Origin of the sequence: Pseudomonas sp. yb_9 (assembly GCF_043103635.1) — a bacterium.
Taxonomy (GTDB): Bacteria; Pseudomonadota; Gammaproteobacteria; order Pseudomonadales; family Pseudomonadaceae; genus Aquipseudomonas; species Aquipseudomonas monteilii.
On record NZ_JBICKA010000105.1, the window covers coordinates 1 to 112,952 of the forward strand.

Consider the following 112,952-nt stretch of genomic DNA (forward strand, 5'->3'; position numbering starts at 1 on the left):
TGGCAAAGCTTCCTGAAAGCCAACAATGTGATCAGTAGCATGAGCCGAAGGGGAAACTGCCACGACAATGCCGTAGCCGAGAGCTTTTTCCAGCTTTTGAAGCGGGAGCGAATCCGACGAAAGATCTACGCAACGCGTGACGAAGCCCGAAGTGATATTTTCGATTACATCGAGATGTTCTATAACCCCAAGCGTCGACACAGCAGTGCTATGCAGCTGTCGCCAGTAGAGTATGAGAAACGCTATTTTCTGAGCTTGGAGAGTGTCTAGGGAACCCGGGGCGATTCAGTGGACCTTGTCGGACGGTTCCATGTGTTCGACATCGGCGGCAACAAGATCAGGCTGATAGCTGGGGTGTCTTACAGCACGCAGCAGGTCTACATAAAGTATGTACTCAGCCACGCTGAATACGACAAAGATAAGTGGAAGGATTGAATATGAATGCTCTGGTAAAAGCTGCCGTCGACCACTGGGCCTTCGTGGCGCCTCTGCTCAGTTCGCCGAAAGACGAGGCTGCTTACGACACGCTGGTGGCTGCGCTTGACGAGCTGCAAGAGATCACCGGTTATGACGAAGGGCACCCGCTGGATGGCTTGGTGCAGTGTATGGCTAACCTGATCAGCGATTTCGATAAAAAGCACTTTCCCATCCCCGAAGCTACCGGCGTCGAAGTGCTGCGTTCCATCATGGAAGAGCACGGGGTCAGCCAACGCGACCTTCCCGAGATCGGCAGCCAGTCGACCGTCTCCCAGCTGTTGTCGGGCAAGCGCAAACTCAACGTTCGCCAGATCCGGGCGCTGGCCGACCGCTTCGGTGTGAACCCGAATGTGTTCCTTGGCTGACGTAGCGCAGTGATGAAAATGATATGTCGCCTGTACCGGCCCCTTCGCGGGCAAGCCCGCTCCCACAGGGATAGCGTGATCTCAAAGGCGACGTAGTACCTGTGGGAGCGGGCGTGCCCGCGAAGAGGCCCTCAAGATCAATCATGGCTGCTGATGCTGCTGATTCTGACTCAAATACTTGTCCACCGTAGGCTTGCCATCCGCTGGATCCCCCGCCACCTGCCACAACCGCCGTTCAATCCCCTGCGCCAGCAAATGCCCCACCGCCGCTTCAATTGCCGACAGCACGCACAGCTGCGCCGGTTCGTTGGTGGTGTAGCCCACCTCGGCTTCCAGCAGTTTCTTGAACTCGATGAACTTGAACACCCCGGCACTGCGCCCGACCGAGTAGATGGTCTTGCTGGTCATCACGTTGGCCAGCACCTGCCCGGTGCGCACGTCTACCGCTCGCAGGTTCACGGTCACCTGGTCCACCCGGTACTCGCGTGAGATGTCTATCCCCAGGTAGCGGGCGCCCTCCCCGCCGCTGCGCACGTTGGTGTCGTAGGCAATGATGCCGCCCTCCAGCATCAGGTTGGCGGCCTGCAGCGGTGGCAGCTCGCCCATGATGTTTTCCGGTACATCCGGTTTTTTCTGCGAAGCACGGATGATCTTGCGCTCGGTCAGCAGGTTCTGCAGGCCCTCACGCTCCAGCACCACGAACCAGCCGCTGGCGCTCAAGGCGTCCATCAGCATGCTGGCTGCGCCCTGGGTGACGCTGGTGGAGAACGAGCTGGCCGGGGTGGGTTTGTACTGCCCGGTCTGGTCGCGGAAGCCGTACACCACGGCCATCAGCCGGCCTTTGGGCCGTGGCATGTTGATCAGGTCGTAGTAGGTCGAGGCGCGTGGGGTCAGGGTCGGGGTTTCCGAGTCCTGTTCGGCCGACATGGGTTCGCGCAGGCTGCAACCGCTTTGCAGGCCCAGGGCGGTGAGGATCAGCAGCGTGCTCAGCAGACGTTTCATGGTGTTCTCTCCCCAACAGAAAAGCCCTTCCCTCTCAGGGGTTCAGGCCGCTGACCTCAATGATCGAAATTTCTCCTGTGGCGCGATCGGTGACCTTGATGCTCAAGGCCCCGGAATCGTCGATGACGTCGATGAGAAACGCATCGGTCGCCATGCTGCCGGTGCTGCCGTTACTGATGTTGTCCAGCAACTGCGACAACATCCGCGACTCCAGCTGGTTGCTGAAGCGCTCCAGGGCCGTGGTGCCGGTAAAGGCCGAGGCACGGTCCTTGAGGTCGGGGTCGTCGTAGTCGTTCTGCGCCTGGGCGTTGTTCAACAGCCAAGTGCCGTTGAGCGGGTTGCCGCCAAAGGCCGGGTTGACCGGGGTGTACACCAGCTCGGTGGCCTGGACAGCACAGGCGCTGGCCAGCAGACAGGCGGCAATGCAACGTGGAATGCGGTGGTTCATAGCTCGTCCCTCTCCAAGTCGGTGGTGTCCTGTAGCAGGCGTTGCAGCTTGCGTTGAATGATCTGCTGCTTGACCAGGTCGGCGGCTGCAACGGCCTCGTCTTTGAGCTCGGTGGTGTTCGGGGGCAGGAAGCGGCGGTACATGACCTCACGTTCGAACTCCACGGTGACTAGGCTGCCCCAGCGCGCGTCCGGGCGTTCGCGTACCACCAGGTTGAAGTCCAGGCGGCTGGTGGCCCGCAGGCGGTCGGCGAAGTAGTAGTAAAAGTCGTGGCCGATGTGCGAGATGGTGTTGTCGACGATGAAGCCCTGCATCTCGTCCTCGCTTGAGGCCTTGGCCGACGTGGCCAACGCCAGCAGCATGCTCAGGCAGAGTGCGGCCAGGGTATTCATGGCGTGTCTCCCGGGCCGCTGTGGGTTTGTACGCCATCGGCACTTTCGCTGAAGGCCTGCTCGGCGACGAACTGCCAGTCGCTGTAGTGTTCCAGCCCTTCGAAACCGGTCCACTCGGCGCTGAAGCCACTGCGCTTGAACGGGGTGGCGTCCGAGCGGGTGTGCACCCCCGTGATGCGGCCGTCGATCGAGCGCAGAAGGCCCCACTCGTCGCTGTTGGTAATGGGGTCGGGGTAGAGCCTGCGAATGTGCCGCTTGGCCTGCGGAAAGCGGTTGTCCTGCAGCAGGTCGGCCAGGTCTTGCGGGTACTGGGCCAGGCCCGGCGAGGCGCGGTAGTAGCTGCGCAGGGCCTGGGCGTACTGGCTGCCCACCCACAGCAGTTGGCGTTCTCGGTCCCGCTGGGCGGCGCTGGCCCAGAGCGTGCCGGTGGCGGCCAAGGCCACGCTGCTGACTGCAATCAGCAAGAGCACGCCCAGGTAGGTGAAGCCACCGTTGGCCTTACCATTCAGCGAAGAGGCTGCCATCACGCGCCCTCCCTGTGGCACCGCTCTTGATATCGGCCACGCCGCCAGCCACGCCTTCAGGGGGTGGCACCAGCTGCCAGGCATCGCTGCGTTCGGTGATCGGGTCGACTGGGGTGTTGCGCAGGTAGCGCTGCTCTACCAACTGCTCCAGCGAATCCGGGTAATGGCCGGTGTCGCCGTAGTAGTGGTCCAGTGCCTCGCGCAGCACCGCCAGGCTCTGGCGCAGGGTGGCCTCGCGGGAGCTTTCCAGGCTGTTGAAGTAGCGCGGCATGGCGATGGTCAGCAGCGTGGCGATGATCGCCATCACCACCAGCAGCTCGATCAGGGTGAAGCCTTTGCTGCGTTTCATGGCTGTCACCATTGCTCGTAAGGGATGTTGTTGAGGCCTTTGCCGCGGGCCTTGGAGTACACGTCGAACACGTCTTCGCCTTCGCGCGGGTTGTCGGGGCTGCTGTCGTATGCGCGCAGTCCCCAAGCGCCTTCGTCCCTGTCCTTGGCCGCCACCAGCGGGTCGTGCGGGATGCGCCGCAGGAAGTAGAACTTTGCACCCTTGGCACTGCGCACGTCGCGCACGCCCTCCACCAGCACCTGGAGGTTTGGCGGGTAACCGCTGGCGTCCAGGCGCTTCTCGATGTAGCCGGCATCGAAAGCCCGCTTGTAGGCGTCGATGGCGTCGCGAATCTGGTACAGCGCGTCACGCAGTTGCTGCTCCTTGCCGCGGCGCACCACGGTTTCGGTCAGCGGCGCGGCCATGCTGGCCAGCAGCCCGAGCAGTGCCAGGGTCAGCACCACCTCGATCAGGCTGAAGCCCTGCATGCGGCGCGGCGCTTTCATGGCCGAGGGCTCCCGTTGACCGGGGCGACTGCCATCTGGCTGTCCATCACCGGCGCGTCGGTGGTCGGCGCATTGCCGGGTACGTCCATGGGTGGCAGCGGTGCCATCTGGCGTACCTGCATGGCCGACTCGGTACCGGTGGAAAACTCCATGTCCGACGGACTCTGGTACGGCAGGTTGCGCACGATGCGCGGGGTAATCGCCAGCACCAGCTCGCTTTTGCTCATGTCGTCCTTGTTGCTGCCGAACAGCCGGCCCAGGCCAGGAATATCGCCGAGCCCCGGAATCTTGTTGCCGCTGGCGTTGTGGTCGTTGCGCACAAGCCCGGCTAGCACCTGGGTTTCGCCATCGTGCAGGCGCAGGCTGGTCTGGGCGTTGCGGGTGTCGACCTGGACCGGAATGGTGCCCTGGCGGGTGGCCTCCAGCGGGGTGGCGTTACTCACTTCCAGCGCCACCTTGATCGCCACCTCGTTGTTCAGGTGCACGGTAGGCTGCACTTCAAGCTTCAAACCGACGTCCAGGTAGGTGACGCTTTCGGTGATCACCGGGCCCTGAGTGGACGGCACCGAAGTGGCGCTGATGATCGGTACCCGCTGGCCGATGTGAATACGTGCCTGCTCGCGGTTGCTGACGCGGATCACCGGGCTGGCCAGGGTGTTGATATCCTTGTCCTGGGCGTTGATCTTGGCCTGCGGTGCTGGCGCAATGCTGATGCGGCTGGAATCGATGCCACGCAACTGGTCGAGCACGCTCACCGGCTTGCCGTCGTTGCTCAACACGCCGAAAGTGTTGGGCCATTGCAGGCCAAGGTCGAGGATGCGCGAAGTGGCCACTTCCATCACCTCCACTTCCAGCACCACCTCGGGGTTGGATTGGTCCTGCGACTGCAGCAACTTCTCGGCCATGCGCACGGCGTCCGGGGTGTCGCGCATGGTCAGAGTGTTGAGGCGCTCGTCAACGAACACGTCGCGGGTCTTGAGCATGGTCTTGACCATGTTCAGCGCGGTGTTGGCATCGATGCTGGTGAGGTAGAAGGTGCGCATGACCAGTTCCTGGTAGTCCTTGGTCTTCTGCGGCGAGTCGGGGTACACCATCACGGTGTTGTCGTTGACGATCTTCTGGCGCAGCTGGTTCTGCTCCAGCAGCAGCGCCACGGCGTCCTCGATGCGCACCTCGCGCACGAAGATGGTGGCCTTCATGTCCGGGCGCATGTCCTTGTCGAAGATGAAGTTGATGCCGGCAACCTGGGACAGCACTTCGAAGATGGTCTTCAGGTTGGCATCGCGAAACTCCAGGGTGACCGGCCGCTCCAGCTTGCTGCGCAGCTGTGGGTAGGGCTGCGCGGTGCGCGCCTGGACGTTCTCGATGTCGCTGCGCAGCGCCATGCCTTTCTGGTTCTGCGGGTCCAGGCGCAGCACTTCGCGCATGTAGCGCTCGGCACCGAACAGGTCGCCCTGGCGCAGCGCGGCCTGGCCCAGCGCAACACGCTCGTCGAGGGTGCGAATCAGCTCCAGTTGGCGGATGCCTTCCTGGGCACGGCGGTTGTTCGGCTCAAGGGTCAGCACCCGCCCGTAGCCCATGCGGGCATTGGCGAAGTCATGGCGGATACGGTCGGCATCGGCCTGGGTGATCAGCGCCTCGACAGCGGCCTGACGGCTATGGGCCAAGGCGATGTTCAGCTCCGTATCGCGCGGGTTGTCGCGCAAGGCCTCTTCCAGCCGTGCGATCCCGGCTTCGTACTGGCCCTCTTTCATCAGCTGGTCACTGTCCTTGCGCACCGCACTGGAGCCGCAGCCGGCAATGGCCACGCACAGCGCCACCAGCAGGAACGGGGCAGGTTTGCACAGCTTTGACGACTTCATGGTGCACTCCCTACAGACAAAGTCTGCGACTGATGCAAAGGCAGGTAGACCAGGCTCAGCTCTTCGGCCGATACCCGATCGAGGCGGTAGGTGTCTTCGATCACGTCGCCCTGGCGCACGACGTAGAGTTTTTCACCGCTCTGCAAAAAGATTTGCAGGTCGTCGTTGGTACCCATGCGGCCGATGAACTGGAACGGAAGCTCAGGGGCGGCTGGGGCTGCGGCCACGACCGGCGCGGCGACTACAGGTTGTTCGGTGACGGTGGCCAGGGCCTGGGGTTTGGTCCATTGCTGCTTGGGGAACAGGTCTCTGGAGGCCTGTTCCGGCCCTTTCGCGGCTAAAGCCGCCCCCACAGGTTCGGCGGCGCCCACAGGCCCTGTGGGGGCAGGTTTACCCGCGAAGGCCGCGACGCCGTCGTCCTGGCCAAACCAGTGCCCCGGCGCCCAGGCCAACGCTGCACTTACGCCGAGGAAACCGGCCCAGATGACTGCACGTTGTGTGTTCATCACGACCTCGACAGGTAAAGGGTCATGCGCAGGCGGGCGTTCAGCTCGCTGTCGCCGATACGTTTGCGTTTCAGCTCGAGGTCTTCCAGCACCAGGGTCGGCAGTTGCTTGAGCAGGCCCTTGAGGAAGCCGCGAATCTGCGGGTAGCTACCCCGCACCGGCAGCACGATCTGGTAGCGCGCCAGCTGGGTCTTGGGGTCGATGTCCAGGGCATACTCGCCACGGGCCAGGCTGATGTGCTCGGCACTGGCCAGGTGGTAAAGGCGCTCGATCAGTTCGCTGGCCTGGGTCTGGCCCGGCAGCTGCTGGCGCAGGCTGTCGAGCGCCTGCTGCTCGGGTTTGACGGCGATTTTCAGCTCGCCACGCTTGATCCGCTCCACCTGTACGCTGGCATCCGCCTCGGTGGCACGCAGCTCGCGCACGTTCTGCCACTGCGGCAGCACTCCGGCGCACACCACGCCCACGGCCAGCAGGCCTACCGCCACCGCCGCCAAGCCGACCGGGCCAACGCGGCGCAGGCGCTCCTGGAGTATCAGGCTGTTCAGCTCAAGGGCGCGCATGGCCGGTCTCCCAGGTGGCGGTGAGGGTGAAGCGCACCGGGTGCTCAGGCTGCGCGGCCAACACCTCGTGGTTGAGCAGCGACACATCGCTGAGTTCGTCGCTGGCTTCCAGCCGCTGGTGGTACTGCAGCATCGCTTCCAGGTTGCGTGCCTCGGCGGCGATGCGGACCTGGCCCTTGCGTGCGTCCGGGGTCAGGCCAAGCAACGCCACGTCGTCCTGCGGCATGGCTTCGAGCATGCTGAACAACTGCTGCCATGGGCGTTGCAGTTGCTGCGACACACTGCGCATCTGCGCCAGGCGCTCGGCCTGCTCACGGCTGGCGGCCGTGCTTTGCGGGGCGGCAGTGGCCGGACGGCGGCCCAGTTGCTGCTCCAGGCTGTGCACGCTGTCTTCCAGCTCCACCTGCTCGCTTTGCAAGGTGTACTGAAGCAGTACCAGGCTTGCGACCAGGGCACTGCCCAAGGCCAGTAGCGACCAGGCCAACGGGCCGCTGCGCCGGGGTTGGAATTCCAGTTCGAGGCGGCGCATGTCAGGCCACCGCCCGCCACATGGCGCACAACGGGTCGGCTTCGCAGGCCGGCTGGCACAGCTGCACCGCCGCCAGTTGCGGCACGTCGCCCCGGCCTGGGGCATGCAGGTACACCCGGGGCAAGTGCTCGCCATACAATTCGCAGGTGCGCTCTATCAGCGCTTGCAGGGCCTGGTCACTGTCGGCGCAACCTTGCGCCAGCACTTGCTGCCAGGCGCCACCCGCAGCCAGCAGCAGCACGCTGCGGCGCGGCTCGGCCAGCACGAACAGGAAGTCACCCTGCGCCAGCTGTGACGAGCAGCGGTTGTAGGCGGCCATCAGGTACGGCTGCACCGAGCGCAGGCTCAGGCGGCTTTCCCGGCCCAGCCCCTGCAAGCGTTGCAGGAGGGCTTCGGGCAGCGCCGTGGCGATACGGGCGGCACCGGCAGGTTCGGGCGACAGCACGATGCGCCAGTCGTCCAGCGGCTGCCCGTAGAGGTTTTCGAAGCAAGCCCGGGCGTAGGCGTCCAGCTCGCGTGGGTGGCTAATGGCATCACTCCAGGGCACCAGGCAGAAGCGGCTGTAGCGGGCCGACAGCAGCACCCGCAACTGGGCGCCACGTACAGCATGCTCGGCCAGCAGCGCGGCCAGTGCGTCGACGGCAGCTTCCCAGGCTGGTTGGGCGGCGTCGCAACTGAACTCGCGGCTGCCCAGCCACTGGTGTTGGTCTTTGTGCCAGCAACCCAAGCCGACACCTTCGGCGCCGAGCACGGCACAGAAACGATCAGATGAATGTGACACGGTTGATCTCCTCAAGGGTGGTGCGGCCATCGCGGACCAGGTCCAGGGCCGAAGCGCGCAGCAGGCGCAGGCCGCGCTGGCAGGCGAGTGTCTTGATTTGCGACAGGGGGCGGCGCTCGACGATCATCTGGCGCAGATCGTCGTCCAGGTGCAGCAGTTCGGCGATGGCGCTGCGGCCGCGGTAGCCACTGCCACGGCACTGGCCGCAGCCCTGCACGCGGACGAACTTCCAGCCGGCCACGCCCTCGCGGGTCAGGCCCGAGCCATACAGGGTGTCGTCATCGTGTTCGCAGGGCGTGGCGCAGTGCGGGCAGGCCAGGCGGATCAGGCGCTGGGCCAGCACCGCGTTGAGTGCGGAAACGAAGCTGTAGGGGTCGACCTGCATCTGGCTGAAGCGGCCGATCACGTCGAACACGTTGTTGGCGTGGATGGTGGTGAACACCAGGTGGCCGGTGAGTGCCGACTGCACGGCGATCTGGGCAGTGTCCGGGTCACGGATTTCACCCACCAGGATCTTGTCCGGGTCGTGGCGCAGGATCGAGCGCAGGCCACGGGCGAAGGTCAGGCCCTTCTTCTCGTTCACCGGAATCTGCAGCACGCCGGGCAGCTGGTACTCGACCGGGTCTTCGATAGTGATGATCTTGTCCACGCCGTGGTTGATCTCGCTGATCATGGCGTACAGGGTGGTGGTCTTGCCGCTGCCGGTGGGGCCGGTAACCAGGATCATGCCGTAGGGTTCGGCGGCCAGTCGGCGCAGGGCGCGCAGGGTTTCGTCGGCAAACCCCAGGGCCTGCAACTGCACGCCGCTGACCCGGTCAGACAAGTCCTGCTTGTCGAGCACCCGCAGCACGGCGTCTTCGCCAAAGATGCTGGGCATGATCGATACGCGGAAGTCGATTTGCCGGTCACCCACGGCGACCTTGAAGCGGCCGTCCTGGGGGACGCGCTTTTCACCGATGTCCAGTTCGGCCATGACCTTGATGCGCGAGATCACCTGGTCGGCAAACGCGCTGCCACTGGCCTTGCCCGCACCGTTGAGCACACCGTCGATGCGGTACTTGATGGTCAGGCCCTGGCCGGTCATGCCCAGGTGGATGTCACTGGCGTGCAGCTTGAGGGCGTCGTACAGGGTGGAGTTGACCAGCTTGACCACGCGGCTCTGGTCTTCGCTGATGCTGGCCAACGACAGGCGTTGCAGCGGGTCGCCTTCGCTGCTGGCCTCGGCGTCATGGTCGAGGGCATCGACGGCGTGGAAGCTCTCTTCGTGGCGGGCCAGGAAGGTGGCCAGCTCGGCGGCGTGGGCCAGGTAAAGTGGCGCGCCTTGCAGCACATCGTCGATCCAGGCCAGGCGGGCGGGGTCGAAGGGGTCGGCGAACACGCCCAGCAGTTGGCCGCCCTGCTCGATCAGCACGAATTCGCGTTTCAGGCACTGGGCCAGGGCCACCTTGTCGAAGCGCGGGGTACTGGCCAGCAGGCTGTGGCTGTCCAGCACTGGGTAGTGCAGGGTCAGGCCGAGGCGGCGGGTGAAGGTGTCCGGGCTGTCGCAGGCCAGGCGTTCCAGGCAATTGAGCAGGCGCTCGTCGATGGCTTGCAGGCGGGCCTGGGCCAGCAGGTCGCGGGGGTAGGCTGAGAATGGTGGTGGATTCTTCGCGGGCATGCCCGCTCCCACAGGTTCACTGCAAACCTGAAGATCACCCGAATCCTGTGGGAGCGGGCATGCCCGCGAAGAGGCCGGTGCAGGCTGTTGCAGATCCCGGGTTGCATCGAATGCTTCTGGCATGGCCTGCGACTCCGCTCAGGGGCGCGTCGCAGGCTGGCTCGGCCAGGGGTGCGGGCGCCGCTATTCCCCTGTGAGCAGTTGATCGTCGTCGGGCCTCGGGGGCTTGGCGCCATTACGGCGGCGGTCAGCCAACACCCAGCTTCCATCGTACAACTGCAGGGGGAACGATTCGTTCCTGTTCTGGCGTCGTTCGACGAACCCTTCCGCCGGGTTGTCCGTGGCCCTGCGCCGGCGCTCGATGCCCATCAGGTCGAAGATCGCACGAGCCAGTTCCACCAGCGGGAACGGCTTGAACAGGACATGGCTAACACCGAGTTCGGCGGCCCGCTCACGCACTTCGACAGTGGGGTGGGCGGTGATCAGCACGAAGTGGCACTGCCTGTTCTTGCGTACGGCCTCCAGAACCTGAAAACCCTCCATGTCGGGCAAGCGGTAATCCAGCACGATCACTTGCGGTGCCAGGCTTGCAGCCTGTTCGATACCACTGGCACCGTCGTGGGCAACATGAACTTCCAGGCCTTGCGCCTGCAGGTACGCTTGCAGGTTTTGCGCAAGGGTCTGTTCGTCATCGACTACCAATACTCTGTTCACCAAGGTCGACTCCCAAGTACTGCCCGGTTCCCCGGTCTGCGAAGTGCGCCCTTGTACAGGCTTGAGCAGGCTTCGTGCCAGGCGTGAATAGTCATGTTGCACCGCTGTAAGTCTTTGATTCTACTAAAGCGCATGCCAACTCCCGAATCGTGGCGGGCCGGCGCACCCAGCCTCTTCCCCACAAGCGGGGAAACTGATGGCACATTGCCAAACCTTAATTCCCCAGCTTTGGGGGAAACACCATCAGGGGCCTCAGTCTGCCACCTCCACGTTAGCGGCGTCGCGCAAACGTTGGCGTACCGAGCGGCGCGCATCCGCTTCTCGTGTAGCGATGAGCGCCGCCCTGGCCAAGACCAGGCCCTGCTCACGTATGACCGAAGGGTTATCACTTTGGTTCTGCGCTCCTTGCAGTCTTTCCCGATTGGCAGCATAGAAAGCCTCCACTTCAGCCTGGCTCGGCGTGTCGACTGCGCTGAGCTGGGCGTACACCTGCTGGGCCGCCATGTCTTGCCGGGTGTACTCAGTGTACTGTGCCCTATCGAAACCCGCCTGCGCCAGACGCCGCTCGAAAATTGCCGGGCTGCCGAACGCCGCTTCGACCTCGCCCACATGCGCCGACACCTGCGCGTCGCTGATGGCGATGCCTTGGCGCCGGGCTTCCTGCCACAGCAGCTCCTTGTCGATCAGCTCGTCCAGCGCTTGATCGCGCAGGCGTTTGTACAGGCCCGGGTTGCGTATGCTGGTCAGCGCGCGGCCCTGGGCGCTCAGGTATTCGCTGAAGTAACGCTCCAGGCGCGTCACGCCGATTTCCACACCATTGACCCGCGCCGCAGGCACATCGGCCCAGCTCGCCTTGGCCAGCACCAACAGCAGGCACAGCAACACAATACGCATGGCAGCCTCCGCTCAAGGGGTATCCGGCACCGGCCGGTACGGGGTAACCGAGGTAAAACGCGGCCCTGGTAGCGCCACGGCCACCACATGGGCGCCCGCCATTCCCTGGCGGCGGCCTGGGCCAAAGCCCAAGGCCGGGGTCAGGCCGGTGGCCACATCGTGCAGGCCTTCCAACGCGGCAATCAGTTGCTCGCGACTGGCGTCACGGCCTATCTGCTTCAGCGCTTCGCTCAGCAACCGTAGCGCGCACAGGGTGTTAACCTGCAACGATGCCTGGCGCGGGTCGAGGCCCTGGCGCTGCTGCAGGCCGGCCAAGGTCGCCAGCCCCTGCTCGGTCCAGTCTTCCGGCACATAGGGATAGGCCAGGAACACCCGTTGCGACCATTGCTTGGGCAAGTGCGCCACCGCACCGGCCACCTGGCTGGAGGCGGCGAACAGGTAGGGCTGACGGCCTGCCGCCTGCAACGCGTCGGCCAATTCGACAAAGGCCTGGGCTCGGCCAAGGAAGACGATGCCCTGCCCGTCCACGGCCTGGCCATCGAAGGCCTGGATGGCGGGCGCCCAGCCTTGCTGCTGCAGGCGCTCGCGAACCTGTTCAGCCAATGCGGCCTGCTCATTGCCGGCATACACCACACTTAGCTCGCCCGGGGCCAGGCCCAGCGCAGCACGGGCATAAGCGGCCAGGCTAAGCAATTGCACGGGCAGGCCGGGCAGCGGGTCGAAGATCTGTGGGCTGCCGCCGCTACGTGGCGTGCTGCCGATCAGGGGCACATTCTGTGGCGCCAGCAAGGTTGCCAGGCGTTGGTCAAGCATGGGTGCCAAGGGTGAGATCAAAGCGAACACGCGCGCCTGCTCCAGCAACCGCTGCAAGGCTTGCTCGGCGCTGGCAGGGTCGAAGCCCGGATCAAGCACGACCAGCTCCAGGCGCCGCCCGTGTATGCCACCTTGCTGATTGAGTTGTAGCACGCCGTCTTCCAGCACCGCACGTACCACCTGCCCCGCTTCGGCCAGCGGGCCGTTCGCGGGTAACAAGGTACCCAGGCGCAGCACGCCCTCCTCTACACCGGGGTCGCGTTCCTCGGCCAGGCGCTTGAGGTAGGCGGTAAGGTTACGCTGGTCGGCCAAGGTCAGCTCGAAGCGTGGCATAGCCGGGTCCAGGCGGTTGCCGGCCGGGTCCACGCCATGCTGAATGGCCCGGGCCAGGCTGCTGTCGGTATAAGCCGGGTAGCTGCGGCCGTTGGCCTCGCGCGCGCCTTGGCCAAGTACCAGACGTTGCCAGTCGAGGCTGGGCGGGCGTACGCCACCTTCCGCGCGACCACGGCCGTCGTTGCCGTGGCAGCTTGCGCAGGGCAGCACACTGGCGGGCACCGCCATGTCGCTGGCCCCAACCCGGGCTTGCAGTTGGGCGTCACTGCTGGAGACGCCCTCGCGGTAGAGGCGTTTGCCGGCTAGCTCGTGGTCGGTCAGGTCCAGCGCAGAGGCCGAAGTAGCGCATGCCAAGCCAACAAGCAAAACCGCCCAGGTGTTCATGATACTCACCGGCCTGCCAGTGGCTGGGTCAGCAGCTGCATGCGCTGGGCAATGGCCATGGCTGGCGCATCCGGACGGATCTTGCTCCAGCGTTTGCCCGCCACATCACCGGCAATCAACTGCGTCGAATGCTGCTCGGGGCTTGGCAGAAACTGGCCGATACGCCCGAGCACCAGGTCGACATTGGCCTTGTCCCCGGTCAGGAACAACCAGTTCGGCCCATCCACCCCCTGTTTCTCGGCAAACGCCTTGAGCGCCTGCGGGGTATCGTTAAGCGGGTCGCTGCTGATCGAGACGAAGGTCACCTGGCTGGCCAGCTGCGGCCCCATGGCCTCGCGCACTTCACGCAGTTTGCGGGTGATCAGCGGGCAGGCGTCGGTGCAGTGGGTGAAGATCACGTTGAGCATCACCACCTTGTCCTTGAGCACATCGCTGTAAAAACGCAGTTCGCGGCCGTTCTGGTCCTTCAGCACGGTGTCGGTGAACCAGGCCTGGGCATCGCGGGTGCCGCCGCCGCTGGTCATCGCCTGGGGCGCCGGCTGTGGCGCTGGCGCTTGCGGCGCATGGCCCTCGTGGGCGAACGCCACCGAGGCAAGGATATACAGGCAGCCACCCAGTACCAGCCAGTCGAACGCGCGCATGCCAGCGCGGCGGGAAGTGACAGTGCTCATGGTTGCACCTCGTGATGGTCGGCAATGGCCGTGCTCTTGGCATGCACACGGCGGGCGCTGAGGCGGTTGATTTCTTCGATCAGTACCGCCGGGTCGGTGAAACCGTAGTAACGCGTCCAGTGCCCGCTGCGCCCGTCACCGACCAGAATCAGCGGCGGGTGCTGACTGAGGTCGGCACTGAAGCTGCCCAGGCCCTTGAGGGTTTCGGTGATGGCGTACGGGGTTCCGGTCAGCCAGCTCCAGCCTGGCCCCTTCTGGAAGGCCTTGGCGTAGTCTTGCAGGCGCTTGGCGTCGTCACGCTGCGGGTCCACGCTGATCGACACCAGGTGGATTTCCTCGCCTACCCGGCCACCCAGCCGTTGCTGGACCTTGCCCATGATCGACGACACCACCGGGCACACCGTGGTGCAGCTGGTGTAGATGAAGCCCATCACGACCAGGTGATCACCTACCAGGTCTCTCTCCAGCCGCACCGGCATGCCGTCCTGGTTCAGCAGCGAAACGTCGGCAAAGCGCACGCTGGTCTTTTCCTGGCTCGCCGCCGGAGGCGGCTCGGCGTGGCCTTTGTGATCGTGTCCGGCGTGGGCCAGGGCCAGGTTGCTGGCCAGTGCCAGGCTCAGGGCCAACAGTGTGAAAGCAGGCTGGGTGTTCATCGCACATTCCTCACGTCAGTCTGGGAAGCGTTGGTCGCTGCAGCCGGCAGGACGCGCAGGCTGGTGTAGTTCTCTTCGGCAAACTTGCGCCCCAGCGAAGGCGACTGCACATGCAGGTACCAAGCGCCAGCCTCGGGCAGGGTCAGGGCCGCCTGGTACACGCCCTCGCCCACCTCCCGCAGTTGCAGGTTGCGGGGCATCGACGACGGCGCCAGGAAGTAGCGCAAGCTCAGGTCATTCAGGCCCAGCCGTGGCTGGCCGTCGTCGCCGACAATGCGAACGCGCGCGTTGATGGCGCTGTGCTGCGACAACGGCTGGTCCAGGCCAATGAACTCGGCATGCGCGCCCTTGCGCTTGCCGGTATTAGGGGCTTCGGCCACGTCGGTGCTGAAGCAGTGGATGATTTGCGGCTGGTTGAGCAGGAAGGCCACGTCGAACTTGCCGGCGGCAGGCAGCTTCACCGTCGAGCTGTATACCCCAGGCGCCACCTCGCGCAGGCTGCGGTCGACGACGAGGGCGGCGCGGGCCTGGTGGCCACGGTTGTTGTAACCGGACATCGGCGCGTTCATGCCTTCGGCATAGAAGTAGGTGGTGTTGTCCACCGGGTTGACCACGAACACCGAATTGTCGTCACGCGATACCGACAACCCCTGGGCCAGCGGCAGGTCACCGGCCTGGCGCGGCGCCGCCGGGCCTGCCTCGAAGCCCTGGACAATGGGCGAGCGCCCCTCACCGAGGCTGGACAGGTTGATCATGGTCACCTTCGGCGAAGCCAGCCCACGCACGTAGGCATAACCCTTGGTGAAGGTGAGCTGGTACGGTTCGGCCGCCACCGGGATGTGGTGGATCAGCTTGTCGGTACTGGCGTCGATCACCAGCGCCTGGTTTTCCAGGGTGTTGAGCACGATGCCGTAACGGCCATCACTGCTGAAGCGCATGGGCCCCAGGCCCTGCTCGGCCTTGACCGTATGGCGCAGCTGGTGGCTGCGGGCATCGAACACTCGCACGCTGCCTTCCTCGCCATCGACCACGTACACCGCCTGGGACAGCGCCGAATAGCTGACCGACAGCGGGTGCGGGCCCACCTTGATGGTTTTGGTCAGGCGCATTTCCGGGATGTCGATCACACTCAGGGTGCCGCTGTCACGGTTGCTGACGTAGGCAAAGCGCGAGTCGGCGCTGAACGCGATTTCGTGGTGCCCGGTGCCGGTGTTGAAGCTTTTCAGGGTCGTGCGCCCCGGCACGTCGATCACCGTGACCCCACCCTTGGCCGGGTCACGGCTGTTGTTGCCCACCCACAGCCGGTGCTGATCAGGTTGCAGGGCCACACGCAACGGCTGGTCGCCAGCGTCCAGGTCGGCCACGCGGGTGAAGGTTTCGGTATCGATCACCGCCACCTTGCCACGCTCGGGGATCGACACGAATACCTGCTTATCGTCGCTGGTGGCCGCCCAGTCCATGGGCCGCCCGGGCAGGTCGATGCGCGCCATGGTGCTGGTCACGCCGCCCACCGAGACGGTGGGGTCGATCACCGTCAGGCTGGCGTCGTTGTTCAGCATCAACAGGAAGTAGCTGTTCAGGTCGAGCAGCGGTCGGGCACCGATGCTGCTCTTGAGAAACAGCGCAACCCGCGCCTTGCAGCTCTGGTCACGGTCGCCCACCGGGGCCGACTGCGCCGGGTCGATCCACGCCCCCGGCGCCATACCCGATAGCGGCTGGCCACTGGTCTGGTCGCTGAGTTTGAAGCGGATGTTGGCGAAGCCGCCTTCTTTCAGCTCGCCCCCGGCCAGCGGCCGGGCCTCGAACTCCACGGCTACGCCATCCCGGATGAGCCGGTGCGGGGCCTGCGGTTCGGCCGTTTCCTGCAACAGCTCGCGGGGATCGCACCAGAGCTTTTCATACGCCACGCCCAGGCCGATCAGTGCCACGCCCAGTACTACCCCCAAGTAAGCAGGGCGAGTCTTCTTGTTCATGCTCGCGCTCCCCTTCCGTCACTGCGCCGGGGCCGTTGCCGGCGGCGCTTCGTTGGTCACCCGCAAAATTCCCCACAACCCCGAAAGGTTGCCGTAGGCGGCGTAGTCGCGGAACAGGTAGTCACCCGCCACCGCGTTGGCACCGCCGGCACTGGGCAGCATGAAGCTGAAGTGTGCCGCTGGCAGTACGCTTTCCTGGGCGCCGATGTACATGGCCATCGGGTTGTAGCCGAAGCGCACCGAGCCGATGCCGGGCAGGCTCATCGGGTAGCCATCCGCGTCGCTCTTCTCGGCCTGGTAGTTGTGCAACGGCCACAGGTGCCCATCGAGCTGGTAGGTAATACCGCGGCTGCCACCACTGGGCATCAGCACATGGCTGCGCACAGGCTGGCCGGGCTTGGCATACATCACCGGGGTTTGCGGGTCACCGCCAACCAGGGCGTTGCTGTAGGCCATGTGCGCGTTGGGCACATCGGCCAAGCCGAAGCCGTCGGCATGGCCGAACGGTGCATCCGGCGCCAGGCCAAAGCGCAGCCACAGCGGTTCGGTCTTGTAGTTCATGGCCATGTTGCCGTTGTCTTTCGGGTCGCCCGGCACGCCGTTGCCTTCGGTGGCGATGCCTTCGACCGGGCGGCCGTCAGCCCAGCGCATGTTCATCGAGCGCTGCCACACCGTGACCAGGTCGCGGTAGTCAGGCTGACCGGTAACCTTGACGGTTGCCTGGGCCCGGCTGGCGGTGTCCTCGGTCCAGGTTGCGGTTTGCGGCAGAATGCTCATGCCACCCACCAGGCCTTTCTGCGGCTGCTTGATGAAGTCCGACGGCGTCAGGTTCAGACCACCGAACTCGATTGCCGTGGTGTTGATGTTGTCCACCGTGCGGCCCAGTTGTAGCACCGGTTTGCCTTCGCGCTCCAGGTGGCCGGCGTAGTATTGGTACACCCGGCTTGGGTAGGCTCCGCTGTTGCCCGCCCGGGGTGGTACGGTCTGCACCGGGTTGGCACCCACGTTGGCACCGTCGGACTTGGTGATGTCGTAGGCCAGCAACTGGGCGTGCAGGCCCACATGGCTGGACGGCCGCATCAGGTTGTTGTTGAAGGCGGTGGACCCTTCGCTGTCGAAGCGGTCACGCTTGACAACGTTCTGCATCACGGCCGTGCTTGGCAGGTCTGGCATCACCAGGGGCAGGCGGTTTTCCAGGGTGATGCTGATGCAGTCGCCCGCGTTGGCGCGCAGCACCAGCGGCTCCACCGGTACGCCAGCCTTGAGCTTGCCGGTAGTGGTGTCCAGGTCGGCCTTGCGCACGTACAGCACGGCGGTCGGGTCATGCAGCGGGGCGCTGTGGCCGCCGACGGTGAAGGTGGTGCCGTCCTCTTCATCCACCACCGTGACCTGCGGGATGCTGGTTTTGCGGCTGTTGAACACCAGCGTGCCGCCATTGGCCTTCAATGGCCCGCCGACATGCTGGCCCGCACCGGCCGGGTCGTTAATGCTGACGCCGTTGCGGTTCTCAAGGATGTCGTTGGCCAGCGCCGCGACAATCTCGTAGCTGCGTTTGACCGTGGTGCGGGTACCGATGCCGTTGGGGTTGGCCGTGGTTTTCGGGCAGATGCCGTCAAAGTTCACGGTATTGCGCATGGCCACCGGCTGGGTGTTGTTCGGCAACGGGAACAGGTCGGCGCGTTGGGCGGTGTAGTTGCGCATCACCCCCCAGATACCGTTCCAGTAGCCTTCCAGCGCCGCGTCCATGGAGTACAGGTAATCACCATTGGTAGCGGCGGAGCTGGAAATCATCGACACCGGTGCCATGAAGCCCATCTGTTCGGAGATACCGATCATCTGCGAGGCCTTCCAGCCCGAGTTGGAGCTGTTACCGAAGCCCGAGCCATTCTGCAGCCACTTCACACCGTGCAGGGTGACGTTGTGCTCCTCTTCATGGCCACCGGCGTGCAGGCGCAGGCGCACGTTGTCGCCAGAGTAGGTGCGCAGCATGGGCGTGAACGGGTCGCCCGGTTCGCTGCCGGCCTTGTTGATGTGCGGTGGGAACAGCGTGGTCCCACCGGTTGGGCCAACGGCCGAGGTGATCGCCGACGGCGCCATGTTCATGGCCGGGATCGCACGGTCGGTACGGCTTTGCAAGGCATAGCTCAGGTCGCCGGCCAGGCCGTCCGCCTGCATGCCGCGTTTGCCGTCGGGGCCGACCTTGTTCGGGTCGAACACGCGCAGAGCCAGCGGCTCGTTGCGGTAGTTGACGACGAACATGCCCGGGTCATCCACCGAAATCGCCTGCGGGCAAGGCCGGCTTGGACAACCAGGGGCCAGGCCACCGCGCGATTCGACCACCGATTCCAGCAGGTTGGATGCCTTCTGCCGGACTGGCGGGTTGATGGCATAGCGGAAGCTGTCGGCCGTGGCCGGGTAGGACTGGCCATTGGGGATGCCGTCCGGGCCTGCGCCCACGTACACACCGGCTTCATAGGCGTGCTGGAAGTCGCTGTACTCCAGGAAGAACTCACGGTAGCTGTCGTTCTTGCCATCGCCATCGTGGTCGCCCGTCTTGATTACCGCTTGCCACGAAGTCGGCCCACCGTCCTGGCGTGTGGCCGGGTTGTACAGCTGTTCGCCGGTTTCGGCGTGGTACCAGGTAGAGCCGGCCGGCTCGGCCAGCACGGTGGCATACAGCCCCAGTTGCTGGTGGGTCGATGGGCCGAGGTGGTCGTGGGTAAAGATGGTGCCCAGGCCACGGTCGACGTTGTTCACGTTCACCAACGGGTCTGCGAACCAGCGCTGCATGGCTGTGCGCGCGCCCAGCCAGTCGGCCCGGCCGAAGCGGCCGAAGAACGGGTGCTGCTTGGCTTGCGGGCAGGCGGCGGTGCCGTCGCGGCTGTCGCCCTCGGTGCAGCCGTTGTAGGCCCGTATGGCGTGCACACGCTCCACCACGCTACCGGGCGAGAGAACGCCGTCTTCGTAGTTCCAGCCGTTGGCCGAGCCGTCGGCGGCGGTCAGGTCCCACTTGGGCAGGTGGATGTGCTGGCCGATCACGTCGGTAGGGGTGCGTACCTGGTAGTCGTCCATTTCATAGAACGACGGGATCAGGTTGGTGTGGGTGTACATGGTGCAGTCGAAGGTGTTCATGCGCATCACCAGCGGTTCTGGCGGGCGCTGCTTGGTGATGACTGGCCAGGCGTCTTCCCACAGCGCCAGGATGCGCGCCTGCGGGAAGTGATAGCCGACCTTGTTGTACACCGCGTCGAACTGGATGTTGGCGCCCTTGTAGATGCGCGGGCGGTCGGCGGTGAAGGTGGACGAACCCCGGAAGTTCATGCCGGTGAGGCTCTCGCCGCTGACAAACTCGCCTACCCCCGAGGTTTGCGTCAGACGCTTGCCGCGGTCGTCCATGCAAGGTTCGTAGAACGGGGCGCCGGCCGTGGGCAAGGCACCGTTGGTGCGGAACGCCTTGGCAACGGGTTGGCTGCCGGGCACCAGGGCAAAGCTTGGGTGCTCGGCCTTGGCGTGGAACTGCATGGCGGCCTGTTCGACATCGGTGCCTTCTTCCGGCAGGTAGATGGGCTTGGCCTTGTGCACCACCTTGGAGAAGTCCAGCTTGGTAGTGGTGGTGACTGCTTCACCGCCTGCAGACACGCCGTCCAGCGCGTGCCGGCCCAGGCCGCCATCCCAGCCATCGACCTGGTTGGGGTCCAGGTTTGCCCACAGGGCTTTGCCGCTGTCTTTCAGCTGCCGGGCCAGGGCCGGGTCGAGCATGTCCAGTGGCGGGGTTGGCGGGCGGTTGCCCACGCTGCTTTCCATGCCGCCGATCCAGAACGGGTAGCCTGGGTTTTTCAGCGTGCCATCGGCGTTGCGGTTGGCATCGGTGCGGTCGACCAGTGCCAGCGAACCGACTGCCTTGCGCGCTGGCGTTTCATTGGCGTGATCGTCGTCGCCTTCTTCTTCGTCGTCATCGTCATTGGCAGCGACCAGTTCTTCAGACAGTTTGGGCACCACCACCACTTTGCCCGGCATCGGCGCCATGGCCTTGCCGGGCAGCGGCACGATAGCCGGAATCGGCGTACCGGCGACGATCTCGCCATCAGGCAACGCCCGGGCGCCAACGGCCGGCTTGCCGCTGCGCAGGGCGAACGGCGTGCTGTGGAAGCCATTTTCGCCCTGCCCGCTCACCTCCAGCCGGGTGCCTTCCTCGAACACGTCATGTACCCGCCACATGGCCCACATGCCCTGGGCGAAGTGCGGGTAGAAGTGGCAGTGGTAAATCGCGTCGCCCGCCACCCGGTTGCGGTTACCCGAACCGCCGTTGGCGATTTCGTAGGTGTAACCAATGCCCGGGCCGATGCCTTGGGCGTCGATGTAGTCGGAGTTGTCGTCGTTGGGGTTGAACAGCCACTGGTGGCCATGCAGGTGGAAAATGTGCTGTTCGTGGCCATTGTGGGTGTTGCGGAACTTGGTGAAGTCGCCAATGTAGCTGTGGTGCACGTTGGCGGGTTCTGCCGGGTACAGGGCCATGTTGGCCTTGACGCCGACGGCGCTGGCAGGCGGCGTTTCGCCTGGGCGAATGTTTTCCAGGCCGACGTTGGCTGGCACGTCCACGAGGGTGCCGATATCGCCTACGGTGTGGGCACTGAGGAAGAACTCCTCGTACGCGCACGACAGGCAGTCGTGCATCGGCCCCACGCCCAGGCGGTTGGCGACCACTTCAGCGCCCATGCCGCCAGAACCGTAGTTGATCATGAACGAATCGCGGGTCGGCTCCAGCACATGGCCCATCACCGGGTCCGCCCAGTAGCCCGGGAAGGCTTGGGTGGCGGCGACCTCATCGGCAAACTGCGAGGCGAAGTCGCGGAACGCTTCCAGCCGGTTGGGCAGTGCCGGGTTGCGCTTGTTGACGCTCTCCAGCGGGTAGGTCGAACGCGGGAAGCTGCCATCGGGGTTCGGCCCCATGACGATGGCGTCGGTTTCGCTGTTGAGGATTTCATTGCCGTCGACCATGGCAATGATCGGCTTGCCGGCCTTGCCCTCAGTGAGCCACGGTTCGGCCTGCGGGTAGCGGGCCTGGTAATCGATCACCGGCTGGCCGGTGGCGGTGCGGCCGGTGGTGGCCAGGCGCATTTCTTCTTCGGTCAGGGTATTGCGGTAGGTTCGCCCACCTTTGGGTACAACCACCACCTGGCCAAACAGGCCGTTGGCAACGTTACCCGCCCCGCCCTGGCCGCCAAAGGTCGCGCCCTGGCTGGTGGCCGCAAAGGCCCCTTCACGCTCGGCGTACAGGGTGTAGCTGCGGGTGTTGCCGGGCGACACCAAGAAGTTGCCATTGCGGCCAGTGTTGGCGGCGATGTCGCCAATGCTGTTGACCGCCTGCATGCCGTTTACCTGGAAGCCGACATGCCGGTCATTGACCTGCTCGTCGGCAACGAAATGTTCACCACCTTCGTTTTCGACCTCGGTTTCCGGGCCTTCCTCCTCGCCTTCGACCTCGTTTTCTTCGGGGTCGATACCGTGCTTGTTGGGGTTGGCCTGGTACGCCAGCAGGTTGGTCAGGTTGACCGTGAGGCAGTCACCGGCGGCCACCCGCAGCACGATCGGCCGTGGGCGCTTGTCCGGGCGCAAGGTGACCTTGCCCGGGACAGCGGCCCCGCCCTTGCTGAGGGGGACCTGCTTGTCGTCCACCACATCTTCACGAAGGGCGAACATCATGCCGTTGGCGTTTTGTGCGCCAAGGCGGTTGAACATCAGGGGCTGGTCCAGCGCCACCACGTTGGCGACCAAGGTGCGCTGGCACTGCACGGCCGCCTCGCTGGTCGTTTCCCAGCCGAGCAGGGCCAGAACGAGTGATGACAGAAGGGGGCCTTTGCGTGGCGTAGACATGCTGCACCTCCGGGGCACGGGGACTCTGCGCAGGTGTGGAGCAAGGTGTGTGCCAGAAGAATATTTATATTCTTTTCAGTTAGTTACGGTAGCAACCGAAACAGATTGGGGAGGATCACCCGGCAGCAGTCCCCCGAATTGGGGGTATCTCGCTGAATTTCTTGAAGACGACGTGATCACTGTGGGAACGGGCATACCGTCACGCTGATCATGGTGTGGGTAAACCGTGAGTCGAACACGGCCAGGCTCATCAGCCCGTGCTGCATAATCGGCCGTACCTTGTTCCAGGCCTTGGTTGAGTGGAGGTCGAAGTCATCGATATTGCGATGCATCCGGTCCCGCGCCTCGGCAATGGAGGCATTGGCCTTGTGCTGCAACTGGCGCAAGTGGGCACTCTGCAGGGCGTAGTACTCGCCCAGCTTCATCTTCACTTCCAGCTCGATCAGGTGCACGCCGTTGTACAGATACTGCGTCGCGCTGTTCAGGTGCCGCACGGCGTTCTGAATACCGGGCGACATGCAGGGCGCAAGGCGTTGGCTGGCGGCGTTAAGGGCCCGCTGGATTTCGGCACGCGCGTTCTTGTCGATGTAACCCTGAAACTCGATTTCCTGCTGGTCATACTCCGCCTGGAACGCTGCCCGTTTCGCTTCGTCGTAGCGTTCCTCAAGCCGCTCGTCACGCTCCAACTGTGCCCGCTCCACCAACCGCTGGCGCTCCACCGTCAGGTCGGTGAACACCGGTGGTCCGTCGCCGGTCACGGGCTCCAGCGATAGCACCTTCTGCGCCGCCCACTCCCGGTGCATAGCACGAATGACATGCAGGATCTGCGAGGTTTTCAGCTGGTAGGCCCGCATGGGGTCTTCGCGCCAGACCTAACGCCTCACCACCCAGTTCAAGCGCTGGTGGTTGAACTCCTGAATCAGGCCAACGGTGTCGTCAAGCACCACCGCCAGCACACCGTTCTCCAGCGTGGGCCGGTTCATCGCGTTGACCAGGTATCCCTTCAAGGCAAACCGGCGCAGCCAGCGGGTACGGAAGCCATGCGCACTGTCGAACGGCGAGCACCCATACTGCGCGTATTCGAGAACATCCTTGTCGACCTGCAAGTTGTCGGGCGTCATGGCGATGCCCAGCAACTCGGGGTTGTGACGCGCCTGAGTCAGGTCTACCCCTTCGAAGCGATGGGCAGGCGCCTGGCCCTGCTTGGAGGCATTCAACACACTCACCGGCCAAGGGTCGCTGGAGAAGGCCAGCCAGGCGCTGCCATAGCGGTCGGTGTCGATGTTGAGGAAGGACGAGGGAATGTCGTGGTTTTCATTCACGCATTTTCGGGCAGCGATGCGGGGAGGCTCTCTGACGGCTCGTAGGGGTTGAAGCGGCGCAGATGGCCCTGCTCGCTCACTTCGTAGGCATGCCAGACCTGCTGGTCGAGCAGCACGTACAGGTGCGCCTCGAAATAGCGAGCAAGCAACAGAGGGGTATCGGTTGGGCCGGGCATGAAGGGGGCCTTGTCTTCCAGCGTGCTGAAGACGGGAACACTATCGGGGAATCAGTTCTTCAAAGAGTCTGGGACTTCCTAAACAGCTGTAGAATCTGTCTCTTCGAAAAATTACCAGACATTTCCTGGGCAACATCTTGATAAATGCTGGCCTCATGCAGTGGTCGTCAGCAAGTTACATCCCCATTGAGAGCAACTGTATTGCACAAAACCGGAAAGCTGGCGCGATCGCAGTGGGAGGGTCGTACCCGCTTCCACAGCGATCGCGCCAGCTTCCCTTCAGCCGACCAGACCGCGTACGCAGAAATACAGAATCGAAGGCCCCATCAAGCACCCCAACCCGGTATGGAAGGTAGCCGTCAACGCCCCATACGGCACCAACCGCCGGTCCGTCGCCGCCAGCCCCGCCGTCACCCCCGACACGGTCCCCGCCAAGCCACCAAACACCATCGCCGAACGCGGGTTATCCAGCGCCAACAGGCTCGCCGACACCGGTGTGAACACCATCACCAGGATCGCCTTGATCAGCCCGGTAGCAATCGAAAGCGCCATCACATCCGAGCTCGCCCCCAGCGCCGCCCCGGTCACGGGCCCGACGATATAGGTCACCGCGCCCGCGCCGATGGTGGTCATACTCACCGCATCGCGGTAGCCGAAGGCATAGGCCACCGCCGCGCCGACAATGAACGGCAGCACCGTGCCCAGCAACAACGCCACCGCGCCAATCATTCCCGCCTTGCGCGCCTCGGTGGCCTGCACTTCGAAGGCCGTGGCAACGATGGCGAAGTCGCGCAGCATGGCTCCGCCCATCAGGCCGATACCGGAGAACAGCGCCATGTCGGCCAGGCCCTTCTGCCCCCCGGTGACGGTGCCGCCTACCCAGGCCAGCACCAGGCCAATGACGATGGCGATGGCCGAGCCGTGCACCCGGCCGAAGGTGAGGTACTTCGACAGCACGACCGACAGCCACATGATGGCGCCCACCACGGCAAAAGCGGTGATCAGGCCGTTGTGTTCCAAGGCATTTTCAATGATCGGCCACATGTTCAACGACCTCCTGCAGGGGCAACCTGCGCGTTGGTTTCGGGGCTGGCATCAAGCGCGGGCAATGGCTCACCCCGGTGGCTGCGGCTGATCAGAGCGATGGTCAAACCGCACACCAGTACCGCGCCTACGGCGGCCAGCAGCGCCACCGGCCCGCCGTGCAGGGCGGTGACCACGTTCTGCTGGGCCGCCATGGCCACCACGACCGGGATGTACATCGCGCCCCAGAAGCCCACCCCGAATTCACATTCCTTGCTCATGCCGCCGTTGCGGTGCATGTACAGCCGTGCGCAGATCAGCAGGATCATGGCGATGCCAACCCCGCCCACATTGGATTTGACGCCCAGCAGCACGCCCAGGAAATCGCCGACGATAACGCCGGCCAGCGTGCAGACCGCCAGCAGTGCCACACCATAGATAATCATTGTTGTTGTCCTCAGGTAGTGTCGAAGTTGCTTGTTGTTGTTCTTCGTAAACACACATTGATGCGGCTATCTCGATCACTGTGGGAGCGGGCTTGCCCGCGAAGCAGACGATGCGGTGGATGGCACGGGCTTCGCCCGTGCTCGCGGGCAAGCCCGCTCCCACAAGGACCGCGCAAGCTTCCAGATCTTGAACAAGACCGTTTTCAGATTGACCGTGCCAGCAGACTGCCTCTTCATCGGTTCTTGGCCACCTCCTGGCGCAGCAGCGCATCCAGGGTGTCCCAACGGGTACCTTCCACCGCCACCACCCTGCCCTGCTCAAACACGGGCCGGGCCAGCCCGCTGAGCACGCTGCCGGGTGGCATCTCAAGGTGCAGGCGCACGCCGCGTTCATAGGCATTGCGCAACGTAGCACGCCAGTCGACCACCCGCGCCATGTTGCCGGCCAGGTCGTCACGCAGGCGCTGAGGGTCGAACACCGGGCGTGCACTGCTGCCACTGAGGTACGTAATGCATGGTCGTTGCAGCTCGACCGTGGCAAAAGCATCGGCCAGCGCCGCAGCCGGGCCATCCAGCAACGGGCAATGCGACGGCACACTGACTGCCAGACACCTCGCCACGCCCTGGCCCTGCCGGCGAGCCCTGGCGGCCACCTCAGCCATCGCTGTATCGCTACCGGCAATCACAATCTGGTTTTCACTGTTGAGGTTGGCGACGTATACCTCACCACCCACTTCGATCAGCAGGCGCTCGACGGTGGCCAGGTCCAGGCCGCTTAGCGCGGTCATGCCGTAACCTTTCGGATAGGCACCTTGCATCAGTTCGCCACGCAAGGCGACCAGGCGCACGGCATCGGCAAAGCTCAAGGCACCCGCCACGACCGCTGCAGGGTAAGCACCAATCGACAAGCCCGCCACATAATCCGGTGCCGGGCTGCGTTGCATCAACCAGCGCGCCCAGGCCACGCCACTCAGCAGCAGGCACAGCTGCACGGCGCGGGTGTTATGCAGGGCTTGCTGGCTGTCCATCTCCAGCACCTGCTGGCCGAGGACATCACTGGCCTCTTCCAGCAGTTGCCCGCAACCTTCAGGCAGGCGTTGCAGCATGCTCACCTGCTGGGCACCCTGGCCGGGGAAGGCGAACAGGCTGCTCATGCGGCACGCTCCATCACGGCCCAAGGGTCGCTGACCAGGCGCGGGCCATGGGGCGACTTGAGCAGCACGCGGGGCGTAAAGCTGGCCCACTCGCGCAGGGCGACCGCACCCGCCGGGGTTTCCAGTTGTACATCGATACGGCACGGCGCGCAGTCGAGAATATCCAGCAGCTCCCGCGCCTGGGCGCGGGCCAGCGGTCGTGGCGTGCGCAGCAGCAGGTCCAGGTCACTGTCGGCGTGTACCACTTCACTGCCGGTCGCAAGCTGGTACCCCACCCCACCCGTCGGCCCCCAGGGCAAGCCACGGGCCTGCAGTACCGGGGTGACCGAAGCCAGTGCCTGCACTGCAGGCCATGGGCTTTGCTCATGCACGCGCAATGCTTCAGGGCCTTGCTGACGCTGGATATCGGTCAGGCGCATCAAGGCACCCAACCGCTGCGCCCGGCCGGGACCGCGAAGCCCAACCGCCACCCAGCCCGCTTCACAGGTGGCACGGCGCACCACCACCGGCTGACCGCTTGCCAACACCTCCAGCGCCCACTGCGGCGCGTCCGTGGGTAAGCCCGACACAGGCATCCCCCACAGCAGGTCGTGCGGCCTTGGCGCATTCATCTCAAGCGCCCTGCCACTGGCGGCGCAGCTGTTCGCGCACCTGGCGCGAAGCACTGCGGTTTTCCCCCGCTAGCCGCGACGACAGGTCAGTCGAGCTACCAATATCGCGTACCGCTTCGGCCAGGCAGGCACGCACCTGCACAATGTCGGCGCTGCTCGGCGCCTCGGCGTTGTCCACGGTCAGGCGGCGCCACAGCAGGCCCAGCGAGGCGTAACTATCCAGGTCGTAGGCCATGGGCGGCACTTCGGCGGCCAGGGTCTCCAGTTGCTCGACGCTGCGCAGGGTAATCCGCGCCGCCGCCGCCTTGCCCATTGCATGTACCATCACGCCTTCATCGTCCAGAGCTATCAGGCGCTGGGCCTGATAGCCATGAGCCAGGAAGGCACCGGACATGGCCTTGCCAACCAGCAAACCGATTATCGGGTGCCCGGCCAGCCGCGCCTGGGCATAGGCCTGCACGGCACCGGCCAAGGCCTGGTGGATACCCAAGGCCTCCTCACGGCGGCCATAGGCCTGGCTGGGTACATCGATCACCGCGACAATAGCCCGCTTCTGCCCGTTGCGGTCAGCCGCCACCACCTCGCTCACGGCCTTGGCCAGGCCCCAGCCTTCCAGCAGGCCGACCTCGCCCGAGCGGGCGCGGGGGAATGGGTTTTCAGCATCAGGCACCACGGCGATGAAGCGGGCCAGGCGGTTGTCCAGTTCGCCATCGATCACCCTCAACGACGCTGGGTAACCGGGCAACGCTTGCCCGCCGGCCAGGCCCGGCAACCAGTTCATGGCACGGTTCATTGGGCTTCTCCTTGATAAAGGGCGCGTACGGCAGCGGCATCCAGTTGCGGGCAGTCATCGCCCAGCCGGGCCAGCCTGCCCAGGAACCAGGCATGCTGGCTGGCGCGATCTGTGGAAGGTGCGTCCAGCAGTTGCAGCAAGCGTTCGCGCAGCGCATCGGTGTCGTCGGCCACATAGCCGTCCACCAATCCGCTTGCATGGCGCTGTTCGCCACCGGTCAGGCTCCAGATGAAGGGGCGGTCCTTGGCGTCGTACTCGCCGATGCCGGCTTCCTGCTCGATCACCTGCGGGCCGTTGAGGCCCAGGCGGGCTTCGCGGGTAACCAGCAGGTGGCTGCACAGGCCAGCGGCGATGGACATACCACCAAAGCAGCCGACCGAACCTGCGATCAAGCCGATCACAGGTTGCCAGGCCCGCAGTTCGACAATAGCGGCCTGAATCTCGGCAATGGCTGCCAGGCCCAGGTTGGCCTCTTGCAGGCGCACCCCGCCCGTTTCCAGCAGCAACACGGCGCACGTGGGGATGCCGTTGCGGTTATCTTCGATGGCCAGCTCCAATGCGCCGGCGATTTTGGCACCGCCCACCTCGCCCATGCTGCCGCCCTGGAAGCCGCCTTCGATGGCGGCTACCACCGTTTGGCGCTCGTTCAGCCGGCCCTTGGCGATCACCACCCCATCATCGGCCTGGGGCACGATGCCCTGGCGCGGCAACCAGGGTGACATCAGCCGATCGAACGGCCCCAGCAATTCACGGAAGCTGCCCGGGTCGAGCACGGCACGCGCCCGTTGGCGGGCGCCCAGTTCGACAAAGCTGCGGCTTTGCAGCAGGCGTTCAGTGTCAGTCATGGGCAATCTCCTCGAAGCCTTGCTCAAGGCGCAGGCGCACCACGCCAGGGGTGGCGCCGAAGTCATGGATATCGATGTTCACGGCCGGCCAGGCGCGGCCCTCGAACAGGTGCTGGAACAGATGCGCCCAGCGGGCAGCACTGCCGTTGACCGAGGTGACCACCTGGATGTTCAGGCTCCCGGCAGTGCCAGGCTCGATCAGTACTTCCAGGTCGCCAGAGCTGACGCAGCCCACCCGCGTGCGACCGCGCCCCGGTTCGGCGGCGGGAAATTGAAAATTCAGGGTTTCCATGTCACAGGCTCCCGGCTTTGTCGAAGAACAGGCAGGCGGCCAGCAAGTCGGCGGCGCCGCCCGGTGAGGCGTTCAGGTGCAGCAGGTGCTGGTCCAGCTGGCGCAGTTGCCGGCGCCCGGCCAGGGTAGCGCTGCCGCCTTCGGCCAGTACGGCCAGCGCGCCCTGCTGCACGGTGGCCAGGCCGGCTGGGCCGCTGCGCCAGAGCACGCAGGTGTCGCTAAGCACGGCCATGATCGCCAGCAGCGCGTCAAGCCGGGCATGTTGCTCGCTGGCACCGGCGGCGCGGCTGCGTTGCAGTTGTGGCAGGCCGTGGCCGATGACGGCGGGGAAGCCTTGTTGCGCCTGCTCACGGGCGCCGCCGGCGCCGTAGCGGCGGCGGACCTGCTGGCCATGGCTGTCTTGCGGGACCAAGACCGGGTCGTCCAGCAAGGCGAGGCGCCCGGCGCGGGCGGCCAGGGTGCTGGCGTCGGCCTGGGTATCAAGGGCTGTGGCCGCTACCAGCAGGCCCAGTGCCCAGATGGCGCCGCGGTGGGTGTTTACCCCGCCAGTGGTGGCGAGCATGGCAGCCTCGCCTTCGCGGCCGAGCTGGCCGAGCGAGGCGCGCAGGGGTTGGCTGATTTCGCCGAAGGTTTGGGCAGCTTCGGCCATTTGCCGCAGGCAGGGCCACAGTGACAGCGCCGAGGCGTGCATCAGGGCCAGCGACATGTCGGGGTGGGTGCCGTTGCTGCGGCGGTCGACCAGGCCGGGTTTGGGGGACAGGTCGGCTTCGTCGATCAGGGCTTCTACGGCCAGGTCGGCCAGGTGATCTGCCATTGGGATTTCGGTTGCCTGAGCGGGCCTCTTCGCGGGCAAGCCCGCTTCCACAGAGACAGCGATAGTTTCGAGAATCAGGTTGTGTGCGTTCATCACCAGCTCCTGAACCGTGCAGGCGGGTTGTAGAGGCCGCCGGACCACTCGACCAGGTCGGCGATGCTGCGCGCGGCCAGCAGTTCGCGGCTGGCGTCGGTGCGGCGGATGCCGAGGTCTTCGGGCAAGGCGATCAGGCCCTGTTGGCGCATGCGCAAGGTGTCTTTCAGGTCATGCCGCAGGCCGATGGCGGTGACCCCGGCCACGGCGGCAATCATCCGCTGGCGTTCTTCCAGGCTGCGGGCCTTGTACAGGTAGGCAATGCCCTCCTCGGTCAGCAAGTGGGTGACGTCGTCGCCATAGATCATTACCGGTGCCAACGGCATACCGGCTTTCTTGGCCACTTCCACGGCATCGAGGGTTTCCACGAAGGTGGGCTTGCCGCCTTCCTGATAGGTCTCGACCATTTGCACCACCAGCTTGCGGCCGCGTTCGAGCATGGTGTCCGGCACCGTCATGTCGAGCCAGGCCGGGGTGGCGTGGCGTCGGCCGCGCGGGTCGTGGCCCATGTTCGGTGCACCGCCAAAACCGGCCAGGCGGCCGCGGGTGACGGTGGAGGAATGGCCATCGCCATCCACCTGCAACGTGGCGCCGATGAACAGGTCGACCGCGTACTGCCCCGCCAGCTGGCACATCATGCGGTTGGAACGCATCGAGCCATCCCGCCCGGTGAAGAACACGTCCGGGCGCTGGGCGATGTAGCCCTCCATGCCCAGCTCGGTGCCGAAGCAATGCACGCTTTGCACCCAGCCGGTCTCGATAGCCGGAATCAAGGTTGGGTGCGGGTTGAGCGTCCAGTTGCGGCAGATCCTGCCCTTCAGCCCCAGGGACTCGCCATAGGTGGGCAGGATCAGTTCGATGGCGGCGGTGTTGAAGCCAATGCCATGGTTCAGCGACTGCACCTGGTGTTTTTCATAAATGCCACGAATGGCCATCATCGCCATCAGCACATGCACCGGCTTGATATGGCGCGGGTCGCGGGTGAACAGCGGCTCTATGTAGAAGGGCTGGTCGGCGACCACCACGAAATCGACCCAGGAGGCCGGGATGTCCACCCGTGGCAGGTCGTCCACCCGGTCCACCAGTTGGTTGACCTGGGCAATGACGATGCCGTCGCTGAAGGCGGCCGGCTCTACCAGTGCCGGCGTGTCTTCGGTGCTGGCGCCGGTGTACAGGTTACCGTCGCGGTCGGCCATGAAGCCGGCCACCAGGGTAACATTGGGAATCAGGTCGACCAGCAGCCGCGAGTAAAGCTCGATGTAGGTGTGGATGGCGCCGACTTCGAGCAGGCCATCTTCCAGCAGTTGGCCGATGCGCAGGCTCTGCGGGCCGGCAAAGGAAAAGTCGAGCTTGCGGGCGATACCGCGTTCGAACAGGTCCAGGTGCTCGGCACGGCTAACGCTCGGCATGATCATGTGCAGGTCGTGCAGGCGCCCGGGGTCGACCTTGGCCAGCGAGCGTGAGAGGAAGTCCGCCTGCTTCTGGTTGTTGCCTTCCAGCACCACCCGGTCGCCGGGGGCCAGCAACAGTTCCAGGGCTTCGACCATACGTTCGGTGGGCAGCACCACGCCGTCGGCGAGGTGGCGTACCCGATCAAGGCGGCGCTGCTTTTCGGCACGCCGCCGCGACCATTGCGGCGGTGGATTCTGCGTTATTGTCATGGTGACTCCACGGGTTCGCTGTCGTGGGGTCAACTTAGGGCTGTGCTGCCTGACGGATCAATCAAGCTACCGGTGGGTTCTTTACGCTCAGATTAATGATTTGCCGGGCTGCGCGACTGGCCAACGGCAAAAATGCACGATACCCCTGCATAATTGTCGATTGTGCAAGGCAAATTCGCATGACAGGATCCTGCGATCCTCCAGCGAACTCCAGACTTCACTTGGAAAATCAATAACAAAGCAGGGAGAACGCAATGACTGCGCACGCTCAAGCCTCGGTAACCGAGCATGTACTGGCCGAGGTCCGCAACCAGATCGGCCACCTGACCCTGAACCGACCCGCTGGCCTCAATGCCCTGACCCTGGATATGGTCCGTAGCCTGCGCCAGCATCTGGACCAGTGGGCAGAAGACCCGCGCGTGCGCGCGGTGGTACTGCGCGGCGAAGGCCCAAAGGGATTCTGTGCCGGGGGCGACATCCGCTCGCTGCACGACAGCTTCAAAGCTGGCGACATGCTGCATGAAACCTTTTTCGTCGAAGAATACGCCCTCGACCTGGTCATCCACCGCTACCGCAAGCCGGTGCTGGTGCTGATGGACGGCTTTACCCTGGGTGGCGGCATGGGCCTGGCCCAGGGCTGTGACCTGCGCGTGGTTACCGAGCGAAGCCGCCTCGGCATGCCCGAAGTCGGCATCGGTTATTTCCCGGATGTAGGTGGCAGCTACTTCCTGTCGCGCATCCCTGGCGAGCTGGGCATCTACCTGGGCGTCAGCGGCGCACAAATCCAGGCGGCCGACGCGTTGTACTGCGGCCTGGCCGACTGGTACCTGGCCAGCGACCAACTCGCCGCCCTTGACCAAGGCCTCGACCAGTTGAGCTTTGGCGACAACCCGCTCAAAGACCTGCAGAACCTGCTGGCCAGGCTCGGCACGCAGGTGCTGGACGATGCGCCACTGGAAAAACTGCGCCCGGCCATCGACCACTTCTTCGCCCTGCCTACCGTGCAGGCCATTGTCGAGCAGCTGCGTGCCGTCAGCATCGGCGACAGCCATGCCTGGGCCGTCGCCACTGCCGACCAGCTGGAAAGCCGCTCGCCGCTGGCCATGGCGGTTACGCTGGAGATGTTGCGCCGTGGCCGCTACCTGGGCCTGGACGACTGCTTCGCCATGGAACTGCACCTGGACCGCCAGTGGTTCCGGCACGGCGACATCATCGAAGGCGTGCGCGCGCTGATCATCGACAAAGACAAGCAGCCCCGCTGGAACCCGCCGACCCTGGCCGCGCTGCAGCAACAGCGGGTCGACCAATTCTTCGAAGGCCTGTGAGCCCGGGAGTACACAGATGCAAGACCTGGAACTGAGCGAAGAACAAATCATGATCCGCGACATGGCCCGGGACTTTGCCCGTGGCGAAATCGCCCCGCATGCCCAGGCCTGGGAAAAGGCTGGCTGGATCGATGATGGCGTGGTACGCAAAATGGGCGAACTGGGCCTGCTGGGCATGGTGGTGCCAGAGGACTTCGGCGGCAGTTACACCGACTACGTGGCCTACGCCCTGGCCGTGGAAGAAATTGCCGCGGGCTGCGGCGCCACCGGGGCGATGATGAGCATTCACAACTCGGTAGGCTGCGGCCCGTTGCTGGCTTACGGTACTGCCGACCAGCAACAGCAATGGCTGCCGCGCCTGGCCAGTGGTGAAGTGATCGGCTGCTTCTGCCTGACCGAACCGCAAGCAGGTTCCGAGGCGCACAACCTGCGCACCCGCGCCGAGCGGGTCGATGGCGAGTGGGTCATCAATGGCGCCAAACAGTTCGTCAGCAATGCCCGCCGCGCCGGCCTGGCCATCGTCTTCGCGGTTACCGACCCAGAGCTGGGCAAGAAAGGTTTGTCGGCGTTCCTGGTGCCCACCGACAACCCGGGGTTCAAGGTTGACCGCAGCGAGCACAAGATGGGCATCCGAGCCTCGGATACCTGCGCAGTTACCTTCGACAACTGCCGCATTCCTGCCGCCAATATCCTCGGCGAGCGTGGCAAGGGCCTGGCCATCGCCCTGTCCAACCTGGAGGGTGGCCGTATCGGTATCGCCGCCCAGGCCTTGGGCATCGCCCGGGCCGCGTTCGAGGCGGCACTGGTGTACTCACGTGACCGCGTGCAGTTCGGCAAGCCGATCAACGAGCACCAGAGCATCGCCAACCTGCTGGCCGACATGCAGGTGCAAGTGAATGCCGCACGGTTGCTGATCCTGCATGCCGCCCGCCTGCGCAGCGCCGGCAAGCCGTGCCTGTCGGAGGCGTCACAGGCCAAGCTGTTCGCTTCGGAAATGGCCGAGCGGGTCTGCTCGATGGCGATCCAGGTGCATGGCGGGTATGGCTACCTGGAGGACTACCCGGTGGAGCGGTACTACCGGGATGCGCGGATTACGCAGATTTATGAAGGGTCGAGCGAGATTCAGCGCATGCTGATTGCGCGGGAGTTGAAGCACTATCCCCTGTAATTGAACTGCAACAGGCCCTTTGTGGGAGCGGGCGTGCCCGCGAATCAGGCGATGCGGTGGATGGCACCGCCTTCGCCGGTGTTCGCGGGCACGCCCGCTCCCACAGGATTGGCGAGTGGCTTGAGAAAGCGTCAGTCGCCTAGCGCCAATACCGCGCATCATCAACCACCTGCGCATGCCCCTCGAACAGCGCCGGCAGTTGCTCCTTGAGGTAGTCGATCCAGGTCCGCACCTTGGCATCCAGGTAATGCCGTGACGGGTACATCGCGTACAGCGCACTTTCGCGCAGGCGGTACGGCGCCAGCAGCCGGCACAAGCGCCCCTGCTCGATGGCCTGGCTGGCAGTATAGAACGGCAACAGGCCGATCCCCATGCCCAGCTCACTGGCCACCAGCATGGCATCGGCCACGTTGGTGGAAAAATTGTCACGCGGTGCGATCACGCACTGATCCACACCCTGGGGGAATACCCAGTCGCCTTCATACATGGGATAAGCCATGCGCAGGCAACGATGCGCATGCAGGTCCTCGGGGCGTTCAGGCACGCCATGCCGCTCCAGATAGCTGGGTGCTGCGCAGGGGATACTGAAAATATTGCCAAGCGGCACAGCAATCAGCTGTGAGTCCGGCAGCGCACCGTCCACGGTAATCACCACATCGTGCCCTTCGGCCAACGGGTCGGGGTTGCGTTGAGACAGGGTCAGTTCGATGACCACTTCCGGGCACAACGCGTTGTAGCCCGCCACCAGCGGCATCAACAGCAGGCCCAGCCCGTGCGGGCAATGTAAACGCAGGTGGCCACGAGGCGTGAGGTGCGCGCCACGCGCCTCACCCACCGCTTCTTCGGTCAGCAGCATGATCTGCCGCGCCCGCTCCAGAAACCGCTCACCGGCCTCGCTCATGCGCAGGCGCCGGGTGGTGCGGTGCAGCAGACGGGTCTGCAGCTGGTTTTCCAGCTCGGCGACAATGCGCGAAACCTGCGCTGCAGAGATGTCCAGGGCATTGGCGGCTGCAGCGAAGCTGCCGCATTCCACCACACGGGCGAAGGTACGCATGGCATGCAGCATGTCCATGACAGTGTGCTCCTTGTTCAGTCTTATTCTTGCGTTACAGGCAGGAATCTATCACGGCTTAGCCCATTTATTGTGGATCACCAATGAATACATCATTAGCCATACATTGAACACAAGGAGCCTGCCATGAAACGTTCGATCGCTGTAATTGCCTTTGCCGCTGCCCTCAGCACGTTCGGTGCCTTCGCCGATACCGCCAAAAGCCAGCCTGTGAGCAGCAATTACGAGTACGGCATGCCGCTGGATGTGGCCAAAGTGATCTCCATTACCCCGGCCAGCAATGCCGCCGACTGCCAGGTTGGCACGGCGCACATGGTGTACGTCGACCATCAAGGCCAGAAACGCGAAGTGGACTACCGCGAAATGGGCAACTGCTCGCAGCAGTGAGTCAGGCCAGCACCTGGGTGATCCAGCCCACCTGCCGGTTGAAGTCGTCGATCTTTACCTGAGGCACCGCATCGCGAGCACGTTCGAAGTTGGCCAGGGTTTGCTGCTTCTGTTTCAGCATGCGCCGCCACTTCACCCGAAACGCCTCGCTTTTCTCCTGCAACAGCACCGGGCCGAAGTACAGCTGTTCAGCGGTGTACGCAGCCTCGCCGGGTTCGGCAACGATGATTTCGTAGTCGAAGCGGTTTTCCCGCAGCAGTTCTTCGTTGACGATGCGGTAACCGTTACCCGCCAGCCACTCGCGCAGCTCGCGCTCAGCACCATTGGGCTGCAACACCAGGCGCATGACGCCAGCAAGGCGCTGCTTGCCGGCCTGCAGAATGTCGCACATGGTGTCGCCCCCCATGCCGCAGATGCTGATCACCGAAATACGGTCGTCTGCCTCCACTGCGGCCAGGCCATCGGCCAGGCGCACGGTGATGCAGCCTTCCAGGCCGTTCCTGCGGACATTACGCTGGGCCGAGGCGAACGGTGTCTGCGCCACCTCCCCCGCTACCCCGGCCTCGATCACACCCCGCAGCATCAAGGCCACCGGCAGGTAGCCGTGGTCCGAGCCAATGTCGGCCAGGCGCGCGCCCTGTGGTACATGGGCGGCCACGCGCTCCAGGCGCCTGGACAAAGTCTGTTCGTTCACCGTAAACCCCCGGTTTTGCAATGGGGCGCGATTCTGACGGTGAACGCCGCGCATTTCAAACACCTGGGCACCCTCGACCCGCTCGCCCCGCTCGCGTAGGCTTGCCGCTTTCCTTCCGTTGCAAGGCAAGACACACCATGGCAAACGCAGACATCATCTACACCCCGGACCCGGACGCCGAGTCGATTTCGTCCGACGTCGCCGAATACAACGGCGTGCTGGTCACCACCCAGATCCCGACCCACGCCGATGGCAGCCTGGAACTGGGCGGCATCGTCGAACAAAGCGAATGCACCCTGCAGGCGCTGAAAGTGGCGCTGGAGAAAGCTGGCAGCGGCATGGACCGCGTGCTGCACCTGACCATCTACCTGACCGACATGGCCGACCGTGCCGCGTTCAACGAAGTGTATCAGCGCTTCTTCAGCAAGCCCTGGCCGGTGCGGGCCGCCGTGGGTGTGGCCTCCCTGGCGTTCGAAGGTATGCGCGTTGAAGTGACCGCAATGGCCGCCAAACGCTGACCTGCTCTTTGTGGGAGCCGCCTGCGCTCCCACCTTGCACCTCCCGGCACCCCGATGATGCCGCCAGCCCGTTTCGCCGCTACAATGCCCGCCTAAACCGTGACAGCCCGAAAATATAACGACATGTCCCTTCCAAAGAATCACCTGGAACTGCTCAGCCCTGCCCGTGACGTGGCCATCGCCCGTGAAGCGATCCTGCACGGCGCTGATGCCATCTATATCGGCGGCCCGAGCTTTGGCGCGCGCCATAACGCCTGCAACGAAGTCAGCGATATCGCCGAATTGGTCGAGTTCGCCCGTCGCTACCACGCACGCGTGTTCACCACCATCAACACCATCCTCCACGACAACGAGCTGGAGCCGGCGCGCAAGCTGATCCACCAGCTGTACGACGCCGGTGTCGACGCACTGATCGTGCAGGACCTGGGGGTGATGGAGCTGGACATCCCGCCGATCGAGCTGCACGCCAGTACGCAGACCGACATCCGTACCCTGGAGCGGGCCAAGTTCCTCGACCAGGCCGGTTTCTCGCAACTGGTACTGGCCCGTGAGCTGAACCTGCAGCAAATCCGCGCCATTGCCGCCGAAACCGACGCCGCCATCGAATTCTTCATCCACGGCGCGCTGTGTGTGGCCTTCTCCGGCCAGTGCAACATTTCCCACGCGCAAACCGGCCGCAGTGCCAACCGTGGCGATTGCTCGCAGGCCTGCCGCCTGCCGTACACCCTGAAAGATGACCAGGGCCGCGTGGTGGCGTTCGAGAAGCACCTGCTGTCGATGAAGGACAACAACCAGACCGCCAACCTGGCCGACCTGGTCGATGCCGGCGTGCGCTCGTTCAAGATCGAGGGCCGCTACAAGGACATGGGTTATGTGAAGAACATCACGGCCCACTACCGCAAAGAGCTCGACGCCATCCTCGAAGGCCGCCCGGCCTATGCCCGTGCCTCCAGCGGCCGCACCGAGCACTTCTTTCTGCCCGACCCGGACAAGACCTTCCACCGTGGCAGTACCGACTACTTCGTCACCGACCGCAAAGTCGATATCGGCGCCTTCGACTCGCCAACCTTCACCGGCCTGCCGGTGGGCGTGGTGGAAAAGGTGGGTAAGCGCGATATGCAAGTGGTTACCGACGTACCGCTGACCAACGGCGACGGCCTCAACGTGCTGGTCAAGCGCGAAGTGGTGGGCTTCCGTGCCAATATCGCCGAGCCGCGCGGCGAGTTCGTGGAAGACGGCCACACGCGCTACCGCTACCGTGTCGAGCCCAACGAAATGCCCGAGGGCCTCTACAAGCTGCGGCCCAACCACCCGCTATCGCGCAACCTCGACCACAACTGGCAGCAGGCCCTGCAACGCACCTCGTCCGAGCGCCGGGTCGGCGTGGAGTGGCACGCGGTACTGCGCGAGCAGCGCCTGATGCTGACCCTGAGCAGCGAAGAAGGCGTGAGCGTGCAGGTGGCTTTGGATGGCCCGTTCGGCGCGGCCAACAAACCGCAGCAGGCGCTGGACCAGTTGCATGACCTGCTCGGCCAGCTGGGCACCACGATGTACCACGCCGACAGCATCCAGCTGGACGCCCCGCAGGCGTACTTCATCCCCAACTCGCAGCTCAAGGCCCTGCGCCGCGAAGCCATCGAAGCACTGACCGAAGCACGCATCAAGGCGCACCCGCGTGGCGGGCGCAAGGCCGAGACCACGCCGCCACCGGTGTACCCCGAGTCGCACCTGTCGTTCCTGGCCAACGTGTACAACCAGAAAGCCCGCGACTTCTACCACCGCCACGGCGTGCAACTGATCGACGCGGCCTACGAGGCCCACGAAGAGCACGGCGAAGTGCCGGTGATGATCACCAAGCATTGCCTGCGCTTCTCCTTCAACCTGTGCCCCAAGCAGGCCAAGGGCGTGACCGGCGTGCGCACCAAGGTGGCGCCGATGCAACTGATTCAGGGTGACGAAGTGCTGACCCTGAAGTTCGACTGCAAACCGTGCGAAATGCATGTGATCGGCAAGATGAAGAGCCACATCATCGACCTGCCTACCCCAGGCAGCGCGGTGGCCCAGGTAGTGGGGCACATCAGCCCGGAAGACCTGCTGAAAACCATCCCGCGCGGGCCGCATTGATCTTCGATCTGTACGGGCCTCTTCGCGGCTAAAGCCGCTCCCACAGGGAAATCACAGCATTCGAAGCGGTGAAAATCCCTGTAGGAGTGGGTTCACCCGCGAACACTGGCGCAGCCGGTGCCATTCAACAAAGGCCTTGGCGTCAGTCAGCGAATCTGATGCTTGTGCAGCAGCCGGTAAAACGTCGGCCGTGAAATCCCCAGCACCTTGGCCGCCACACTCAGGTTGTCACTGTGCCTGTTCAGCACATCGCACAGTGCCTGGCGTTCGGCCCGGTGCTTGTACTCTTCCAACGTACCCAGCGGCTGTTGCTCTTGGTCGAGCAGCTGCAGCCCCAGGTCTTGCGCCTCGATCTGCCGCCCTTCGGCCAGCACCAGGCCACGGCGCACGCGGTTGGCCAGCTCGCGCACATTGCCCGGCCAGTCATGCCGGCCCATCGCCGCCAGGGCGTGGTCGCTGAACGAGCGCGGCCGGCGCCCGGTTTCCAGGCTGTAGAAATGAGCAAAGTGGCTGGCCAGCATCGAGAGGTCGCCATGCCGGTCGCGCAACGGCGCGGTCACCACCTGCAACACGTTCAGGCGGTAATACAGGTCTTCGCGAAAGCGCCCTTGCTCGATGGCCCGTTCCAGGTCCACATGGGTGGCCGCCAGCACGCGCACATCCACCGGGATCGGCTGGCTACCGCCCACCCGCTCAATGTGCTTTTCCTGCAGAAAACGTAGCAGGTTGGCCTGCAACTCCAGCGGCAAGTCACCGATTTCATCAAGAAACAACGTGCCCCCATGGGCCGCTTCGATGCGCCCGGACTTACGCTGGTGCGCACCGGTGAAGGCGCCCTTCTCATGGCCGAACAGTTCGGACTGGATCAGGTGCTCGGGAATAGCCCCGCAGTTGATGGCAACGAAGGGCTGCTCGCTGCGTTGCGACTGGCGGTGCAGGGTGCGCGCCACCAGCTCCTTGCCGGTACCGCTCTCACCTCGGATCAGCACCGGCGACTCGGTGGGCGCCAGTTTGCCCAGCAATTTGCGTAGCTCACGGATCGGCCGGCTTTCGCCGAGCAGCTCGTGGGTGGCTTCATCCACCTTCACCGCCCCTTTGCCACGCAGGCGTGCCATGCCGAACGCCCGGCCAAGGGTGACCTGCACGCGGGAGACGTCGAATGGCAGGGTGTGGAAGTCGAAGAACCATTCGCAGACAAAATCGCCGACGGCCGGCATGCGCAGTTGTTCGGCACTGAGCACGGCAATCCATTCGGTATTGCTGCGTTTGATCATGTCCTTGACCGCATCAGGGTGCCTGAGGTGCGAAGCCTGCAAGCGCAACAGGCCTACATCACAAGGATGGTCCAGCGCCCCGCCGAGCACGCAGCTGTCCACATCCCAGCCAGCGCTGCGCAGGCCAGGTAACAATCGATGGCAGTCGTCACAGGGGTCGACGATAAGCAAACGGCGTTGGGCGGCAAGCTGTTGCATGACCAATCCTTGGCGCCAGTTTTTGGTTTTATGAAGTAAAACAGTAAGTTGTGGCGCCCGTTTAACAGTAGCAACGAAGTTGACGGTTCCCAGTACCGTCTGTCTGTCGACGCATTTTTTTACAAAGCATCACGGGAATTTTCGCGTTTAATCGACATCACATGGCGGCGCAGGCAAGAACGGATCGACCCTGACAAAAAATTTTACATCCATTGTGTGACTTGCCCCCGGACAACGAGCATCAGTACACATAACCCCGCGCTGCGCTTCGCGATGATTGAGGCGACTTTGAAGCAACGCGGACTTAACTTCGCTGTTTGGGACCATAGAGAGACCGAACCATGAACGCCCCGCTCCGTGTCAACGAAGCACTGCTGATTGCCGACCACGCCTTCGAACCTTTCCAGTGCGTAGCCTGGGATGCACCCAACGGTACTGGTGAACTGAGCCTGGCAGTGATCGACCGGACCAGCACCCGCATCGGCAGCAAACAAGTGTCTTCGCGCATCTATTCAGACCCGGCCCAGTGGGCCAGCCTGATCGAGGAAGTGCGCGCCGAACTGTGCGAAAAAGGCTATGACCTGCAACCATGGTCGATGCCGAAGTAAGAGTGCCCGGCAAACCAAGTGCGTGCAACGCCACGCACTTGTTCGAATGCAAAGTTGCTGTTCTGGCAACTTTCTCCATTGCGACATAGTGTCGCGCCAATACCATTCAGTCCAAGACTTTGAATTGCTGCAAGTGCTGGTAATAAGCCTGCAATTGCTCGGCCAGGCACTGTGCCCGCCCAAGGCGAACGGGTGAAAGTTCCATATCCACCAATAATGTTGGACAGGGCATGGGCTGTACAGCGCTCCCGAGCTGCAGGCGACCGTCGGTAAACACCAGGCAACGCACCGCTTCATCCGGATGGGCACGTTGCCGTGCCTGTAGCCAATGCCGTGCCTGTTCCAGGGCGGCGATCAGCGGCGTGCCGCCACCGGCACCCAAGGCTTGTAGCCAAGGCTGCAAGGCCGCCGAGGCCTTCAGGCCGTGGCGCTGCCATTGTGGCGTGCGTCCGCTGGCGGTCAGCAGGGCCAGCCGGGCGCGCTGGCGATAGGCCTGGTCGAACAGGGCTGCCAGCAGCCCTTTGGTCTGCGCCAGTGCCTGATGGCGACGGGTCGAGGCCGAGGCATCGACAATCACCAGCCACAGCTCTACGGGTTTGGCCTGGCGCTGTTGCCAGCATAGGTCCTGGCGCAGCCGTGGTCGCCCTTTGAGCAAGGTCGGCAGCCAAGCCACCCGCCCGGCCGCAGCACTGCGGGCCCGGCCACGGCTGGCCCCGGCCTGCTTGCCCGCGCCTGGTCTGGCATCCGCCCCTTTGGCAGGTGGCTGGCGAATGCTCAGGGCTTTTTTGCCCAGTTCGGCACCTCACGGCGCGCGCCGCTGGCTACCGGCTGCGCCGGCAATGCCCCCCAGTCGCCCTGCCCGCCCTGTTCGCCGGGCCTGCTTGCACCCTGCTGTTCGGGCTGTTGCAGCGCCGATGGTGGATTGGCCTGGGGCGTAACGCGCCGGCGATGGCGCAAGGCAAACTCGGCCACCGCATCGACATCCGCTTCCTCGATGACCGCACCACCACGCCAGGCGCAATGGGCGCGTGCGGCACGCAGCCAGACCAGGTCTGCACGCAGGCCATCGACACCTGCGGCGTAGCAGCGCTCGGTGATCCAGGCCAGCGCCTGGTCATCCAGGGCAATGCCATTCAAGGCATGGCGCGCCGCCTGGCAGCGTTCGCGCAACTGCGCCTGGGCCGCAGCCCATTGTGCACAGAAGGCCTGCGGGTCGTTGTCGAAAGCCAAGCGGCGGCGAATGATCTGCTGGCGGGCGTCAGGCTCAGGCAGGCCTTCGAGGGCCACGTTCAGGCCGAAACGGTCGAGCAGTTGCGGGCGCAGCTCACCCTCTTCCGGGTTCATGGTACCGATCAACACGAAGCGGGCACTGTGCCGGTGCGAGATGCCGTCACGTTCGATGCGGTTGGTGCCACTGGCCGCCACGTCGAGCAACAGGTCGACCAAGGTATCGGGCAGCAAGTTGACCTCATCGACATACAACACGCCACCGTCGGCCTGGGCCAGCACGCCGGGCGAGAACTGCGCCTTGCCCTGCCCCAGTGCGGCATCCAGATCCAGGGTGCCGACCAGCCGTTCTTCACTGGCGCCCAGTGGCAGGGTGACGAACGGGCCCTCACCCAGCAGGTCGGCCAGGCCACGGGCCAGCGTACTCTTGGCCATGCCACGTGGCCCTTCGATCAGCACGCCACCGATTCTAGGGTCGATGGCGGTCAGGCACAGTGCCAGTTTCAGGTCGTCGGCGCCGACCACCGCCGCCAGCGGGAATTGTACGGGTTCACTCATTTCAAGCCTGTTCCTCGCCGTCGAGCAGTTGCTCCTCAAGGGCTTCGCGATACTCACCCGGTTCTTGCCACAGCCCACGCTGCTGGGCCTCCAGCAAGCGTTCGGTAAGGTCGCGCAGGGCCTCGGGGTTGTGCTCGCGCATGAAGTCGCGGGTTGCCGGGTCGAGCACATAGGCATCGGCCAGCCCCTGGTAATGATGGTCGTCGATCAGGTGCGTGGTGGCGTCAAAGGCGAACAGGTTGTCGACCGTCGCCGCCATCTCGAAGGCCCCCTTGTAGCCGTGGCGCTTCACGCCATCGATCCACTTGGGGTTGAGCGCACGGGCGCGGATGACCCGGTTCAGCTCTTCCTTGAGGGTGCGGATGCGTGGCCGGTCGGCCTGGCTGTGGTCGCCGTGGTAACTGGCCACGGCGGCACCGGACAAGGTTTCCGATGCGGCCAGCATGCCGCCCTGGAACTGGTAGTAATCGTTGGAGTCGAGCAGGTCGTGCTCGTGGTTGTCCTGGTTCTGCAACACCGCCTGCACCTTGGCCAGGCGTTGAGCGAACTGCGCGCGGGCCGGGGTGCCTTCGTCACTGGCGCCGTAGGCGTAACCGCCGTGGTTGAGGTAGACCTCGGCCAGGTCGTCGCGGCTGTGCCACAGGCGCCCGTCGATGGCGTTCTGTACCCCGGCACCATAAGCACCGGGCTTGGCACCGAATACCCGCCAGCCGGCCTGGCGTGCGGCCTGCTCGGCGTCCACACCTTGCGCTTGCAGCGTGGCACGCTCGCTGCGCACCCGGGCAGCCAGGGGGTTGAGGTCGTCGGGTTCGTCCAGTGCGGCGACGGCCTGCACCGCTGCATCGAACAGGCGGATAAGGTTACCGAAGGCATCGCGGAAAAAGCCCGATACGCGCAAGGTCACATCCACCCGTGGGCGGTCGAGCAGGCTCAACGGCAGGATTTCGAAGTCGTCGACACGCTGGCTGCCAGTGGCCCACACCGGCCGCACGCCCATCAATGCCATGGCTTGGGCGATGTCGTCGCCGCCTGTACGCATGGTCGCCGTGCCCCACACCGACAGGCCGAGCTGGCGCAGGTGGTCGCCATGGTCCTGCAAGTGCCGCTCAAGGATCAGGTTGGCCGAGGCGAAGCCCAGGCGCCAGGCCGTGGTGGTGGGCAGGTTGCGCACGTCCACGGTGTAGAAGTTGCGGCCGGTGGGCAGCACGTCGAGGCGCCCACGGCTAGGCGCACCGCTAGGGCCTGCGGGCACGAAGCGCCCGGCCAGCGCTGCCAGCAGGCCATTCATTTCGGCTGCGCCGCAAGCGTCCAGGCTAGGGGCTACCGCTTCGCGCAAGGCCTGCACCACCTCGTGCACAGGCTGCCATTCGTTATGCTCGGGTAGCGGTACCGTGCCGGCCAAGGCCTGGCTGGTCACTTGAAGTGCCAACAGCTCAAGGCGCTCGCGGGTATCTCCACAGGTGCGCCACGGATCGCTGCTCATGGCCTGCAATTGCGCTGGGCGTGCGCCCTGCCAGGGCTGCCCAAGCTCACAATCGAGCGGATCGAAGCCCGGCACCAAGGCCTTGGCCAGGGCACGCAACAAGCTGGCATTGCCGCCGCGCCCGTCGCCCCGTTCAACCCGTAACAGTGCCAACAAGGTATCCAGGCGCAAGCGCCCTTCGGGCGACTGGCCGAACACGTGCAGGCCATCGCGAATCTGCGATTCCTTCAGGTCGCACAGGTAGGTGTCCAGGCGCGGCAGCCATATGGCGGCATCGTCCAGCTGCCCCTCCAGCTGCAGCTCGCGGTCGATGTGGTTGGCCTTGACCAACTCCAGGATGTCGCGCTGCAATTCGCGGGCACGCCGTGGGTCGAGCATCTGCGCTTCATAGAACTCGTCGGCCAGCTGCTCCAGGTGGCGCAACGGGCCATAGGTTTCGGCGCGGGTCAGCGGCGGCATCAGGTGGTCGATGATCACCGCCTGGGTACGGCGCTTGGCCTGGGCGCCCTCGCCGGGGTCGTTGACGATGAACGGGTAGATGTTCGGTAACGGGCCGAGCAAGGCGTCTGGCCAGCACTGCGCCGACAAACCGACGCCCTTGCCGGGCAGCCATTCGAGGTTGCCGTGCTTGCCGACGTGGATCACTGCATCGGCGGCGAAGGCATGGCGTAGCCAGAAGTGAAACGCCAGGTAGCCATGCGGCGGCACCAGATCGGGGTCGTGGTAGACCGCGCTCGGGTCTACTTGGTAGCCCCGGGCCGGCTGAATGCCGACAAAGGTCAGGCCATAACGCAGGCCGGCCACCATCAGCCGCCCACTGCGGTACATCGGGTCCTGCTCGGGCGGCCCCCAGCGCTCCAACACAGCCTGGCGGTTGGCCTCGGGCAGGCGCTCGAAGGCGGCCTGGTAGTCGGCCAGGCTCAGGCTTTGGGCGCAGGGGCGCAGGTCCAGGTGGTCGAGGTCGTTGGTTACGCCGCCAAGCAGTTGGTGAATCAGTTGTGTGCCGCTGCCCGGCAATTCGGCCAGCGGATAGCCCTCGGCCTGCAGTGCCTTGAGAATGTTCAAGGCGGCGGCAGGTGTGTCCAGGCCGACGCCATTGCCAATGCGGCCATCGCGGGTTGGGTAGTTGGCCAGCACCAGGGCCACGCGCTTCTGCGCATTGGGCAGGCGCGCCAGCTCAACCCAGCGGCGGGCCAGCTCGGCCACGAAGTCCATGCGTTCGGGGTGGGCGCGGTAGCACACCACATCGGACTGGCTGCGCTCGCTGTGCCAGGCCATGTCCTTGAAACTGACCGGCCGGGTGATGATGCGCCCATCCAGCTCAGGCAAGGCAATGTGCATCGCCAGGTCGCGCGCGCCCAACCCCTGCTCGCTGGCTTCCCAGCCGGGCTGGTTGTCCTGTGCGCAGATGGCCTGCAATACCGGGATGTCGCGGCGGAACGGGCGCAGGTTGGGGCGTTCGGGGCTGGACAGGGCAAAACCGGTGGTATTGACCAGCACTTCGGCGCCGACCTCGTCCAGCCAGGCTTCGACCTGCTCCAGGCAAGCGCTTTCCTTGAGGCTGGCCACCGCGATCGGCAACGGGTTCAGCCCGGCAGCCTGCAGGCGCTGGCAGAACACGTCGACAAATGCGGTGTTGGCGGCCTGCAGGTGCGAGCGGTAGAACAGCAATGGCGCTACCGGGTGCTCAGGGTGCCAATGCGGGTACCAGTCTTCCAGCGTGGTGCTGCCCTTGGCCGGGTGATACACCGCCGTGCGCGGCAAGGGCTGCGGCTCCTCCCAGGCATAGTCACGGCCCAGCCACTGGCTGGCCAGGCAGTTGAACAGGTTGATGGCATTGGCCTTGCCGCCCTGGCGCAAGTAGTGCCAGAGGCGCTCGGCCTGCTCGCCAGCGACAGTGCCCAGGGCGGTCAGCTCCGGGTCCGGGCGGTCATCGCCCGGCACCAGAATCAGCTGCACGCCACGGGCGGCCAGCTCGACCAGTTGCTCAACGCCATAGCGCCAGTAACCGACACCGCCGTGCAGCGACACCAGGATGACTTTGGCATGGCGCAGCACCTGGTCGACATACAGGTCGACCGACGCGTGGTTTTGCACCTGCATCGGGTTGGCCAGACGCAGGCTGGGGAAGTCGTCAGGCAATTGCTCGGCGGTATCGGCGAGCAATGCCAGGTGTGAATCGCCGCTGCAGAGAATCACCAGCTCGGCGGGTGTCTGGCCGAGGTCGGCAATGCTGTCATCCGGCACGAAGCCGCCGGGCTGGGTCCGCAGCAGGTGCATGGGTCAGGCGCCCAGGGCCTGGCGCAGGCGCGCTTCCAACTGGGCTGCGTCAAGGTCCTGGCCAATCAGCACCAGGCGGGTGATGCGCGGCTCGTCAGCACGCCAGGCGCGATCGAAGTGTTTGTCGAAACGGGTACCCACGCCTTGCACCAGCAGGCGCATCGGCTTGCCCGGGATGGCGGCGAAGCCTTTGGCGCGCAGGATGCCGAACTCCACCACCAGCTGGGTCAGGGCGTCGAGCAGCAGGCTTTCGTCGGCTTCTGGCAGGTCGATGGAGATGGAGTCGAAGGCATCGTGGTCATGATCATCATGGTCGTCACCGTCGTGGTGCGAGTCATGGTGGGTACGGCGGCCATCGATGTGTGCCTCGGACTCGGCGCCCACGCCCAGCAGCACCTCCAGCGGCAGCTTGCCGCTGCTGGCTTCGATCACCTTGACGGCTGGCGGCAGCTCTTCGGCCACTTCGGCACGGACCTTGGCCAGGCCTTCGGCGTCGATCAGGTCAGCCTTGTTCAGTACCACCAGGTCGGCGCTGGCCAACTGGTCGGCGAACAGTTCGTGCAGCGGCGATTCGTGGTCCAGGTTAGGGTCGAGCTTGCGCTGGGCATCGACCTGGTCCGGGTAGGCAGCGAACGTGCCGGCAGCCACGGCCGGGCTGTCGACGACGGTGATGACCGCATCGACGGTGCAGGCATTGCGGATTTCTGGCCACTGGAAGGCTTGCACCAGCGGCTTGGGCAGGGCCAGGCCGCTGGTTTCGATCAGGATGTGGTCCAGGTCACCTCGGCGTGCCACCAGCTCGCGCATCACCGGGAAGAACTCTTCCTGCACGGTGCAGCACAGGCAGCCGTTGGCCAGCTCGTAGACGCGGCCACTGGCTTCTTCTTCGGTGCAGCCGATGCTGCACTGCTTGAGGATTTCGCCGTCGATGCCCAGTTCGCCGAATTCGTTGACGATGACCGCAATGCGACGGCCCTGGGCGTTGTCGAGCATGTGGCGCAGCAAGGTGGTCTTGCCCGAGCCGAGGAAGCCGGTGACGATGGTGACGGGGAGCTTGGCCAGTGTTTTCATGTCGCAGTGCCCTTGGCAGTGTGGCGCGGGCATGCAGGACGACAGCCACGGGCCAGGCCGGCCGAGCTTGTTCGCCACCGGATCACCCCGCCCGGTTTAAAGTCGAAAACGTGACGAGGCAGGTCTCCTGGCTCGCACCGTTCCATAGGCCTGACAAACAGCAGGCGGTGGCGGGATGACGCCTTCCCGCGCGCGGGCGCAGTGGCTGTGTCGATCCGTTATCGGTGCTTACAGTTGCGGGGGCAGCCGCGGCTTGTACCGCGTTCCCGTCTTAGCTTCGGCCTGGCCGAAGAACCTCGAAGTGGCAAGGCTACGCAGTGGCTGGCGGGTGGTCAACCGTTGCGCAGGGCTGGCTGACCACAAGGCACCCAACTGCGTTACAGTGGCGCCTTCAACTACGTTCAAGGATGCCCCATGCACCTCGCCCCCGCCATACCGGTACTGCGCATCTTCTCGGTCGACAAGGCCAAGGAGTTCTACCTTGACTTCCTCGGTTTCAGCGTGGACTGGGAGCACCGCTTCAGCCCGGACCTGCCCCTGTATGTGCAAATTCACCGCGACGGGCTGATTTTGCACCTTTCCGAGCACCACGGTGATGCCTGCCCCGGCTCCACCGTGTTCGCCCGCATCGACGACCTGCGCGCGCTGGAGCGTGAACTCCAGGATAAACAATACGGCTACGCTCGCCCCGAAGCCGAACGCCTGGACTGGGGCCTGCAGATGCAGGTGTATGACCCGTTTGGCAACCGCCTGCGCTTTTGCCAGCAGATCGATGACGAGGCCACCCCTTGAAAGCGTTGGGCAAGCGCGAAATGGCCCGGTTGGAGCGGGAACTGGTGGCGTGCCTGACCGAAGCCTGCGAAACCGCCAAGGTGGAAATCGTCGGTTTCAGTTGGCTTACCCACCGGCTCGACCCCGAGGATTTTCCGGGCAGCCTGCGCGTGACCTGGGTGTTCGAGCAAGAGGCCGACAAAACCGCTGCCGTGGCAGGCCAGGCGAAGGCGCGCATGCTGGCACTGACCAGCCAGGCGTTGGAGCAGGCAGAAATACAACTGGATCACCCTGCCTGGCACGTGCGCTTCGACAGCGAAGAGGCCTGCGCGCGCGGCCACGCCGGCGACTGGGGTAGCCGCTTGGCTGGGCGTTAAACCGAGTAAAGCACCCGCAAGCACTGCATTATCCTGTGGGAGCGGGCTTGCCCGCGAAGCATGCGACGCGGTGTATGGCACCGGCTTCGCCGGTGTTCGCGGGCAAGCCCGCTCCCACAGGATCCGAGGCGCGCTCACGGGCGAAGACCAATACTCAAGCTTTACCCGTAATCTCCAGTTCGTTAGGCTCTACATTCCCCAACAAAGAGGTGTTCGTCCAATGCGCCACTGATGCCGCCGTCCCCTTCGACGGCCAGTCTTCAGCCTCCGGTTCGCTCCGGAGATGTCGCGGCATTTGTGGAGTTGTGCATGACGAACACGTCAATCCTGACGCTGGACAGCGTCTCCCTGACCTTGCCGGATGGCAGGCAGCTGTTTACCGACCTTAACGAAACCTTTGACCACCGCCGCACTGGCCTTGTCGGGCGCAATGGTGTGGGCAAGAGCTTGCTCGGGCAGATTCTGGCCGGCCAGCGCGAACCGAGCAGCGGCCATTGTCGACGCCTTGGCCGTATTCACCTGCTGAACCAGCAGGTGATCGGGCAGAGCGCCACGGTTGCCGACCTGGCCCAGGCCGGCACGCTGATCGCAGCGCTGGCGCGTATCGAGCAAGGCAGCATCGAGCCCCAGGATTTTGACACCGTAGGCGAGCGCTGGGATATCCGCGAACAATTGCAGATACACCTGCAACGCCACGGCCTGGGGCACCTGAACTGGCGCCAGCCCGCCAGCAGCCTGAGCGGCGGCCAGGCCATGCGCGTGGCGCTGATTGGCGCGTGGCTAAGCAATGCCGACTACCTGATTCTTGACGAACCCAGCAATCACCTGGACAGCGAAGCCCGCGCCCAGCTGCTGGGCCTGATCGAAGCCTGGGACCGGGGCCTGCTGGTGATCAGCCACGACCGCAGCCTGCTGGCACACATGGTGCGTATCGTCGAGCTGTCCAGCCTGGGGTTGCAGGCCTATGGCGGCAATTACAGCTTCTATACAGAACAAAAGGCCAGCCAGACAACCCAGGCCCAGCAGCAACTCGCCCGGTTGAAGCAGGCGCAGCAACGCCAGGCCCGTGAACTGCAACGCCAGCGCGAAGACCTGGAGCGCCATCAGGCCCGGGCCGGGCGCCAGGCCAGGCACGCCAATCAGGCCAAAATTCTTGTCGATCGCCAGCACGAGCGCAGCCAGGCCACGGCGGGCAAGCAGCGTCGCGCCCACGGCGAAGCCCGGCAGGCCCTGCATGACCAAGTGCGCGATGCCGCCCGCAAGGTCGAGCAGGACACCGCCATTACCTTGCATGCCCCCACACCTCAGTGCCATGCAGGCCGCGAAGTGCTGGCCCTCCAGGCGCTTCGCCTGCCCCGTGGCACCCGCAAACCGATCGACCTGCGCGTATGCCTGGGCCAGCGGGTGGGTTTGGTCGGTGCCAATGGCAGTGGCAAGTCTACCCTGCTCAGGCTGCTGAACGGGGAATTACCGGCATCGCCTGACAACGTGCGCCTCACGGGCGAGACGGCCCTGCTCGACCAGCATTGCAGCACGTTATGCGGCCACAGCAGTGTGCTCGACCACCTGGGCAAGGCCAACCCGGCAATGGCGCAGGGCGAATTACGCAGCCGCCTGGCCCAGCTCGGGCTGGATGCGGCCCGTATCGAACTGCCCAGCAGCCTGCTCAGCGGCGGAGAACGGATGAAGGCGGCACTGGCCGCCGTGTTGTACCGCGAACGGCCGCTCGACCTGTTACTGCTGGACGAACCCGGCAACCACCTGGACCTGCCGTCACTGGCCGCACTGGAGCGCATGCTGGGGCAGTTTGGCGGGGCGCTCATGGTGGCATCCCATGATGCAGTACTGCTGCAAAACCTGGCGCTGGATGAGTACCTGCAGTTGTAGATACCGAAAAAAATGCATCGCAGGCTATCAATTCGTGACTGGCCGTTCCCGATCCGCCACGGATGTATTATGGTGGCGTGGTGCGCATATAACAGCAGCCCGAGCGATCGGGCACTTGCAAGACAATGAGGGTGTCATGAGCAACGAAAGCATTAATTGGGACAAGCTGGGTTTCGACTACATCAAGACCGACAAACGCTACCTGTCCGTATGGCGCAATGGCGAGTGGGACAAGGGCACCCTGACCGAAGACAACGTACTGCACATCAGTGAAGGCTCCACTGCCCTGCACTATGGCCAGCAGTGCTTCGAGGGCCTGAAGGCCTACCGTTGCAAGGATGGCTCGATCAACCTGTTCCGCCCGGACCAGAACGCCGCCCGCATGCAGCGCAGCTGCGCCCGCCTGCTGATGCCGCACGTGCCCACCGATGTGTTCATCGAAGCGTGCAAGCAAGTGGTCAAGGCCAACGAAAAGTTCGTGCCACCGCACGGCAAAGGCGCCCTCTACCTGCGCCCGTTCGTGATCGGCACCGGCGACAACATTGGCGTGCGCACCGCCCCCGAGTTCATCTTCTCGGTATTCGCCATCCCGGTTGGCTCGTACTTCAAGGGCGGCATGAAGCCGCACAACTTCCAGATCTCCAGCTTCGACCGCGCCGCCCCACAAGGCACCGGTGCGGCCAAGGTCGGTGGCAACTACGCCGCCAGCCTGCAGCCAGGCGCTGAAGCCAAGAAGGCCAACTTCGCCGACGCCATCTACCTCGACCCACTGACCCACACCAAGATCGAAGAAGTCGGTTCGGCCAACTTCTTCGGCATCACCGCCAACAACGAGTTCGTGACCCCGAAATCGGCCTCAGTACTGCCAGGCATCACCCGCCTGTCGCTGATGGAACTGGCACAATCGCGCCTGGGCCTGACCGTGATCGAAGGTGATGTCGAAATCAACAAGCTGGACCGCTTCATCGAAGCGGGCGCTTGCGGCACTGCTGCGGTGATCACCCCGATCGGCGGTATCGAGTACAACGGCAAGCTGCACGTGTTCCACGACTTGGAAAAGGTCGGCCCGGTTACCCAGAAGCTCTACAACGAGCTGACCGGTATCCAGAGCGGTGACGTTGAAGCACCGGCAGGCTGGATCGTCAAAGTCGCCTGAGGCGCTTTAGCAGTATGAAAAACGGGGCATGCCTGCAATGGCATGCCCCGTTTTTATTGGCCAGCAAGGCGCCGCTGCATCAGCAAATGCCGAGCTTTGTCGAACGCCCAGTTGTACAACACGGTGTAGGGCAGGATGATCACGAAGAAGCCCAGTTCCACCATGAACGCCTGCAGCAGCGAGATATCCAGCATCCACGCCGCCACCGGCAAGCACCACACCACCAGCCCGGCCTCGAAGCCCAGACCGTGCACAAAACGCGCACTGGCCTTCCAGTGGATACGCTCGGTCTGTACCCAGCGATCGACCAGCGCGTTGTAGACCATGTTCCACAGCATGGCGATCACCGACAGGGTGACCGCCAAGGCCCCCGCCGTCGCCAGCGATTTGCCCATTACCCAGGACAACAGCGGCGCACACAACAACACCGCGAACACTTCGTAACCTACGGCGTGAACCAGGCGCTCGGTGAAAGACACGTTTTTCATTGCAAAATCCATCCATTGCGTAAGTCGTGCTTTCCATTTTCTTTGGTAAAACTGATACTCGCGACATAGTTACCATCGGTTTTATCAATACCATGCGCTACTCACCCGAAGCTCTGGTTGCCTTTGTCGAAGCCGCATCGCTCGGTTCGTTCTCCGCTGCGGCGCGCAAACTGCGCAAAAGCCAGTCCACCGTCAGCATTGCCATTGCCAATTTCGAGGCGGATATTGGCTGCCCGCTGTTCGACCGGGGTGGCCGCCACCCCACGCTGAATGAGGCGGGCCGACAGGTGCTGAGCCACGTGGAGGCCATTCTTGATGCCAGCGCCCAGCTCGATGCCTTGGCGGTGCGGCTGGCGGAAAACGTGGAGCCGTTGGTGTCGGTGGTGATGTCGGACAGCTACAGCGTCACCTTCCAGGGCGCGGTAATGGCCCGTTTCGCCGAGCACTATCCACATACCGAATTGCGCTGCGGCCCAGCGGAGGACGCTGATGTGATCGACATGATCCAGCAGGGCCTGGCGCATGTCGGCATCCTTGCCACGCAACCCGGCTACCCCGCCGACGTTGCCGTTGCCCGCTTGCCCGAACAGGCGGAGTTTGGTGTGTATGTGGCCAGCGGGCATCCGCTGGCGGGCCTTGGACAGGTGCAAACACAGCACCTCGAAAACGCCCGGCAGCTGTACATCAAGACCTACGCCCCCAGCCTGCATCACGGCCGTGGTCAGGCTTGGTCGGCACCGGATTACCTCACGTTGCTGGAGTTCGCCGTGCGCGGGTTTGGCTGGGCCGAGCTGCCGAGGGCGCTGGTGGCAAGGTTTGGCATCGAGTTGGTGGAGCTGCAGATGGCGGGATACCCGCGCCGTGTCAATATGGATGTGGCCTGGTCTAGCCGGCGGGCGTTGGGGCCGGCGGGGCAATGGCTGGTACGGCAGATGCTGGGGCGGTAGCCCTTCTTTGCCCCCTTGTGCACCAAAACGCAAGATCCAGTACACCCAGCGACAAGCCTTCCCCCCACCCTCCCCCTTAGCCTGTCACCACGCGCCGCCCCCGCTGCGGCACGCACCCAAAGCACAAGAACAAACGTTGGTGACCTATGCAGACAGTAGATCCGATCACCCTTGCGGTTGTCCGGGGTGCGCTGGAGACAGCGCAACGCGAAATGACCCTGACCCTGGAAAAGACCGGCCGGTCCAGTGTGTTCAACCTGGCCCACGACTATTCCAACTCGCTGTTCGACCACCTGCCGGAAATGATCCTGCAGGGCCAGGACATCCCCATTCACCTGGGCTCGCTGATCCCGGCCATGAAGTGCGTGGCCGAGTTCTTTGGCGACGACATCGCCGAAGGCGATGTGATCTACCACAACGACCCGGCCTACAAGGGCAGCCATATTCTCGACTGCTGCATGTACAAACCGGTGTACTACCAGGGCGAGCTGGTGTTCTGGACCGTGTGCAAGGGCCACCTGACCGACATCGGCGGCCCGGTGCCTGCCGGCTACAACCCCGACGCCAAGGAGATCTACGCCGAGGGCCTGCGCATTCCACCCGTCAAGCTGTGGGAAAAAGGCAAACGCCGCGAAGACGTGATCAACTTCATGCTCACCAACATGCGCGCACGCCCCTTCCAGGAAGGCGACCTCAATGCCCAGTACGGCGCTTGCAAGGTGGGCGAGCGGCACTTGCTGGAGCTGCTCGACAAGTACGGCGTGGTCCAAGTACGTGCCTGCATCGCCGAGCTGAAGGACATGGCCGACCGGCACATGCGCGCGCTGTTGCGCGACGTGCCGGACGGTGATTACAGCGGCACCGCCGTGCTCGAAGATGCTGGCCACGGCCTGGGCGAGCTGGCCATCACCGCCCATGTGCAGATTCGCGGTGACCAGGCCCATGTGAGCATCGACAGCCCGCCACAAGTGCCCTACTTCATCAACTCCTACGAGGGCAACTCGGTGTCGGGCGTATACCTGGGGCTGATGATGTTCGCTCAGGTGGCGCCGCCCTACAACGAAGGCCTGTACCGCTGCGTCACGGTCGATGTCGGGCCCAAAGGGACCCTGTGCAACGCCGAAGAACCGGCACCCCACGTCAACTGCACCACCACGCCGATGGAAACCCTGGCCGATGCCGTGCGCACTGCGCTGGAGCAAGCCTCGCCACAACGGGTGACGGCCTCCTGGGGGCATACCAGCGGTATCAACATTGCCGGCCATGACCCGCGCAACGGCAACAGCGAGTACGTGACCATGGTGCTGGCCTCGATCATTGCCGGTGCCGGTGCCAACAAGGTGATGGATGGCTGGCACGCGTGCGGCCCGCTGTGCTGCTTCGGCGCGCTGATGAGCGGTGACATCGAGCTGCTGGAACATGCCTACCCGGTGCTCATCCACCGCTACAGCCTGATGGCCGACAGTGGCGGCGCTGGCGAGTTTCGCGGTGGTTCGGGCACCCGGCTGGAGATCGAGCCGCTGGACCACGCCATGACCGTGGTCGGCTTCGGTGAAGGCCGGCAACTGCCCACCGCCGGTGCCGCCGGGGCACGCAATGCGCTGCTGGAGCCCAAGCTGGGCAGGCTGATCCACCGCCACGCCGATGGCAGCGAAGACCACTACACGCAAAACCCGATGCTCACCCTGCAGCCCGGTGAGCGAATCATCAACATCAACCCCGGTGGCGGTGGCTACGGCGACCCGCTGCGCCGGCCGATTGCCGCCGTCCTGCAAGACCTGCGCAACGGCCTGGTCTCGCCCCAGGGCGCAGCCCTGGAATACGGCGTGGTCGTCGATGCCGATGGCCAGCTGGATGAACCCGCAACCCGCCTTGCCCGCGCCCCGCACTGACCGGAGACCCATCATGCGCAACCAATATCGCCTGGGCATCGACGCCGGCGGCACCTTCACCGATTTCATCCTGGCCGACCGCGACGGCGGCGTGCAGCTGTTCAAAGCCCCGTCCACGCCGCAGGACGGCACCCTGGCCATTCGGGCCGGGCTGGCGCAGATCGCCGACGCCACCGGCCGCAGCCCGGCCGAGCTGATTGCCAACTGTGACCTGTGCATCAACGGCACCACCGTCGCCCTCAACGCGCTGATCGAGCGTACCGGGGTCAAGGTGGGCCTGCTGTGCACCGAAGGCCACGAAGACAGCCTGGAAATCCGCTTGGGGCACAAGGAAGAAGGCCACCGCTACGACGCCCACTATCCGCCAGCGCACATGCTCGCCCCCCGCCACCTGCGCCGCCCGATTGGTGGCCGCATCCTCGGCGATGGCCGTGAGCACAGCCCGCTGGACGAACGCGCCATCCACGCCGCCATCGACTACTTCCGTGCCGAAGGCGTAGAGGCCGTGGCCATTTCCTTCCTGTGGTCGGTGCGCAACCCCAGCCATGAGCAGCGTGCCGCCGAGCTGGTGCGGGCAGCCCTGCCCGGGGTATTCGTCTGCACGGGCTGCGAGGTGTTTCCGCAGATTCGCGAGTACACCCGCACCTCCACCACGGTGGTCAACGCCTACCTCAGCCCGGTGATGGCCCGCTATGTGGCGCGCATCGACAGCCTGTTCCACGAGCTTGGCGTGCAACAACCGGTGCGTTACTTCCAGTCCAACGGTGGCCTGGCGCCGGGGCACCTGATGCGTGAGCGCGCGGTCAATGCCATCAACTCCGGCCCCGCCTCGGCGCCCCAAGCCGGGCTAGCGGTGGCACGGCCATTCGGTATCGACAACGTCATTACCGTGGACATGGGGGGCACCTCGTTCGACATCACCCTGACCAACGCCGGGCGCACCAACTTCAGCAAGGATGTGGACTTCCTGCGCCAGCGCATTGGCGTGCCGATGATTCAGGTGGAGACGCTGGGTGCTGGCGGCGGCTCCATCGCCCACCTGGACGAGTTCGGCATGCTGCAGGTCGGCCCGCGCAGCGCCGGTGCCATGCCGGGGCCCGTGTGCTACGGCAAAGGCGGCAGTGAGCCCACGGTAACCGACGCCAACCTGGCGCTGGGCTACCTCCCGGATGGTGCACTGTTGGGCGGCAGCATCCGCCTGAACCGCCAGGCCGCACTGGATGCCATACGCAGCAAGATCGCCGAGCCACTGGGCATCAGCGTGGAACGGGCGGCGTTCGGCATCACTACATTGGTGAACCTGAACATGGTCAACGGCATTCGCCGCGTGTCCATTGAGCGCGGCCACGACCCGCGCGACTTCGCCCTGATTGGCGCAGGCGGTGCGGCGGGCATGCACGTGGTCCGCCTGGCCGAGGAAATCGGCATGCAGACCGTGCTGATCCCCAAGGTGGCCTCGGGCTTGTGTGCGTTCGGCCAGATCCTGTCCGATGTACGTTACGACCAGCTCACCAGCCTGTCGATGCGCCTGGACGCCGGGCATGTGAACCTGGAGCAGCTCAACCACGCCCTTGCCGAACTGCGCCAGCAAGGCCTGGCCAACTTGCGCCAAGACGGCTTTGGCGACCAGGCCAGCAGTTGCCACTACACCCTGGAAATGCGCTACCAGGGGCAGATCCATGAATGCAGCGTGGAGCTGGCGCAGCATGCCCTGGATGAAGCAGGCCTGGCCGCGCTGATCAACCGCTTCCACAGCCGCCACCAGACCCTGTACTCGTACAGCGAACCCGACAGCCCGGTGGAACTGGTGAACCTTGAGTGCTCGGTAATCGGCCACCTGCCACGCCCACCGCAACCTGAGTTGCAGGGCCCGGCCGAACCGCCGGCAGCCACCCCGCAAAGCGTCCGGCCGATGCTGTTCAGCGCCGACGGCGCGTGGCAACCCACGCCCGTGTTCAACGGCAATCGTCTGCTGCCGGGGCAGACCGTGCAGGGCCCCTGCGTGATCGAGGAGGACACCACCAACATCGTCGTGCCGCCGGGCTGGCAGGCGCGCCTGGAGCCTTCGGCCACCTACCGGGTGACACGAGGGGCTTGATCAAACGGTCGGCGTGCGCCGATCATGGGCCTGAAAGCCGCCTGGCAGCCTCGCGTTGCCGGGCGGTTTGCACAATAACAAGAGCTGCTTGAGTAGCTTGCCTGCAGTTCCTTTTTTCAATGCTGCCCTCTTTGAAAAAGGACCCACCATGCCCACAGAACTCTCGACCCACGGCTGGGCTCAGCCGGAGCGCCAGGCGCGCTGGGCCGAAGCCATCAGCGACACCTATTTCCCATTGAGCCTGCAGTTTGCCACCGAACAGCCGTTCAATGGCCACCTGCAGCGCTGGAGCACGCCCAGCACGCCGCTCAGCCTGTCGCGCCTGCGCTCCAGCCCGTTGGGCTACTCGCGCAGCAAGGCGCACATCGGCCAGGACCATGAAGCGTTCTACCTGGTGACCGTGCCGCACAGCAGCGAGGTGCACTTCGAACAGGACGGTCACCCGATCAGTTGTCGCCCGGGTGGTTTCATCGTCGAGCGCGGCGACGCCCCCTACCGCTTCCATTACGGCACACAGAACGACCTGTGGGTGCTCAAGCTGCCTGAGCAGGCACTCAAGGCCAACTTGCTGGGGCACAAACGCTATACCCGGCATTGCTTCGATGCCAGTCAGGGCCTGGGGCGCATCTTCGTCGAACAGCTGGACCTGTGCGCCCGCCATTTCGATGCCAGCCCTGTGGCTGCCCGGCATTTGCTGCTGGAACAGGCCTCAGCCACCCTGTTGCTGGCCCTGCAACAGGACGAGCGCGTACTGGGCAGCGAAGGCAGCAACCTCAGCACCCTGCACCTGACGCGGGTGGAGCAGTACGTGCTGCAACACCTGGGCGACCCCGAACTCACGCCACAAACCATCGCCAGCGCCTGCGGGCTGTCGTTGCGTTACCTGCACAAGCTGTTCGCGATCACGCCTTACACCCTTGGCGAATGGGTGCGCCTGCAACGCCTGGAGGCTGTGCACCGGCAACTGCGCGACCCGTATTGCCACCTGGCCATTGGCGAACTGGCGTTCCGCTGGGGCTTTGCCGATCAGGCGCAGTTCACCCGCGCATTTCGCCAGCAATATGGGTGCACGGCACGGGAGGTCAGGGCTGCACGTACGCACTGAACGGTGCAAGCGGCGGTCACTGCGCGACCGGAGTCAGTCTTAGGCCGCCACGTCCAGCACCTGCCAACTGTCATCCGGGTCGAAGCGTTTCATCGCCTTGGCCAGCCTGTCACCCTGTGGCCCGAGGTTTTTCTCGAACACCTGGCCGTCGTGGCTGATCATGAAGCTCATCACCCCAGTGTCGTCGTACCTGGCCGGCCAGACGACCATGGCAAAAACCACGGCTCATCTGGTTGCCTATCAGTAGCTGTACGCGCCGCCAGGGGCAGAGGGGCCTTGTGCATCGAGGATGCGGAAGTGGTAGCCGTACCAGTCATCACCCACCACATCCTGGCCGAACAGCGGGCCCAACGCTTCCGGCGGTTTTGGCCAGGTGCCGAAAGCCCGCCCGGTTCATCGATAGTCACTATCGAGCAGGGCAATTTCTACCGGGCGCCTTGGCCTAATAACCTTGCTCCATCGACTCGCCGCCCATGACCCCGGCCCTTGGAGCTACCCTGATGAACACCCTGGCCCGCCTACTTTTCGCCACCTTAGCCGTTTTTGCCATCGCCATCATGAGCGGCTGTGCCAGCCACCCGGAACTGCGCCCGTACACAGCTGAAGAAACCCGCCAGTTGCAGTTGGAAGCGCTACAGCGTCGCGGTCTTTCCCTTGACGACTACGAGCAGCAACGGCGGGTCATACAGCGCGCTGACAACCTGCCTGTAGTAACGGAAGCCACCGACGCAGACACTTCGACCAAAGGCTGACAGGGGCAAGCAGCGGTTCCCTCGTTCCACCTGTACAGGTATCCTCTAGCGCTCAACCGCAAGCCTTCCAGGATGGAGACCATGACCAGGCCCCTTCTGTTGCTGAGCGCTGCACTGCTGTTTAGCCCTGTTCTACTGGCCCAGCAGATCAAACGCGAACTGGGCAGCTTCGACTTCACACTCGGCACCACACCCTCGCGCACCATGGCCCAAGGCCTTATCTCACCCAGTGCCGTCGGCGCCTTCCATGGTGGGCTGGACTTCAGTCACGCCAGTGGCTGGTACCTGGGCCAGTACGCGCCCAGCATGGGCGTTGCCCCCAACTCGACCCTGCGCCTGGACAGCTACCTGGGCTACAAGCACCATTTCGACAGCAGCCTGGGCTACGAGGTAGGGTTGATCCATTACAGTCAGCCGAATATCGCAGGCCCCGACAGTTACGCCCTGTACGGTGGCATCTCGGTGCTGGGCAGCCGTTTCGGCGGCGCGTTGCGCGATAACCCCAACAACCGCACCGGCACGCTGTTCGCCGACTTTGGCCAACTGCCGCTGTTCGATGTCGACCTGACCGTAAAGCTCGCCCACCACCAACTGGGTACACCGTTCACCATTGGCGACGGCAGCCAGGTGACTGCCTTTTCCGATTGGTCGCTGGAGCTGTCGCGGCCTTGGCTTGGCATCGACCTGAACCTGGTCTACAGCAACTCCAACCTCAGTGGCGGCGGTTGCGATGCGTATTCGGGCATGAACACCTATTGCGACAGCATGGTCACGCTCAAGGCACAGCGCAGGTTCTTCTAACGAAGTGAGCGCCGCTTGACCCGATGCTACAACGCTGCAACAGCCTCGATCTCCACCAGCATACCGTCCAGCGCCAGCCGTGGCACCGGGATCAGGGTGCAGGTCGGCTTCATGTGAGGCCCCCACGCCCTGTCCGCCTCCGCTACCCATTGGCGCAGGCGCGCTTCAGAATGCTCGACAATCAGCAAGGTCAGCTTGAACACCTGAGCCAGGCTGGCGCCTTTGGATGCCAACGCCAGCTCCAGGTTTACCAGCGCCTGGCGGGCCTGTTCGGCAAACAGGGGTGACAGCTGGCCATCGCTGTCCTCCCCGCCTTGGCCGGCGATGAACAACAGCCGACTGTCGGCGCGTACCTCGGCGACGTGGGAATAGGCATTGCCACTGGGATCGTAAAGGCCCTCGGGGTTGCTCAGCTGGAATACGGCTTGATGGGTCACGACATGCCCTCGATCGGATGGAAGAGTGGCGGAGTATCGGACCTTAAGTTAACTCGAGGTCAAGCGCAGCGTAGGACGTTTCGCACAGAAGGCGAACTGATGTGAACCACGCGTCTGTTTGCGCGGCGGCCGTCGCGCGCTAGATTACCAGCCCCGGCATGGAGGCCTGAATCCAACAAGGAAAAGCGCATGAGTAATTTTGATTTCCAGCTGGCCTATACCATCAAGCCGCACACCGCACGCGATGACGCCGATGCCGCCCAGGCACGGGTACACCTACGGGAAAATCTCGGCCTGGACACCGTTGAGCACATTGAGACCACCTTGCTTGGGACGGTCGAACTCAAGGGCTCCACGCTTGCAGAGCGCAAGCTCGAGGCTGAGAAACTGATTCACGAATATATTCATAATGCGCTCAAGCAGCTGCGTGTGCTGTCTACCGTGAAATTCTACGGCAGCCTGATGGTGAACGGGCTAGGCCCCGCCATACGCTTCGACATCCTGCCCAAGTGAGCCTCAACAGGCATCAGGCGCCCCCGCGCCTGATGCCGGACACCGTCACTTTTCCTGCAGTACCGCCCTGCCCTTTACCGCCCTGGGCCCGCGCCATGCCCAGCACAACAACCCGGGAAATGGCGCGTACACCACGAAGACGACCCACAGCATCTTGCGTTCGGCGCGCCGATCACTGCCAATGATGTGCCAGATCGCCCAGACCTCCAGCAGGATGACGAAGGCCGCGATGATGATCCAGATCGTTCCGATTTCCATGAGCGCTCTCCCATTTGGCGTGTAATGGGTTGGGTTTCAGCAAGCGCCGAGGGTTCAGATTGTTTTGTTTGGCGCCAGTGCAGCCCATTCAGTGTGGTGCTTGTTCCAGCGCCGACTTCAGCGCCGCCGCATCGATAAACGCCCGCTGGCCCACCAGCGCCCCCTGCTCCAGTTGCAACCACTGTACCTGGCCATCCTGCCCGGAATAACGGCTGGCCACGCGCCCTTCACGGTCAAGCAGCACACGGTAGTTGTATGCGCGCATGGCGGGGATGGCGAACAGCTTGCTGATGATCGCCGGCATGCGCTGGATGTCGGCAACAAACACGGCATGACGCGCCTCGAGGTAGCCCTTGGGCTGCTCGGCCAGCGCAGCCTTTACCATCTTTGCGCCGTCCATGTCGCGCGCCACCAGCAGGATCTGCGTGCCAGCATCAAGGCTGTAGGCCTGCTCATACTGGTCAAGCAGCGTGAACGGTGCCAGCTTGTCGCCCGCCTCCAAGGCATTGGCCAGTAACGGCAACAGGCTGCACAGCAGGGCAATGACGTACTTCATGAAGGGTGTCCTCGGTAATAGGGGGCGGCATGGCGGCGAAGGGCCAAGCCAGGCAGGTTGCCTGAACACGACCTGAAATACGACACGCGCACCCGGGAGATTGTCTTTCCCCCAGCCAGCCGCCACACTCTGCGGGCCAGCCAGGAAGCGGAGACCAGAGTGCCAACGCCACGTCAGTTCAGCAAGAAGACCAGTACCAGCAACATGCTGCGACTGAAATCCACCAGCGCCAACGCCCAGGCTCCGTACAGGGTTGACTTCGTCCTGCTCGAACATTTCTCGATGGCCAGCTTTACCGTCGCCATGGATGTGCTGGTCACCGCCAACCTGCTGCGCACGGACAGCTTCCGGTTCACCCCGTTGTCGATGGATGGCGACCGGGTGCTCAGCGACCTGGGGCTGGAGCTGGTGGCCACTGAGCTGTCCGCCGAGGCGCTGAAGGAGCTGGACTTGCTGGTGATCTGCGGCGGCCTGCGCACGCCCCTGAAATACCCGGAACTCGACCGCCTGCTGGACGACTGCGCGGCCCACGGCATGGCCCTGGGTGGCCTGTGGAACGGCGCCTGGTTCCTAGGCCGCGCCGGGGTGCTGGACGACTACGGTTGCAGCATCCACCCCGAACAGCGCGCCAGCCTGTCCGAACGCAGCCCGCAAACACGCATTACCCCGGCCAGCTTTACCCTCGACCGCGACCGCCTCAGCGCCGCCAGCCCCAACGGTGCCATGGAGCTGATGCTGGGCCTGGTGCGCCGGCTGTATGGTGATGGCCTGGCCGAAGGCGTGGAAGAAATCCTGTCATTCTCCGGAGCGCGTTACCGTCAGGTTGGACCGGGGGCGAAGAAGTCCATGAGCCTGCACCTGCGCACCATCGTCGAACTGATGGAAAACAACCTGGAGGAAACCCTCAGCCTCGACCAGCTGGCCGCCTACAGCGGGCGCTCGCGACGGCAGATCGACCGGCTGTTCCAGGCCCAGCTGGGCACGTCGCCGCGGCGCTACTACATGGAGCTGCGCATCACCAAAAGCCGCCGCCTGCTGCAGTATTCCGACCTGTCGGTGATGGAAGTGGCAGTGGCCTGCGGGTTTGTTTCGGTGTCGCATTTCAGCAAGTGCTATGCGGCCTACTTCGGCTACCCGCCCTCGCGGGAGCAGCGGCTGGGCGAGTGAGCGCCGTTCAGGCGCGTATGTAACGCAGCACGGCGTCGCAAATCATGGCTTTGTGGCGCAGCTTGATCTCGTCATCGGACAGGTCGATCTGGAAGATCTCGCCGAAGGTATGGCGGTTCGACACCCGGTAGAAGCAGAACGCGCTCATCAGCATGTGCAGGTCGATCACTTCGATGCCGCCACGGAAAACCCCTTCCTGCACGCCACGGCGCAGGGTGTTACCCAACGCTTCGAGCACCAGGCTGCTCATTTCACGAATGGCCGGCGACTGCTTGACGTACTCGCCATAGTGGATGTTTTCAGTGCAGATGATGCGCACGAAATCGACGTTGCGGTCGTGGTGATCGAAGGTGAACTCAACCAGACGACGAATCGCCTGCTCGGCCGGCAGCGACTCCAGGTCCAGGCTTTGCTCGGTCTTGCGGATGTCGCCATACAGCTTGATCAGGCACTCGCAGTACAACTGCTCCTTGCTGCCGAAGTAGTAGTAGATCATGCGCTTGGAGGTGGCAGTGCGTTCGGCGATGGCATCGACGCGGGCGCCGGCCAGCCCTTGCTGGACGAACTCGTTGATGGCCGCCTGGAGGATATCCTCGCGCGTTTTCTCGGGGTTGTTCTTGCGCGTTCTGCGCCCCCCTTCGGTTTCAGGCTGGCCGAGGCCAACTACGGAATCACTCATACCCACTCACAGGCTATTTATTGGAATGAGGGGGATTATCCGTGAGCGCGGCCATGCAGGGAAGCGCGCTGTTGGTCGGGTAGCCATAAAGCCTCATGGGTGGCTGGCCGTGAAATCGTTCACGGCACGCCGCGGGCATCACTCCCGCTGGGCAGTATTGCGCTCCAGCGGCGGCGTCAGGTGCAGCACGCGGTTACGCCCGCCTTCGGCCAGCAAGTAACCACCTTTGCCATCCGCCACGATCGACTGTGGCGCCTTGAGGAAAGTCAGCACCGTGTGCTGAACGCCATCGGCGTCAACACGCAGCAGCCGGGCACGGTGGGTGTTGTCTTCGCTGATCCACAAGCCGCGCTGATCACAGTACAGGAACGTCGGGTTGCGCAGGCCTTCGACCACCACCGGGTCGCTGCCATCGTCGGACAATGCGCGGACCTTGCCATTGGCCTTTTCGGTGTACAGCACACGGCCCGCGCAGCGGGTGAGCCCTTCGGTTTCGGTCAGGCCGGAACGCAGCACATCGAGCTGGCCGCTGTTCCAGTCGTAACGCATCAAGCGACCATTGCCTTTGCGGTCTTCGATGGCATACAGGTGGTCGCCGTCATTCCACAAGCCTTGCACGCTGTCGCCGTCGAACAGGGGGGTCACCTGGCCATCGCGGGCCAGGCTGACAGGTGCCCGGCCGCCTTCCTGACTGAACACCCACCCCCCTTGAGCCGCCACCATGCCGTCGGGCTTGGACAGGTTGTCGATGACCATGACCCGGTCGCCGGTCGCGGTGATCTTGAGGATGCTGCCACGGCCATCATCCAGCTCACGGCTGACCAGCAGGCTGCCATCGGCTTGCGGCAGCAGCGAGGCGGCTTTGGTCACATCGCGGTGCAGTACCTCGACATCCCAGCCGGAGGCAGCCTGAACCGGGTAGAAGCTCTGCCAGGCGAAAAAGCCCAAGGTGGCGGTAAGCAGACCGGTGGTGGCAGTCAGGGCGATGCGGGTGCTGCGCTTGCGCAGGATGTGCGGCATGTAGGGGCTCCTCGGGATTGCCGCGATGCTAGCAAGCGAATGTGAAAAAAATGTCGAGAAATGCAGAACATTACAAAAAACAAATGGATATAAAAATAACTAAACATTCTAACAAACAGGAATATAAAAATTGAAAGCCGAACGCCACCTCCTTAGGCTGGGCACATCGTTTCCCACTCGGTTTCAAGGAGCAAACCCATGCCAACCCGTGCTTTCTCTCCCCTGCGCCGGCTGTTGATCGGCGGCCTGCTGGCCAGTGTGGCCAGCGCCCTGCTGCCTTGGTCCGAAGCTCTGGCCGACGACGCCAAGACCCTGCGCATCGGCTACCAGAAGTTCAACAGTATCAACATCCTCAAAGGCAGCGGCGCCCTGGAAAAAGCGCTGGCACCACAAGGTGTAACCGTAAGCTGGCACGAATTTGCCGCCGGCCCGCAGTTGCTCGAAGCCTTGAGCACGGGTGCCATCGACCTGGGTCATGCCGCCGATGCGCCGTCCGTGTTCGCCCAGGCCGCCGGTAAACCGGTGGTGTACCTGGCTGCCGAACAACCCTACCCACGCGGCATCGGCCTGGTGGTGCGCGAGCAGGACCACCTGACCAGCGTGCAAGACCTGAAAGGCAAGCGCGTGGCCACCGGCCGCGGCTGGAACGCCCAGTACCTGCTGGCCGTAGCGCTGGAGCAGGCTGGCCTTACCTACAAGGACATTACCCCCGCCTACGTCAACAATGCCGCCGATGCCGTGGCTGCCCTGCAGTCCGGCAGTGTCCAGGCCGTCACCCTGTGGGACCCGTTCCTCGCCGCAGCAGAAAGCCAGCCCGGCCTGAAGAACCTGCGCGACGGTAGCGGCCTGTCCAACAACCGGACGTTCTACCTGTCCACCGCCAGCTATGCCGACCACCACCGTGCGCTGCTGAAAACCTTCTTCAGCGAACTGGGCAAGGTCAGCCAGTGGGCCAACGCCAAGCCTGCCGAGGTTGCCGCGCTATTGGCGCCGCAACTGGGCATCAGCGCCAACGTGCTGGAAGTGGCCAGCGAACGGCGTAACTACAATGCCGTGGCCATCACCCCGCAAATCGTTGCCGAACAACAGAAACTGGCCGATACCTTCCAGGGCCTGGGCCTGATTCCACGCAAGCTGCAGGTGGCCGATGCAGTCTACCCGGCTTCCGTCTTGCCTTGAGCGGAGCGCAGCCACCATGCCCCGCCCGATCCGCTTCAACGCCTTCAGCATGAACGCCGCCAGCCACCAGTCCCCCGGCCTGTGGCGCCACCCGCGCAACACCAGCGTGGCATTCAACCGCCTGAGCTACTGGACCGACCTGGCTCGCCTGCTGGAGCGCGGCCTGTTCGACGCCGTGTTCATCGCCGATGTGCTGGGCATCTACGATGTCTACCAAGGCGGGCCCGAAGCCGCCTTGCGCGGTGGTGTGCAGGTGCCGGTCAACGACCCGCTGCTGCTGGTACCGGCCATGGCCGGGGTCACCGAGCACCTCGGTTTCGGCGTTACCTTTTCGCTGACCTACGAACACCCCTACCCCTTCGCCCGGCGCATGTCCACGCTCGACCACCTGAGCAATGGCCGGGTTGGCTGGAACATCGTCACCGGCTACCTCGACAGCGCCGCACGCAACCTCGGCCTGGCGCGCCAGCTGGGCCACGACCAGCGCTACGACCTTGCCGAAGAGTACCTGCAGGTGCTGTACAAACTATGGGAGAAAAGCTGGGACGACGATGCCGTGCTGCTGGAGCGTGACAGTGGGCGCTATATCGAACCTTCGCGGGTGCACGCTATCAACCATGTGGGCGAGCACTTCCAGGTGCCCGGCATGCACTTGTGCCAGCCGTCGCCACAACGCACGCCGGTGCTGTTCCAGGCAGGTGCTTCGGCACGTGGCCAGCAATTTGCCGCGCAGCATGCCGAATGCGTGTTCATCAGCGGCCCGACGCCCACGGTGTTGCGCCGCTACGCCGACGGCATCCGCCAGGCCAGCGAGGCCGCCGGGCGGGGTCGTGATGAGGTGCTGATCTATGCGCAGGCGTTGCTGATCGTCGCCCCCACCCGGGAAGAAGCCGAGGCCCGCTTCGCCGAATACCGTCGCTACGTCGACCTGGACGCTGCCCTGGCACTGCTGTCGGGCTGGACCGGCATCGACTTTGCCGGCCTCGACCCCGACGCGCCGATCGAATATGTCGAAAACGATGCCGGTCGCGCCGCCCTGGCCGCGTTCACCGCCGCCGACCCCAAGCGCCGCTGGACCATGCGCGAGGCCGCCGAATTCGTTGGCCTGGGGGGGCGCGGACCGGTGCTGGTCGGCTCAGCCAGCGAGGTCGCCGACCAGTTGGAAAACTGGCTGGACCAGACCGGCATCGATGGCTTCAACCTGACCTATGCCGTGCAGCCGGACGACCTGACCCATGTCGTCGATTTGCTGGTGCCCGAACTGCAACGCCGTGGTCGCTACCCTTCGCGCTACACCGAGGGCACCCTGCGCCACAAGCTGTTCGGCCAAGGCGACCAGCTGCCGGCACAGCACATTGGGCGTCAGGTTGACATTCAGCGATTAAATACCGGGTATTCCAACATTTAATTTGTGGATGCCACGCGCTCAACCCTATTCTGTCGCCACATCCCCTGCGCCGCACCGGCCGGTGCGGTTCACGGCATGGGGAGAGAACAACAAGTCGAGATCGTCCATGTCGAACCATTCGTACTTCGCCCCCCACGGTGGGCACCCGGCTCAAACCGAGCTGCTGACTGACCGTGCCATGTTCACCGAAGCCTATGCCGTTATCCCTAAAGGCGTGATGCGTGACATCGTCACCAGCCACCTGCCGTTCTGGGACAAGATGCGCATGTGGGTCATTGCCCGCCCACTGACCGGTTTTGCCGAAACCTTCTCCCAGTACATCGTCGAAGTGGCCCCGGAAGGCGGCAGCGAGCGCCCAGAGCTGGACCCGAACGCCGAAGCCGTGGTGTTCATCGTCGAAGGCGAGCTGGACATCACCGTCGAAGGCAAGCATCACACCCTGGTACCGGGCGGCTACGCCTTCCTGGCCCCGGGCGCCGAGTGGAGCCTGCGCAACAACAGCAAATCCAATGTGACCTTCCACTGGCTGCGCAAGCACTACCAGAAAGTTGAAGGCCTGGACGTACCCGAGTCGTTTGTTACCCACCGCGACAACGCCACCGTCATCGAAATGCCGGGCACCGAAGGCCGCTGGGTCACCACCCGCTTCGTCGACATGGCCGACATGCGTCACGACATGCACGTAAACATCGTCACCTTCCAGCCGGGCGGCGTGATCCCGTTCGCGGAAACCCACGTGATGGAACACGGCCTGTACGTGCTGGAAGGCAAGGCGGTGTACCGCCTGAACCAGGACTGGGTCGAAGTGGAAGCCGGCGACTTCATGTGGCTGCGCGCCTTCTGCCCGCAAGCCTGCTACGCCGGCGGCCCAGGCAAGTTCAGCTACCTGCTGTACAAGGACGTGAACCGTCATGTGCATTTGACGCTGAATCCTAAGCGCTAAGCTCAGGCTGATGCCCTAAGCCCGCCAATCTGGCGGGCTTTCCATTTGCCGCGCATACTGAAACACCCATCTCCCGCACGGTACCGGCCATGCCCCGCTGCCTGCTGCTTACCCTCCTGCTGCTGTGCACCCCTGCCCTGGCCGCCGATGCCTGGAACCTTGCCTACGACCGCGAAGGCATCCGCGTGTACCTCAGTGGCGTACCCGACTCGCCCTACCAGCAGTTTCGTGGTGTGAGCACCATGAAAGCCAGCGTGCGCACGCTCACCGACCTGCAGGAGAACCTGCGGGTGGCCTGCAAGTGGCTGTATGCCTGTGACCAGATGCGCCTGCTGGACGTGGACGGTGCCAATACCTGGGTGTACCTGACCACCAACCTGCCCTGGCCGACCATGCCACGGGACATTGTGTTGAAGGTGAGCAGCGAACGCCTGGATGACGGCACGCTGCTGCGGCACCTGAGCGCTGAGCCCGACAGGATTCCCCAGGTTGACGGGTTGATCCGGGTGCAGCACCTGAGTGGTGAGTGGCGAATGAAACCGTTGGGTGAGCGGTTGACCGAAGTGACGTACCAGTTGCAAGCCGACCCGGCCGGAGATGTGCCGGGCTGGCTTGCCAATCGGTTCGTGGTGGATGCGCCGGTGGTAACCCTCAGAACCCTGAGGGCTGTCGCCGAGCGTCAGCCTTGAGGGCTATCCACCAGATCGCCTGGGTATCAGTCAAAATCGAAACCTGGCTCGCAAGTGCCGATCGGGGTCAAGAAAGTACCCTCAGGGCACGGTATTTCTGGCACGCCTATACTGTTGACACCCCCACGGTCAGCTTGAGGCTGCTCGCTGAAGACGGCATCGTTGGCATGCGCAACCTGAACCAGGCCTGCGGCGGCCAGCAGTGTAATGAATGCTATTTTTTTCATTTTGGTTTCCTGTAACAACATTAAGGGACTTGCCCGAAATATCCTATGCGCCACCCAACCCATGGGGCTTTAGGCAATTGCCTCCAGATCACTGGGAAGCCCACAGTTGCTGCGTGGGAAACATCATTGCAGCAGACAATGCCGTCGTGCGCTGACTGATCGCGCGCAGGCCCTATCGCCCTGAGTCAATTTCTGCCACTGTGCCCGCGCGGCGCGGACCAGCACGGTACGGGTGTCTGGCTCCAGCGCCAGCAGGCACAACACGAAGATCAGAAACAGCTGCGACAGCGCCGCGGTGACCTTGCCACCCGGCAGCTTGAACGTCGATTGCGCATGGCCCCCATGATGCAGAAGACGAAAAAGCCGATGATGGCGTACACCAGAATGATCGAAGTGCCGGACAGCGCAATGATTTTGCCCGAGCCCATGAACAACCCGGTACCCATTGCGCCATTGATCGAAATAAGCTGTATGTGCCGGTTTTCCAGCCGTCTTTTGAGCACTCGGCCCGCTTCCGGCGCGCTGCTTTTCGCGTTGCACGTTTGATGCGTAGTCAACTTCTTATTCTTTTTATGTAAAACTTCCACGCCCCGCAGCGCACCAACAAATTGAAACCAAGGTGCAGGTCTCATGTCATTCAAATGATGAGAGCGTAGGCAATAAAAAATCAAACTAATGCCTGATGCAACTTAGCAACGGACTTTCTTATTGTTTAAACGCACCGTCAGAACGTGCGCCTGAAACCGTCCCGCGAAAGCCGTTTCATTCTGCCAGCGGCCCAGGTCAAGCGGAACGCTACAGAATGCACACAGGCAAAGGGATTTTTTGCAGTGTGAAAAGCCCAGGTGACAGTTTGCACAATGCGCCTGTCAAAAGGCCTGACCCAGCGGTCACATCTTGTAGGTCGAGAGTAGGATGCTGGTCTCGGTATTCTCGATGTGCGGGATCGACCGAATGGTGTTCAGCGCCCGGTCGAAGGCTTCGAGGGTGTCGGCGCGCAGCTCTGCCATCAGGTCCCAGCGGCCATTGGTGGTATGGATGGCCACCACGTTGGGATGCCCGCGCAGCGCGTGCTTGACCTCTGCGGCGTGGTGGCCGCTGATGCCGATGCTGGTGATTGCCCGCACGCCCTGCTCCAGCGCGTCGGACCGCAGGCGTACCGTGTAACCAATGATCACGCCCTGCTCTTCGAGCCGGGTAATGCGGTTTTGCACGGTTGCCCTGGCCACCTTGAGCTTCTTCGCCAGGGTCAACACAGGGGTACGTGCATTGTCCCGCAACAGCGCAATCAGTTCCCGATCAATCGTATCCATAACGCCTGCCAATAATCAGATTGCTACTTTGGGGTGGCAGATTGTCTAGAAAGTTGATGAAACTGGCAACCTGCATTCTTCCGATTGACGCAACCTTTCATCAAAATGTTCATGCCACTTCAACAATCTTAAGCGTGCCGCCTGCCATGACCGGGGCAACCGCGCAATAACAAGGTGCAAGAGCATGACGTATTTCATTGATGTTCCAACCATGTCGGACTTGGTACATGACATTGGCGTAGCGCCGTTCATAGGCGAACTGGCTGAGGCCCTGCGTGAAGACTTCAAACGCTGGCAGGAGTTTGACAAGTCTGCGCGTGTTGCCAGCCATTCGGAAGTGGGTGTTATCGAATTGATGCCGATTGCCGACAACAACCGCTATGCCTTCAAATACGTTAACGGCCACCCGACCAATACTGCCAGTGACCTGCATACGGTAATGGCCTTCGGCGTGCTGGCCGATGTCGACACCGGTTACCCGGTGTTGCTGTCCGAACTGACCATCGCCACCGCCTTGCGCACCGCCGCCACCTCGTTGATGGCTGCGCAGGCACTGGCCCGGCCGAACGCACGCAAGATGGCGTTGATCGGCAACGGCGCACAAAGCGAATTCCAGGCGCTGGCCTTCCATAAGCACCTGGGTATCGAAGAAATCGTTGCGTACGACACCGACCCGCTGGCCACCGCCAAGCTGATTGCCAACCTCAAGGAATACAGCGGCTTCACCATCCGCCGGGTCGGCTCGGTAGCCGAAGCCGTGAAAGGCGCGGACATCATCACCACTGTTACTGCCGACAAGGCCTACGCCACCATCATCACCCCCGACATGCTCGAACCCGGCATGCACCTGAATGCCGTGGGCGGCGACTGCCCGGGCAAGACCGAGCTGCACGCTGATGTACTGCGCAAGGCCCGCGTGTTCGTCGAGTACGAACCACAAACCCGTATTGAAGGCGACATCCAGCAACTGCCGGCGGACTTCCCAGTCGTTGAGCTGTGGCGTGTACTGCGCGGCGATACCGAGGGGCGCCAGAGTGACAGTCAGGTCACCGTGTTCGATTCGGTGGGCTTCGCCCTGGAAGACTATACCGTACTACGGTACGTACTACAGCAAGCCGAAAAACGCGGCATGGGCTCGAAGATCGACCTGGTGCCGTGGGTGGAAGACGACCCGAAAGACCTGTTCAGCCACACCCGTGGCCACGCTGCCAAAAACCGCATCCGACGCGTTGCCTAACCGATGAGCAGCGCCGCCGCATCGAGCGTTCGGCGCGGCTGGTGCCGCTGGATGTGCACACCATCGAAATGGCCGGTGGCTCGGTGCGCTGCAAGATTGCGGGGATTCACCTGTCGCCGAGAATGGCTGCGGACTGACCACTGACGCGGTCGGTGTAGGAGCGGCCTTGTCGTCAGGCACGCTATATCCCACCGCCCGCCAGCAACTGTGTCATCACGTCGGCCAACGCCTTGACCATCACATCCGCCGTCGGCCGATGCACGATGACGATTTCATAACTGTCGACCTCCGGCAGCCCCTGCCCCGCCCCCAGCACCCGATGCTCGCCAGTGGCCGCCCTTGGCGGCAGCAGGCTGACACCCATGCCATCGGCCACTGCCGCCTGGATACCACTGAGACTGGAGCTGGTGAAACTGATGCGCCAGCGCCGACCCATGCCTTCGATGGCGTTGATCATGTCTTCGCGGTACAGCCCCCGCGGCGGGAAGGTCACCAACGGGATCGGGTCCAGCTCGAAGGCGGGGGTGCGCGCACTGTCGATCCATTGCAGGCGCTCGGGCCAGCAGGCCACGCCCTCGCGGGTGTTGCGCCGCTGCTTGAGCAACACCAGGTCGAGCTCACCGTTGTCGTAGGCCTGGCTGAGGTCGCGGCACAGGCCGCTGGTCACTTCCAGCTTCACCTGCGGATGCAGGCGGCTGAAGGCCGATAGCGCATTGGTGGTGCGCCCGCCAACGAAATCTTCGGGCACACCAAGGCGCACGGTGGTACCCACCATCGCCCCGGCCAGGGCTTCGAGCATCTGGTCGTTCAAGGCCAGCATGTGCCGGGCGTAGCCGAGCAAGGTTTGCCCGGCATCGGTGGGCAGCACATCGCGGTTGCCCCGCACCAGCAAACGGTGGCCGACCATGTCTTCCAGGCGGCGTACCTTCTGGCTGATGGTCGACTGTGTCGAGTGCAGGCGAGCGGCAGCGGTGGTGAAGCTGCCGCAATCGGCCACCACCACAATCGCGCGTAACAGGTCGAGGTCGAACAGCGCCCTATTCGATTTAACGCTAATGGACATCTGGGTATTCAACGACTGAATGGCAAGACTGCGTTCTATCACGGCTAGTCGCCAAGGGCCACACCTTCACGCCGCGGGTCGGCGCCACCCGACCAACCCTCGCCACGGCGCTGGATGATCTGCATGCCGCTGGTCATGGTCATGGGCGTCACCTCATGCCCCCAGGCTGCCAACTGCCGGATCAGCGCCGGGCTGCTCAGCCCCGCTTCCACCTCGGTGCCGGCATTGCGGCTGCCAAAGTTGGGCAAGCCTGCGGCCTGTTGCGGGTCTAGCTGCCAATCCAGCAAGCCAACCAAAGCCTTGTTCACATAGCCGATGATCTGCGAGCCGCCCGGTGAACCCAGGCTGGCCACCAGATCACCCGACGCTCGCGAGAACACCAGCGTTGGCGCCATGGCCGACAGCGGCCGCTTGCCCGGCTGTACCCGGTTGGCCACGGGTTTGCCGTGCTCCTGCGCAATGAACGAGAAGTCAGTGAGGTGGTTGTTGAGCAGGAAGCCCTTGACCATCAGGTGCGAACCGAACGCCGCCTCCACCGACGTGGTCATGGCCAGGGCCTGGCCGCTGTCATCCACCGCGCTGAGGTGCGAGGTGGAAATGCGCAATGGCGAGCGATCCGGCGCCAGGGCCAAGTCGGCGCCCTGGGGTTGGCCCGGGCGAGCGCGCTTCATGCTGTGCTCGCCTATCTGCGCTGCACGGCTGGCCAGGTAGTCGGCGTCGGTAAGCGCCTTGACCGCGACCGGCACGTAATCGCTGTCGGCCAGGTACTGTGCGCGGTCGGCATAGGCCAAACGCTCAGCCTCGGCGATCAGGTGCACGGCCAGTGGTGATGCCTCCAGGCCAGCCGGGGATGCGCTCGCAAGCGGGCGCAACGCTGCCAGATCGCGCTGCGGCGTGGCGCGCTGTACGGCTTCGAGAATGCCCAGGGTCTGCAACACCGTCACCCCGCCCGAAGACGGCGGCGGCATGCCGCAGATGCGCCATGCCTTATAGGGGCCGCACACGGGCTCGCGCTCTTTGGCCTGGTACTGCTGCAAGTCCTGCAACGAGAGGTAACCGGCATTGGCATGGCTGCGTACCTTGGCCACGATGGCTTCGGCGATCTCGCCGGTATAGAACGCGTCAGGGCCTTGCGCGGCAACCTGATCGAAGGCATCCGCAAGCTCGGGGTTGCGCAGGATCGTTCCCACCGCCAGCGGCTTGCCCTGCTCATCCAGGAAGTAGCGGGCCATGGCCGGTGACCGGGCAATGAACGGGTCACCGGACACCAGGGCGTGAAGGCGCTCGGACACCGGGAAACCGTTGCGTGCAAGCGCGATGGCCGGCGCGAACAAGTCGCGCCAGGGCAGCTTGCCGTGCTGATCGTGGGCCAATTTCAAAGCACGTAGAACACCCGGCACGCCAACCGAGCGCCCGCCAATCTGCGCCGCCCTGAATGGCATCGGCGTGCCGTCGGCTTGCAGGAACAGCGCTTCCGTTACAGCGGCCGGCGCGACCTCGCGGCCATCGAACGCCTGCACACGCTCGCCGTCCCAATAAAGGATGAACGCCCCGCCGCCAATACCGCTGGATTGCGGCTCGACTAAGGTCAGCACCATTTGCATCGCAATGGCCGCATCGATGGCGCTGCCACCGGCACGCAACATTGCCCGTCCCGCTTCGCTGGCCAACGGGTTGGCTGCAGCAACCATATGGCGGCTGGCCTGCACGGGCTGCAAGCCTGTGCGGTAGCCAGAGGCCAGCTCGGGAGGTGCGGGCAGCACCTGGTCGGCACAGGCCAGGCCACTGGCGGCTACCAGGCAAAGGGCGCTGATCAGGGGTGGGGAGAAATACATCGGCATGCTTCCTGCGAACTTCAAAAGCCCCGAAGATACCCTGTCGAACCCCTGAAAAAAACTAAGCCACTTCCTCGAACGGCAAGCCCACGTAGTTCTCGGCAATGTTCACCAACCCGGCCGGCGACGTCAGAAAGTACTCGCGGTCGGCCTCTTGCATCTTCTGGTCCCAGGCGTCCTTGTGGCTGCCGAAATCGTGCAACAACTGGGTCATGAACCAGCTGAAGCGCTCGCCTTTCCACACCCGGCGCAGGGCCAGCGGGGAGTATTGCTGCAGCAGGTCGGTGCGCCCTTCGCGGTAAACCTTGACCAGAATGCGATACAGGTAATTCACGTCCGACGCCGCCAGGTTCAGGCCCTTGGCACCGGTAGGCGGGACGATGTGCGCGGCGTCACCCACCAGGAACAGGTGGCCATACTGCATAGGTTCGACCACCAGGCTGCGCAGCGGGGCGATGCTTTTTTCCAAAGCAGGGCCGGTGACCAGGTCAGCCGCTAGGTCGGCGGGCAAGCGAGCTTTCAGTTCATTCCAGAAGCGCTCGTCAGACCACGCCTCGACCCGGTCTTGCAAAGGTACCTGCAGGTAGTAGCGGCTGCGTGTTTGCGAGCGTTGGCTACACAGCGCGAAGCCACGCTCGTGGTGGGCATAGATCAACTCGTGATTGACCGGCGGCGTATCCGAAAGCAGGCCCAGCCAGCCAAACGGATAGACCCGCTCGTACTGCTTCAACACACCTTCGGGAATGCTCTGGCGCGACACACCGTGGAAGCCGTCGCACCCGGCGATGTAGTCGCAATCCACCCGGTGCAACTGGCCCTCCTTTTCAAACGTGAGGTAGGGCTTCTCGCCCTTCAGTTCATGCGGCTGGACATTGCTGGCCGAATAGATGATCGGCGCGCCAGTCGCTTCGCGGGCCTGCATCAGGTCGCGGGTGACTTCGGTCTGGCCGTATACCATGACGGTCTTGCCACCGGTCAGGGCTTTGAGGTCCAGGCGTTGGCGGCGCCCGCCGACCAGCAACTCGACCCCTTCGTGCACCAGGCCCTCACGGTCCATGCGCTCGGCCACACCGGCTTCGCGCAGCAGGTCGACAGTGCCTTGCTCCAGCACCCCGGCGCGGATGCGGCCAAGTACGTATTCAGGCGTCTGGCGCTCGACGATGACGTTATCGATACCGGCCTTGTGCAGCAGTTGGCCCAGCAGCAGGCCAGACGGACCTGCACCAATAATTGCAACCTGAGTTTTCATTGTTGTTGTCTCTGTTCGGACGATGCCGGCCCTGGACTGGCAGTGGGGCGGCATCTGCTGTTAGGGTTTGCCCTTGCATTTTTAATGGCAAAAAGCACTACGGACGTGTGCTATTCCATCTAAAACCTGCACTTTTATAAAAAACGTTCGATTAACGGACAGGCTGCCCTTGATGAAATCCACCCTCCCCGGCGTTCCGTTGTTCAAGCTGTATGGCGAAAACCAGGCCTGGCCCGGCACCGACCTGCTGCATTGCGAATCGATCCCTGCACGCAGCCGCCTGCACCACTGGGAGATCAAGCCACACCAGCATGCCGAGCTGTTCCAGTTGCTGTATGTACAGCGCGGCCAGGCCCAGGTGGAGATCGAAGGGTTGCGCAGCGCCATCGGCGAAGCAGCGATCCAGGTGGTGCCGCCGATGAGCGTGCATGGGTTTCGCTTCAGCGCCGATATCCAGGGCTATGTGCTCACCTTCGGCACCGCGCTGGTGGCCAAACTGGAACAGCGGCTGGGCATGCCGCTGGCGGTGCTGGCCCAACCTGCGTGCTACCCGCTTGGGCATGACCGTGTGCACCTGCGCAGCCTGATCGACACCTTGCAGCAGGAGTACCAGGGCAATGCTCCGGCGCGCGCGGCCATGCTCGAAGCGCTGGTAACCGCGCTGATGGTGTGGATCAACCGCCGCCAGCAACTGGGGCAGGCACCGCGTAACCGCGCTGAACGCGACCGGCAGTTACTGGGGCAGTACCTGCGGCTGGTCGAGGCGCATTACCGCGAGCATCTGTCAGTAGAAGATTTTGCCGCACGGCTGAACGTTCCAAGCCTGCAACTGAACCAGCTGTGCAGGGCCTTGAGTGGGCAGACAGCGTTGCAGGTGGTACACCAGCGGTTGCTGCTGGAGGCGCGGCGTAGCCTGATTTATACGCGGATGAGCATCGGGCAGTTGTCGGATAGCCTGGGATTCACCGACCCGACGTACTTTGCCCGGTGGTTCAAGCGGTTGACGGGGGATACGCCGAACGGGTACCGACGCGCGGCGCAACCGGACTGATTGCGGCAGGTTGCTTGACGTATACGTCAACCTGCCTTCAGGATACCCGCATACCCCACGCCGAGCGCCAGCATGAGCACCCAGACCTACAGCATCTCCGACCTGTCCCGCGAGCTGGACATCACCACCCGGGCCATCCGCTTTTATGAAGAGCAGGGCCTGCTGAGCCCCGAACGCCGTGGCCTGGAGCGAATCTATTCGGCCCGCGACAAGGTCAGCCTCAAGCTCATCCTGCGCGGCAAGCGCATCGGCTTTTCACTGGCCGAGTGCCGCGAGCTGATCGAGCTGTACGACCCCACCAGCGGCAACCTTAAACAGCTCAACAGCATGCTGGCGAAAATCGCCGAGCGCCGCGCCCAACTGGAGCAGCAGATGCTCGACATCCACCAGATGCAACTGGAACTGGACACCGCCCAGGAGCGTTGCGAACAAGCCCTGGCCGCCACCCTGAACAACAAAGACAACCGCTGAACGCCACAGGAAACCCGCCATGTCCTTGCCCAAACACGTCCGCCTGGTCGAAGTTGGCCCCCGCGACGGCCTGCAGAACGAAGCCCAGCCCATCAGCGTTGCCGACAAGGTGCGCCTGGTCAACGACCTTACCGAAGCGGGCCTTGCCTATATAGAAGTGGGCAGCTTCGTCTCGCCCAAGTGGGTACCGCAAATGGCCGGCTCTGCCGAGGTGTTCGCCGGTATCGACCAGCGCCCCGGTGTCACCTATGCAGCGTTGGCACCCAACCTGCGCGGTTTCGAGGACGCGCTGGCTGCCGGGGTGAAGGAAGTGGCGGTGTTCGCGGCCGCCTCTGAAGCGTTTTCGCAGCGCAATATCAACTGTTCGATCAGCGACAGCCTCAAGCGCTTCGAGCCGATCATGGAAGCTGCGCGCAACCACGGTATAAGCGTGCGCGGCTACGTATCGTGCGTACTCGGCTGCCCGTATGAAGGCAAGGTCAGCGCCGAACAGGTGGCCCCGGTGGCCCGCGCACTGCACGACATGGGCTGCTACGAAGTATCGCTGGGTGACACCATCGGCACCGGCACTGCCGGCGATACCCGGCGCCTGTTCGAGGTGGTCTCTGCCCAGGTGCCGCGCGCGCAGCTGGCCGGGCACTTCCACGACACCTATGGCCAGGCCCTGGCCAACGTCTATGCCAGCCTGCTCGAAGGCATCAGCGTGTTCGACAGCTCGGTGGCCGGGCTGGGCGGCTGCCCTTACGCCAAGGGGGCTACCGGCAACATCGCCAGCGAAGATGTGGTGTACCTGCTGCAAGGGCTGGGCATTGAAACCGGCATCGACCTCGACCGGCTGATCGCCGCCGGCCAGCGTATCAGTAGCGTGCTGGGCCGCGGCAATGGGTCGCGGGTAGCACGGGCGCGTAGCGCGCAGTGAGTAATACGGGTGTCACACAGGTGTGGGCGAAGTGTTACCGCCCCCACATTTCACAGCAAAAAAATCGGGTAACAGGGAAACAAATCGGCAGAATTTCAGGCCAAGCACTTTTGAAGGAAATCGCTAAGCTACTGATTTTAAAGATTTTTAAAAAGTTGGCACGCAGCCTGCTATATCTCTGGTACAAGAACAATAAAAATGTGACACCCAATAAAAACAACAGGTAACGGCTCTGACATAACAAGAACAACACGGCAGAGGCGTAGCAAGCAGATTTTTTTGGAGTAGACACGCTTTTCAGGGGTACGCCCCGCGGTCTGGCACAGAACAATAAAACTACCTCAAGGTAGCGGCAGCCAGGTTCGGATCAGCCATGATGAAAGCAGGTCAGCGCTCAAAAAAATACGTTTGCTCTTGACCCCGCATGGGGGTCGCCCGCAACACCAGGACAGGCTGACAAAAACAACAAAAGGCCAGTCCCAATAATAAAAAAAGAGCAAGCAACAACGCTTTGAGGGGAGCTTCGGCTCCCCTCAGTGCTTCCCGCCCTCCTCCTTTCTTCTCCTTTCAGCCCCCTGATGCAGTAACCCGCCTTGCATTGTGGTCCACCCTGTAACCCTGCAAGGAGGACAACGCCATGCCCGTTGAAATCGACGAAACCACCCGCCGCTGCACCCTCACCGGCGAAAACCTGCGCATCGAGGGCGACGGCCCTGCTATCGAAATCGTCACCGACGAGCACCTGCGCATGTCAGTGGCCCTGCTGGCAGGCCAGCGCGTCCCCATCACCGAAGCCGAGGCCGATGCACTGACCGTAGCGGGTGCGGTGGATAGCCGCAGGCACCTGAAGGCCAGCGTGCCAGGCTCGGTAATTTAAGGCCTGGCGGTCGAAGCCGGGTAATCTGATATGGTTTTTATCGCAAAATCTGAGCCTGTGCTGATAACAGCCTCAGGGCCATAGTGCTCATGCCTGATCGAGGCCTGATGAGCACCGAGCCATGAACAATAGAATCCCTTTCACAGAGATCGCCCCCACCCCAGCCAGCTCCCGACCACGACACACCGACAGCGGCATTCACACCCGCAGCTTCAGCGGGCTGTACCGCAACCTGCGCATCGGCTTTGCCGGCGTCCTGTTCGTGCTGTTCTTCGGCACCGCGTGGCTGAACTGGAACGGCCGCCAGGCCGTGTTGTGGGACCTGGCCAACAGCAAGTTCCACATCTTTGGCGCAACCTTCTGGCCCCAGGACTTCATCCTGTTGTCAGCGCTGCTGATCATTTGCGCCTTCGGCCTGTTCGCCATCACCGTGTACGCCGGCCGCGTGTGGTGTGGCTACAGCTGCCCGCAAAGCACCTGGACGTGGCTGTTCATGTGGTGCGAAAAGGTCACCGAAGGTGACCGCAACCAGCGCATCAAGCTGGCCGCCGCGCCCTGGAGCCTGAACAAACTGGGGCGCCGCACCCTGAAACACAGCCTGTGGCTGGTCATTGGTATCCTCACCGGGCTGACCTTCGTCGGCTATTTCACCCCGATCCGCCCACTGGCCGCAGAACTGTTCACCTTGCAACTGGGCGGTGTGGCGCTGTTCTGGCTGCTGTTCTTTACCGCCGCCACTTACATCAATGCCGGCCTGCTGCGTGAAGCGGTGTGCCTGCACATGTGCCCGTATGCGCGCTTCCAGAGTGTGATGTTCGACAAGGACACCCTGGCCGTCGCCTATGACCCACGGCGCGGTGAGGCCCGTGGCCCTCGCAAGAAGGGCAGCGACGTCCAGGCCCAGGGCCTGGGCGACTGCATCGACTGCACGCTGTGTGTGCAAGTGTGCCCCACCGGCATCGATATCCGCGATGGCTTGCAAATGGCCTGCATCGGTTGCGCAGCGTGCATCGACGCCTGCGACGGGGTGATGGACAAGATGGGTTACGCTCGCGGGCTGATTGGCTACAAGTCCGAACACAGCCTGCAGGGCGGTACGACTCACTGGCTGCGCCCACGCCTGCTCGGCTACGCCGCGGCGCTGGTGGTGATGATCGCGGCGCTGGTGGTGGCCTTGCAACTGCGCCCGATGGTGTCGCTGGATGTGATCAAGGACCGCGGCCTGTTCCGTGAAAATGCCCTGGGCCAGATCGAGAACATCTACCTGCTCAAGGTCATCAACAAGACCGAGCGCACCCAGCACTATGCGTTGCGCCTGCTGGACGCCGACGGCTTCACCTTGCAGGGCAACACGGCGCTGGTCATCCCGGCGGGCGAAATGAGTGAACTGCCGGTGTCGGTGGCGATGCTCGCCGAGCGCCCGACCAGCAGCTCGCAAACACTCAGCTTCGAAATCAGCGAGCGTGACGACCCCGCCATCCGCAGCGTGGCCCACAGCCGCTTCGTCGCCCCCCTGAACCGTTGATCCCTTACACTGACGCCACCTTGCCTGCCAGGCTTCGACAGAAGGCCAGAATGAAACGCTACGAACGCTTTGCCGACGACATTGCCGAACTGATCCGCTCCGGGGTACTGGGCCCCGGCCAGCGCGTGCCCTCGGTGCGCTACGCCAGCCAGACCCACGGGGTCAGCCCTTCTACCGTTTTCCAGGCCTATTACCTGCTGGAGCGGCGCGGGCTGATCCGCGCCCGGCCGCGCTCGGGGTATTTTGTCAACGCCCACGCCCCGCGCCAGTTCAGCGAACCTCAGGCGCTGCAGCCGGTCAGCGAGTCTACCGATGTCGACGTCAGCGCCTTGGTGTTTTCGATCCTCGACTCGATCAAGGACCCCAACACCATACCGTTCGGCTCGGCCTTCCCCAGCCCCGAACTGTTCCCGCTGCAACGCCTGTCGCGCTCGCTGGCCAGCGCCAGCCGCAGCATGGACCCGCGTATGGTGGTCACCGACCTGTCGCCCGGCAACCCGCAACTGCGGCGGCAGATTGCCCTGCGCTACATGGTTGGCGGGCTGATGCTGCCCATGGAAGAACTGCTGATCACCAATGGCGCACTGGAGGCCCTGAACCTGTGCCTGCAGGCAGTGACCCAGCCCGGCGACCTGGTGGCCATCGAGGCCCCGGCCTTTTATGCCTGCCTGCAGGTGCTGGAGCGGCTAAAGCTCAAGGCGGTGGAAATCCCGGTGCACCCGCGCGAAGGCATGGACCTGGGCGTGCTGGCACAAACCCTGGAGAAGCACCCGGTCAAGGCCGTGTGGTGCATGACCAACTTCCAGAACCCGGTGGGCGCCAGCATGCCGGAAGCCAAGAAGCAGGCCCTGGTGGAGTTGCTGGCGCGCCATGAGGTGCCGTTGATCGAAGACGACGTGTACGCCGAGTTGTATTACTCGCAACAGGCCCCCAAACCGGCCAAGGCCTTCGACACCCAGGGCCTGGTCATGCACTGCGGTTCGTTCGCCAAAAGCCTGGCACCGGGCTACCGCATCGGCTGGGTCGCCGCCGGGCGCTTTGCGCAAAAGATCGAGCGGCTGAAACTGATGACCTCGCTGTGTGCCTCGATGCCGGCCCAGGCGGCAATTGCCGACTACCTGCAGCACGGCGGCTACGACCGCCACCTGCGCAAGCTGCGCTACGCGCTGGAAGGCCAGCAGGCCAACATGCTGGCGGCCATCGCTCGCCACTTCCCGGCGCAGACGCGGGTCAGCCAGCCTTCCGGTGGCTACTTCCTGTGGCTGGAACTGCCCGAACAGATGGACGCCCTCAAGCTGTTCCACATGGCCCTGGCGCAAGGCATCAGCATCGCCCCCGGGCCGATCTTCTCGCCCACCCGGCGCTTTGGCAATTGCATCCGCCTGAACTACGGAAGCCCCTGGCATGACGGCGCCGAACGGGCCATGGAAACCCTCGGGCGGATCATCCGCTCCTTCTGACCATCGAACGCCCGGCTGCCGAACAACGGCTGCCGGGCATCCCCCCCCAACTGCATTGACCCGCTATTCGCATGCAGGTGAACACGCTAAAGTCAGAGCCTCCCCTTTTGTCGGACGTCGGCATGCCCTCCCGCGACCTGCGCTCACTGCGCCAACACGTCGAAGCCCTCCAGCGGCAGAACGCGCAACTGAAATCACAGCTTGCCAGCCTCCAGGACCACGATCAGAACTTCTACCGTTCGTTGTTCGACACCATGGACGAAGGCTTCTGCATCATCGAGTTCTTCGACGGCCCGCACGGCCCGCTCAGTGACTACGTGCATGTACTGGCCAACGCGGCCTACGCCAAGCACGCCGGCATCCCCAACGTGGTCGGGCAGAAGCTGCGCGAAATGGTGCCCGATGAAGCCGATGACTGGGTAGCCCGCTACGGCGCGGTGCTGCGTACTGGCGAGCCCCTGCATTTCGAGCAGGAGCTGGTCGCAACCGGCCACGTGCTTTCTATTACCACCTTCCGTGTGGAGCCTGCCGAGAAACGCCAGGTAGCGGTGCTGTTCAAGGACGTTACTGAACGCCGTCGGGCAGAGCAGGCCCTGCAACGCCTGAACGAAGAACTGGAGCAACGGGTAAGCGCTGCACTGGCAGAGCGACGGCTGTTCGCCGAGCTGGTCGACCACAGCGTGGTCAATGTGCATGTGGTCGACAAAGACATGCGTTGGCTGGCCATCAATCGCCAGGCGAAACATGACTTTCAACGGTTATTCGGGCGCACGCCTGAAATTGGCGATTACCTGCCGGACCTGATCGACGATGAGCCAAACGATCGGACGTTGAGCTTGGCCATGTGGCAGCGTGCCTTGGCGGGCGAGCAATTCGTCGAAATCGGTACATTCGGCAAGGCGCCCGAGCAGTACCATTACGAACTGCGTTTCAATGCTTTGCGCGACCATGAAGGCGAAATACAAGGCGCGTTTCTGTTCGCTTATGACATCAGCGAGCGGGTACAAGAGCAAGAGCGCCTGGCCAAAGCCGAGGAGGCCCTGCGCCAGGCGCAGAAGATGGAAGCCGTGGGCCAGCTCAGCGGTGGCATCGCCCACGACTTCAACAACCTGCTGGGCGGTATTCTGGGCGCGCAAGAGCTGATGCGCCAACGCCTGGACCAGTCACGCTTCGACACCCTCGAACCCTTGCTGGAGCTCTCCAGCGGTTCGGCTCAACGGGCCTCTTCGCTGGTGCACCGCCTGCTGGCGTTCTCACGCCAGCAGACCCTGCAGCCCTGCTCAACGCAAATGGCAACGTTGGTGGCGGGCATGGAAGAGCTGTTGCGCCGCACCATTGGCCCGGCCATCACCCTGAGCAGCCGGTTTGCCAGCGAGCTGTGGCCAACGTTCATCGACCCACCCCAACTGGAAAGCGCCCTGCTCAACGTGTGCATCAACGCGCGCGACGCCATGCCGGGGGGCGGCGCTATCGATATCGTCGGCGACAACCTGCTGCTTGATGAGGTCGAGGCCCAGGCGCTGGAACTGCCCGCCGGCGAATACGTGCGGCTGAGCATCATCGACAACGGCAATGGCATGTCGGCGGAGGTGGCCAAGCGGGCCGTAGACCCCTTCTTCACCACCAAGCCCATGGGCCAGGGCACTGGCTTGGGTTTGTCGATGACCTACGGTTTCGTGCGCCAATCGGGTGGGCAACTGCGCGTACTTTCGACGCTGGGTGAAGGCACACGCATCGATCTGCTTTTGCCCCGCCACTACGAGCAACCCAAGCCGCCAGCCCCCAAACCGCAGCGCAAGGCACTGGAAAAAGGCAGTACCGTGGCGCGGCGTATCCTGTTGATCGAAGACCAGACGGCCTTGCGCCTGGTGGTTTGCGAAGTGCTGGAAGAGCTGGGTTACCGGGTTGATGCATTCGAGGACGGCCCCACTGCCTTGGCCTACCTGCAAAACGGCGAACGGCCAGACCTGCTACTGAGCGATATCGGCTTGCCCGGCGGCCTGAATGGCCGCCAGGTGGCTGAGCGCTGCCGCGAACGCTATCCGGACCTGAAGGTGCTGTTCATCACCGGCTACGATGAAAGCGCGGCGCTCAGTGACGGCCAGCTGCTACAAGGCACGCGGGTGCTAACCAAGCCGTTTGAACTGGAGGCGCTGGCCGAGCGGGTCAGTACCCTGCTTGAAGATTGACGGGCGCGTTCAGCGCCCGCCACCCAGGTCGATGAAGCTACCCGTGGAGTAGGACGCCTTGTCTGACAGCAACCAGAGAATGGCCTCGGCCACTTCTTCAGGGCGCCCGCCCCGGCCCATGGGCAAGCCGGGTTCCAGCTTGCTGACGCGGTCCGGGTCACCGGACAGCGCATGGAAGCCGGTGTGAATGTAGCCCGGGCGTACGCCATTGACCCGCACGCCCTCGCCTGCCACCTCTTTGGCCAGGCCAAGGGTGAAGGTATCGAGTGCGCCTTTGGAGGCGGCATAGTCGACATATTCGTTGGGTGAGCCCAGGCGTGCGGCCACCGATGACACGTTGACGATGGCGCCGCCTTGCCCGCCATGCCGGCGTGCCATGCGCAGCAGGGCGTGCTTGGCGCAGAGCATGGGGCCGACGACATTGGTTTTCATGACCTTGAGCAGGCGGAACTCGGACATATCCTCCACCCGGCTTTGCTGGCCGAGGGTGCCGGCGTTGTTGACCAATGCGGTGACCGGGCCGAGTTCATCATCAACGCGCTGGAACAGCTGGATGATTTCATCCTCGACGCTGACGTCGGCGCGCACAGCAATGGCCTCGGAGCCCAAGGCGCGGACCTGGCCGAGGATGTCTTCGGCGGCTTGCCCGTCGGCGTGGTAGTTGATGCAGATACGGTAGCCCTGGCGAGCAGCCAGCAGCGCCGTGGCGGCGCCGATGCCACGGCTACCACCCGTGATGACGATGACGTTCTCCATGAATGTGCCAATCGTTTGGGAAAGGAGAGTCGACAATAGGCGAAACGGCTGTGCATGGGAATGACCAAAGTCAGCCCAAACACCGCCCCGCTCTCAATCTTGATCTTGCTTTTGCCCTATTAGCCCAGCTCAATGCCCCGCCGACGCCGGCCCCGCCTTGGCCGTAAACGGCGGCTTGGCAAACCACACCAGCAAGATCAACCCGGCAAACACCCAGGTCATCAAGGTGAAGTAATCCACCGTCGACATCATGTACGCCTGCCCATTGAGTATCTGCTCAAGTTGCGCATAGCTCTGCGGGTTAGCCCCACCCAGTTGCTCCAGCGTATGCCGGGTAGCCGGGTCGAACTGGCTGATATTTTCGCTCAGGTAAGCATGGTGCTGATCCGCCCGACGAATCCAGATCCAGGTCGTCAACGAAGCCGCAAAACTCCCCCCCAGCGTACGCAGGAAGGTCGCCAGCCCCGAACCATCGGCGATCTGGTGCGGCGGCAGATCAGACAGCAGAATGCTCAAGGTCGGCATGAAGAACAGCGCCACACCGATACCCATGAACAACTGCACCAAGGCCACATGCTGGAAGTCCACCTCAGTGGTAAAGCCCGCACGCATGTAGCAGCTGGTACCGATCGCCAGAAACGCCAGCCCCGCCAGCACCCGCAGGTCGAACCGGTGCGCATACTTGCCCACGAACGGCGACATGATCACCGGCAGCAAGCCGATTGGCGCCACCGCCAGGCCCGCCCAGGTAGCGGTATAGCCCATCTGCGTCTGCAACCATTGCGGCAGGATCAGGTTGATGCCGAAGAACCCCGCATACCCCCCTACCAACACAAGGGTGCCGACCCGGAAGTTACGGTGCACGAACAGGCGCAAGTTCACCACAGGGTGGCGGTCGGTCAGCTCCCAGATCACGAACACGGCCAGAAACACCACCGAAATCAGGCTGCCGACGATGATGAACGAAGACTCGAACCAATCCAGGTCATTGCCTTTGTCCAGCACCACCTGCAACGCGCCGACACCGATGATCAACGTGAGCAGACCGATGTAATCCATCGGCTGGCGGCTGGTGACCACAGGCCGCGTACGCATCTGCTGGCGCACGACGGCGGCGGCGAACAAGCCGATGGGTACGTTGATGAAGAAGATCCACGGCCAGCTGTAGCTGTCGGTAATCCAGCCCCCCAGAATCGGCCCGGCAATCGGCGCCACCACCGTGACCATCGCCAGCAGGGCCAACGCCATCCCCCGCTTGGCCGGGGGGTACACGGCAATCAGCAAGGTCTGGGTCATCGGGTACAAAGGCCCGGCAACCACCCCCTGCAACACGCGAAAGCCGACCAGCTCCGGCATCGACTGGGCGATACCGCACAGGAACGAGGCCAACACGAACAGCAGCGTGGCCCAGATGAACAGTTTCACCTCACCAAACCGCCGGCTCAGCCAGCCGGTCAGCGGCAAGGCGATGGCGTTGCTCACCGCGAACGACGTGATGACCCAGGTGCCCTGCTCGTAACTCACCCCCAGGTTGCCGGAAATGGTCGGCAACGCCACGTTGGCGATGGTGGTGTCGAGCACCTGCATGAACGTCGCCAGCGACAGGCCGATGGTGGTCAGCAACAGGCTCGGCGGCGTGAACTGGGCAGCGGCGTTGTTGCTCATCGCTGGGCCGTCTTGCCGGTTGCACTGTTGTCGTGAATCAGCCGGGCAATCAGGTCGTCTGCCTCGACCAGCTGGCGGTCGTACACCTGGGTGGTGTAGCTGGCCTGCTGCGGCGGCTGCTGGGCCAGGGCCGGGCCGCTCTGGTCGTGCAGGTCGACTTCCACCACCGTGGACAGGCCGATGCGCAACGGGTGGTCCTTGAGCTGGTCAGGGCTGAGGTGAATACGCACCGGCACCCGCTGCACGATCTTGATCCAGTTGCCAGTGGCGTTCTGTGCCGGCAACAGCGCGAATGCGCTACCGGTACCGGCCCCCAGGCTGTCCACCGTGCCGCTGTACTTGACCTCGCTGCCGTACAGGTCGGCGCTGATCTGCACCGGCTGGCCGATGCGCATGTCACGCAGCTGGGTTTCCTTGAAGTTGGCATCGATCCACACCTGGTCCAGCGGGATCACCGCCATGGTCGCAGTGCCCGGTTGCAGGCGCTGGCCCAGTTGCACGGTGCGCTTGGCCACGTAGCCGGTCACCGGTGCCACCAGGGTGGTACGGGCATGGTCGAGGTAGGCCTGACGCAAGTCGGCAGCAGCAGCCATCACTTCGGGATGCGAAGACACCACGGTGTCATCGACCAGCGCGCTGCTGGTGCTGAGTTGCTGGCGGGCACTGTTGACGGCCGCCTGGGCGACACTCAGGTCGTCGCGAGCATGGGACAGCTCTTCTGCGGCAATGGCACCGCTGTCGGCCAGCACCTTGCGCCGGTTGAAGTCCTGCTGTGCCTTGCGCAATTCGGCCTGGCGGGTTTCCAGCTGAGCCTTGAGCGAGTCGACGTTGCTGTACAGCCCGCGTACCTGCCGTACGCTGCGCGCCAGCTTGGCCTCGGCGGACTGCAGGGCCACCTCGCTGTCGGCCGGGTCGAATTGCAGCAACACCTGGCCGGCGTGGACCAGGTCGCCGTCATCGGCACCAATGCTGGTGACGGTGCCGGTGACCAGCGGGGTGATCTCCACCACGTTGCCATTGACGTAGGCATCGTCGGTGCTTTCGTGCCAGCGCCCTACCAGGCTGTACCAGGCCCAGGTGCCGATACCGGCAAGGATCAGCAACAACACCAGGCCAAGCAGCCAGGCCTTGCGCTTGCGCGACGGCTCGGGCGCGGCGGAGGGAGTCGGGGTGTCTGCGGGAGTGGCCATGACAATACCTTGGATAATTCGTGACAGGGTTCAACGGTCGCCAAAACGGCGGATCGTCAACGGGTCGCCAGCACTGAGCAGCACCTTGGCCAGCAGGCCTTCCAGGGCCTTGAGCTCTTCCGGTGCCAGCACGCCGCACAATTCGTTCATGGCAGCGGCGCCAATTTCCGGCAGGCGGTCCGCCAGGCGCTGGCCGTCGGCGGTGAGCGCCAGGCGCACCTGGCGGCGGTCGTCGGCGCAGCGGTTGCGCACGATCAGGTCCTTCTGTTCGAGGCGGTCGAGCATGCGGGTCATCGAACCGCTGTCCAGACCCAGGTAGCGGCACAGCTCGGCCGGGGTGTCCACCTGGTACTGGGTGACGATGATCAGCACCTTGAACTGCGCGGCGGTGACGCCCTCTGATTCAAGGTGCCAGTCGAGAATGCGGTCCTTCAGGATCGCTGCGCGGCCGAGCAACATGCCGATGGCGCAGGTCTGGAAGTTTTCGGGGGAAAAATGGGCCATCGGGGATTGCTCGGGTAATTGTGTGAAAATATTACTGCCTAGGCAGTGAATGTCAAAGCTTTAATTAGGTAGCTATGCAAAATTTCATGATTCATGTGCAAATCTGAAGCCCAGCGCCCTTTTCAGTGTGGGAGCGGGCGCGCCCGCGTACACGGGCGAAGCCCGTGCCATCCTGCGCGCTGCTTGTTTCGCGGGCACGCCCGCTCCCACAGGGATCTGTGATTGCTGTTAATATCGTGCGCTCAGGCCAAGTGCCGCAACAGCCCCGCAGGCAATCGCCATGCCCACCAGTTCTGCCAGGCTGCCCGCCTGCAAACGCTTCATCACCCGCCCCCGGTAGAGGTCCACGGTCTTTACGCTGATGCCCAATTGCTCGGCAATCTCTCGGTTGTTCAACCCCTGGGCCAGCGGCACGAACACGTCACGCTCACGCGGCGTCAGGCCGTCGATACGCGCCTGCACCTGGGCCAATTCCTGATCGCCCTGCCGCGCACGCGTGGCGCGCTCCAGCGCGGCCTGCACGCTGTCGAGCAGCAACTGGTCGCTGTAAGGCTTTTCGATGAAGTCGCAGGCGCCAGCCTTGAACGCACGCACCACGATCGGCACATCGGCATGGCCACTCACGAAGATTACCGGTAGCGCCAGGCCGCGCTCGCGCATTGCCTGCTGTACCGCAAGCCCTCCCAGCCCCGGCATGCGCACATCCAGCAGCACACAGGCAGGCCCATCGTCGACGCAGGCATCGAGAAATGCCTGCCCACTGACAAAGGGCAAGGCCTGCAAACCCACAGATTCCAGCAGCCAGACCGTCGAGTCGCGCATCCCTTGGTCGTCATCGACCACATACACTTTCGCTTGCACCCTCAACTCCCCCCTTATCCCCTGCTGACCGCCAGGCGGCAGCACAATACCAGACCGCCGTTGTCACCCGCCCGCGCCCACAGGCTGCCGCCAAAGCCTTCGATCAGGCTGCGGCTCATACTCAAACCCAGGCCCAGGCCGTCGGCCTTGCTGGTGGTGAACGGTGTGAAGATATCGTCCAGTCGCGCGGGTTCCACACCCGGGCCCTGGTCAGCCACCTCGACCAGCACGCCGTCGCCATCACGCCCAGCGCCGAGCAGGATACGTGACGGCCGTTCGCCCTGCTGCTCGCGGTTGGCATCGATGGCATTGCGCAACAGGTTGAGCAGAACCTGTTCCAGCAACACCCGGTCGGCGTACACCAAGGGCAGTTGCGTACTCATGCGCAGCTCCACCGTCACTTGGTCGCGCGCGGCCTCCCACGCGCACAAGCGCATGGCCTCCTCGGCGACCTCGGTCACGTCCAGCGCCTGCAGGTTCCGTGGCCCCTTGCGCAGGAAGGCGCGCAGCCGGCGGATCACTTCAGCGGCGTGGGTGGCCTGTTCGCTGATGCGCTGCAGCCCCTGTCCTACACGCTCACGGGCCTGCGGGTCGCGCTCGATGCTCGACAGGTAGCGCAAGCTGGCGTTGGCGTAATTGACCACCGCAGCCAACGGCTGGTTGATCTCGTGGGCGATGCCCGAGGCCAGTTCGCCGAGGGTGGCCAGCCGGGCACTGTGCGCCAGGCTTTCCTGGGCTTCGATGCGTAAGGTGATGTCGCGGGACACGCTGACCACCTCCACCACCGTGCCGGTGTAGGTTTCACGGATGGCCCGGCTGGCGATTTCGAACCAGCGGTAACCGCCCGCAGCCTGGCGTACCCGGCAGGTCATGGTGTGGTAGCCATCCTGGTCCAGCGCCGCTGCCGCCTGGCGCAGCACCTGCCGCCGCTCGCGCGGGTGCAGCAGGCTGTGCATGGGCATGCCGCGCAGTTGCTCGGGCCACAACCCGAGCAGGCGAAATGCGGCCGGAGAGGCATCCAGAAAGCGGCCATCGGGGCTGTGCCGGGAGATCAGGTCGGTGGTGTTCTCGATGATCAACCGATACAAGCGCCGTGCACGGCTGGCCTCGCGCGCGCCTTGGCGCTCTTCACTGGCGTCACGGCAGCGCCCTAGCACCTGCTGGCCCTGGTCATCAGGCATGAACGTCCACAGCACGATGCGCTCACCCACCTGTACTTCGACATCGGCAATCGCCCGGTGCTGGCGCAGGCAAGCACGTACCAGCGCGGCGCAGTTGGCCGGCAGCCAGCTGGCCAGCCCCGGGCCTTCATCTACCCAGGCTTGCAGCGCGGGGTTGAGCGCCAGCGGCCTGGCGTCATCGGCCAGCAGCAGGCTGGGTTGAGGGTCCTTGGCGAGCAAGGGATAAGCGCTCTTGTCCACAATAGGCGGCTCGTTGTTATAGTAGTCTTACTATATTGCTATAGTCGATATTCCTACTACCATAGCGATTCGCGTAAAACTGCGACAGAGGAAGGCGGCCTACCGTACGCCTTCCCGCACCCTGAACAGAGCTAACAATCAGCCACCGGGGGCCAAGCGCACAGGCTGCGCCTGCCTCCCTTACAGGATTACCGCATGTCGATCTATGCCCAGGGCCTGATGCCCGCTGCCGTCAACCATGTCGCCCTCACCCCGCTAAGCTTCATCGAACGCACTGCTGCCGTTTACGGCAACTACCCCGCCGTGATCCACGGCGCCATCCGCCGCAACTGGCAAGACACCTACCAACGCTGCCGCCGCCTGGCCAGTGCCCTGGTGGGCCGCGGCATCGGCCGTGGCGACACCGTGGCAGTGATGCTGCCCAACACCCCGACCATGCTCGAAGCCCACTTTGGCGTGCCCATGACCGGTGCCGTGCTCAATACCCTGAACGTACGCCTGGACGCCGAGGCCATCGCCTTCATGCTGCAGCACGGCGAGGCCAAGGTGCTGATCACCGACCGCGAGTTCCATGCGGTGATTGAAGCCGCCCTGGCGCTGCTCGAACATCCGCCATTGGTAGTGGACGTGGATGATCCCGAGTACGGCGAAGGCCGTGCGGTCAGCGAGCTGGACTACGAGGCCCTACTCGCCGAGGGCGACCCGGAATATGCCTGGGAGTGGCCGGATGACGAGTGGCAGGCCATTTCGCTCAACTACACCTCCGGCACCACCGGCAACCCAAAAGGCGTGGTCTACCACCACCGCGGCGCCTACCTGAACGCCTTGGGTAACCAGATGACCTGGGCCATGGGGCATCGCCCGGTGTACCTGTGGACCTTGCCGATGTTCCACTGCAACGGCTGGTGCTACCCCTGGACCATCACCGCCCTGGCCGGTACGCATGTTTTCCTGCGCCGGGTCGACCCGCAGAAGATCCTTAACCTTATCCGCGAACACCGGGTCAGCCACCTGTGCGGCGCACCGATCGTGCTCAACGCTTTGGTCAACATGCCGGAAGCCGCCAAGGCCGCCATCGAGCACCCGGTGCAGGCCATGGTGGCCGGCGCCGCACCACCCGCCAAGGTGATCGGTGCCGTGGAAGAAATGGGCATCCAGGTTACCCACACCTACGGCCTGACCGAAGTCTACGGCCCGGTGACCGTGTGCGCCTGGCATGACGAGTGGGACGAACTGACGCTGGAAGAACGCGCGCGCATCAAGTCACGCCAGGGTGTGCGTTACCCGACCCTCGACGGCCTGATGGTCGCCGACCCGCAAACCCTCGAGCCGGTGCCGCGCGACGGCAACACGCTGGGCGAGATTTTCATGCGCGGCAACACGGTGATGAAGGGCTACCTGAAAAACCCCGAAGCCACCGCCGAAGCCTTCCGCGGCGGCTGGTTCCACACGGGCGACCTGGCGGTGTGGCATGCCGATGGCTATGTAGAGATCAAGGACCGACTCAAGGACATCATCATTTCTGGTGGCGAGAACATTTCCACCATCGAGGTCGAGGACGCCCTGTATAAACACCCGGCGGTGCTCGAGGCCGCCGTGGTGGCGCGCCCGGATGAAAAATGGGGAGAAACCCCATGCGCCTTCGTAGCCCTCAAGCCTGGCCGGGAAGACACCCGCGAAGCCGACATCACCAGCTGGTGCCGCGAGCACCTGGCCGGGTTCAAGGTGCCCAAGACCGTGGTGTTTGGCGAGCTGCCGAAAACCTCCACCGGCAAGATCCAGAAGTACGTGCTGCGCGACCGGGCCAAAGCCCTCTGAAGCCGTAGCGGCCTCTTCGCGGGCATGCCCGCGAAGAAGTCAATCCTGATTTCTCCCCTTCAAGAGCCAACGATGACGACCTATTCAGCCCCCCTGCGCGACATGCGCTTTATCCTGCATGACGTATTCAACGCCCCGGACCTGTGGGCCCGCCTGCCCGCCCTGGCCGAGCGCATCGACGCCGACACCGCCGACGCCATCCTCGAAGAAGCCGCCAAAGTCACCGGCCAGCTGATCGCCCCGCTCAGCCGCAACGGCGACGAACAAGGCGTGCACTTCGAAGCAGGCCAGGTCACCACGCCAGACGGTTTCCGCGAAGCCTGGCACACCTACCGCGAAGGCGGCTGGGTCGGCCTGGGCGGCAACCCGGCGTATGGCGGCATGGGCATGCCGAAAATGCTGGGCGTACTGTTCGAAGAAATGCTCTACGCCGCCGATTGCAGCTTCAGCCTGTATTCGGCCTTGAGTGCTGGCAGCTGCCTGGCCATCGATGCCCACGCCAGCGAAACGCTCAAGGCCACTTACTTGCCCCCCCTGTACGAAGGCCGCTGGGCGGGCACCATGTGCCTCACCGAACCCCACGCCGGCACCGACCTGGGGCTGATCCGCACGCGCGCCGAACCCCAGGCCGATGGCAGCTATCACATCAGTGGCAGCAAGATTTTCATCACCGGCGGCGAGCAGGACCTCACCGATAACATCGTCCACCTGGTGCTGGCCAAACTGCCGGATGCGCCCGCTGGCGCCAAAGGCATCTCGCTGTTCCTGGTGCCGAAGTACCTGGTCGAGGCCGACGGCAGCCTGGGCGTACGCAACGCCGCCCATTGCGGCTCGATCGAGCACAAGATGGGCATCAAGGCATCGGCCACCTGTGTCATGAACTTCGATGGTGCCATCGGTTACCTGGTGGGCGAGCCGAACAAGGGCCTGGCAGCCATGTTCACCATGATGAACTACGAGCGCCTGTCTATCGGCATCCAGGGCATCGGTTGTGCCGAAGCCTCTTACCAAAGCGCCGCCCGTTACGCCAACGAACGCCTGCAAAGCCGCGCCGCCAGCGGCCCGCAGGCGCAGGACAAGGCGGCCGACCCCATCATCCACCACGGCGATGTACGGCGCATGCTGCTGACCATGCGCAGCCTCACCGAAGGTGGCCGGGCGTTTGCCGCCTACGTTGGCCAGCAGCTGGACCTGGCCCGTTACGCTGAAGATGCCGGCGAACGCGAACATGCCCAGCGCCTGGTGGCGCTGTTGACGCCAGTGGCCAAGGCGTTTTTCACCGACAACGGCCTGGAAAGCTGCGTGCTTGGCCAGCAGGTGTATGGCGGCCACGGCTATATCCGCGAGTGGGGCCAGGAGCAGCGGGTGCGTGACGTGCGCATCGCGCAGATTTATGAAGGTACCAACGGTATTCAGGCCCTGGACCTGCTCGGCCGCAAGGTACTGGCCGACGGCGGCCAGGCGCTGGCCAGCTTTGCCGCCGAAGTGCGGAGTTTCAGCGTGGATGCCCCGTTGCACCGCGAAGCCCTGCAGGCAAGCCTGGCGCGGTTGGAGGCGACCAGTGCGTGGCTGCGGGCGCGTGTCGGCGAGGACGCCAATCTGGTCAGCTCGGTGGCGGTAGAGTACTTGCAGCTGTTCGGGCTGACAGCATATGCCTACATGTGGGCGCGGATGGCGGCGGTGGCGTTGGCCAAGCAGGGCGAGGACGCTGACTTCCATGGGGCCAAGCTGGCGTGTGCGGCGTTCTTTTTCCAACGGGTTTTGCCGCGTGGGTTGGGGCTTGAGGCCAGTATTCGGGCGGGTAGTGACAGCCTTTATGGGCTGAAGGCGGCGCAATTCTGATAGGACGTTTGGGGCGCTTTGCGCCCCTTTCGCGACACAAGGCCGCTCCTACAGGGGCGGCGCGACTCCTTGTAGGAGCGGCCTTGTGTCGCGATGGGCTGCGCAGCAGCCCCAAGGATCTCAGCCTGCATTTACGTGCGCGAAGGGTTCTCAAACGCTGAAAAACCGTTGCAAATCCGACGAAAAAACGGCACAACTGATAGTCATTCGCCATTACGTCGGTTCTCGGGAGCCCTCTGGCAAGGGTAGAATGCGCAAAACCCGGAGCCGCAATGAACCACGACCGCCTCAATCCCAGCCCAGACGATGCCATCACCGACGCCGCCGCGCATTGGTGCATGCGCCTGCACGCCGAAGACTGCACGGCTGGCGAGCGCGAGGCTTTCGCCCGCTGGCTGGCGGCAGATCCGCGGCATGCCGAGGAATACGAGGCGATGCTGGAAATCTGGCAAACCGCCGACCTGTTGCCACGCACCGCCACTGTCGTCGAGTTCAACCCGCCTGCCCGATACCCTGCGCGTCCACGCAGCTGGCGCCCGCTGGCATCTGCCGCAGCCATCGCCCTGGCGGTACTGCCGCTGGCCGGCTGGGTGGGCTGGGAACAAGGTTGGCTGCCCAACCACTACCAGCACTTCGAAGCCAGTGACCGCATGCAGACCGTGGAGTTGAGCGACGGCAGCACGGTGCAGCTCAACCTCAATACCGAGCTCACCTACCTCAACTACAAGGACCAGCGCCAGGTCACGCTCAAGCGCGGCGAGGCGTTTTTCAAGGTGCAGCACGACAGCAACCACCCGTTCATCGTGCGCGCCGGTCGCGGCCAGACACGGGTCACCGGCACCCAGTTCAATGTGTGGAAATACCAGGACCAGGTCAAGGTCACCCTGGTGGAAGGCTCGGTGCTGGTGTCCAGCGACGGCAGCACCGGTGGCTATCGCCTTGGGCCTGGCATGCAGGCCAGCTACCACCAGGGCGATTTCGAGCCCCAACTGGAGCAAAGCGACGACTACAGCAACAGCCTGGCCTGGCGCAGCGGCAAGCTGGTGCTCGACAACCTGAGCCTGGAACAGGCGCTGCCGGTGATCAACCGCTACCTCGACGCGCCGCTGCTGCTGGCCGATGCCAGCACCGGTCGCATCCGCATCAGCGGCATTTACAACACCCGTGAAGTGGGGCGCCTGGTCAACAACCTGCCCAAGGTGCTGCCGGTCTACCTGACCCGCAGCAAGGACGGCAGCACCGTGCTCAACCGCATCTCGCCGCCGCCCGACAAGGGCTGACGCCCTCCCCACCTTACAAGGTCATCGCAGCCAGCCAGCCGAACGCCAGCAGCGGCAGGTTGTAGTGGATGAAGGTCGGCACCACGGTGTCCCAGATATGGTGATGCTGGCCGTCGACGTTCAGGCCCGAGGTTGGGCCCAGGGTCGAGTCCGAAGCCGGCGAGCCCGCATCTCCCAAGGCACCGGCAGTGCCAACGATGCACACCGTGGCCAGCGGGTCGAAACCCAGTTGCACGCACAGCGGCACGAAGATCGCGGCCAGGATCGGCACAGTGGAGAACGACGAGCCGATACCCATGGTCACCAGCAGGCCCACCAGCAGCATCAGCAAGGCGCCGACGCCCTTGCTGTGGTCGATCCACTGCGCCGAGGTTTCCACCAGGCTTTTCACCTCGCCGGTGGCCTTCATCACATCGGCAAAGCCCGAAGCGGCAATCATGATGAAGCCGATCATGGCCATCATCTTCATGCCCTCGGTGAACAGGTCATCGGTGTCCTTCCATTTGACGATGCCCGACAGCGAGAAAATCAGAAAGCCAACCATGGCCCCGATGATCATCGAATCCAGCAACAGCTGGACGATGAACGCTGCGGCGATTGCCAGCCCGGCCACCAGCAGTGTCAGCGGGTTGTACTGCACGCTCACCTGCTCCACCTGCTCGATGCGGGCCAGGTCGTAGTCACGCTTCTTGCGGTAGCTGATGAAGACGGCCAGCAACAGGCCTGCGAGCATGCCTGCCGCCGGGATGGCCATGGCGTGGGTCACATTGACGCCACTCACATCGACACCGGCACGGGCAACGTTGGCCAGCAGAATTTCGTTGAGGAAGATGTTGCCAAACCCCACCGGCAGGAACATATATGGGGTAATCAGCCCGAAGGTGATGACGCAGGCAATCAGCCGGCGGTCGATGCGCAAGCGGGTCAGCACATACAAAAGCGGCGGCACCAGCAGCGGGATGAAGGCAATGTGAATGGGCAGGATATTCTGCGACGACACCGCCACCACCAGCATCAGGCCAATCATCAGCCATTTGACCTTGCCGCCATTGGCGTGGCCCTGGCGATCGATCATGGCCAGTGCACGGTCAGCCAAGGCATGGGCCAGGCCAGACTTGGCGATGGCCACGGCAAAAGCGCCCAACAGTGCATAGGACAAAGCCACCGTGGCACCACCGCCCAGGCCGCCGTTGAAGGCCTTGAGCGTGCCTTCGACGCCCAGCCCTCCGACCAGCCCACCGACCAGGGCGCCAATGATCAGGGCGATGACCACGTGCACGCGGGACAGGCTGAGTATCAGCATGATGCCGACCGCGGCGATCACTGCATTCATGGTTGGCTTACCTCATTACGACAGAAAAAAGCGCGAACTCTGAAGCAGCGGGCGGCAGATGTCAAAAGCGCCATGCTGCGGCGCATTACCAATGCTTAAAAGAACACGCGATCCCCTGTGGGAGCGCAAGCGGCCGCAACAATTAAATTGAACGTTTGAATAAAGAAAAAACCGCGCCCGCCGACACAGTCGCTAGCCACACTCTTATTACAAGGGATCCCCCCATGCCTTTGCGACAACTTTCCATCCAGTGGAAGATCACCCTGCTCGCCGGTCTCTGCCTGGCCGGCATCGTCACTTTGCTCGTCGGCCTGTCGCTGTACCGCATGGACCACAGCTCAGACCTGGTCAAGGCCAGCAGCATGCAAATGCTGACCGAGGCGGCGCAGTCGCGCATCGAATCGCAAGGTGAGGTGCAGGCGTTGAACATCCGCCGCCAGTTCATGGACGCCTACCAGTACGGCGCCGGCTTCGCCCGTCAAGTGTTGTTCTTGCGTGAACAGGCGGAGAAGCGCTTTCTCGATGCCTTCGACCTGCGCGAGGACATGACCCGCCAAGTGCGCGCCGCACTGCAGGCCAACCACGACCTGCTTGGCCTCTCGCTGGTGTTCGAACCCAACGCACTGGACAGCAAGGACAGCCTGTTTGCCGGCAAGGCGGAGCTGGGCAGCAACGAAACTGGGCGCTTTGCCCTGTACTGGTCGCAACCACGCGCCGGCCAGCTGACCGCCATGGCGCTGCCCGAGCATGACATGGCCAACACCGAGATCGGCCCCAGCGGCCAGCCGGCCAACACCTGGTGGGTGTGCCCGCGCACCACCGGCAAGGTGTGCGTGGTGGAACCGTACTTTTACGACATCGATGGCCAGCAGGTGCTGATGACCAGCATCGTCTTCCCGCTGACGGTCAACGGCAAGATCATTGCCACCCTGTCCATCGACATCAACCTTAACAGCCTGCAGGCCCTGAGCCAGGAAGCCAGCCGCAGCCTGTACGAAGGCCGCACCACGGTCGGCATCCTCAGCCCGGTCGGCCTGCTGGCCGGCTACAGCGCCGACGCCAGCAAGCTGGCCCAGCGCTTCGATCAGGTAGACCCGACCAAGGGCGCCGAGCTGGTGCGCAAGCTGGCCGATGGCAAGATGACCATCCTGCACGACCAGCAGCGCCTGAAAGTGCTGGCCGCGTTCCGGCCGATCCCCGACGCCCAGCCTTGGGGCGTGCTGCTGGATGTGCCGGAAAACGCCCTGACAGGGCCTGCCGAAAAGCTGAAGCAGGAACTGGACACACTGAACACCAGCGGCACCCTGCTTGAGCTGGGCCTGGGCCTGGTTGCAGCCATTGCCGGCCTGCTGATGGTGTGGCTGATGGCCCGTGGCGTTACCCGTCCCATCCTTGGCGTGGCCGCCATGCTCAAGGACATTGCCAGCGGTGAAGGCGACCTGACCCGCCGCCTGACCTACCAGAAACAGGACGAGCTGGGCGAACTGGCCGGCTGGTTCAACCGCTTCCTCGACAAGCTGCAGCCGACCATCGCCGAGGTCAAACGCTCGGTGCAGGCCGCCCGAGGTACCGCTGACCAGTCCTCGGCCATTGCCAGTGAAACCAGCGCCGGCATGGAACAGCAGTACCGCCAGGTCGACCAGGTGGCCACCGCCTCGCACGAAATGAGCGCCACCGCTCAGGACGTGGCCCGCAGCGCGGCCCAGGCCGCGCAGGCTGCCCGCGACGCCGACCAGGCCACCCGTGAGGGCCTGGCGGTGATCGACCACACCACCACCAGCATCGATGCCCTGGCCGCCAACATGAGCGACGCCATGGCCGAGGTCCAGGGCTTGGCGCAGAACAGCGAGAAGATCGGCTCGGTGCTGGAGGTGATCCGCTCGATTGCCGAGCAGACCAACCTGCTGGCCCTCAACGCGGCCATCGAGGCTGCCCGCGCAGGTGAAGCCGGCCGTGGCTTTGCCGTGGTGGCCGATGAAGTGCGCAACCTGGCCCGGCGTACCCAGGAGTCGGTGGAAGAAACCCGCCAGGTGATCGAGGCCTTGCAGGCCGGCACCCGCGAAGTGGTCGGCGCCATGGACAACAGCCATCGCCAGGCCCAGGGCGGCGTGGAGCAGGTTGGCCAGGCCGTGACGGCATTGCAGCGTATCGGTCAGGCGGTGAGCGTGATTACCGACATGAACCTGCAGATCGCCTCGGCCGCCGAGGAGCAAAGCGCGGTGGCTGAAGAAATCAACAGCAACGTGGCGACCATCCGCGATGTCACGGAGTCGCTGTCGGGCCAGGCCAACGAGTCGGCGCGGGTCAGCCAGTCGCTGAACAGCCTGGCCAACCAGCAACAGGCGCTGATGGACCAGTTCCGCGTCTGAGGCAGGCATGGCCGCCTCGTGCGGCCCTGAATACCGCTCAAACCTCGTCGTCTACACTTGCCTGCACCCAAGGCGCGGCAAACGACGAGGTCTGGATGAAGAAGCTTTCAACACTGCTGGCCGGCCTGCTGCTGGCCGTATGCCTGGCAAGCACTGACAGTGCTGCTTCGGCAGAACAACGCCCACCCATCCATTTCGGTGCCATCGGCTGGGAAAGCGGCGCCCTCACCACCGAAATCCTGCGGCTGATCGTGGAGCGCGGTTACGGCTACCCCACAGACACCCTGCCCGGCAGCACGCTCAGCATGGAGGTGGCCCTGGCCCGCAACGACCTGCAAGTGATCGCCGAAGAGTGGGCCGGACGCAGCCCGGCGTGGGTCAAAGCCGAGCAGGCAGGCCAGGTATTCGCACTGGGTGATACGGTGAAGAATGCCGAGGAAGGCTGGTGGGTGCCTGCGTATGTAATCGAAGGGGACGCCGCGCGCAAACTGAAGCCCATGGCGCCCGAATTGCGCCATGTCGACGACCTCAAGCGTTACCCGCAGGTATTTCGTGACCCCGAGTCACCCGACAAAGGTCGCTTCCTGAACAGCCCCAGTGGCTGGACGTCGGAAACGGTCAACAGCCAGAAGCTCAAGGCATACGGCCTGGACAAGCTGTACACCAACTTCCGCAGTGGCTCCGGCGCTGCGATGGATGCCGAAATCGGCTCAGCCATTCGCCGTGGTCAGCCGGTGTTGTTCTACTACTGGAACCCGACGCCATTGATGGGGCGCTACAAGCTCATCCGGCTTGAAGAACCACCGTTCGATGCCCAGGCCTGGGCCACCCTCACCGATGCCAGCAACCCCAACCCGCAGGGCAGCCGTTCGCTGCCGGCGAAGTTGTCGATTGGCGTGTCCAAAGCCTTTCGTGAAGGCTACCCGGACCTGGTGACGGTGTTCGAACAGGTCGACTTGCCGATCGACCGGCTCAACAAGGCGCTGGCCGACATGAGCGAAAAACGCACGCCGCCGCGCGATGCCGCCCTCACCTTCCTGCGTGACAACCGTGACGTCTGGAAGGCCTGGCTGCCCAGTGAAGTCGCCGCCAAGGTCGAGGGCAGCCTGTGAGCAACGGCTTCCCGCAGGCCTTGCAGTTTTCCTTTGCCGACAGCGTCAACCGGCTGGTCGATTGGCTGGTACTGAACTACGGCGATCATTTGCGTAGCGTTTCCGACCAGTTGCTGCAACTGCTGGTAGGCTTGGAAAACCTGCTGCGCCTGTTGCCGTGGTGGCTGCTGTTGCTGCTGGTCGGCGTGCTGGCCTGGCACGCCAGCCGAAGCCTCCTGCGCAGTGCGGTGCTGATGTCGCTGCTGGCCCTGATCGGCATGATCGGGTTATGGGACAAACTGCTGCAAACCTTGGCCTTGGTGCTGGTGAGTACCGGTTTGTGCGTGCTGGTGGGCATACCGCTGGGCATTCTGCTGGCTGCCAGGCCACTGGCCAAGCGGCTGCTGTTACCGGTGCTGGATGTGATGCAGACGTTGCCCGCTTTCGTTTACCTGATCCCGGTGCTGATGCTGTTCGGCCTGGGCAAGGTGCCCGCCGTGTTTGCCACATTGATCTACGCCCTGCCGCCGCTGGTGCGCTTGACCGAACTGGGCCTGAGCCAGATCGACCCCTCGCTGCTACAGGCCGCGCACGGTCTAGGGGCCAGCCGCTGGCAACGCCTGCGGCGTGTTGCCCTTCCGCTGGCGCTGCCGAGCATCATGGCCGGGCTGAACCAGTCGGTAATGATGGCCCTGTCAATGGTGGTGATGGCTTCGATGATCGGCGCCCGCGGGTTGGGTGAGGATGTACTGGTGGGGATCCAGACGCTGAATGTGGGGCAAGGTGTGGAGGCCGGGCTGGCAATTGTCGCATTGGCCATGGTGATTGACCGGATCAGCCAGGCGTATGGGCGCAACGGGCGCTGAACAGTGTTGCCGGCGATAGGGTCGGGCCTGAGAATACAGCTCTGTCAGCTTGAAACCGGACCTCATCCGCATGTCCCTCAAAGCCTTGCGCACCCTGGTAACCATCGCCCGCCACGGCACCTTCGCCCGCGCCGCCGACCTGCTCAGCCTCACACCTTCGGCAGTGAGCCTGCACATCAAAACCCTTGAAGACGAATTGCAAGTGACCTTGTTCGACCGCAGCCGTCGGCAGGTGGTACTGACCGAGGCCGGCCAGTTGGCCGTGGCGCGTGCCGAAACCATCCTGGGCGCCTATGACGAACTGGCCGACGCCCTGGCCAGCGGCCCGAGCCTGCGTGGCCGCCTGCGCCTGGGGGCCATCCACACGGTGCTGGCGCGGCGCCTGCCCAAGGCACTGGTCTGGATCAAGACCCACCATCCGCAATTGCATATCAGCGTGGCATCGGGGATGTCGGCGGAACTGGCGCGGCGCGTGGAGGACGGCGAACTCGATGCAGCGATCACCACCGAACCGGTCAGCCCCTACCCGCAAAGCCTGGACTTCACACCGTTGTTCGAGGACCGCTTCTGGGCCATCGCCAGCCCGGAACTGGCTGGGCACAGCGTAGCCGAGTTGCTGGCCAGCCAACCGTTCCTGCGCTTCGACAAACGCGCGTGGGCCGGGCGGCAGATCGAGCAGGAACTGCGCCGCCAGCATCAGCAGGTGAGCGAGCAGATGGAGCTGGACAGCCAGGAGGCCCTGGCGCGCATGGCCGTAATGGGCCTGGGCGTGGCGATCATCCCCATGGCGGACGACGACCTGCAACGCCTGCCACCCGCCACGTGCCTGCCGTTTGGCGAGCCACAACTGACCCGGCGGGTGGTGTTGCTGGAGCATGAGAAAAGCCAGCGGCGGCATTTGAGTGCGGTGTTGAAGACTGCGCTGGAGGCGTAGTTGCACATAGCTGCCTGCTCTAGCGTGATCTCTGTGGGAGCGGGCGCGCCCGCGCACACCGGCGCAGCCGGTGCCATCCACCGCGTTGGATTCTTCGCGGGCACGCCCGCTCCCACAGATGACGCGTAGGGCATCTAGCGTGCATTTTTTCTCAACAGTCGGTGCAGAAAACAACGTTTTTACAAACCCTTTCGCACCCGTAGTCTGTGCGCGTACCCGACCACGGAACGTCGACCATGCTCCCGTTGCTGCTGACCACCCTGCTACCGATCATCCTGCTGATTACCTTGGGCACCTTCCTGCGCCTTCGCGGCTTTCTGGCCGAAACTTTCTGGCCGGGTGCTGAACGCCTGAGCTACTACGTATTGCTTCCCTCGCTGTTCCTGCACGGCCTGGCCACGGCCAACCTCGACGGCGTGCCAGTACTGGGGATGGTCGGTGTGCTGATGCTGTCGACCCTGGCCGGGGCGCTGCTGCTGGTGCTGTACCAAGGCGCAGTGAGCCACGACGGCGCCGACTTCACGTCGGTCTTCCAGGGCGGTATCCGCTTCAACAACTACATTGGCGCCACACTGGCCGCCGGCATCTACGGCAGCGCCGGCATCGCTCTGGCCGCGGTGGCCAATGCCGCCATCGTGCCCTTGGTCAACCTGCTGTGCGTGCTGGTGTTCGCCCGTTTCAGCGCCCGCCACAGTTCACCGGCCACGGTGCTGAGGGCGATTTTCGCCAACCCGTTGATCGTCGGCTGCGCGGGCGGCTTACTGCTGCGTGTGACCGGGCTGGGCCTGCCGCCCGGCATCGAACCCACGGTCAAGGCGCTGGGCCAGGCCGCCCTGCCGATGGGCCTGCTGTGCGTAGGCGCGGCACTGGGTGGCGCCAGCCTGGGCCAGCAGGTGCGCCCGTTGATGGCGGCCTCGGCGTTCAAGTTCCTGGTCATGCCGCTGACCACCTGGGGCTTGTGCCGCCTGGTTGGCCTGAGTGGCCAGGCAGCGGTCGTGGCGGTGCTGTTCCAGGCCCTGCCTACCGCCTCTTCGTCCTACGTGATGGCCCGGCAAATGGGTGGCAACGCCCCGCTGATGGCCACCATCATTGCCCTGCAGACCGTGGCCGCCGCAGCCACCCTGCCTTTGGTACTAATGCTTACGCTTGGCTAGACTGGTATCAACCCCTCTCCCGGAAGCTAGCCCATGCGCCTTGCCTGGATCCTGATCGGCTTGACCTCGGCCCTGCTCGCAGGCCCCTTGCACGCAGCCGACACCGCCAAGGCCGCAGTGGCTGAAGACAAGGCCGAAGTGCTTGAAGAAAAGGTGGTGGAAAACGCCCCGCCCCCCAAGAAATCAGAAAAACTGACCCCAGGTGAAGCCCAGGCGGTCGATCCCGCCGGCCAGGCACCGCTGGACGACAGCATCACCTGCCTGGCCCGCACCATTTACTGGGAGGCCAAGGGCGCCGACGCCGAAGACATGTCGGCTGTGGCCAGTGTGGTGCTCAACCGCCTGGGCCACGATGGTTTCCCCGATACCATCTGCGGCGTGGTCAAACAGGGCGTGGAAACCAAGGCCTGCCAGTTTTCCTGGTGGTGCGACGGGCGCCCGGACCAGGTCGAGGAAGCGCAACGCTACGATGTGGCCAAGGAAATCGCACGCAAGGCGCTTAACCAACAGTTGAAAGACCCCACCGGCGGCGCCCTGTACTTCCACGACCGCACCGTGCACCCCGAATGGGCCAAGGCCTACCGCAAGACAGCGCAGACCACACATTTCCTGTTCTACAAGCCGAATCAGGCGTTGGCCCGTTGATGCGGTACCGAGCAATCAGAAACCAATGCGACCTGAAAACTTGACCAGCCGTGGGTCACCCTGGGCTACCTGGGAGGTTGGGAACAGTTGGCGTTTGAGGATTGTTTCTAGCCAATGTTACGAATGATTACCAAGTAATCGCACTTTTGTGCCAACCAGTGGTCTACTCCCTCTTTTGCCGCCCGCAACGATTGCCGGCGTTTTCATTGCTTTGCACCCGCCAGGGGCCAAAAGCCCCGGGCTTGTGTAGGATGAGCAGCGCATACCACGACGCTGCCAGTCATAGGGAGATCCACATGCGCGTCCTGTCATCCGTTGCCGCCTTGTCGCTGGGCCTGGTCGTCTCGACCGGGGCACTGGCTTTCACCGGCGAAGAGCTGCAACTGATCGATTCGATCAATGTCTACCGCAGCCAGGCCCAGCCCTGCGGTGGCGAGGCGTCGCTGGAGCTGCCGCCGCTCAACAGCGACACCCGCCTGGCGCTTTCGCCAGAGGGCACCCGTGACCTGCAGCAGGCCATGACCCGCGCCGCCTACCCCATGGTCAACGTTCAGGCCATCAGCCTGTCGGGGCCACGCGACGCGCGCGCTGCCATGCACGCCATCGAAGAAAGCTTTTGCCAGGTGGTGCTCGACCCCCAGTTCGTCGATATCGGTGTCAGCCAGGAGGGCCGCGACTGGCGCATCGTACTGGCCCGCCCACTGCTCAGTGGCCGCCTGGGTGACTGGCAGGCCGAAGGGCAGAAGGTGCTGCAGGAAATCAACGCCGCGCGCAAGCTGCCACGCCAATGCGGTGGCCAACCCTTCGCCGCCGCCCCAGCCCTGAGCTGGAGCACCGCACTGGCCGGCGTCGCCGCCAACCACACACGGGCCATGGCCAACCAGAACTTCTTCGACCACATCGACAAGGAAGGCCGTACCCCAGGTGACCGGGCGGAACTGGCGGGTTACCTGTATCAGCAGATTGGAGAGAACATTGCGGCCGGGCGTGATACCGCGCACAAGGTAGTCGAAGGCTGGCTACAGAGCCCGGGGCATTGCGCCACGCTGATGAACCCGGACTTCCGCGAAATGGGTGCGGCTTATGCGGTGGACCCTAAGAGTGATGCTGGGATCTACTGGACGGGGTTGTTCGGGACGCCGCAGTAAAACCGCTGGAATCGGGGCTGCTGCGCAGCCCCAAGGGTTTAGCTGACGGGCATCAGTCCTACTGCTTACCTGTCCGTAACTCAAAGGCCGTACACCCAAACCGCCGTCGCACACATTTGCCCAGGTAACTGGCATCGCCCAGCCCTACTTCATCGGCAATCTGCGCCAGGCTGTGGCTGGAATTGAGCAAGCGCCAGCGCGCCTGCTGCAAGCGCATCTCCAGCCACCAGGCCTTGGCGCTCATGCCGTGGCTGGCCTGAAATTGCCGGTCGAGCTGACGCCGGCTGATGCCCAGTTCAGCCGCCAGTTGCGCCACTGCCAACGGCGTGCCCAAGTGATGGCGCATCAGCGCCTGCGCCCGCTGCACCTGCCGCCCCTGCCCGGCGGCCAGCTCAAGCGAGCGCAGGGTATGACGGCTGTCGCGGGTTTCGTCCACCAGCATGTCAGCCAGCCCTTTGAGCGCCCGGGTTCGCCCGCAGGCCTGTGACAACAACGCCACCGCCAGGTCGATGGCCGCCGTACCTCCTGCACAGGTGATACGGTTGCCGTCAATGCAATACAGCTGCTCACGCAGCATCTGCAACTGTGGGAAAGCTGCACGAAACTCGGCTTCGTGGCGCCAGTGCACCACCACCTTGTGCCCTTGCAACAGCCCGCAGGCAGCCAGCAGGAACGCGCCGTTGTCGACCCCTACCAGCTTGACCCCGGCTTTGCCGGCCCGCCTGAGCAAGGCCTGGTAGCGCGGCGCCAACGCGGCGGTGGCCATGGCATTGCGCCCGCCGAACACGACCAGATAGTCGAAACGGGACAGATCGACCTGGCCGGCATCAGCCTCCACCTGAACCACCGCGCCACTGCTCGATGGCACCGGGTCGAGGCTGATCCCTGCCACGGTCCAAGTGCAGTAGCGCTGCTGACTGTAGTCTTCGTCATCGGCGCTGAAGCGTAACTTGTCGAGAAAGGCGCCGAACGGCAACAGGGCAAAATCCGGTAACGGCAGGATCAGCAAACGGATATCAGGCAGCATGGCGTTGCGTCCAGAAACGACTGTTCAATGTCCAGATACTACCCTTGATGGGCGCAGTTCGCGCCATAAACTGGCACCCTCCACACCAATAAGGCACTTGCGCAAATGGCACTCGACACCTGGCTGATCTACCTGCTGGCCAGCATTGGCCTGTCACTGACCCCAGGCCCCAACAGCTTGCTGGCCCTGACTCATGGTGCCTTGTACGGCGCCCGGCGAACGTTGTTCACGATCGTTGGCGGGGTGTTCGGCTTCAGCGCCCTCATCGCCCTGGCGATGTTCGGCCTCAGTGCCTTGCTGCAAACCTCAGCCTCGGTGCTGAGCGTGTTGAAATGGGTGGGGGGGGCTTATTTGGTCTGGTTGGGCATCCAGCTGTGGCGCAGCCCGGGGCTGCACCTGGAACTGAACGAGCGCAGCGCTCGGCTTGGCAATGCCGGCCTGTTCCGCCAAGGCCTGTTGTCGGCCATGGCCAACCCCAAGGTGCTGCTGTTCTATGGGGCCTTTCTGCCCCAGTTCATCGACCCGCAACGCGGCTTGATGCTGCAGTTCGTGGTGATGGCGGCGACCTTCGCCAGCGTCGAGTTCCTGGTCGAGTACCTGCTGGCGCGGTTGGCATTTCGTATTCGGCCTTGGCTGGCCAAGGGGGGTAAAGGTTTCAACCGTTGCTGCGGCAGCCTGTTTGCCCTGATCGGTGTGGCGCTGCCGCTTGGCCGATGACGCCCCTTGTCAGTTGCCCCGGGCCTTGAACAGGAACACCAGCAATGCTAGGCCGGGCAAGCCTGCGCCCACCAGTGCCACCCCCTGCCAGCCGAACTGGCTGAACAGCGCACTGGCTACCGCCGAACCCAGTGCCCCGCCCAGGAAGATGCTGGTCATGTACACCGCGTTCAACCGTCCGCGGCTGGCCGGGTCCAGGGCATACACTTCGCGCTGGCCAATGACCATGTTCATCTGCACCGCAAAATCCAGCAGCACACCGGTAAGGCCCAGGCCGATCACGCTGTAACCCGGCGCCGTCAGCCCCAGCAACAAGGCCGCCGGCGCCAGCAGCAGGGCCAGCAGCGAGCCGGCCCGAGCATGCCCGGCATCGGCCAGGCGACCAGCCAAGGGCGCGGCAACGGCCCCCACCGCCCCCACCAGGGCAAACACGGCAATCTGGCTCTGCGACAGGCCATGCTCACCCGCCAACGCCATCGGCACGGCTGTCCAGTACAGGCTGAACGCTGCAAACATCAGTGCCTGGTACAACGAGCGTTGGCGCAGCAGCGGATAACGGCGCAACAGCGTGAGCAACGACAGCATCAACCCGGCATAACTGGCCTTGTGCTCGGGCCGACGCTGCGGGAGGGTCAGCGCCAGCAGCAGGATGATCGCCAGCATCACCCCGGCGGCGCCAATGAACACAGCGCGCCAGCCCAAGTGGTCGGCCACCAGGCTGGACAACGGCCGCGCCAGCAGGATACCCAGCAACAGGCCGCCCATGATGTTGCCCACTACCCGGCCACGCTGCGCCTCTGGCGCCAGGTGCGCTGCCAGTGGAATGAGCATCTGCACCGCCACTGAGCTGAACCCGATCAACAGTGCATAGCCCAGGAACAGCTGGCCCTGGCCGCTGCGGCTGGTGCCCGCCAACAGCAGGCTTACACAAGCCAGCACAGCGGTGCCGACCATCAACCGGCGGTTTTCCAACAGGTCGGCCAGCGGCACCAGCAACAGCAGCCCCAGGGCGTAACCCAACTGGGTGAGAGACACGATCAGGCTGGCATGTTCGGTGGACAGCCCAAGGTCCGGCGCGATCAGGCCGACAATGGGCTGGGCGTAGTAGATGTTGGCAACGATCGCGCCACAGCAGAACGCCAGCAGCACGACCAGGGCCCGGCTCAGGCCGGTGGCTGCGGGCTGGGCGGCGGCAAGGTAGGGATTCATGCGAGGTTCCTCGGCAAGGGGTGGAATATGCCGGCTACCTTACCCAGACGCCTCAGCGCAGAGAATCCGCTGCTGGCGCAACGCGGCTTTGCACGCTGAGCAATGCCGCGGCTACCGCTCCAGCAGGGCTGCGCAAAAGTCGATGAACGCATTCACCCGCCGCGAGCCACGGTGGTTGGGCAGGTACAGGGCATTGATGCTGTTGTTGGCCATGCCTGGGCTGACCTGCCAGTCGGGCAACACCCGCTGCAGGCGCCCGACCTGCACATCCTCGCGTACCAGCCAGTCGGCCAGCAGTGCGATGCCGCTGCCCCCCAGCGCGGTTTCACGCAACATGTCGGCATTGGCGCTGCGCAACGGCCCGGTTACGTTCAGCTCCAGGCTGTCCTGCCCGCGCGCCAGGCGCCAGGGCCGTGCCTTTTGCCCGTAACGGAAGCGCAGGCAGGCGTGCTCCAACAGTTGCCGGGGGTGTTGCAGCGGGTCACGCCCGGCCAGGTATGCCGGGCTGGCCACCAGCCACCGCTCGAAGCGGCCAAGCTGGCGGCACACCAGTTCGTCATTGGGTGAGGGGTCGCCCAGGCGAATCGACAGGTCATAACGGCCGTCCAGCAGATCATCCAGCCGGTCGCTGAGGTCGATGTCCAGCTCCAACGCCGGGTGCCGCGCCAGAAACGGCCCCAGGTGCGGGGCGATGACCCGCCTGCCGAACTCCACCGGCAGGCACAGCCGCAAGACACCGACGGGCTCCTCGCCACGGTCGGCAACACTGGCATCGGCCTCGTCCAGCGCCTCGAAAATGCTGCGGGCCCGCTCGTAGTAACGGGCCCCGGCCTCGGTCAGGCTGACCTGGCGTGTCGAGCGATTGAGCAACGAGGCGCCCACGGCCGTTTCCAGGGCATCGACCAGGCGGGTTACCGACGACGTCGCCAGCCCAAGCCTGCGCGCAGCCGCAGAAAAGCCCTGGGCATCGACGGTAGCTACGAACATCTTCATCGCCAGGAGTTTGTCCATCTGCTGCACGTCTTCCAAAACTCAGAAAGTTCTTACAAACCGCAGGGCGGGTCAAGAAGCGCGCTATGCGGCGATTGCGTCCATAGTGAAACCACTCCCATTCCAGCGAGGCTTCCCATGACACTCAACAACCTGCTGACTGCCCTGCCACACTGCGACCCCACCCGTGCCGAGCGTGTAGATGAGTTGCTGAGCCGCCCTGGCTTGCGCGTGGAGCGTATCGTTTCCAGCGGCCAGGTCAGCCCGCCCGGGTTCTGGTACGACCAGGCCGAAGGTGAGTGGATCGTGCTACTCAGCGGGGCTGCCGGCCTGCGTTTCGAACACGAGCAGCACACCCGCCTTCTGGCGCCGGGCGATTGCCTGGACATCCCGCCGCACTACCGCCATCGCGTGGAGTGGACTGCGCCTGGAGTGGCGACGGTCTGGCTCGCCGTTTTTTACAGCAGCAACGCGCCTTGGCCGGTGTGACGGCGGCCAAACACCCACTCGACCAACGTATGAATGCAAAATTATTAACCAACATGAACATATCGTTTAATGCATTTTTAAGCACATGATCTAGAATTTTAGCCACATCTTCGCAAGTTCAGCCCTGCGACAATCAGCCTCACAAAATTATGTACCAACTTGTTAATTAGCAAGCTAAGGGCTTAGACTGCGCGCATTCCACCTGCTGAGATCCCTGGCATGAACGAAACACCGCGCGCCTCTGGCGCCACAAACATCCTCCTGGTTGGCCTGGGCGTAATCATCGCCCTGCTCGGCCTCCTCCTTGCTGCTGGCGGCGTCAAGCTGGCCGGCCTGGGCGGTTCCTGGTACTTCTTGATCGGCGGCCTGGCCATGGCCATCGCCGGTGTGCTGATTGCCCGGCGCAAGCGGGCAGGCGCCTGGCTGTACGCGGCATTCATGGTGGGTACCGCCCTCTGGGCGCTGATCGACGCCGGCCTGGTGTTCTGGCCGCTGTTCTCGCGCCTGTTCATGTTCGGCGCAATCGGCATGGTCGTGGCGTTGGTCTACCCGCTGCTGGCGCGTGCCAACGGCGCCAGCGCCGGCCGTGGTGCCTACGGCGTTGCCGGGGTGATGGCCGTGGTGCTGGTGATCGCCGCTGGCAACATGTTTGTTGCCCACCCAAGCGTTGCCCCCACTGGCAACGGCCCGGGCATGACCCCGGTCGAGGATGGCAAGCAGCAGAAAGACTGGGCCCACTACGGCAACACCGAAGGTGGCAGTCGCTTCGCCGCGCTGGACCAGATCAACCGCGACAACGTCAACAAGCTGAAAGTAGCCTGGACCTACCACACCGGTGACGTGGCCATCAGTGACGGCAACGGTGCCGAAGACCAGCTGACCCCGCTGCAGATCGGCAACAAGGTGTTCATCTGCACCCCGCACAACAACCTGATCGCCCTGGATGCCGACACCGGCAAAGAGCTGTGGAAAAACGAAATCAACGCCCAGTCCAAGGTCTGGCAGCGTTGCCGTGGCATGGCGTACTTCGATGCCACCGCCGCCATCGCCCAGCCAACCCAGCCGAACAGCTCGCCGATTACGGTGGCAAGCGTGCCGGCCGGTGCCAACTGCCAGCGTCGCCTGCTGACCAACACCATCGACGGTCGCCTGATTGCTGTCGACGCCGACAACGGCGAGTTCTGCCAAGGCTTCGGCAACAACGGCCAAGTGGACCTGAAAGCGGGCCTGGGCAACGTACCGGACTCTTACTACCAGCTGTCCTCGGCACCGCTGATGGCCGGCACTACCGTGGTGGTCGGCGGCCGTGTTGCCGACAACGTCCAGACCGACATGCCAGGCGGCGTGATCCGTGGTTTCGACGTGATCACCGGTGAAATGCGCTGGGCCTTCGACCCGGGCAATCCGGAAGATCGCCAGGCACCGCAGGGCGACAGCACCTACGTGCGCAGCACCCCGAACAGCTGGGCACCGATGTCCTATGACCCGGCGATGAACACCGTGTTCCTGCCGATGGGCTCGTCGTCCACCGACATCTACGGCGTGGAGCGCAGCAAACTGGACCACACCTACGGCGCTTCGGTGCTGGCCCTGGACGCCACCACCGGCAACCAGAAGTGGGTATTCCAGACCGTTCACAACGACCTGTGGGACTTCGACCTGCCCATGCAGCCGAGCCTGATCGACTTCACCAAGGACGACGGCCAGTCGGTACCTGCGGTGGTGATCGGCACCAAGGCCGGGCAGATCTACGTGCTCGACCGCGCCACCGGCAAGCCGCTGACCCAGGTCGACGAAGTACCGGTCAAGCCAAGCAACATCCCGAACGAGCCGTACTCCCCAACCCAGCCGAAGTCGGTGGGCATGCCGCAGATCGGCGCACAAACCCTGACCGAGTCGGACATGTGGGGCGCCACCCCGTATGACCAGCTGCTGTGCCGCATCGACTTCAAGAAAATGCGCTACGACGGCCTGTACACCGCGCCGGGCACCGACCTGTCGCTGAGTTTCCCGGGTTCGCTGGGTGGCATGAACTGGGGCAGCATCTCAACCGACCCGGTGCATGGCTTCATCTTCGTCAACGACATGCGCCTGGGCCTGTGGATCCAGATGATCCCGTCGCAGAACAAGGGTGGCGCAGCGTCCGGTGGCGAAGCACTGAACACCGGCATGGGCGCTGTACCGCTCAAGGGCACCCCGTATGCGGTGAACAAGAACCGCTTCCTGTCGGTCGCCGGCATTCCGTGCCAGGCCCCGCCGTTCGGCACCCTGACCGCTATCGACATGAAGACCCGCCAGGTGGCCTGGCAGGTTCCGGTGGGCACTGTTGAAGACACCGGCCCGCTCGGCATCCGCATGCACCTGCCGATCAAGATCGGCCTGCCAACCCTGGGCGGCACCCTGTCGACCCAAGGCGGTCTGGTGTTCATCGCCGGCACCCAGGACTTCTACCTGCGCGCCTACGACAGCAGCAACGGTAACGAAATCTGGAAGGCCCGCCTGCCAGTGGGCAGCCAGGGCGGCCCGATGACCTACGTCTCGCCGAAGACCGGCAAGCAGTACGTGGTGATCACCGCTGGCGGCGCACGCCAGTCGACTGACCGTGGCGACTACGTGATTTCTTACGCACTGCCGTAAGACCGCGTCGCCTGCTTCGCGGGCAAGCTCGCTCCCTCAGGATACTCACTGCCCTTACGAACTGTGCAGTCCTTGTGGGAGCGGGCTTGCCCGCGAATGGCCCTCAAAAATAATTCGAGATTTAGCAATGCCATCCGCAATTCGCATCACCCCCACCCTGCTGCTGGCCCTGGCCAGCACCACCGCCCTGGCCGACGGCGACCTGATGACCCGCAGCACCCTGACCGGTGACTGGGGAGGCCTGCGCCATCAGCTGGAAGACGACGGCGTCAAGTTCACCGGCGACTACAGCGGCGAAACCGCCTACAACGCCCACGGTGGCCTGCACCGCTCGGCGCGTTATTCGCAGAACCTGAAGCTGGGCGTGCAGTTCGACCTGTCCAGACTGTATGGCCTGGACAACGGTGGCAAGGTCCAGCTGACCATCAACGACCGTCGCGGCAACAGCGCCTCGGAAGACCTGGTCGGCAACCGCCTGCCAATCCAGGAAAACTTCGGCGGCCTGTATACGCGCCTGACCGAGCTGAGCTACGAGCGCACCCTGTTCACCCCGGCAATCAACGTCAAGCTGGGTTACATGGCCATGGGCAACGACCTGGGCGGCCTGGACAGCGGTATCCTGTGCAACTTCATGAACGCCGGTTTTTGCGGCCACCCGCTGAACATGTCGGGTGGCAGTGGCTGGACCAACTACCCCAATGCCCACCTGGGCGTGCGGGTAAAGTATGACCTTTCGCCTGCCTGGCAATTGCGCGTAGCGGCGTTCAACGTCGACCCCGAGAGCAATGGCAACTCCAGCCGTGCCTGGCACCTTGGCCCAAAGCACACCACGGGCACCGTGGTGCCGGTGGAGTTGGTGTACAAGCTGCAGGGTGAACTGCCGGGCGAGTACAAGCTGGGCTACTACTACGACAGCTCCGACGTGAAACGCATCGGCAGCGAGGATGAAGTGTCTGGCCGTGGCGGCCATTACATGCTGGTTGACCAGGCCGTGTGGAACGACC

General features: G+C 63.9%; 103 protein-coding genes, 4 pseudogenes and 1 riboswitch (1 of these 108 running past the window's edge). Of the genes and pseudogenes, 48 read left to right on the forward strand and 59 right to left on the reverse strand.

From position 1 onward, the window contains the following. The 3 genes and pseudogenes from ACF8MI_RS25485 to ACF8MI_RS25495 form a co-directional block, all read left to right on the forward strand. Positions 1–270, forward strand: a 270-nt coding sequence (locus ACF8MI_RS25485) for an IS3 family transposase (RefSeq protein ID WP_392518063.1), incomplete at its 5' end; no start/stop codon positions are given. A gap of 15 nt (positions 271–285) precedes the next feature. Next, positions 286–435, forward strand: a pseudogene (locus ACF8MI_RS25490) (type II toxin-antitoxin system HigB family toxin); the annotation flags it as partial. Between the two features lie 2 nt (positions 436–437). After that, positions 438–842 carry a type II toxin-antitoxin system HigA family antitoxin gene (locus ACF8MI_RS25495; RefSeq protein ID WP_060496915.1) on the forward strand — a complete coding sequence of 135 codons (405 nt, stop codon included), beginning with the start codon at positions 438–440 and terminating at the stop codon, positions 840–842. Between the two features lie 141 nt (positions 843–983). Here ACF8MI_RS25495 and ACF8MI_RS25500 read toward each other — a convergent pair whose 3' ends face one another. The 29 genes and pseudogenes from ACF8MI_RS25500 to mdcA all read right to left on the reverse strand — a co-directional run bounded on the left by ACF8MI_RS25500 (position 984) and on the right by mdcA (position 31,476). Then, complete coding sequence (locus ACF8MI_RS25500) at positions 984–1,844, reverse strand: CsgG/HfaB family protein (RefSeq protein WP_060496916.1); 861 nt, start codon at positions 1,842–1,844, stop codon at positions 984–986. Between the two features lie 34 nt (positions 1,845–1,878). Further along, positions 1,879–2,292 carry a curli assembly protein CsgF gene (locus ACF8MI_RS25505; protein WP_060496917.1) on the reverse strand — a complete coding sequence of 138 codons (414 nt, stop codon included), beginning with the start codon at positions 2,290–2,292 and terminating at the stop codon, positions 1,879–1,881. Beyond that, the gene (gene csgE / locus ACF8MI_RS25510; protein WP_060496918.1) at positions 2,289–2,684 is read right to left on the reverse strand and encodes a curli production assembly/transport protein CsgE; all 396 of its coding nucleotides are present in this window, start codon (positions 2,682–2,684) and stop codon (positions 2,289–2,291) included. Before csgE ends, ACF8MI_RS25505 begins: the two co-directional genes overlap by 4 nt. After that, positions 2,681–3,208: a type II secretion system protein gene (locus ACF8MI_RS25515; RefSeq protein ID WP_060496919.1), complete on the reverse strand. Its 528-nt coding sequence runs from the start codon at positions 3,206–3,208 to the stop codon at positions 2,681–2,683. The genes csgE and ACF8MI_RS25515 overlap by 4 nt, the downstream gene beginning before the upstream one ends. Further along, a complete protein-coding gene (locus ACF8MI_RS25520; protein ID WP_016713967.1) occupies positions 3,183–3,557 on the reverse strand; it encodes a type II secretion system protein in 375 nt (124 codons plus the stop codon). Before ACF8MI_RS25520 ends, ACF8MI_RS25515 begins: the two co-directional genes overlap by 26 nt. A gap of 5 nt (positions 3,558–3,562) precedes the next feature. Beyond that, positions 3,563–4,042: a type II secretion system protein gene (locus ACF8MI_RS25525; RefSeq protein ID WP_060496920.1), complete on the reverse strand. Its 480-nt coding sequence runs from the start codon at positions 4,040–4,042 to the stop codon at positions 3,563–3,565. Then, entirely contained in the window at positions 4,039–5,904 is a 1,866-nt protein-coding gene (locus ACF8MI_RS25530) for a secretin N-terminal domain-containing protein (protein ID WP_200929392.1), read from the reverse strand. The genes ACF8MI_RS25525 and ACF8MI_RS25530 overlap by 4 nt, the downstream gene beginning before the upstream one ends. Further along, on the reverse strand, positions 5,901–6,410 hold the full coding sequence (locus tag ACF8MI_RS25535; RefSeq protein WP_060496922.1) for a hypothetical protein: 510 nt from the start codon (positions 6,408–6,410) through the stop codon (positions 5,901–5,903). Before ACF8MI_RS25535 ends, ACF8MI_RS25530 begins: the two co-directional genes overlap by 4 nt. Beyond that, complete coding sequence (gene pilO, locus ACF8MI_RS25540) at positions 6,410–6,970, reverse strand: type 4a pilus biogenesis protein PilO (RefSeq protein ID WP_104834647.1); 561 nt, start codon at positions 6,968–6,970, stop codon at positions 6,410–6,412. Before pilO ends, ACF8MI_RS25535 begins: the two co-directional genes overlap by 1 nt. Next, positions 6,957–7,499 carry a hypothetical protein gene (locus ACF8MI_RS25545; RefSeq protein ID WP_060496924.1) on the reverse strand — a complete coding sequence of 181 codons (543 nt, stop codon included), beginning with the start codon at positions 7,497–7,499 and terminating at the stop codon, positions 6,957–6,959. Before ACF8MI_RS25545 ends, pilO begins: the two co-directional genes overlap by 14 nt. Before the next feature lies 1 nt (position 7,500). After that, positions 7,501–8,280, reverse strand: a complete 780-nt coding sequence (locus ACF8MI_RS25550) for a hypothetical protein (RefSeq protein ID WP_200929393.1) — start codon at positions 8,278–8,280, stop codon at positions 7,501–7,503. After that, complete coding sequence (locus ACF8MI_RS25555; RefSeq protein ID WP_060496926.1) at positions 8,264–9,937, reverse strand: GspE/PulE family protein; 1,674 nt, start codon at positions 9,935–9,937, stop codon at positions 8,264–8,266. The genes ACF8MI_RS25550 and ACF8MI_RS25555 overlap by 17 nt, the downstream gene beginning before the upstream one ends. A gap of 183 nt (positions 9,938–10,120) precedes the next feature. Next, positions 10,121–10,654 (reverse strand): response regulator, encoded by a 534-nt coding sequence (locus ACF8MI_RS25560; protein ID WP_060497129.1) that lies wholly within the window; start codon positions 10,652–10,654, stop codon positions 10,121–10,123. Positions 10,655–10,903: 249 nt separating this feature from the next. Continuing rightward, entirely contained in the window at positions 10,904–11,545 is a 642-nt protein-coding gene (locus tag ACF8MI_RS25565) for a SurA N-terminal domain-containing protein (protein WP_060496927.1), read from the reverse strand. A gap of 12 nt (positions 11,546–11,557) precedes the next feature. Further along, a complete protein-coding gene (locus tag ACF8MI_RS25570) occupies positions 11,558–13,075 on the reverse strand; it encodes an ABC transporter substrate-binding protein (protein ID WP_223623828.1) in 1,518 nt (505 codons plus the stop codon). A 5-nt stretch (positions 13,076–13,080) separates the two neighbouring features. Beyond that, positions 13,081–13,746 (reverse strand): SCO family protein, encoded by a 666-nt coding sequence (locus ACF8MI_RS25575; RefSeq protein ID WP_060496928.1) that lies wholly within the window; start codon positions 13,744–13,746, stop codon positions 13,081–13,083. Beyond that, on the reverse strand, positions 13,743–14,399 hold the full coding sequence (locus ACF8MI_RS25580) for an SCO family protein (protein ID WP_060496929.1): 657 nt from the start codon (positions 14,397–14,399) through the stop codon (positions 13,743–13,745). The genes ACF8MI_RS25575 and ACF8MI_RS25580 overlap by 4 nt, the downstream gene beginning before the upstream one ends. Further along, positions 14,396–16,372 carry a cytochrome D1 domain-containing protein gene (locus ACF8MI_RS25585; RefSeq protein ID WP_200929394.1) on the reverse strand — a complete coding sequence of 659 codons (1,977 nt, stop codon included), beginning with the start codon at positions 16,370–16,372 and terminating at the stop codon, positions 14,396–14,398. Before ACF8MI_RS25585 ends, ACF8MI_RS25580 begins: the two co-directional genes overlap by 4 nt. 18 nt (positions 16,373–16,390) lie before the next feature. Then, on the reverse strand, positions 16,391–22,246 hold the full coding sequence (gene mnxG / locus ACF8MI_RS25590) for a manganese-oxidizing multicopper oxidase MnxG (protein WP_156866899.1): 5,856 nt from the start codon (positions 22,244–22,246) through the stop codon (positions 16,391–16,393). 194 nt (positions 22,247–22,440) lie between these two features. After that, a pseudogene (locus tag ACF8MI_RS25595) lies at positions 22,441–23,693 on the reverse strand (T6SS effector BTH_I2691 family protein); the annotation flags it as partial. Between the two features lie 330 nt (positions 23,694–24,023). Further along, a complete protein-coding gene (gene madM / locus ACF8MI_RS25600; RefSeq protein ID WP_156868257.1) occupies positions 24,024–24,788 on the reverse strand; it encodes a malonate transporter subunit MadM in 765 nt (254 codons plus the stop codon). Between the two features lie 2 nt (positions 24,789–24,790). Continuing rightward, on the reverse strand, positions 24,791–25,213 hold the full coding sequence (madL, locus tag ACF8MI_RS25605) for a malonate transporter subunit MadL (RefSeq protein WP_060496936.1): 423 nt from the start codon (positions 25,211–25,213) through the stop codon (positions 24,791–24,793). Between the two features lie 233 nt (positions 25,214–25,446). After that, complete coding sequence (gene mdcH / locus ACF8MI_RS25610; protein ID WP_060496937.1) at positions 25,447–26,367, reverse strand: malonate decarboxylase subunit epsilon; 921 nt, start codon at positions 26,365–26,367, stop codon at positions 25,447–25,449. Further along, positions 26,364–26,978: a malonate decarboxylase holo-ACP synthase gene (locus ACF8MI_RS25615; RefSeq protein ID WP_104834638.1), complete on the reverse strand. Its 615-nt coding sequence runs from the start codon at positions 26,976–26,978 to the stop codon at positions 26,364–26,366. Before ACF8MI_RS25615 ends, mdcH begins: the two co-directional genes overlap by 4 nt. 1 nt (position 26,979) lies before the next feature. Then, the gene (mdcE, locus tag ACF8MI_RS25620; RefSeq protein WP_104834637.1) at positions 26,980–27,771 is read right to left on the reverse strand and encodes a biotin-independent malonate decarboxylase subunit gamma; all 792 of its coding nucleotides are present in this window, start codon (positions 27,769–27,771) and stop codon (positions 26,980–26,982) included. Next, a complete protein-coding gene (locus tag ACF8MI_RS25625) occupies positions 27,768–28,616 on the reverse strand; it encodes a biotin-independent malonate decarboxylase subunit beta (RefSeq protein WP_060496940.1) in 849 nt (282 codons plus the stop codon). Before ACF8MI_RS25625 ends, mdcE begins: the two co-directional genes overlap by 4 nt. Further along, positions 28,609–28,908 carry a malonate decarboxylase subunit delta gene (locus ACF8MI_RS25630; RefSeq protein WP_060496941.1) on the reverse strand — a complete coding sequence of 100 codons (300 nt, stop codon included), beginning with the start codon at positions 28,906–28,908 and terminating at the stop codon, positions 28,609–28,611. The genes ACF8MI_RS25625 and ACF8MI_RS25630 overlap by 8 nt, the downstream gene beginning before the upstream one ends. Before the next feature lies 1 nt (position 28,909). After that, a complete protein-coding gene (locus ACF8MI_RS25635) occupies positions 28,910–29,815 on the reverse strand; it encodes a triphosphoribosyl-dephospho-CoA synthase (protein WP_060496942.1) in 906 nt (301 codons plus the stop codon). Further along, entirely contained in the window at positions 29,815–31,476 is a 1,662-nt protein-coding gene (mdcA, locus tag ACF8MI_RS25640) for a malonate decarboxylase subunit alpha (RefSeq protein ID WP_104834636.1), read from the reverse strand. The genes ACF8MI_RS25635 and mdcA overlap by 1 nt, the downstream gene beginning before the upstream one ends. A gap of 254 nt (positions 31,477–31,730) precedes the next feature. Between mdcA and ACF8MI_RS25645 the strand changes: the two genes are divergently transcribed. Together ACF8MI_RS25645 and ACF8MI_RS25650 are read left to right on the forward strand one after the other, a co-directional pair. Further along, entirely contained in the window at positions 31,731–32,801 is a 1,071-nt protein-coding gene (locus tag ACF8MI_RS25645; protein WP_060496944.1) for an enoyl-CoA hydratase/isomerase family protein, read from the forward strand. A 16-nt stretch (positions 32,802–32,817) separates the two neighbouring features. Next, entirely contained in the window at positions 32,818–33,969 is a 1,152-nt protein-coding gene (locus tag ACF8MI_RS25650; protein WP_060496945.1) for an acyl-CoA dehydrogenase family protein, read from the forward strand. Between the two features lie 139 nt (positions 33,970–34,108). Here the strand turns inward: ACF8MI_RS25650 and ACF8MI_RS25655 are convergent, their stop codons facing one another. After that, positions 34,109–35,041, reverse strand: coding sequence for a LysR family transcriptional regulator (locus ACF8MI_RS25655; RefSeq protein WP_060496946.1), 933 nt, complete (start codon positions 35,039–35,041; stop codon positions 34,109–34,111). A gap of 126 nt (positions 35,042–35,167) precedes the next feature. Here ACF8MI_RS25655 and ACF8MI_RS25660 point away from each other — a divergent pair, with 126 nt between their 5' ends. After that, positions 35,168–35,428 (forward strand): DUF2790 domain-containing protein, encoded by a 261-nt coding sequence (locus ACF8MI_RS25660; RefSeq protein ID WP_060496947.1) that lies wholly within the window; start codon positions 35,168–35,170, stop codon positions 35,426–35,428. Between the two features lies 1 nt (position 35,429). Here ACF8MI_RS25660 and ACF8MI_RS25665 read toward each other — a convergent pair whose 3' ends face one another. Beyond that, positions 35,430–36,122, reverse strand: a complete 693-nt coding sequence (locus ACF8MI_RS25665; RefSeq protein ID WP_060497131.1) for a tRNA (adenine(22)-N(1))-methyltransferase TrmK — start codon at positions 36,120–36,122, stop codon at positions 35,430–35,432. 137 nt (positions 36,123–36,259) lie between these two features. On the opposite strand from ACF8MI_RS25665, the gene ACF8MI_RS25670 reads away from it, so the two are divergent. Further along, a complete protein-coding gene (locus tag ACF8MI_RS25670) occupies positions 36,260–36,640 on the forward strand; it encodes a RidA family protein (protein WP_003247927.1) in 381 nt (126 codons plus the stop codon). Positions 36,641–36,763: 123 nt separating this feature from the next. Continuing rightward, positions 36,764–38,764: a U32 family peptidase gene (locus tag ACF8MI_RS25675; RefSeq protein WP_060496948.1), complete on the forward strand. Its 2,001-nt coding sequence runs from the start codon at positions 36,764–36,766 to the stop codon at positions 38,762–38,764. A gap of 146 nt (positions 38,765–38,910) precedes the next feature. On the opposite strand, the gene ACF8MI_RS25680 is transcribed toward ACF8MI_RS25675, so the two are convergent. Beyond that, on the reverse strand, positions 38,911–40,236 hold the full coding sequence (locus ACF8MI_RS25680) for a sigma-54 dependent transcriptional regulator (protein WP_200929395.1): 1,326 nt from the start codon (positions 40,234–40,236) through the stop codon (positions 38,911–38,913). A gap of 341 nt (positions 40,237–40,577) precedes the next feature. Here ACF8MI_RS25680 and ACF8MI_RS25685 point away from each other — a divergent pair, with 341 nt between their 5' ends. Beyond that, positions 40,578–40,844, forward strand: a complete 267-nt coding sequence (locus ACF8MI_RS25685) for a hypothetical protein (protein ID WP_013972506.1) — start codon at positions 40,578–40,580, stop codon at positions 40,842–40,844. A 106-nt stretch (positions 40,845–40,950) separates the two neighbouring features. Here ACF8MI_RS25685 and ACF8MI_RS25690 read toward each other — a convergent pair whose 3' ends face one another. The 4 genes from ACF8MI_RS25690 to cobW form a co-directional block, all read right to left on the reverse strand. Next, a complete protein-coding gene (locus ACF8MI_RS25690) occupies positions 40,951–41,517 on the reverse strand; it encodes a VWA domain-containing protein (RefSeq protein ID WP_200929396.1) in 567 nt (188 codons plus the stop codon). A gap of 101 nt (positions 41,518–41,618) precedes the next feature. Continuing rightward, complete coding sequence (locus ACF8MI_RS25695) at positions 41,619–42,629, reverse strand: ATP-binding protein (RefSeq protein ID WP_164524587.1); 1,011 nt, start codon at positions 42,627–42,629, stop codon at positions 41,619–41,621. 1 nt (position 42,630) lies between these two features. Next, positions 42,631–46,392: a cobaltochelatase subunit CobN gene (gene cobN / locus ACF8MI_RS25700; RefSeq protein ID WP_200929397.1), complete on the reverse strand. Its 3,762-nt coding sequence runs from the start codon at positions 46,390–46,392 to the stop codon at positions 42,631–42,633. A 3-nt stretch (positions 46,393–46,395) separates the two neighbouring features. Beyond that, entirely contained in the window at positions 46,396–47,463 is a 1,068-nt protein-coding gene (cobW, locus tag ACF8MI_RS25705) for a cobalamin biosynthesis protein CobW (protein ID WP_003247913.1), read from the reverse strand. 99 nt (positions 47,464–47,562) lie between these two features. Continuing rightward, positions 47,563–47,777: riboswitch (cobalamin riboswitch) on the reverse strand. A gap of 100 nt (positions 47,778–47,877) precedes the next feature. Between cobW and ACF8MI_RS25710 the strand changes: the two genes are divergently transcribed. The 4 genes from ACF8MI_RS25710 to ACF8MI_RS25725 all read left to right on the forward strand — a co-directional run bounded on the left by ACF8MI_RS25710 (position 47,878) and on the right by ACF8MI_RS25725 (position 51,654). Continuing rightward, the gene (locus tag ACF8MI_RS25710; protein WP_200929398.1) at positions 47,878–48,255 is read left to right on the forward strand and encodes a glyoxalase superfamily protein; all 378 of its coding nucleotides are present in this window, start codon (positions 47,878–47,880) and stop codon (positions 48,253–48,255) included. Further along, entirely contained in the window at positions 48,252–48,611 is a 360-nt protein-coding gene (locus tag ACF8MI_RS25715) for a hypothetical protein (protein WP_200929399.1), read from the forward strand. The genes ACF8MI_RS25710 and ACF8MI_RS25715 overlap by 4 nt, the downstream gene beginning before the upstream one ends. 309 nt (positions 48,612–48,920) lie before the next feature. Further along, positions 48,921–50,498, forward strand: coding sequence for an ATP-binding cassette domain-containing protein (locus ACF8MI_RS25720; protein WP_200929400.1), 1,578 nt, complete (start codon positions 48,921–48,923; stop codon positions 50,496–50,498). A gap of 136 nt (positions 50,499–50,634) precedes the next feature. Beyond that, positions 50,635–51,654, forward strand: coding sequence for a branched-chain amino acid aminotransferase (locus ACF8MI_RS25725; protein WP_012272061.1), 1,020 nt, complete (start codon positions 50,635–50,637; stop codon positions 51,652–51,654). Positions 51,655–51,707: 53 nt separating this feature from the next. On the opposite strand, the gene ACF8MI_RS25730 is transcribed toward ACF8MI_RS25725, so the two are convergent. Beyond that, positions 51,708–52,142, reverse strand: a complete 435-nt coding sequence (locus ACF8MI_RS25730; RefSeq protein ID WP_104834630.1) for a multidrug/biocide efflux PACE transporter — start codon at positions 52,140–52,142, stop codon at positions 51,708–51,710. A gap of 92 nt (positions 52,143–52,234) precedes the next feature. Between ACF8MI_RS25730 and ACF8MI_RS25735 the strand changes: the two genes are divergently transcribed. The 4 genes from ACF8MI_RS25735 (at position 52,235) to ACF8MI_RS25750 (ending at position 58,184) form a co-directional block, all read left to right on the forward strand. Continuing rightward, entirely contained in the window at positions 52,235–53,089 is an 855-nt protein-coding gene (locus ACF8MI_RS25735) for a LysR family transcriptional regulator (RefSeq protein ID WP_060497132.1), read from the forward strand. 146 nt (positions 53,090–53,235) lie between these two features. Continuing rightward, positions 53,236–54,981 (forward strand): hydantoinase B/oxoprolinase family protein, encoded by a 1,746-nt coding sequence (locus ACF8MI_RS25740; protein WP_060496957.1) that lies wholly within the window; start codon positions 53,236–53,238, stop codon positions 54,979–54,981. A 13-nt stretch (positions 54,982–54,994) separates the two neighbouring features. After that, on the forward strand, positions 54,995–57,079 hold the full coding sequence (locus ACF8MI_RS25745; protein ID WP_060496958.1) for a hydantoinase/oxoprolinase family protein: 2,085 nt from the start codon (positions 54,995–54,997) through the stop codon (positions 57,077–57,079). Between the two features lie 148 nt (positions 57,080–57,227). Next, positions 57,228–58,184, forward strand: a complete 957-nt coding sequence (locus ACF8MI_RS25750; protein ID WP_104834627.1) for a helix-turn-helix domain-containing protein — start codon at positions 57,228–57,230, stop codon at positions 58,182–58,184. Between the two features lie 39 nt (positions 58,185–58,223). On the opposite strand, the pseudogene ACF8MI_RS25755 reads toward ACF8MI_RS25750, so the two are convergent. Continuing rightward, positions 58,224–58,511, reverse strand: a pseudogene (locus tag ACF8MI_RS25755) (DUF2950 family protein). Between the two features lie 173 nt (positions 58,512–58,684). Between ACF8MI_RS25755 and ACF8MI_RS25760 the strand changes: the two are divergent. Continuing rightward, complete coding sequence (locus ACF8MI_RS25760; RefSeq protein ID WP_200929401.1) at positions 58,685–58,936, forward strand: hypothetical protein; 252 nt, start codon at positions 58,685–58,687, stop codon at positions 58,934–58,936. A gap of 81 nt (positions 58,937–59,017) precedes the next feature. Next, positions 59,018–59,737, forward strand: a complete 720-nt coding sequence (locus ACF8MI_RS25765) for a TorF family putative porin (RefSeq protein WP_060496961.1) — start codon at positions 59,018–59,020, stop codon at positions 59,735–59,737. Between the two features lie 26 nt (positions 59,738–59,763). Here the strand turns inward: ACF8MI_RS25765 and ACF8MI_RS25770 are convergent, their stop codons facing one another. Next, positions 59,764–60,174, reverse strand: a complete 411-nt coding sequence (locus ACF8MI_RS25770) for a RidA family protein (RefSeq protein WP_060496962.1) — start codon at positions 60,172–60,174, stop codon at positions 59,764–59,766. Between the two features lie 189 nt (positions 60,175–60,363). On the opposite strand from ACF8MI_RS25770, the gene ACF8MI_RS25775 reads away from it, so the two are divergent. Then, on the forward strand, positions 60,364–60,687 hold the full coding sequence (locus ACF8MI_RS25775; RefSeq protein ID WP_060496963.1) for a hypothetical protein: 324 nt from the start codon (positions 60,364–60,366) through the stop codon (positions 60,685–60,687). 45 nt (positions 60,688–60,732) lie between these two features. On the opposite strand, the gene ACF8MI_RS25780 is transcribed toward ACF8MI_RS25775, so the two are convergent. Beyond that, positions 60,733–60,945 (reverse strand): PLDc N-terminal domain-containing protein, encoded by a 213-nt coding sequence (locus ACF8MI_RS25780; protein ID WP_060496964.1) that lies wholly within the window; start codon positions 60,943–60,945, stop codon positions 60,733–60,735. Positions 60,946–61,033: 88 nt separating this feature from the next. After that, positions 61,034–61,501, reverse strand: a complete 468-nt coding sequence (locus tag ACF8MI_RS25785) for an FAD/FMN-containing dehydrogenase (RefSeq protein ID WP_104834626.1) — start codon at positions 61,499–61,501, stop codon at positions 61,034–61,036. A gap of 159 nt (positions 61,502–61,660) precedes the next feature. On the opposite strand from ACF8MI_RS25785, the gene ACF8MI_RS25790 reads away from it, so the two are divergent. Next, positions 61,661–62,668: a GlxA family transcriptional regulator gene (locus tag ACF8MI_RS25790; protein WP_060496966.1), complete on the forward strand. Its 1,008-nt coding sequence runs from the start codon at positions 61,661–61,663 to the stop codon at positions 62,666–62,668. Between the two features lie 7 nt (positions 62,669–62,675). Here ACF8MI_RS25790 and ACF8MI_RS25795 read toward each other — a convergent pair whose 3' ends face one another. Together ACF8MI_RS25795 and ACF8MI_RS25800 are read right to left on the reverse strand one after the other, a co-directional pair. Further along, complete coding sequence (locus ACF8MI_RS25795) at positions 62,676–63,347, reverse strand: TetR/AcrR family transcriptional regulator (protein WP_060496967.1); 672 nt, start codon at positions 63,345–63,347, stop codon at positions 62,676–62,678. 138 nt (positions 63,348–63,485) lie between these two features. Further along, positions 63,486–64,367, reverse strand: coding sequence for a hypothetical protein (locus ACF8MI_RS25800; RefSeq protein WP_060496968.1), 882 nt, complete (start codon positions 64,365–64,367; stop codon positions 63,486–63,488). A 198-nt stretch (positions 64,368–64,565) separates the two neighbouring features. Between ACF8MI_RS25800 and ACF8MI_RS25805 the strand changes: the two genes are divergently transcribed. The 4 genes from ACF8MI_RS25805 (at position 64,566) to ACF8MI_RS25820 (ending at position 68,586) form a co-directional block, all read left to right on the forward strand. Next, entirely contained in the window at positions 64,566–65,546 is a 981-nt protein-coding gene (locus tag ACF8MI_RS25805) for an aliphatic sulfonate ABC transporter substrate-binding protein (RefSeq protein WP_060496969.1), read from the forward strand. 16 nt (positions 65,547–65,562) lie between these two features. After that, a complete protein-coding gene (locus ACF8MI_RS25810; protein WP_104834625.1) occupies positions 65,563–66,954 on the forward strand; it encodes an LLM class flavin-dependent oxidoreductase in 1,392 nt (463 codons plus the stop codon). A 106-nt stretch (positions 66,955–67,060) separates the two neighbouring features. Continuing rightward, positions 67,061–67,897 (forward strand): bifunctional allantoicase/(S)-ureidoglycine aminohydrolase, encoded by an 837-nt coding sequence (locus ACF8MI_RS25815; protein ID WP_013972924.1) that lies wholly within the window; start codon positions 67,061–67,063, stop codon positions 67,895–67,897. An 89-nt stretch (positions 67,898–67,986) separates the two neighbouring features. After that, positions 67,987–68,586: an START domain-containing protein gene (locus ACF8MI_RS25820; protein ID WP_104834624.1), complete on the forward strand. Its 600-nt coding sequence runs from the start codon at positions 67,987–67,989 to the stop codon at positions 68,584–68,586. Between the two features lie 26 nt (positions 68,587–68,612). Here ACF8MI_RS25820 and ACF8MI_RS25825 read toward each other — a convergent pair whose 3' ends face one another. The 3 genes and pseudogenes from ACF8MI_RS25825 to ACF8MI_RS25835 form a co-directional block, all read right to left on the reverse strand. Continuing rightward, positions 68,613–68,813 carry a hypothetical protein gene (locus tag ACF8MI_RS25825; protein ID WP_104834623.1) on the reverse strand — a complete coding sequence of 67 codons (201 nt, stop codon included), beginning with the start codon at positions 68,811–68,813 and terminating at the stop codon, positions 68,613–68,615. A 332-nt stretch (positions 68,814–69,145) separates the two neighbouring features. Then, a pseudogene (locus ACF8MI_RS25830) lies at positions 69,146–69,316 on the reverse strand (amino acid transporter); the annotation flags it as partial. 387 nt (positions 69,317–69,703) lie between these two features. Continuing rightward, complete coding sequence (locus tag ACF8MI_RS25835) at positions 69,704–70,126, reverse strand: Lrp/AsnC family transcriptional regulator (RefSeq protein WP_012272037.1); 423 nt, start codon at positions 70,124–70,126, stop codon at positions 69,704–69,706. Between the two features lie 184 nt (positions 70,127–70,310). Between ACF8MI_RS25835 and ACF8MI_RS25840 the strand changes: the two genes are divergently transcribed. Together ACF8MI_RS25840 and ACF8MI_RS25845 are read left to right on the forward strand one after the other, a co-directional pair. After that, complete coding sequence (locus ACF8MI_RS25840) at positions 70,311–71,363, forward strand: ornithine cyclodeaminase (RefSeq protein WP_060496974.1); 1,053 nt, start codon at positions 70,311–70,313, stop codon at positions 71,361–71,363. Positions 71,364–71,404: 41 nt separating this feature from the next. Then, complete coding sequence (locus tag ACF8MI_RS25845; RefSeq protein ID WP_392518073.1) at positions 71,405–71,500, forward strand: hypothetical protein; 96 nt, start codon at positions 71,405–71,407, stop codon at positions 71,498–71,500. A gap of 44 nt (positions 71,501–71,544) precedes the next feature. Here the strand turns inward: ACF8MI_RS25845 and ACF8MI_RS25850 are convergent, their stop codons facing one another. From ACF8MI_RS25850 to pobA, 3 genes are all read right to left on the reverse strand, one after another. Then, the gene (locus ACF8MI_RS25850; protein WP_060496975.1) at positions 71,545–72,426 is read right to left on the reverse strand and encodes a LysR substrate-binding domain-containing protein; all 882 of its coding nucleotides are present in this window, start codon (positions 72,424–72,426) and stop codon (positions 71,545–71,547) included. 44 nt (positions 72,427–72,470) lie between these two features. After that, positions 72,471–74,261 (reverse strand): gamma-glutamyltransferase, encoded by a 1,791-nt coding sequence (gene ggt, locus ACF8MI_RS25855; RefSeq protein ID WP_186723363.1) that lies wholly within the window; start codon positions 74,259–74,261, stop codon positions 72,471–72,473. Between the two features lie 61 nt (positions 74,262–74,322). Continuing rightward, on the reverse strand, positions 74,323–75,510 hold the full coding sequence (gene pobA / locus ACF8MI_RS25860) for a 4-hydroxybenzoate 3-monooxygenase (protein WP_200929402.1): 1,188 nt from the start codon (positions 75,508–75,510) through the stop codon (positions 74,323–74,325). Positions 75,511–75,682: 172 nt separating this feature from the next. On the opposite strand from pobA, the gene ACF8MI_RS25865 reads away from it, so the two are divergent. The 7 genes from ACF8MI_RS25865 to ACF8MI_RS25895 all read left to right on the forward strand — a co-directional run bounded on the left by ACF8MI_RS25865 (position 75,683) and on the right by ACF8MI_RS25895 (position 84,002). Beyond that, entirely contained in the window at positions 75,683–76,561 is an 879-nt protein-coding gene (locus ACF8MI_RS25865; protein ID WP_200929403.1) for a helix-turn-helix domain-containing protein, read from the forward strand. 72 nt (positions 76,562–76,633) lie between these two features. Next, entirely contained in the window at positions 76,634–77,032 is a 399-nt protein-coding gene (locus tag ACF8MI_RS25870; RefSeq protein WP_019099730.1) for a MerR family DNA-binding transcriptional regulator, read from the forward strand. A gap of 19 nt (positions 77,033–77,051) precedes the next feature. Continuing rightward, positions 77,052–77,951 (forward strand): hydroxymethylglutaryl-CoA lyase, encoded by a 900-nt coding sequence (locus ACF8MI_RS25875; RefSeq protein ID WP_060496979.1) that lies wholly within the window; start codon positions 77,052–77,054, stop codon positions 77,949–77,951. A 637-nt stretch (positions 77,952–78,588) separates the two neighbouring features. After that, positions 78,589–78,828 carry a DUF3203 family protein gene (locus ACF8MI_RS25880; RefSeq protein WP_060496980.1) on the forward strand — a complete coding sequence of 80 codons (240 nt, stop codon included), beginning with the start codon at positions 78,589–78,591 and terminating at the stop codon, positions 78,826–78,828. Between the two features lie 121 nt (positions 78,829–78,949). Continuing rightward, entirely contained in the window at positions 78,950–80,353 is a 1,404-nt protein-coding gene (gene ccoG / locus ACF8MI_RS25885) for a cytochrome c oxidase accessory protein CcoG (RefSeq protein ID WP_060496981.1), read from the forward strand. Positions 80,354–80,403: 50 nt separating this feature from the next. After that, the gene (gene mapR / locus ACF8MI_RS25890) at positions 80,404–81,813 is read left to right on the forward strand and encodes a GntR family transcriptional regulator MpaR (protein WP_016713897.1); all 1,410 of its coding nucleotides are present in this window, start codon (positions 80,404–80,406) and stop codon (positions 81,811–81,813) included. Positions 81,814–81,935: 122 nt separating this feature from the next. Further along, positions 81,936–84,002 (forward strand): PAS domain-containing sensor histidine kinase, encoded by a 2,067-nt coding sequence (locus ACF8MI_RS25895; protein ID WP_200929404.1) that lies wholly within the window; start codon positions 81,936–81,938, stop codon positions 84,000–84,002. A 9-nt stretch (positions 84,003–84,011) separates the two neighbouring features. Here ACF8MI_RS25895 and ACF8MI_RS25900 read toward each other — a convergent pair whose 3' ends face one another. From ACF8MI_RS25900 to ACF8MI_RS25925, 6 genes are all read right to left on the reverse strand, one after another. After that, positions 84,012–84,758 carry an SDR family oxidoreductase gene (locus ACF8MI_RS25900; protein ID WP_200929405.1) on the reverse strand — a complete coding sequence of 249 codons (747 nt, stop codon included), beginning with the start codon at positions 84,756–84,758 and terminating at the stop codon, positions 84,012–84,014. A gap of 129 nt (positions 84,759–84,887) precedes the next feature. Continuing rightward, on the reverse strand, positions 84,888–86,423 hold the full coding sequence (locus ACF8MI_RS25905) for a DHA2 family efflux MFS transporter permease subunit (protein WP_156867482.1): 1,536 nt from the start codon (positions 86,421–86,423) through the stop codon (positions 84,888–84,890). After that, positions 86,420–87,613, reverse strand: a complete 1,194-nt coding sequence (locus ACF8MI_RS25910) for an HlyD family efflux transporter periplasmic adaptor subunit (RefSeq protein WP_060496986.1) — start codon at positions 87,611–87,613, stop codon at positions 86,420–86,422. The genes ACF8MI_RS25905 and ACF8MI_RS25910 overlap by 4 nt, the downstream gene beginning before the upstream one ends. A 30-nt stretch (positions 87,614–87,643) precedes the next feature. Beyond that, positions 87,644–88,117, reverse strand: coding sequence for a MarR family winged helix-turn-helix transcriptional regulator (locus ACF8MI_RS25915; protein ID WP_060496987.1), 474 nt, complete (start codon positions 88,115–88,117; stop codon positions 87,644–87,646). Positions 88,118–88,345: 228 nt separating this feature from the next. Then, a complete protein-coding gene (locus tag ACF8MI_RS25920) occupies positions 88,346–88,978 on the reverse strand; it encodes a response regulator transcription factor (RefSeq protein WP_082426309.1) in 633 nt (210 codons plus the stop codon). A gap of 14 nt (positions 88,979–88,992) precedes the next feature. After that, the gene (locus ACF8MI_RS25925) at positions 88,993–90,399 is read right to left on the reverse strand and encodes a sensor histidine kinase (RefSeq protein ID WP_104834614.1); all 1,407 of its coding nucleotides are present in this window, start codon (positions 90,397–90,399) and stop codon (positions 88,993–88,995) included. A gap of 195 nt (positions 90,400–90,594) precedes the next feature. On the opposite strand from ACF8MI_RS25925, the gene ACF8MI_RS25930 reads away from it, so the two are divergent. From ACF8MI_RS25930 to ACF8MI_RS25940, 3 genes are all read left to right on the forward strand, one after another. Continuing rightward, on the forward strand, positions 90,595–92,217 hold the full coding sequence (locus ACF8MI_RS25930; protein WP_060496989.1) for an acyl-CoA synthetase: 1,623 nt from the start codon (positions 90,595–90,597) through the stop codon (positions 92,215–92,217). Positions 92,218–92,289: 72 nt separating this feature from the next. Continuing rightward, positions 92,290–94,059, forward strand: coding sequence for an acyl-CoA dehydrogenase C-terminal domain-containing protein (locus ACF8MI_RS25935; protein ID WP_060496990.1), 1,770 nt, complete (start codon positions 92,290–92,292; stop codon positions 94,057–94,059). Positions 94,060–94,331: 272 nt separating this feature from the next. After that, entirely contained in the window at positions 94,332–95,339 is a 1,008-nt protein-coding gene (locus ACF8MI_RS25940; protein ID WP_060496991.1) for a FecR family protein, read from the forward strand. Between the two features lie 13 nt (positions 95,340–95,352). On the opposite strand, the gene ACF8MI_RS25945 is transcribed toward ACF8MI_RS25940, so the two are convergent. Further along, positions 95,353–96,672 (reverse strand): Na+/H+ antiporter family protein, encoded by a 1,320-nt coding sequence (locus ACF8MI_RS25945; protein WP_060496992.1) that lies wholly within the window; start codon positions 96,670–96,672, stop codon positions 95,353–95,355. Positions 96,673–96,896: 224 nt separating this feature from the next. On the opposite strand from ACF8MI_RS25945, the gene ACF8MI_RS25950 reads away from it, so the two are divergent. From ACF8MI_RS25950 to ACF8MI_RS25980, 7 genes are all read left to right on the forward strand, one after another. Next, positions 96,897–99,041, forward strand: coding sequence for a methyl-accepting chemotaxis protein (locus ACF8MI_RS25950; protein WP_200929406.1), 2,145 nt, complete (start codon positions 96,897–96,899; stop codon positions 99,039–99,041). A gap of 95 nt (positions 99,042–99,136) precedes the next feature. Continuing rightward, a complete protein-coding gene (locus ACF8MI_RS25955) occupies positions 99,137–100,153 on the forward strand; it encodes an ABC transporter substrate-binding protein (protein ID WP_060496994.1) in 1,017 nt (338 codons plus the stop codon). Continuing rightward, positions 100,150–100,998: a proline/glycine betaine ABC transporter permease gene (locus ACF8MI_RS25960; protein ID WP_060496995.1), complete on the forward strand. Its 849-nt coding sequence runs from the start codon at positions 100,150–100,152 to the stop codon at positions 100,996–100,998. Before ACF8MI_RS25955 ends, ACF8MI_RS25960 begins: the two co-directional genes overlap by 4 nt. Positions 100,999–101,068: 70 nt before the next feature. Next, a complete protein-coding gene (locus ACF8MI_RS25965) occupies positions 101,069–101,932 on the forward strand; it encodes a LysR family transcriptional regulator (protein ID WP_060496996.1) in 864 nt (287 codons plus the stop codon). A 236-nt stretch (positions 101,933–102,168) separates the two neighbouring features. After that, positions 102,169–103,086, forward strand: a complete 918-nt coding sequence (locus tag ACF8MI_RS25970) for an AEC family transporter (RefSeq protein WP_060496997.1) — start codon at positions 102,169–102,171, stop codon at positions 103,084–103,086. Positions 103,087–103,119: 33 nt separating this feature from the next. Next, on the forward strand, positions 103,120–103,731 hold the full coding sequence (locus ACF8MI_RS25975) for a cell wall hydrolase (protein WP_060496998.1): 612 nt from the start codon (positions 103,120–103,122) through the stop codon (positions 103,729–103,731). A 296-nt stretch (positions 103,732–104,027) separates the two neighbouring features. After that, positions 104,028–104,879 carry a CAP domain-containing protein gene (locus ACF8MI_RS25980; protein WP_200929408.1) on the forward strand — a complete coding sequence of 284 codons (852 nt, stop codon included), beginning with the start codon at positions 104,028–104,030 and terminating at the stop codon, positions 104,877–104,879. 58 nt (positions 104,880–104,937) lie between these two features. Here ACF8MI_RS25980 and ACF8MI_RS25985 read toward each other — a convergent pair whose 3' ends face one another. Further along, positions 104,938–105,906 (reverse strand): GlxA family transcriptional regulator, encoded by a 969-nt coding sequence (locus ACF8MI_RS25985; RefSeq protein WP_060497000.1) that lies wholly within the window; start codon positions 105,904–105,906, stop codon positions 104,938–104,940. Between the two features lie 105 nt (positions 105,907–106,011). On the opposite strand from ACF8MI_RS25985, the gene ACF8MI_RS25990 reads away from it, so the two are divergent. After that, positions 106,012–106,623, forward strand: coding sequence for a LysE family translocator (locus tag ACF8MI_RS25990; protein ID WP_060709616.1), 612 nt, complete (start codon positions 106,012–106,014; stop codon positions 106,621–106,623). Between the two features lie 9 nt (positions 106,624–106,632). Here ACF8MI_RS25990 and ACF8MI_RS25995 read toward each other — a convergent pair whose 3' ends face one another. Together ACF8MI_RS25995 and ACF8MI_RS26000 are read right to left on the reverse strand one after the other, a co-directional pair. Further along, complete coding sequence (locus ACF8MI_RS25995; RefSeq protein WP_104834610.1) at positions 106,633–107,832, reverse strand: MFS transporter; 1,200 nt, start codon at positions 107,830–107,832, stop codon at positions 106,633–106,635. 111 nt (positions 107,833–107,943) lie between these two features. Further along, complete coding sequence (locus ACF8MI_RS26000) at positions 107,944–108,843, reverse strand: LysR family transcriptional regulator (RefSeq protein ID WP_060497134.1); 900 nt, start codon at positions 108,841–108,843, stop codon at positions 107,944–107,946. Positions 108,844–108,960: 117 nt separating this feature from the next. Between ACF8MI_RS26000 and ACF8MI_RS26005 the strand changes: the two genes are divergently transcribed. The 3 genes from ACF8MI_RS26005 to ACF8MI_RS26015 all read left to right on the forward strand — a co-directional run. Continuing rightward, positions 108,961–109,311, forward strand: coding sequence for a cupin (locus ACF8MI_RS26005; RefSeq protein ID WP_060497003.1), 351 nt, complete (start codon positions 108,961–108,963; stop codon positions 109,309–109,311). 219 nt (positions 109,312–109,530) lie between these two features. Further along, positions 109,531–111,948 carry a glucose/quinate/shikimate family membrane-bound PQQ-dependent dehydrogenase gene (locus tag ACF8MI_RS26010; protein WP_186723358.1) on the forward strand — a complete coding sequence of 806 codons (2,418 nt, stop codon included), beginning with the start codon at positions 109,531–109,533 and terminating at the stop codon, positions 111,946–111,948. A gap of 127 nt (positions 111,949–112,075) precedes the next feature. Further along, positions 112,076–112,952, forward strand: partial view of a carbohydrate porin gene (locus tag ACF8MI_RS26015; protein WP_200929409.1) — the 5' portion only. The gene runs 392 nt beyond the window's last position; only the first 877 of its 1,269 coding nucleotides appear in the window; it begins with the start codon at positions 112,076–112,078; its stop codon lies off the right edge, out of view.

What these genes read in the sequence shown, in the direction of transcription:
- ACF8MI_RS25570 (WP_223623828.1), bottom strand. Translation starts at nt 13,075, where the DNA reads ATGAACACCTGGGCGGTTTTGCTTGTTGGCTTGGCATGCGCTACTTCG.
- ACF8MI_RS25580 (WP_060496929.1), bottom strand. Translation starts at nt 14,399, where the DNA reads ATGAACACCCAGCCTGCTTTCACACTGTTGGCCCTGAGCCTGGCACTG.
- ACF8MI_RS26010 (WP_186723358.1), top strand. Translation starts at nt 109,531, where the DNA reads ATGAACGAAACACCGCGCGCCTCTGGCGCCACAAACATCCTCCTGGTT.
- ACF8MI_RS25810 (WP_104834625.1), top strand. Translation starts at nt 65,563, where the DNA reads ATGCCCCGCCCGATCCGCTTCAACGCCTTCAGCATGAACGCCGCCAGC.
- pobA (WP_200929402.1), bottom strand. Translation starts at nt 75,510, where the DNA reads ATGAAAACTCAGGTTGCAATTATTGGTGCAGGTCCGTCTGGCCTGCTG.
- ACF8MI_RS25820 (WP_104834624.1), top strand. Translation starts at nt 67,987, where the DNA reads ATGCCCCGCTGCCTGCTGCTTACCCTCCTGCTGCTGTGCACCCCTGCC.
- ACF8MI_RS25805 (WP_060496969.1), top strand. Translation starts at nt 64,566, where the DNA reads ATGCCAACCCGTGCTTTCTCTCCCCTGCGCCGGCTGTTGATCGGCGGC.
- ACF8MI_RS25585 (WP_200929394.1), bottom strand. Translation starts at nt 16,372, where the DNA reads ATGAACAAGAAGACTCGCCCTGCTTACTTGGGGGTAGTACTGGGCGTG.
- ACF8MI_RS25635 (WP_060496942.1), bottom strand. Translation starts at nt 29,815, where the DNA reads ATGAACGCACACAACCTGATTCTCGAAACTATCGCTGTCTCTGTGGAA.
- ACF8MI_RS25725 (WP_012272061.1), top strand. Translation starts at nt 50,635, where the DNA reads ATGAGCAACGAAAGCATTAATTGGGACAAGCTGGGTTTCGACTACATC.
- ACF8MI_RS25735 (WP_060497132.1), top strand. Translation starts at nt 52,235, where the DNA reads ATGCGCTACTCACCCGAAGCTCTGGTTGCCTTTGTCGAAGCCGCATCG.
- ACF8MI_RS25660 (WP_060496947.1), top strand. Translation starts at nt 35,168, where the DNA reads ATGAAACGTTCGATCGCTGTAATTGCCTTTGCCGCTGCCCTCAGCACG.
- ACF8MI_RS25875 (WP_060496979.1), top strand. Translation starts at nt 77,052, where the DNA reads ATGTCCTTGCCCAAACACGTCCGCCTGGTCGAAGTTGGCCCCCGCGAC.
- mdcH (WP_060496937.1), bottom strand. Translation starts at nt 26,367, where the DNA reads ATGAGCAGCCTGTTCGCCTTCCCCGGCCAGGGTGCCCAGCAGGTGAGC.
- cobW (WP_003247913.1), bottom strand. Translation starts at nt 47,463, where the DNA reads ATGAAAACACTGGCCAAGCTCCCCGTCACCATCGTCACCGGCTTCCTC.
- pilO (WP_104834647.1), bottom strand. Translation starts at nt 6,970, where the DNA reads ATGCGCGCCCTTGAGCTGAACAGCCTGATACTCCAGGAGCGCCTGCGC.
- ACF8MI_RS25760 (WP_200929401.1), top strand. Translation starts at nt 58,685, where the DNA reads ATGAACACCCTGGCCCGCCTACTTTTCGCCACCTTAGCCGTTTTTGCC.
- ACF8MI_RS25935 (WP_060496990.1), top strand. Translation starts at nt 92,290, where the DNA reads ATGACGACCTATTCAGCCCCCCTGCGCGACATGCGCTTTATCCTGCAT.
- ACF8MI_RS25835 (WP_012272037.1), bottom strand. Translation starts at nt 70,126, where the DNA reads ATGGATACGATTGATCGGGAACTGATTGCGCTGTTGCGGGACAATGCA.
- ACF8MI_RS25685 (WP_013972506.1), top strand. Translation starts at nt 40,578, where the DNA reads ATGAACGCCCCGCTCCGTGTCAACGAAGCACTGCTGATTGCCGACCAC.
- ACF8MI_RS25505 (WP_060496917.1), bottom strand. Translation starts at nt 2,292, where the DNA reads ATGAACCACCGCATTCCACGTTGCATTGCCGCCTGTCTGCTGGCCAGC.
- ACF8MI_RS25775 (WP_060496963.1), top strand. Translation starts at nt 60,364, where the DNA reads ATGAGTAATTTTGATTTCCAGCTGGCCTATACCATCAAGCCGCACACC.
- ACF8MI_RS25910 (WP_060496986.1), bottom strand. Translation starts at nt 87,613, where the DNA reads ATGGCCACTCCCGCAGACACCCCGACTCCCTCCGCCGCGCCCGAGCCG.
- ACF8MI_RS25880 (WP_060496980.1), top strand. Translation starts at nt 78,589, where the DNA reads ATGCCCGTTGAAATCGACGAAACCACCCGCCGCTGCACCCTCACCGGC.
- ACF8MI_RS25695 (WP_164524587.1), bottom strand. Translation starts at nt 42,629, where the DNA reads ATGAGTGAACCCGTACAATTCCCGCTGGCGGCGGTGGTCGGCGCCGAC.
- ACF8MI_RS25565 (WP_060496927.1), bottom strand. Translation starts at nt 11,545, where the DNA reads ATGCGTATTGTGTTGCTGTGCCTGCTGTTGGTGCTGGCCAAGGCGAGC.
- ACF8MI_RS25945 (WP_060496992.1), bottom strand. Translation starts at nt 96,672, where the DNA reads ATGAATGCAGTGATCGCCGCGGTCGGCATCATGCTGATACTCAGCCTG.
- ACF8MI_RS25740 (WP_060496957.1), top strand. Translation starts at nt 53,236, where the DNA reads ATGCAGACAGTAGATCCGATCACCCTTGCGGTTGTCCGGGGTGCGCTG.
- ACF8MI_RS25850 (WP_060496975.1), bottom strand. Translation starts at nt 72,426, where the DNA reads ATGTCCATTAGCGTTAAATCGAATAGGGCGCTGTTCGACCTCGACCTG.
- ACF8MI_RS25990 (WP_060709616.1), top strand. Translation starts at nt 106,012, where the DNA reads ATGGCACTCGACACCTGGCTGATCTACCTGCTGGCCAGCATTGGCCTG.
- ACF8MI_RS25650 (WP_060496945.1), top strand. Translation starts at nt 32,818, where the DNA reads ATGCAAGACCTGGAACTGAGCGAAGAACAAATCATGATCCGCGACATG.
- ACF8MI_RS25515 (WP_060496919.1), bottom strand. Translation starts at nt 3,208, where the DNA reads ATGGCAGCCTCTTCGCTGAATGGTAAGGCCAACGGTGGCTTCACCTAC.
- ACF8MI_RS25530 (WP_200929392.1), bottom strand. Translation starts at nt 5,904, where the DNA reads ATGAAGTCGTCAAAGCTGTGCAAACCTGCCCCGTTCCTGCTGGTGGCG.
- ACF8MI_RS26000 (WP_060497134.1), bottom strand. Translation starts at nt 108,843, where the DNA reads ATGGACAAACTCCTGGCGATGAAGATGTTCGTAGCTACCGTCGATGCC.
- ACF8MI_RS25630 (WP_060496941.1), bottom strand. Translation starts at nt 28,908, where the DNA reads ATGGAAACCCTGAATTTTCAATTTCCCGCCGCCGAACCGGGGCGCGGT.
- ACF8MI_RS25980 (WP_200929408.1), top strand. Translation starts at nt 104,028, where the DNA reads ATGCGCGTCCTGTCATCCGTTGCCGCCTTGTCGCTGGGCCTGGTCGTC.
- ACF8MI_RS25500 (WP_060496916.1), bottom strand. Translation starts at nt 1,844, where the DNA reads ATGAAACGTCTGCTGAGCACGCTGCTGATCCTCACCGCCCTGGGCCTG.
- ACF8MI_RS25955 (WP_060496994.1), top strand. Translation starts at nt 99,137, where the DNA reads ATGAAGAAGCTTTCAACACTGCTGGCCGGCCTGCTGCTGGCCGTATGC.
- csgE (WP_060496918.1), bottom strand. Translation starts at nt 2,684, where the DNA reads ATGAATACCCTGGCCGCACTCTGCCTGAGCATGCTGCTGGCGTTGGCC.
- cobN (WP_200929397.1), bottom strand. Translation starts at nt 46,392, where the DNA reads ATGCACCTGCTGCGGACCCAGCCCGGCGGCTTCGTGCCGGATGACAGC.
- ACF8MI_RS25930 (WP_060496989.1), top strand. Translation starts at nt 90,595, where the DNA reads ATGTCGATCTATGCCCAGGGCCTGATGCCCGCTGCCGTCAACCATGTC.
- mdcE (WP_104834637.1), bottom strand. Translation starts at nt 27,771, where the DNA reads ATGAACCGTGCCATGAACTGGTTGCCGGGCCTGGCCGGCGGGCAAGCG.
- mnxG (WP_156866899.1), bottom strand. Translation starts at nt 22,246, where the DNA reads ATGTCTACGCCACGCAAAGGCCCCCTTCTGTCATCACTCGTTCTGGCC.
- ACF8MI_RS25905 (WP_156867482.1), bottom strand. Translation starts at nt 86,423, where the DNA reads ATGAGCAACAACGCCGCTGCCCAGTTCACGCCGCCGAGCCTGTTGCTG.
- ACF8MI_RS25840 (WP_060496974.1), top strand. Translation starts at nt 70,311, where the DNA reads ATGACGTATTTCATTGATGTTCCAACCATGTCGGACTTGGTACATGAC.
- mapR (WP_016713897.1), top strand. Translation starts at nt 80,404, where the DNA reads ATGAAACGCTACGAACGCTTTGCCGACGACATTGCCGAACTGATCCGC.
- ACF8MI_RS25915 (WP_060496987.1), bottom strand. Translation starts at nt 88,117, where the DNA reads ATGGCCCATTTTTCCCCCGAAAACTTCCAGACCTGCGCCATCGGCATG.
- ACF8MI_RS25815 (WP_013972924.1), top strand. Translation starts at nt 67,061, where the DNA reads ATGTCGAACCATTCGTACTTCGCCCCCCACGGTGGGCACCCGGCTCAA.
- ggt (WP_186723363.1), bottom strand. Translation starts at nt 74,261, where the DNA reads ATGTATTTCTCCCCACCCCTGATCAGCGCCCTTTGCCTGGTAGCCGCC.
- ACF8MI_RS25785 (WP_104834626.1), bottom strand. Translation starts at nt 61,501, where the DNA reads ATGAAGTACGTCATTGCCCTGCTGTGCAGCCTGTTGCCGTTACTGGCC.
- ACF8MI_RS25655 (WP_060496946.1), bottom strand. Translation starts at nt 35,041, where the DNA reads ATGGACATGCTGCATGCCATGCGTACCTTCGCCCGTGTGGTGGAATGC.
- ACF8MI_RS25670 (WP_003247927.1), top strand. Translation starts at nt 36,260, where the DNA reads ATGGCAAACGCAGACATCATCTACACCCCGGACCCGGACGCCGAGTCG.
- ACF8MI_RS25730 (WP_104834630.1), bottom strand. Translation starts at nt 52,142, where the DNA reads ATGAAAAACGTGTCTTTCACCGAGCGCCTGGTTCACGCCGTAGGTTAC.
- ACF8MI_RS25800 (WP_060496968.1), bottom strand. Translation starts at nt 64,367, where the DNA reads ATGCCGCACATCCTGCGCAAGCGCAGCACCCGCATCGCCCTGACTGCC.
- ACF8MI_RS25750 (WP_104834627.1), top strand. Translation starts at nt 57,228, where the DNA reads ATGCCCACAGAACTCTCGACCCACGGCTGGGCTCAGCCGGAGCGCCAG.
- ACF8MI_RS25615 (WP_104834638.1), bottom strand. Translation starts at nt 26,978, where the DNA reads ATGAATGCGCCAAGGCCGCACGACCTGCTGTGGGGGATGCCTGTGTCG.
- madM (WP_156868257.1), bottom strand. Translation starts at nt 24,788, where the DNA reads ATGTGGCCGATCATTGAAAATGCCTTGGAACACAACGGCCTGATCACC.
- ACF8MI_RS25645 (WP_060496944.1), top strand. Translation starts at nt 31,731, where the DNA reads ATGACTGCGCACGCTCAAGCCTCGGTAACCGAGCATGTACTGGCCGAG.
- ACF8MI_RS25985 (WP_060497000.1), bottom strand. Translation starts at nt 105,906, where the DNA reads ATGCTGCCTGATATCCGTTTGCTGATCCTGCCGTTACCGGATTTTGCC.
- ACF8MI_RS25950 (WP_200929406.1), top strand. Translation starts at nt 96,897, where the DNA reads ATGCCTTTGCGACAACTTTCCATCCAGTGGAAGATCACCCTGCTCGCC.
- ACF8MI_RS25675 (WP_060496948.1), top strand. Translation starts at nt 36,764, where the DNA reads ATGTCCCTTCCAAAGAATCACCTGGAACTGCTCAGCCCTGCCCGTGAC.
- ACF8MI_RS25825 (WP_104834623.1), bottom strand. Translation starts at nt 68,813, where the DNA reads ATGAAAAAAATAGCATTCATTACACTGCTGGCCGCCGCAGGCCTGGTT.
- ACF8MI_RS25625 (WP_060496940.1), bottom strand. Translation starts at nt 28,616, where the DNA reads ATGACTGACACTGAACGCCTGCTGCAAAGCCGCAGCTTTGTCGAACTG.
- ACF8MI_RS25870 (WP_019099730.1), top strand. Translation starts at nt 76,634, where the DNA reads ATGAGCACCCAGACCTACAGCATCTCCGACCTGTCCCGCGAGCTGGAC.
- ACF8MI_RS25520 (WP_016713967.1), bottom strand. Translation starts at nt 3,557, where the DNA reads ATGAAACGCAGCAAAGGCTTCACCCTGATCGAGCTGCTGGTGGTGATG.
- ACF8MI_RS25575 (WP_060496928.1), bottom strand. Translation starts at nt 13,746, where the DNA reads ATGAGCACTGTCACTTCCCGCCGCGCTGGCATGCGCGCGTTCGACTGG.
- ACF8MI_RS25975 (WP_060496998.1), top strand. Translation starts at nt 103,120, where the DNA reads ATGCGCCTTGCCTGGATCCTGATCGGCTTGACCTCGGCCCTGCTCGCA.
- madL (WP_060496936.1), bottom strand. Translation starts at nt 25,213, where the DNA reads ATGATTATCTATGGTGTGGCACTGCTGGCGGTCTGCACGCTGGCCGGC.
- ACF8MI_RS25970 (WP_060496997.1), top strand. Translation starts at nt 102,169, where the DNA reads ATGCTCCCGTTGCTGCTGACCACCCTGCTACCGATCATCCTGCTGATT.
- ACF8MI_RS25495 (WP_060496915.1), top strand. Translation starts at nt 438, where the DNA reads ATGAATGCTCTGGTAAAAGCTGCCGTCGACCACTGGGCCTTCGTGGCG.
- mdcA (WP_104834636.1), bottom strand. Translation starts at nt 31,476, where the DNA reads ATGACAATAACGCAGAATCCACCGCCGCAATGGTCGCGGCGGCGTGCC.
- ACF8MI_RS25900 (WP_200929405.1), bottom strand. Translation starts at nt 84,758, where the DNA reads ATGGAGAACGTCATCGTCATCACGGGTGGTAGCCGTGGCATCGGCGCC.
- ACF8MI_RS25965 (WP_060496996.1), top strand. Translation starts at nt 101,069, where the DNA reads ATGTCCCTCAAAGCCTTGCGCACCCTGGTAACCATCGCCCGCCACGGC.
- ACF8MI_RS25745 (WP_060496958.1), top strand. Translation starts at nt 54,995, where the DNA reads ATGCGCAACCAATATCGCCTGGGCATCGACGCCGGCGGCACCTTCACC.
- ACF8MI_RS25780 (WP_060496964.1), bottom strand. Translation starts at nt 60,945, where the DNA reads ATGGAAATCGGAACGATCTGGATCATCATCGCGGCCTTCGTCATCCTG.
- ACF8MI_RS25525 (WP_060496920.1), bottom strand. Translation starts at nt 4,042, where the DNA reads ATGAAAGCGCCGCGCCGCATGCAGGGCTTCAGCCTGATCGAGGTGGTG.
- ACF8MI_RS25795 (WP_060496967.1), bottom strand. Translation starts at nt 63,347, where the DNA reads ATGAGTGATTCCGTAGTTGGCCTCGGCCAGCCTGAAACCGAAGGGGGG.
- ACF8MI_RS26005 (WP_060497003.1), top strand. Translation starts at nt 108,961, where the DNA reads ATGACACTCAACAACCTGCTGACTGCCCTGCCACACTGCGACCCCACC.
- ACF8MI_RS25940 (WP_060496991.1), top strand. Translation starts at nt 94,332, where the DNA reads ATGAACCACGACCGCCTCAATCCCAGCCCAGACGATGCCATCACCGAC.
- ACF8MI_RS25720 (WP_200929400.1), top strand. Translation starts at nt 48,921, where the DNA reads ATGACGAACACGTCAATCCTGACGCTGGACAGCGTCTCCCTGACCTTG.
- ACF8MI_RS25895 (WP_200929404.1), top strand. Translation starts at nt 81,936, where the DNA reads ATGCCCTCCCGCGACCTGCGCTCACTGCGCCAACACGTCGAAGCCCTC.
- ccoG (WP_060496981.1), top strand. Translation starts at nt 78,950, where the DNA reads ATGAACAATAGAATCCCTTTCACAGAGATCGCCCCCACCCCAGCCAGC.
- ACF8MI_RS25995 (WP_104834610.1), bottom strand. Translation starts at nt 107,832, where the DNA reads ATGAATCCCTACCTTGCCGCCGCCCAGCCCGCAGCCACCGGCCTGAGC.
- ACF8MI_RS25710 (WP_200929398.1), top strand. Translation starts at nt 47,878, where the DNA reads ATGCACCTCGCCCCCGCCATACCGGTACTGCGCATCTTCTCGGTCGAC.
- ACF8MI_RS25865 (WP_200929403.1), top strand. Translation starts at nt 75,683, where the DNA reads ATGAAATCCACCCTCCCCGGCGTTCCGTTGTTCAAGCTGTATGGCGAA.
- ACF8MI_RS25545 (WP_060496924.1), bottom strand. Translation starts at nt 7,499, where the DNA reads ATGCGCCGCCTCGAACTGGAATTCCAACCCCGGCGCAGCGGCCCGTTG.
- ACF8MI_RS25535 (WP_060496922.1), bottom strand. Translation starts at nt 6,410, where the DNA reads ATGAACACACAACGTGCAGTCATCTGGGCCGGTTTCCTCGGCGTAAGT.
- ACF8MI_RS25765 (WP_060496961.1), top strand. Translation starts at nt 59,018, where the DNA reads ATGACCAGGCCCCTTCTGTTGCTGAGCGCTGCACTGCTGTTTAGCCCT.
- ACF8MI_RS25555 (WP_060496926.1), bottom strand. Translation starts at nt 9,937, where the DNA reads ATGCCCGCGAAGAATCCACCACCATTCTCAGCCTACCCCCGCGACCTG.
- ACF8MI_RS25680 (WP_200929395.1), bottom strand. Translation starts at nt 40,236, where the DNA reads ATGCAACAGCTTGCCGCCCAACGCCGTTTGCTTATCGTCGACCCCTGT.